Origin of the sequence: Pseudomonas sp. NPDC086278, from assembly GCF_050280905.1 — a bacterium.
Lineage (GTDB): Bacteria > Pseudomonadota > Gammaproteobacteria > Pseudomonadales > Pseudomonadaceae > Aquipseudomonas.
In genome coordinates this window covers 1-90,069 of the sequence record NZ_JBNNWE010000012.1, presented here as the reverse complement: position 1 = coordinate 90,069, position 90,069 = coordinate 1, and the positions used below count along the sequence as shown (strand labels likewise).

General features: G+C 60.3%; 75 protein-coding genes and 2 pseudogenes. 36 read left to right on the top strand and 41 right to left on the bottom strand.

Annotated features, from left to right (window positions below; all coding sequences use genetic code 11):
• From ACQKP4_RS06160 to ACQKP4_RS06120, 9 genes are all read left to right on the top strand, one after another.
• Positions 1–288, top strand: a 288-nt coding sequence (locus tag ACQKP4_RS06160; RefSeq protein WP_427631366.1) for a DotU family type IV/VI secretion system protein, incomplete at its 5' end; no start/stop codon positions are given.
• A gap of 13 nt (positions 289–301) precedes the next feature.
• A complete protein-coding gene (gene tssM / locus ACQKP4_RS06155; protein ID WP_427631364.1) occupies positions 302–3,841 on the top strand; it encodes a type VI secretion system membrane subunit TssM in 3,540 nt (1,179 codons plus the stop codon).
• The gene (locus ACQKP4_RS06150; RefSeq protein WP_427631362.1) at positions 3,841–4,569 is read left to right on the top strand and encodes a PP2C family protein-serine/threonine phosphatase; all 729 of its coding nucleotides are present in this window, start codon (positions 3,841–3,843) and stop codon (positions 4,567–4,569) included. Before tssM ends, ACQKP4_RS06150 begins: the two co-directional genes overlap by 1 nt.
• A complete protein-coding gene (locus ACQKP4_RS06145) occupies positions 4,566–5,567 on the top strand; it encodes a serine/threonine-protein kinase (RefSeq protein ID WP_427631360.1) in 1,002 nt (333 codons plus the stop codon). Before ACQKP4_RS06150 ends, ACQKP4_RS06145 begins: the two co-directional genes overlap by 4 nt.
• A gap of 28 nt (positions 5,568–5,595) precedes the next feature.
• A complete protein-coding gene (locus ACQKP4_RS06140; RefSeq protein WP_427631358.1) occupies positions 5,596–7,641 on the top strand; it encodes a type VI secretion system tip protein VgrG in 2,046 nt (681 codons plus the stop codon).
• A 51-nt stretch (positions 7,642–7,692) separates the two neighbouring features.
• Entirely contained in the window at positions 7,693–10,398 is a 2,706-nt protein-coding gene (locus ACQKP4_RS06135) for a hypothetical protein (RefSeq protein WP_427631356.1), read from the top strand.
• 13 nt (positions 10,399–10,411) lie between these two features.
• Positions 10,412–10,939 (top strand): hypothetical protein, encoded by a 528-nt coding sequence (locus ACQKP4_RS06130; RefSeq protein WP_427631354.1) that lies wholly within the window; start codon positions 10,412–10,414, stop codon positions 10,937–10,939.
• Between the two features lie 314 nt (positions 10,940–11,253).
• Complete coding sequence (locus tag ACQKP4_RS06125; protein ID WP_427631352.1) at positions 11,254–11,709, top strand: XAC2610-related protein; 456 nt, start codon at positions 11,254–11,256, stop codon at positions 11,707–11,709.
• Between the two features lie 40 nt (positions 11,710–11,749).
• Positions 11,750–13,120, top strand: coding sequence for a lysozyme inhibitor LprI family protein (locus ACQKP4_RS06120; protein WP_427631350.1), 1,371 nt, complete (start codon positions 11,750–11,752; stop codon positions 13,118–13,120).
• Between the two features lie 72 nt (positions 13,121–13,192).
• On the opposite strand, the gene ACQKP4_RS06115 is transcribed toward ACQKP4_RS06120, so the two are convergent.
• Positions 13,193–13,573: a DUF6124 family protein gene (locus ACQKP4_RS06115; RefSeq protein WP_427631348.1), complete on the bottom strand. Its 381-nt coding sequence runs from the start codon at positions 13,571–13,573 to the stop codon at positions 13,193–13,195.
• 502 nt (positions 13,574–14,075) lie between these two features.
• On the opposite strand from ACQKP4_RS06115, the gene ACQKP4_RS06110 reads away from it, so the two are divergent.
• Together ACQKP4_RS06110 and ACQKP4_RS06105 are read left to right on the top strand one after the other, a co-directional pair.
• On the top strand, positions 14,076–14,459 hold the full coding sequence (locus ACQKP4_RS06110; protein WP_427631346.1) for a helicase: 384 nt from the start codon (positions 14,076–14,078) through the stop codon (positions 14,457–14,459).
• Positions 14,460–14,661: 202 nt separating this feature from the next.
• Positions 14,662–16,014, top strand: a complete 1,353-nt coding sequence (locus ACQKP4_RS06105; protein WP_427631344.1) for a hypothetical protein — start codon at positions 14,662–14,664, stop codon at positions 16,012–16,014.
• Between the two features lie 126 nt (positions 16,015–16,140).
• Here ACQKP4_RS06105 and ACQKP4_RS06100 read toward each other — a convergent pair whose 3' ends face one another.
• From ACQKP4_RS06100 to exbB, 6 genes are all read right to left on the bottom strand, one after another.
• Positions 16,141–17,541: an HDOD domain-containing protein gene (locus ACQKP4_RS06100; RefSeq protein ID WP_427631342.1), complete on the bottom strand. Its 1,401-nt coding sequence runs from the start codon at positions 17,539–17,541 to the stop codon at positions 16,141–16,143.
• A 78-nt stretch (positions 17,542–17,619) separates the two neighbouring features.
• A complete protein-coding gene (gene recG / locus ACQKP4_RS06095) occupies positions 17,620–19,695 on the bottom strand; it encodes an ATP-dependent DNA helicase RecG (protein WP_427631340.1) in 2,076 nt (691 codons plus the stop codon).
• A 9-nt stretch (positions 19,696–19,704) separates the two neighbouring features.
• Positions 19,705–20,634: a LysR substrate-binding domain-containing protein gene (locus tag ACQKP4_RS06090; protein WP_427631338.1), complete on the bottom strand. Its 930-nt coding sequence runs from the start codon at positions 20,632–20,634 to the stop codon at positions 19,705–19,707.
• A gap of 267 nt (positions 20,635–20,901) precedes the next feature.
• Positions 20,902–21,651, bottom strand: coding sequence for an energy transducer TonB family protein (locus ACQKP4_RS06085; protein WP_427631337.1), 750 nt, complete (start codon positions 21,649–21,651; stop codon positions 20,902–20,904).
• Positions 21,648–22,073, bottom strand: a complete 426-nt coding sequence (gene exbD / locus ACQKP4_RS06080; RefSeq protein WP_427631335.1) for a TonB system transport protein ExbD — start codon at positions 22,071–22,073, stop codon at positions 21,648–21,650. Before exbD ends, ACQKP4_RS06085 begins: the two co-directional genes overlap by 4 nt.
• Before the next feature lie 6 nt (positions 22,074–22,079).
• Positions 22,080–23,048: a tonB-system energizer ExbB gene (gene exbB / locus ACQKP4_RS06075; protein ID WP_427631333.1), complete on the bottom strand. Its 969-nt coding sequence runs from the start codon at positions 23,046–23,048 to the stop codon at positions 22,080–22,082.
• A 188-nt stretch (positions 23,049–23,236) separates the two neighbouring features.
• Between exbB and ACQKP4_RS06070 the strand changes: the two genes are divergently transcribed.
• Positions 23,237–24,097, top strand: coding sequence for an SDR family oxidoreductase (locus ACQKP4_RS06070; protein ID WP_427631331.1), 861 nt, complete (start codon positions 23,237–23,239; stop codon positions 24,095–24,097).
• A gap of 75 nt (positions 24,098–24,172) precedes the next feature.
• On the opposite strand, the gene ACQKP4_RS06065 is transcribed toward ACQKP4_RS06070, so the two are convergent.
• From ACQKP4_RS06065 to ACQKP4_RS06040, 6 genes are all read right to left on the bottom strand, one after another.
• Positions 24,173–24,913 carry a hypothetical protein gene (locus ACQKP4_RS06065; RefSeq protein WP_427631329.1) on the bottom strand — a complete coding sequence of 247 codons (741 nt, stop codon included), beginning with the start codon at positions 24,911–24,913 and terminating at the stop codon, positions 24,173–24,175.
• A gap of 72 nt (positions 24,914–24,985) precedes the next feature.
• Positions 24,986–25,366 (bottom strand): RidA family protein, encoded by a 381-nt coding sequence (locus ACQKP4_RS06060; RefSeq protein WP_003229509.1) that lies wholly within the window; start codon positions 25,364–25,366, stop codon positions 24,986–24,988.
• Positions 25,367–25,390: 24 nt separating this feature from the next.
• On the bottom strand, positions 25,391–27,496 hold the full coding sequence (gene spoT / locus ACQKP4_RS06055; protein WP_427631327.1) for a bifunctional GTP diphosphokinase/guanosine-3',5'-bis pyrophosphate 3'-pyrophosphohydrolase: 2,106 nt from the start codon (positions 27,494–27,496) through the stop codon (positions 25,391–25,393).
• A 57-nt stretch (positions 27,497–27,553) separates the two neighbouring features.
• Positions 27,554–27,817, bottom strand: a complete 264-nt coding sequence (rpoZ, locus tag ACQKP4_RS06050; protein WP_007894670.1) for a DNA-directed RNA polymerase subunit omega — start codon at positions 27,815–27,817, stop codon at positions 27,554–27,556.
• Positions 27,818–27,984: 167 nt separating this feature from the next.
• Positions 27,985–28,605, bottom strand: a complete 621-nt coding sequence (gene gmk, locus ACQKP4_RS06045) for a guanylate kinase (protein WP_427631325.1) — start codon at positions 28,603–28,605, stop codon at positions 27,985–27,987.
• Positions 28,606–28,617: 12 nt separating this feature from the next.
• A complete protein-coding gene (locus tag ACQKP4_RS06040) occupies positions 28,618–29,481 on the bottom strand; it encodes a YicC/YloC family endoribonuclease (protein ID WP_427631323.1) in 864 nt (287 codons plus the stop codon).
• 280 nt (positions 29,482–29,761) lie between these two features.
• Between ACQKP4_RS06040 and rph the strand changes: the two genes are divergently transcribed.
• Complete coding sequence (gene rph / locus ACQKP4_RS06035) at positions 29,762–30,484, top strand: ribonuclease PH (protein ID WP_010465211.1); 723 nt, start codon at positions 29,762–29,764, stop codon at positions 30,482–30,484.
• A 28-nt stretch (positions 30,485–30,512) separates the two neighbouring features.
• Positions 30,513–30,881, top strand: coding sequence for a DUF4870 domain-containing protein (locus ACQKP4_RS06030; protein ID WP_427631321.1), 369 nt, complete (start codon positions 30,513–30,515; stop codon positions 30,879–30,881).
• Between the two features lie 188 nt (positions 30,882–31,069).
• On the opposite strand, the pseudogene ACQKP4_RS06025 reads toward ACQKP4_RS06030, so the two are convergent.
• Positions 31,070–31,849, bottom strand: a pseudogene (locus ACQKP4_RS06025) (exodeoxyribonuclease III).
• An 82-nt stretch (positions 31,850–31,931) separates the two neighbouring features.
• Here ACQKP4_RS06025 and pyrE point away from each other — a divergent pair.
• Positions 31,932–32,576 carry an orotate phosphoribosyltransferase gene (gene pyrE / locus ACQKP4_RS06020; protein ID WP_265041728.1) on the top strand — a complete coding sequence of 215 codons (645 nt, stop codon included), beginning with the start codon at positions 31,932–31,934 and terminating at the stop codon, positions 32,574–32,576.
• Positions 32,577–32,653: 77 nt separating this feature from the next.
• Here the strand turns inward: pyrE and argB are convergent, their stop codons facing one another.
• The 4 genes and pseudogenes from argB to coaBC form a co-directional block, all read right to left on the bottom strand.
• Positions 32,654–33,559, bottom strand: coding sequence for an acetylglutamate kinase (gene argB / locus ACQKP4_RS06015; RefSeq protein WP_010465204.1), 906 nt, complete (start codon positions 33,557–33,559; stop codon positions 32,654–32,656).
• Positions 33,560–33,584: 25 nt separating this feature from the next.
• A pseudogene (locus ACQKP4_RS06010) lies at positions 33,585–34,958 on the bottom strand (phosphomannomutase/phosphoglucomutase); the annotation flags it as partial.
• A 345-nt stretch (positions 34,959–35,303) separates the two neighbouring features.
• Complete coding sequence (gene dut, locus ACQKP4_RS06005; RefSeq protein ID WP_059403885.1) at positions 35,304–35,759, bottom strand: dUTP diphosphatase; 456 nt, start codon at positions 35,757–35,759, stop codon at positions 35,304–35,306.
• Positions 35,760–35,764: 5 nt separating this feature from the next.
• Entirely contained in the window at positions 35,765–36,973 is a 1,209-nt protein-coding gene (gene coaBC / locus ACQKP4_RS06000; RefSeq protein ID WP_427631318.1) for a bifunctional phosphopantothenoylcysteine decarboxylase/phosphopantothenate--cysteine ligase CoaBC, read from the bottom strand.
• A 136-nt stretch (positions 36,974–37,109) separates the two neighbouring features.
• Between coaBC and radC the strand changes: the two genes are divergently transcribed.
• On the top strand, positions 37,110–37,784 hold the full coding sequence (gene radC, locus ACQKP4_RS05995; protein WP_427631316.1) for a RadC family protein: 675 nt from the start codon (positions 37,110–37,112) through the stop codon (positions 37,782–37,784).
• Positions 37,785–37,916: 132 nt separating this feature from the next.
• On the opposite strand, the gene ACQKP4_RS05990 is transcribed toward radC, so the two are convergent.
• Positions 37,917–39,503, bottom strand: coding sequence for an ABC transporter substrate-binding protein (locus tag ACQKP4_RS05990; protein WP_427631314.1), 1,587 nt, complete (start codon positions 39,501–39,503; stop codon positions 37,917–37,919).
• 445 nt (positions 39,504–39,948) lie between these two features.
• On the opposite strand from ACQKP4_RS05990, the gene rpmB reads away from it, so the two are divergent.
• Together rpmB and rpmG are read left to right on the top strand one after the other, a co-directional pair.
• Positions 39,949–40,182 (top strand): 50S ribosomal protein L28, encoded by a 234-nt coding sequence (rpmB, locus tag ACQKP4_RS05985; protein ID WP_007894701.1) that lies wholly within the window; start codon positions 39,949–39,951, stop codon positions 40,180–40,182.
• Between the two features lie 11 nt (positions 40,183–40,193).
• Entirely contained in the window at positions 40,194–40,349 is a 156-nt protein-coding gene (rpmG, locus tag ACQKP4_RS05980) for a 50S ribosomal protein L33 (protein WP_007894709.1), read from the top strand.
• 191 nt (positions 40,350–40,540) lie between these two features.
• Here rpmG and ACQKP4_RS05975 read toward each other — a convergent pair whose 3' ends face one another.
• Complete coding sequence (locus tag ACQKP4_RS05975; protein ID WP_427631312.1) at positions 40,541–40,903, bottom strand: cupin domain-containing protein; 363 nt, start codon at positions 40,901–40,903, stop codon at positions 40,541–40,543.
• A gap of 238 nt (positions 40,904–41,141) precedes the next feature.
• On the opposite strand from ACQKP4_RS05975, the gene ACQKP4_RS05970 reads away from it, so the two are divergent.
• Both ACQKP4_RS05970 and ACQKP4_RS05965 read left to right on the top strand, forming a co-directional pair.
• Complete coding sequence (locus tag ACQKP4_RS05970; protein WP_427631310.1) at positions 41,142–42,635, top strand: aldehyde dehydrogenase; 1,494 nt, start codon at positions 41,142–41,144, stop codon at positions 42,633–42,635.
• Between the two features lie 189 nt (positions 42,636–42,824).
• Complete coding sequence (locus tag ACQKP4_RS05965; protein WP_427631308.1) at positions 42,825–43,967, top strand: MFS transporter; 1,143 nt, start codon at positions 42,825–42,827, stop codon at positions 43,965–43,967.
• A gap of 257 nt (positions 43,968–44,224) precedes the next feature.
• Here ACQKP4_RS05965 and ACQKP4_RS05960 read toward each other — a convergent pair whose 3' ends face one another.
• Positions 44,225–45,793 (bottom strand): phospholipase D family protein, encoded by a 1,569-nt coding sequence (locus ACQKP4_RS05960; protein ID WP_427631306.1) that lies wholly within the window; start codon positions 45,791–45,793, stop codon positions 44,225–44,227.
• Positions 45,794–45,852: 59 nt separating this feature from the next.
• On the bottom strand, positions 45,853–47,283 hold the full coding sequence (locus ACQKP4_RS05955) for a PLP-dependent aminotransferase family protein (RefSeq protein WP_427631304.1): 1,431 nt from the start codon (positions 47,281–47,283) through the stop codon (positions 45,853–45,855).
• Between the two features lie 179 nt (positions 47,284–47,462).
• Between ACQKP4_RS05955 and ACQKP4_RS05950 the strand changes: the two genes are divergently transcribed.
• The gene (locus ACQKP4_RS05950) at positions 47,463–47,708 is read left to right on the top strand and encodes a DUF1127 domain-containing protein (RefSeq protein WP_427631302.1); all 246 of its coding nucleotides are present in this window, start codon (positions 47,463–47,465) and stop codon (positions 47,706–47,708) included.
• 126 nt (positions 47,709–47,834) lie between these two features.
• Here ACQKP4_RS05950 and ACQKP4_RS05945 read toward each other — a convergent pair whose 3' ends face one another.
• Positions 47,835–49,127, bottom strand: a complete 1,293-nt coding sequence (locus tag ACQKP4_RS05945) for an NAD(P)/FAD-dependent oxidoreductase (protein ID WP_427631300.1) — start codon at positions 49,125–49,127, stop codon at positions 47,835–47,837.
• A 147-nt stretch (positions 49,128–49,274) separates the two neighbouring features.
• On the opposite strand from ACQKP4_RS05945, the gene ACQKP4_RS05940 reads away from it, so the two are divergent.
• Positions 49,275–49,628 (top strand): YkgJ family cysteine cluster protein, encoded by a 354-nt coding sequence (locus ACQKP4_RS05940; protein ID WP_427631299.1) that lies wholly within the window; start codon positions 49,275–49,277, stop codon positions 49,626–49,628.
• Positions 49,629–49,746: 118 nt separating this feature from the next.
• Here the strand turns inward: ACQKP4_RS05940 and ACQKP4_RS05935 are convergent, their stop codons facing one another.
• Positions 49,747–50,235: an Lrp/AsnC ligand binding domain-containing protein gene (locus ACQKP4_RS05935; protein WP_003177284.1), complete on the bottom strand. Its 489-nt coding sequence runs from the start codon at positions 50,233–50,235 to the stop codon at positions 49,747–49,749.
• Positions 50,236–50,391: 156 nt separating this feature from the next.
• On the opposite strand from ACQKP4_RS05935, the gene dadA reads away from it, so the two are divergent.
• The 6 genes from dadA to ACQKP4_RS05905 all read left to right on the top strand — a co-directional run bounded on the left by dadA (position 50,392) and on the right by ACQKP4_RS05905 (position 56,572).
• Positions 50,392–51,696 carry a D-amino acid dehydrogenase gene (gene dadA / locus ACQKP4_RS05930; RefSeq protein WP_427631296.1) on the top strand — a complete coding sequence of 435 codons (1,305 nt, stop codon included), beginning with the start codon at positions 50,392–50,394 and terminating at the stop codon, positions 51,694–51,696.
• Positions 51,668–52,021: a RidA family protein gene (locus ACQKP4_RS05925; RefSeq protein ID WP_427631294.1), complete on the top strand. Its 354-nt coding sequence runs from the start codon at positions 51,668–51,670 to the stop codon at positions 52,019–52,021. The genes dadA and ACQKP4_RS05925 overlap by 29 nt, the downstream gene beginning before the upstream one ends.
• Positions 52,022–52,111: 90 nt before the next feature.
• Positions 52,112–53,185 carry an alanine racemase gene (gene alr, locus ACQKP4_RS05920; protein WP_427631292.1) on the top strand — a complete coding sequence of 358 codons (1,074 nt, stop codon included), beginning with the start codon at positions 52,112–52,114 and terminating at the stop codon, positions 53,183–53,185.
• A gap of 128 nt (positions 53,186–53,313) precedes the next feature.
• Positions 53,314–53,862, top strand: a complete 549-nt coding sequence (locus tag ACQKP4_RS05915) for a cupin domain-containing protein (RefSeq protein ID WP_427631290.1) — start codon at positions 53,314–53,316, stop codon at positions 53,860–53,862.
• Between the two features lie 183 nt (positions 53,863–54,045).
• Positions 54,046–54,462, top strand: a complete 417-nt coding sequence (locus ACQKP4_RS05910) for a c-type cytochrome (protein WP_427631370.1) — start codon at positions 54,046–54,048, stop codon at positions 54,460–54,462.
• Between the two features lie 187 nt (positions 54,463–54,649).
• Positions 54,650–56,572: an acetyl-CoA hydrolase/transferase C-terminal domain-containing protein gene (locus ACQKP4_RS05905; RefSeq protein WP_427631288.1), complete on the top strand. Its 1,923-nt coding sequence runs from the start codon at positions 54,650–54,652 to the stop codon at positions 56,570–56,572.
• 129 nt (positions 56,573–56,701) lie between these two features.
• Here ACQKP4_RS05905 and ACQKP4_RS05900 read toward each other — a convergent pair whose 3' ends face one another.
• Together ACQKP4_RS05900 and rep are read right to left on the bottom strand one after the other, a co-directional pair.
• Positions 56,702–57,274 carry a xanthine phosphoribosyltransferase gene (locus tag ACQKP4_RS05900; protein ID WP_027926370.1) on the bottom strand — a complete coding sequence of 191 codons (573 nt, stop codon included), beginning with the start codon at positions 57,272–57,274 and terminating at the stop codon, positions 56,702–56,704.
• A 69-nt stretch (positions 57,275–57,343) separates the two neighbouring features.
• On the bottom strand, positions 57,344–59,353 hold the full coding sequence (rep, locus tag ACQKP4_RS05895; protein WP_427631286.1) for a DNA helicase Rep: 2,010 nt from the start codon (positions 59,351–59,353) through the stop codon (positions 57,344–57,346).
• A 263-nt stretch (positions 59,354–59,616) separates the two neighbouring features.
• On the opposite strand from rep, the gene ACQKP4_RS05890 reads away from it, so the two are divergent.
• Positions 59,617–61,290 (top strand): putative bifunctional diguanylate cyclase/phosphodiesterase, encoded by a 1,674-nt coding sequence (locus tag ACQKP4_RS05890; RefSeq protein WP_427631284.1) that lies wholly within the window; start codon positions 59,617–59,619, stop codon positions 61,288–61,290.
• 145 nt (positions 61,291–61,435) lie between these two features.
• On the opposite strand, the gene ACQKP4_RS05885 is transcribed toward ACQKP4_RS05890, so the two are convergent.
• The gene (locus ACQKP4_RS05885; RefSeq protein ID WP_427631282.1) at positions 61,436–62,833 is read right to left on the bottom strand and encodes a NorM family multidrug efflux MATE transporter; all 1,398 of its coding nucleotides are present in this window, start codon (positions 62,831–62,833) and stop codon (positions 61,436–61,438) included.
• Positions 62,834–63,013: 180 nt separating this feature from the next.
• Here ACQKP4_RS05885 and ACQKP4_RS05880 point away from each other — a divergent pair, with 180 nt between their 5' ends.
• Together ACQKP4_RS05880 and ACQKP4_RS05875 are read left to right on the top strand one after the other, a co-directional pair.
• Positions 63,014–63,934, top strand: a complete 921-nt coding sequence (locus tag ACQKP4_RS05880; RefSeq protein WP_427631280.1) for a LysR substrate-binding domain-containing protein — start codon at positions 63,014–63,016, stop codon at positions 63,932–63,934.
• A gap of 185 nt (positions 63,935–64,119) precedes the next feature.
• Positions 64,120–66,096, top strand: coding sequence for a Cache 3/Cache 2 fusion domain-containing protein (locus tag ACQKP4_RS05875; RefSeq protein WP_427631278.1), 1,977 nt, complete (start codon positions 64,120–64,122; stop codon positions 66,094–66,096).
• Positions 66,097–66,197: 101 nt separating this feature from the next.
• On the opposite strand, the gene ACQKP4_RS05870 is transcribed toward ACQKP4_RS05875, so the two are convergent.
• Positions 66,198–67,121 carry an ABC transporter six-transmembrane domain-containing protein gene (locus ACQKP4_RS05870; protein ID WP_427631276.1) on the bottom strand — a complete coding sequence of 308 codons (924 nt, stop codon included), beginning with the start codon at positions 67,119–67,121 and terminating at the stop codon, positions 66,198–66,200.
• A 116-nt stretch (positions 67,122–67,237) separates the two neighbouring features.
• On the opposite strand from ACQKP4_RS05870, the gene ACQKP4_RS05865 reads away from it, so the two are divergent.
• Complete coding sequence (locus ACQKP4_RS05865) at positions 67,238–67,828, top strand: TetR/AcrR family transcriptional regulator (protein WP_427631274.1); 591 nt, start codon at positions 67,238–67,240, stop codon at positions 67,826–67,828.
• Here ACQKP4_RS05865 and ACQKP4_RS05860 read toward each other — a convergent pair.
• The 13 genes from ACQKP4_RS05860 to ACQKP4_RS05800 all read right to left on the bottom strand — a co-directional run bounded on the left by ACQKP4_RS05860 (position 67,825) and on the right by ACQKP4_RS05800 (position 86,611).
• Positions 67,825–69,249, bottom strand: a complete 1,425-nt coding sequence (locus ACQKP4_RS05860) for a vWA domain-containing protein (protein WP_427631272.1) — start codon at positions 69,247–69,249, stop codon at positions 67,825–67,827. The genes ACQKP4_RS05865 and ACQKP4_RS05860 overlap by 4 nt on opposite strands.
• A 58-nt stretch (positions 69,250–69,307) precedes the next feature.
• Positions 69,308–69,814 carry a hypothetical protein gene (locus ACQKP4_RS05855; protein ID WP_427631270.1) on the bottom strand — a complete coding sequence of 169 codons (507 nt, stop codon included), beginning with the start codon at positions 69,812–69,814 and terminating at the stop codon, positions 69,308–69,310.
• A gap of 4 nt (positions 69,815–69,818) precedes the next feature.
• Positions 69,819–70,550: a hypothetical protein gene (locus tag ACQKP4_RS05850; RefSeq protein ID WP_427631268.1), complete on the bottom strand. Its 732-nt coding sequence runs from the start codon at positions 70,548–70,550 to the stop codon at positions 69,819–69,821.
• Positions 70,551–70,608: 58 nt separating this feature from the next.
• Entirely contained in the window at positions 70,609–72,153 is a 1,545-nt protein-coding gene (locus ACQKP4_RS05845; protein ID WP_427631266.1) for an SUMF1/EgtB/PvdO family nonheme iron enzyme, read from the bottom strand.
• Positions 72,143–73,366, bottom strand: coding sequence for an ABC transporter permease (locus tag ACQKP4_RS05840; RefSeq protein WP_427631264.1), 1,224 nt, complete (start codon positions 73,364–73,366; stop codon positions 72,143–72,145). The genes ACQKP4_RS05845 and ACQKP4_RS05840 overlap by 11 nt, the downstream gene beginning before the upstream one ends.
• The gene (locus ACQKP4_RS05835) at positions 73,350–74,051 is read right to left on the bottom strand and encodes an ABC transporter ATP-binding protein (RefSeq protein WP_427631262.1); all 702 of its coding nucleotides are present in this window, start codon (positions 74,049–74,051) and stop codon (positions 73,350–73,352) included. The genes ACQKP4_RS05840 and ACQKP4_RS05835 overlap by 17 nt, the downstream gene beginning before the upstream one ends.
• 10 nt (positions 74,052–74,061) lie before the next feature.
• Positions 74,062–76,053: a vWA domain-containing protein gene (locus ACQKP4_RS05830; protein WP_427631368.1), complete on the bottom strand. Its 1,992-nt coding sequence runs from the start codon at positions 76,051–76,053 to the stop codon at positions 74,062–74,064.
• Complete coding sequence (locus tag ACQKP4_RS05825; protein ID WP_427631260.1) at positions 76,053–77,063, bottom strand: hypothetical protein; 1,011 nt, start codon at positions 77,061–77,063, stop codon at positions 76,053–76,055. Before ACQKP4_RS05825 ends, ACQKP4_RS05830 begins: the two co-directional genes overlap by 1 nt.
• 3 nt (positions 77,064–77,066) lie before the next feature.
• Positions 77,067–79,781, bottom strand: coding sequence for a putative virulence factor (locus ACQKP4_RS05820; RefSeq protein WP_427631259.1), 2,715 nt, complete (start codon positions 79,779–79,781; stop codon positions 77,067–77,069).
• Positions 79,778–82,843 carry a virulence factor SrfB gene (locus ACQKP4_RS05815; protein ID WP_427631257.1) on the bottom strand — a complete coding sequence of 1,022 codons (3,066 nt, stop codon included), beginning with the start codon at positions 82,841–82,843 and terminating at the stop codon, positions 79,778–79,780. Before ACQKP4_RS05815 ends, ACQKP4_RS05820 begins: the two co-directional genes overlap by 4 nt.
• Before the next feature lie 17 nt (positions 82,844–82,860).
• Positions 82,861–84,225, bottom strand: a complete 1,365-nt coding sequence (locus ACQKP4_RS05810) for an SrfA family protein (protein WP_427631255.1) — start codon at positions 84,223–84,225, stop codon at positions 82,861–82,863.
• 185 nt (positions 84,226–84,410) lie between these two features.
• Positions 84,411–85,904 carry a YifB family Mg chelatase-like AAA ATPase gene (locus ACQKP4_RS05805; RefSeq protein ID WP_427631253.1) on the bottom strand — a complete coding sequence of 498 codons (1,494 nt, stop codon included), beginning with the start codon at positions 85,902–85,904 and terminating at the stop codon, positions 84,411–84,413.
• 446 nt (positions 85,905–86,350) lie between these two features.
• Positions 86,351–86,611, bottom strand: coding sequence for an accessory factor UbiK family protein (locus tag ACQKP4_RS05800; RefSeq protein WP_123360912.1), 261 nt, complete (start codon positions 86,609–86,611; stop codon positions 86,351–86,353).
• A 417-nt stretch (positions 86,612–87,028) separates the two neighbouring features.
• On the opposite strand from ACQKP4_RS05800, the gene glnK reads away from it, so the two are divergent.
• The 4 genes from glnK (at position 87,029) to sutA (ending at position 89,807) form a co-directional block, all read left to right on the top strand.
• Positions 87,029–87,367, top strand: a complete 339-nt coding sequence (gene glnK, locus ACQKP4_RS05795) for a P-II family nitrogen regulator (RefSeq protein WP_002555808.1) — start codon at positions 87,029–87,031, stop codon at positions 87,365–87,367.
• A gap of 36 nt (positions 87,368–87,403) precedes the next feature.
• Entirely contained in the window at positions 87,404–88,741 is a 1,338-nt protein-coding gene (locus ACQKP4_RS05790) for an ammonium transporter (RefSeq protein ID WP_427631251.1), read from the top strand.
• Positions 88,742–88,954: 213 nt separating this feature from the next.
• The gene (locus ACQKP4_RS05785; RefSeq protein WP_427631249.1) at positions 88,955–89,380 is read left to right on the top strand and encodes a secondary thiamine-phosphate synthase enzyme YjbQ; all 426 of its coding nucleotides are present in this window, start codon (positions 88,955–88,957) and stop codon (positions 89,378–89,380) included.
• 100 nt (positions 89,381–89,480) lie between these two features.
• On the top strand, positions 89,481–89,807 hold the full coding sequence (gene sutA / locus ACQKP4_RS05780; protein WP_427631247.1) for a transcriptional regulator SutA: 327 nt from the start codon (positions 89,481–89,483) through the stop codon (positions 89,805–89,807).
• The last annotated feature ends 262 nt before the right edge of the window (positions 89,808–90,069 follow it).

Genomic DNA, 90,069 nt, shown 5'->3' with positions numbered 1-90,069 from the left:
CGCGGCATGCTCGAACTCGAAGGCATCCGCGACGCCTTGTATCGGCAGATTCGTCAGTTGCGTGGCGACGTGCCGCGTGAACTGTCGCCGCACTGGGAAGGCTTGAACGATCAGCGCCGCAGTCTGGTGCGCATCGTGCCGGCGTGGATGGTGGTGCTGTTCACCGTGGTCTGCCTGGTGGTGATGTATTCGGGTTTCGCCTGGGTGCTGGGCGAGCAACGCGAAACCGTTCTGCAACCTTTTCAGCAGCTAGATCCGGCCGCGGTCCAGCCGCAGTCGCAGCCGTAAACAGGGACGTGTGATGAAAAAGTTTTTCAAGAAAGTCGGCGCATTTTTGCGCAAGACCTGGGTCTGGTCCTTGCTGGTGGTGCTGTTAGTCGCGCTGCTGGTGTGGTTCGTCGGGCCGCTGCTGGCGGTGGATGACTACAAGTTCTGGGAAGGTTCGACCTCCCGTTTATTGACCATCAGCGTGCTGTTCCTGATCTGGGGCCTGACCATGGTCTTCGTCAGCTGGCGCGCCGGTGTGCGTAAAAAGGCTGTCGAAGAATCCGAAGACGGCCAGGACCGTCTTCGCCGTGAAGACCTGATCGACGAAGAGCAGAAAGAGCTTCGCGTGCGCTTCAAGGACGCGTTGAAAACCCTGAAGACCTCGAGCCTGTATCGCGGTCGCAGCGAGCGCTGGCGCAGTGATTTGCCGTGGTACTTGCTGATCGGCCCGCAGGGCAGCGGCAAGACCAGCCTGCTGGACTTCTCGGGCCTTGAGTTTCCGATCAACAAGATCGACCGCAAACTGACCCGTGACACCCTCGGCACTCGTCATTGCGACTGGTATTTTGCCGACCACGGTGTGCTGATCGACACCGCCGGGCGCTACCTGAGCCAGACGGATGCCGATGTCGACAGCAGCGCCTGGAACACCTTGCTGGAGCTGCTGCGCAAGCGTCGCCGCAACCGTCCGTTGAACGGCGTGCTGGTGACCATCCCCGTTGAAATGCTGATGGGCAACACCGAGCAGGACCTGGACGCCCTGGCGCGTCTGGTGCGTTCTCGCTTGCAGGACGTGCATCAAAAACTGCACGTCGACGTGCCGGTTTATCTGGTGCTGAGCAAGGCTGACAAGCTGCTCGGTTTCGACGAGTTCTTCGATCAACTGACCCGCGAAGAAAGCGATCAGGTGCTCGGCACCAGTTTTCGCAAAGAGCAGAGCGGCACCGACGTGGCTGTATTGCGCGCCGAGTTCGAAGAGCTGCTGCGTCGCCTGAACAGCCAAGTGATCATGCGCATGCACCAGGAGCGCGACACCCAGCGCCGTGGCCGTATCCTCGACTTCCCGCATCAACTGGGGCAGATCGGCGAGCGTATGTGCCTGTTCGTCGACATGGCGTTCACCGGCAACCGCTACCAGCGTGTCAGCCAGTTGCGCGGTTTCTACCTGACCAGCGCACCGCACCTGACGCAAGAGATGGACCAGACCACCGCCGGCATCGGCGCCAATCTGGGGATCGACGCCGGCGTACTGCCGACCCTGCGCAGCGGCCGCTCGCGGTTTATCCACCATTTGCTCAGCCGGGTGATTTTTCCCGAGGCCGATCTGGCCGGTCTGGACAAGCGCGAACGCAGCCGCATCCATTGGGGCCAACGTGCGTTGTACGTCGGTGCACTGGCGGCGCTGGCGCTGTTCGGCATGCTGTGGGCCGGTGGTTTCTCCGCCAACTATGAACGTCTGGAAAACCTGCGCAACCTGGCCACCAACTGGACTCAACAGCGTTCGGCGCTGAACGCGCGCGATGATTCCATGGCCGTGCTCAAACCCCTCGACACCAGCTACGCCGCGACTCAGGTGTTCCCGAAAAAAGGTGACGTCAGTTATCACGAGCGCGGCGGCCTGTACCAGGGCGAAGAGGTCAATCCGGTGGTCAGGGACGCCTACGAGCGTGAGCTTGAAGCGCAACTGCTGCCGAAGGTCGCGACGCTGCTGGAAGGTCAGATCCGCGCCAACATGAAGGACCGCGAACGCCTGCTCAACAGCCTGCGTGCGTACCTGATGCTGAACATGAAAGACCGTCGCGACGGCCCGTGGCTCAAGGATTGGGTCGCCACCGAATGGTCCCAGCGCTACGCCGGCAACACCGCCGTGCAGAACGGTCTGAACACACACTTCGAGCGTTTGTTGAAGCAGCCGTTTATCTACCCGCTGAACGATCAACTGGTGGCACAAGCGCGCCAGGTTCTGCGCAGCGAGTCGCTGGCCAACGTGGTGTACCGGATGCTGCGCGAACAGGCGCGCAACCTGCCGGAATACCGTTTGAGCCAACACATCGGCCCGCAGGCTTCGCTGTTTGTCGGCACCGATTACGCGATCCCGGGCTTCTACACCCAACAGGGTTATCAGCAATATTTTTCGGTCCAGGGCGCCACGCTGGTCACCGACCTGCTGCGTGACAACTGGGTGCTGGGCGAAGGCTCGGGCATCAGCGGCATGGACTTGCGTCGCCTGATGGTCGAACTGGAGCAACTGTACTTCCGCGACTACGCCAACTTCTGGAGCGAAGCGGTCGGTCAGGTTGCACTGCCGCCGATCAGCGATTTCAGTGAAGGCGCCGAGCAACTGGCGGGCCTGACCTCGGCCAACTCCCCGGTGCTGCAACTGCTGGTGGAAGTGCGCGAGAACACCCGGTTCCCGGCGGAAGCCGAACCGGCTGATCAAGCCGCCGATGCTGCCGGAGCACTGGCAGACCAGAAAGGCAAGTTGGGCAAAGTCGGCAAACTGGCGTCGGCTGCGGCGGATAAAGCGTCGGACATGGCCGCTGCCAAGAACCTGCCGGACACCGCCAAGAAATCCCTGCAACGGCGCTTCGAACCGCTGCACCGTCTGCTGGATGACAACAACGGCCCGGCCGCTGATCTGACCCCGGCGCTGACCGCGCTCAACGACCTGCAAATGCAAGTCGCCAGCCTGGCCCGTGCCAGTTCGCCAGACCAGGCTGCCTTCGAAATGGCCAAGACCCGCATGAGCGGCCAGCGTGATGCGCTGAGCAGCTTGCGCAATGCGTCCAACCGTTTGCCGCGTCCGGTCAGCGTCTGGTTCAACGTGTTGGCCGAAGACACCTGGCGCCTGGTGCTGAACAATTCCTATCAGTACCTGAACCAGCGTTATCAGAGCGAGCTGTACAGCTTCTACGGCAAGGCGATCAACAAGCGTTACCCGTTCAGCGCCCACAGCACCAGCGACGTCGCGATCAGCGACTTCCGCGAGTTCTTCAAGGCGCAGGGCATCAACGATCGCTTCTTCGAGACCTACATGCGTCCGTTCGTCAGCGGTGATCCGGGTAACTACCGCATGCGCAGCATCGACGGTCACAGCCTGCCGGTGTCCAAGGTCTACCTCGACCAGATGGCCGCCGCCCAAGTGATCCGCCAGAGCTTCTTCGCCGCCAACCCGGCCGAGCCGCAAGTGCAGTTCAAACTGGAGCCGTACACTCTCGACCCGGCGGTCAGCCGTTCCGAGTTCAAGTTCGGCGACAAGACCATCGAATACCGCCATGGTCCGATCGTGCCGGTGTCGTTCAAATGGCCGACCGACGCCGAAGACGGTCGCACCAGCCTGGTCCTCGACAAAATGGTCGGCCGCCCGATCGGTATCGAGAAGAACACCGGCCCATGGTCGCTGTTCCGTCTGTTCGACCTGATGCAGACCGAATACCTGAGCGGTCGCGACGTGCTGGTACTGAAAGCGGACGTGGGCGGCCTGCGTGCCAATTACCTGCTCAGCAGCCAGCGCACGCCAAACCCGTTCGATATGGGCGTGCTGCGCACCTTCCGTATGCCGGTGCAGCTCTGATGCTGGTTGCCACGCCCTGGCGCAGCGCTGCGCGTACCGACGCCGGCAAGGTTCGGGCGCGCAACGAAGATGCTTTCCTCGACTGTCCACAGCAGGGGCTGTGGGTGGTCGCGGATGGCATGGGCGGTCACCAGGGGGGCGACATCGCCAGCCAGTTGATCGTCGCCAGCCTGGCGGAATTGCCGGTGCAGGACGATTTCGACGAACGACTCAAAGGTATTCGCCAGTGCCTGCACTGGTTGAATCGTCGCTTGGGCCAGGAGTTGACCGTCAGCGCCGGGCGCCATGACAGCATCATGGGCAGCACCGTGGTGGCGCTGCTGGTGGAAGGCAATCGCGCGGCCTGCATCTGGGCCGGCGACAGCCGTTGCTACCTGTGGCGCGGCCAACGGTTGTATCAGCTGTCCAAGGACCATTCGCTGCAACAGCAACTGATCGACGAGCAAAACATGAGCCTCGAAGACGCCCGTGCGCATCCATCGGCCCATGCCCTGACCCGCGCGGTCGGGGCAGCTGACGTGCTGACGCTGGACGTGCTCGAACTCGAGGTTTACCCCGGCGATACGTTTCTGTTGTGCAGCGATGGTTTGTACCAAGGGCTCAGCAGCGATGCCTTGGGCAATGCCCTGAGCCTGACCGCGCCGCACGTTGCGCTGGAGCGTCTGTTCGACGGCGCCCTGCGTGGCTCGGCGCGGGACAACCTGACTGCCGTGGTGATCCGCCAATGACCCAACTCATGCCGCCGCTCGACGACCTGCTGGTGACCGACGAGGAGGCCAGCAACCTGACTTACTTTGCGTTCGCCAAATCGCATAAGGCTGAGCCCGCGCTGGCGCCGACCAAGGCCAGTGTCGGCGAAATGCCCGAGGTGCTCGCAGGCCGTTACCGCATCGAGCGCTTGCTTGGGGCTGGCGGCATGGGCGCGGTTTACCGCGCTCGGGACTTGCTGAGCGAACAGTTCGGCGATCCCGACCCTTACCTCGCGCTGAAAATCCTCAGCGAAGAATTTGCCGAATCGCCGGACGCCAGCGCCTTGCTCTACAGCGAGTTCGCCCTGACCCGACGCCTGCGCCACAACAACGTGCTGCGTTTGCACAGCTTTGAAGTGGACACCGATTGCCAGCGCGCCTTCATCACCATGGAACTCATGCGTGGGCTGACCCTGGACAAACTGCTCTGCGAGCGGCCGCTGGGCCTGCCGTGGAAAGAACTGCGTGACATCGCGCTGCCGCTGCTCGACGCGCTGGCCTACGCCCACGCTCGCGGCGTGCTGCACGGTGACATGAAACCGAGCAACGTGATGCTCAGCGAAGACGGCGTGCGTCTGTTCGACTTCGGGTTGGGCCAGGCCGAGGAGGGCATCTTGCCCGGCCTGCCACACCTGAGCCGCGACCGTTTCAACGCCTGGACCCCCGGCTACGCCGCTCCGGAACTGCTCGAAGGCCAGCCGCTGACCGCCAGCGCCGACGTCTACGGCGTGGCCTGCGTGCTCTACGAATTGGCGGGCGGCAAACACCCGTTCCGCCGCTTGTCGTCAATCGAGGCCCGCGACGCGCACCTCGACCGCGAACTGCACGCACCGCGCAATCTACCGCAACACTGCTGGCCAGCCCTGCGAACGGCGCTGGCGTTCAACGCGGCTGATAGAACGATTACCGCTGCACAACTGCGTGCCGCCATGGGCGCCACTTCGTCTTTGCTGCAACGTCTGCGACTGCGGGCGTAACGGATGACTACCGAACAGGGAGCAAGCCATGTTCAACCCCGCTAACGAAACGCACTTCAGCCTGACGGTCGACGGCGATCAGACCGGCAACCTGCAAGTACTGGCGTTCACCGGCACTGAAAGCATCAGCCAGCCTTATCGCTTCGACCTCGAACTGGTCAGCGAAAACCCGGACCTGGACCTGGAAACACTGCTGCACAAGCAGGCGTTCCTGGCGTTCGATCCGCACGGCTCCGGCATCCACGGCCAGATCTACCGCGTCGCCCAAGGCGATGCCGGCAAGCGCCTGACCCGCTACAAAATCTCGCTGATGCCGCAACTGCAATACCTGCATCACCGCACCAACCAGCGCATCTATCAGCAGATGTCCGCGCCGCAAATCATCGCGCTGATCCTCGAAGAGCACGGCATCAAAGGCAACGCCTACAGCTTCCAGCTCAGCAAGCCGTGCCCGGACCGCGACTACTGCGTGCAGTACGACGAAACCGACCTGCATTTTGTCCAGCGCCTGTGCGAAGAGGAAGGCATTCACTACCACTTCCAGCACAACCCCAAAGGTCATCTGCTGGTTTTCGGTGACGACCAGACCGTGTTCCGCAAACTCGGGCAGCCAACCGCGTACGTGCAGGGCAGCGGCATGGTCGCCGACGAACCGGTGATCAAAGGCTTCAAGCTGCGCCTGGAAACCCGCACCGGCCGCGTGACGCGCCGCGACTACGACTTTGAAAAGCCGCGTCTGCAACTCGAAGCGGCGTACAAGCCCGACGGCGAAAGCACCGAGCCGGACCTCGAAGACTACGACTACCCCGGCCGCTTCCTCGACCGTACGCGCGGCAAATTCCTCAGCCAGCGCGCCCTCGAACGCCACCGCGCCGACTATCAACAAGCCGAAGGCCACGGCGACCAGACCACGCTGCTCAGCGGCCACTTCCTGGAAATCTCCGACCACCCGCGCACCGAGTGGAACGACCTCTGGCTGCTCACCGAAATCGTCCACGAAGGCAAACAACCGCAAGTCCTCGAAGAGTCCGTGACCAGCGACACCACCGACAACAAAGACGATTTCCACCAGGGCTACCGCAACCGCTTCCTCGCCACCCCGTGGGCCGTGTTCCACCGCCCGGCGCTGCGCCACCCCAAACCACGCGTGCTCGGCAGCCAGACCGCCATGGTCACCGGCCCCAAAGGCGAAGAAATCCACTGCGACCCATACGGCCGCATCAAGGTCCAATTCCACTGGGACCGCGAAGGCCAGGCCGACGATAAAACCAGCTGTTGGCTGCGCGTCTCATCGAGCTGGGCCGGCGACCGCTACGGCGCCATCGTCATCCCGCGTATCGGCATGGAAGTCCTCGTCACCTTCCTCGAAGGCGACCCCGACCAACCACTCGTGACCGGTTGCCTGTACCACAAGGAAAACCAGGTTCCCTACGAATTGCCGGCCAACAAAACCCGCACCGTCTTCAAAACCCTCAGCTCACCGGGGGGCGGCGGGTTCAACGAGTTGCGGATCGAAGACAAGAAAGGCGCGGAGCAGATCTTCATTCACGCCCAACGGGATTGGGATGAAAACATTGAGCACGACCAGAAGATTCGTGTCGGTAACGAGCGACATGACACGGTAGTTAAGAACACTTACACCGAGCTCAAGGCCGAAGAGCATCGCACCACCATTGCGGATCGCAAGGTTGAAACGCGGCTGGATGATCACCTGACGATTGGGCAGAACCAGCATGTGAAGCTGGGGACTGCGCAGCTGACGAGTGTTGGGAAAGAAATTCATGTGAAGGCTGGGGAAAAGATTGTCATTGAGGCTGGGTCGGAGCTGACCATTTTGGGGGGCGGGAGCTTTATCAAGCTGGATGGCGGTGGGGTGACTGTTGTTGGGCCGGTTATCAAAATTAATGCGGGAGGGTCGGCGGGCTCGGGGACTGGAATCGGCATAAAACCGCCGGTGCTGCCGGGGGCGGCGGATAAGGATAAGGCGGGGAGTTTGATGGATCAGGCGTTGGGGAATGCGTCTGAGGAGCAGATCAAGCGCAAACCGAAGCGGATGCTCAATTTTTCTGGGTAAGACATCGACGGCAATCCAAGCCACCAGGGATCAGAATTCAGGTAATTGGTAATGACAGAGACAACCAGCAAGAAAGTAGAAAAATGGTCGTATCCATTAAAAGCAGGGGCGACCGGGGCGACAGATCCGCAGCAGTTCTACAAAGCTCTAGCCAAGGCCAAAGATGGTTTCTACCCGTTGGGTGCCAATGGTCTTTGGCATGGTGGTGTTCATTTCGACGAAGCCTCGGGTTTGGTGCCGGATTTGGCGGAAGTCAAGTGCATCGCGGATGGTGAAGTAGTCGCTTACCGTATTGATAGTACTTACCCGAAGTCGGCCTACGGTACGGCAGAGTCCGAGTTCTCGACTGGTTTTGTGCTGGTTAAGCACCGTTTGGAAGTACCGGTGCAGCCTGCACCCCCGGCGGCTGGATCGCCTGCGGCGCCTCCCGCGCCTGTACCAAGCCTGAACTTTTTCAGTCTTTACATGCATTTGTTGCAGTGGAGGAACTACGAAGAAACTCCAGCATTGTCGCGACCGCCCTTTTGGGGTGGTGGTACGTTGCAGGTCAAAACAACGGCCGACGACGAAATCCTCGGTTTGCGCGTTCGTCAGGAACCGCGTGGTAAGCCAGGGTACGCAACCGTGCTGACGGTTTTGAGCCGCGGTACGGTCGTCGAGACGGGTGAAGAGCAAAATGGTTGGCTCAAGGTGGTCAGCGTCACGCCGGCTAATACCGATCTTCAACCCGGCGCAGGCTGGGTTTTCAAGAGAGAAATGACGGCGGGCCCGACACCCAACACTTACGTCATTGGCTGCGCTGCAAAAGACCCGATGAATCCACCTCAGAAAGGTCTGGTTGTTCGCGCTTCTGCAAGCCAGTCAGGCGCTGCAAAAGCCATTTTGCCCCACGGCACGCAAGTCAGAATCGGGAGCGACGGGACGCGTGGCAAGTACCAGAAACTGTTGGAGATTGTCAGCGGGAATGCTGTTCCTCCGCTGGCACCTGCAGATGTGCTTGGGTATGTCTGGGAGGGGCAACTTGAAGCCAAAAGTGAGCCAGCCGAAAAGGACTCAGTACATGTTTTGGCGACTCCATTCCCGATTACGGCGGGGAGTCTGATCGGTCACGTGGGCAAATATCAAAACCATTCGGATTCGGCGCCAAAGAATCTGTTGCACGTTGAGGTATTTAGCTGCGAAGACGTAAAGGCATTTACCGAACTGAGTAAAGAGAAAGCGGCGGGGATGCCAGCCGCCGGAAAAACGCTCGTAAAAATTCCAAAATACAGCGTGTTGATCACTCACACACAAGGAATGAGCGCAACAAATCCTCCTAAGGTGACAGATACTCACAAAAAGGTTGGCAATGACTTCTTTATCCCCGTCGGGGTGTTGGACGCGCTACCAGCGGAAAAAAAGATAAAAGTTCCTATTGTGATGGGTGAAACCACCACCTACACGCTTTGGTGGCGTCTGGATGGGTTGCTGGGGGATGCCGAAGGGAATGAGATTAACGGATGGTTTGCAGAGCCTGACACTACCTTGTCGCGCCATTCACCTTTTGAGTGGGAAGGTTTTAGCTTTATAGATGAGGCCGGGAGTAACGTGGATCATTTGGCCGCGTTTCTTCATGCACAGGAAGGTCTTAGTGAGGAAGAACAAGCGAACTACCAGCCTAATATCGGCAACGCCGAAGAAAGTTCTACAAAGCAAAACCTTTACAAAATTCTAGACAGAAACGGCGATAAAAAGCTCACGCCTTCGGAAATAAAAGAGGCTTTGAGTAAGCCATGGTTCGCACAGCCAATTTCTCAGATGGTTACACGCTATGAAAACGAGTGGCAATTCAAACAAGAAAAATGGGATTCTCTGGATGAATTGATGGGTCACAGTGAATCAGAGCCACATGATGAATGGATGGAAGAAAAGGCAAGAATTAAGAAGTTGAGCTGGTGGGACAAGCTTGTCGGGCAACATGGAATTACCAGTGATACTAATGTTCGGCATATTCATCCGATTGCGCTTATTGGCAATTTCACTGCGCCACGTGATCTGATTACCTTGGAAATGCTTAGGGCGGCTAACCCAGCAGGGGCGGAAGCACATCACTCGAATATTTTACCCTATCTTAATAAGTATGCTGCGGCGTATAAGCTTGAGCAACCTAAAGCTATTGCACATTTTCTCTCTCAAGTTGGCCATGAAAGTCAATTCAGGATTATTGAAGAGGGCTTGAATTATAGTGCCAGACAAATGAAAAAAACCTATGGATGCAGACGGCATAACAATGTGAATGGCTATAATGAGCAAACGGATAGCTGCGATTTTGGTGTGTTGAGAAGCAAGCTTTGGTCAGAAACAAGTCATTACGCGATGAATGCTGAAAATCTTGCCAGTTACGTTTACGCGGACCGAATGGGTAATGGCAATGAGGCTAGTCGAGACGGTTATCGATATCGTGGCCGTGGAATGTTGCAAGTAACCGGTAAATCAGAGTATCAACGATTCACTAATGTCCATAATCAGCGAAACCCTTCGGATATTCAGGATTTTTTGGCCAATCCGGATCTCCTGATATCCTCAACCGAATACGGTGTTGAGTCCGCTTTCGTCTTCTGGTTTACCAAAACTGGTCAGGGAGGCTCAAAATTGTGCGAAGTCGCCAAGGTAGGCAGCGTGGTTGACGTAACACAAATGGTGAATGGCGGTCAAAACGGGTATACGGACAGGAACAATAGATACCAAGCCCTCGCTGCACTAATGAATATTAACTAAGAGGTCATTCGCTATGCTCCGTTTTTTCATGTTTGCTTTCGTTTTTCTTATATCAAATTCCAGCAGTGCTCAAGATGTAGATTACCTTCAGGGTCGAGTGATTCAGGGGCCGTTTAAAACTAATGTTGTAAAGGGAGGGGAGCTGTCCTTTTTGCAGACAGGGAGCGCAGAGTTTCCGGTTTCTTTGGTTTTGGATGTTGTTGGTGTCGATAATAAAAAAAATAGAAATCTTGTCGATAAATATGATGTGGCGGGCTCGGACCCAAAAATCGAGTCGATTTTCTTTTATCCGGTAAAGGGTAAGAAAAATGTACTTGTTTTGGTTTCTTGGGAAATCACGAGCAGAGGAATTGGAACGTACGGAACCCTTTATCAAGTTTATGGGTATGAAAAAGGTTCGGACAATAAATTGGTCGTGAATAAGCTTGTCAGGTTTGATAAGAACTTGAGTGGGATGGAAGGGTATCAAGAAGGTGAGGAGCAACATTTCCCTTATGTTAATGCAGGTTTGATCAAGTCCTATATTAACGCTGCTAAATAGTGATGGCTGGCAATTTTTTGCGTGCCATAGGGGAACGCCACGCTTTATCACTTGTGCGTAAACGTGGCTTGTTCCCGGATTCACGGTTTTCGTAAGTGATTGGGAGGTAGTGGGCAAAAGTGCAGTCAGCGGCTTCCTTGTCGCGCATTTCAGGGTGAAAAGGGGACGGATTTATTTATGATATGCGGTCTCCAATAAATAAATCCGTCCCCTTTTCCTTCACCCATGAACCGTTAAAGGAATGGAGTCTATGAGTTGGTGTCGTCTCCGACTCTTCTTTGGATACCGGATGGAATTGGGAGTAGAGCGAGGACATGAGATTCCAGTATTTAGCCATATCATTGCTCAGCCTGCTGTGGACGGCACCTGTATTTGCCGAAGCAACTACTTTTAGCCCAACGAAAAACGTTGAAGCGACGCTCGTGCTGGAAGGCTCAATGTTAACGGTCGCTGTTAAAAGCGATACACATAGCGAATCTCGGACAATCGCTTTTCAAGCTGAAAACGAACTGCATGTGCAAATAGACGATTTCAATTTTGACGGTGTAAATGATTTTGCGGTCTGGCAAATCGATGACGGAATGGGCACCTACACCATTCACAGGATTTTTGTTTACCAGCCCGAAGCAGATTTTTTCAAAGAGCTGACTCCAGCTTGTGGCGACGATTTCGTCAATTTGCGCATAGAGCGCGACAAGAGAACTCTGCTCAGTACCTACTGGGAAATGAGTGAGCCAAAGCTCTGTGTCACCATTTTTTCCCCAGATTAAGTTCTTGGATTTCATCTGAATAGATCAAGGATAGAAAATCGTGAAACGTTTCGTTTTAGGCGTTTTTTGTGCGCTGACATGCCTGGCCGTTTTGCCGGTTTCAACGGCACTTGCTCAGGATGAGTGCAACAAGATCTCCGCAAGCCAACAAATTGATAAGTGCTCAGAGGTATCGAAGGTTGCCGCAGATTCGCAGTTGAACATGAGTTATCACCAACTGATGGCTCGGCTCGAAACCCAATATCTAGCCGAACCCGACACAGGCACGGCCTATACGGCGAAGGTCAAAGACGCACAGCGCGCGTGGATGAAGTTGCGCGATGCGAATTGCCCGCTCGAAGCGTTTGAGATCAAGCCTGGTACTTCTGCCTATGTGACGACCGTGAACAATTGCATCGCAAGAATGAGTCGCGAGCGTTCGGTGTTTCTGGACGGTATCGCACCCGACATCGTGAGTGGTTCGGCTGTAGGGCGCGGGTCAGATGTCTCGTGTCCGTCTGAGAACTTTGCTCAATTTCTACCGGTGTTTTCCGCGAATCCTGAGTCCCAGAGGCGTCTAACTGCGCCAGCAGTGAAGATTCTGGTGTTAAAGCGCACAGAAGACCGGGGCCGATTCGAGCCCTCCATTACTGCGGAAACTGGCTCCGGTTTGGCGTTTCCATTGATGAGTGCGATGGAAGGCAAGACTGCGGGGCTTCAGATCGAGTCGGTCGACGACAATCACATGAACGTTGTGGATAAACGGGCAGGTAATAGCAACATCAAGATTTTTAACTTCGCTAAAAAATCATGCTGGGCAATGGTGGGTATTGAGGATTGGTCGATCAGCGAGAAGGAGCTTGTCGCATCCAGTAGACCCGGAATGAGCCGTGTCGAGGACTTCTGTTATCAGCGTGCCGAGGGCTTGGGTGGGTTAGGGTTTCTTCAACAATACCGTCTGACTGGGGAATTGATTGAAGCGTCTCTGGAAAACTATGTTTGTGCTGCCGCGTCGGGTGATCCACAGGCGAGTTTGTCGGCGGCAAGATTAAGTCTTTCGCAGATGGCTCCTCAGTTAGAAACCATCAAGGTTGAAGCGTTGTTCAAAGCGGCAGCGACGACTCTACCGGACGGGGCGCTGGGTTATGCCGCGTATTTTTGTAACGGTAACTCCACCGACTATAACGGCCCTTGCTTGCATCCCGAGCAAGCGGAAAGGGAAGTTATTCGTGCGGTTTCCATGGGATCGACAGAGGCGATGAACATTCTGGGTTCCTATTTTGAGAGTGGCGACTTAGGAACAAAGGATATGTCCCGGGCGCTGGCCTGTTATCAATTGTCAGCTGATAAAGGTAATCCGCAGGGTATCAACAACGTAGGGCGCTTGGGATCGCAAGGTGCAGAATCGATCAAGGCAAGTCACTGCATCTGATGCTCCGAGTGCGGATGTGACTAATACATCTGAATCAAAGAAGGGGACATTAAATCCCCTTCATGGTTTCTACTACACCTTCGCCCGATGCTCCGCCGGATTCGACGAATCAATATGATCCAGCGCTCGCTCCACAAGTAACCGAACCCCATCCGACATTCTGCTGAGCGCCAGTGCTACGGAGCGCAGCGGGCCTTCCACATCGTCGGCCAGGTTGGCGGCGATGGCGCTGATGGACAGCAGGTCTTCGGAGGCATTCGCCAATAGAGCTTCGGTGTCGATGTCGGGGGAGACGGTGAAGAGGTTGCCTTTACGAGGTTTGGGCTTCTCAGGCAATGGTGCGAAATGGTGGTTGAGGGCGCGTTCGGCGGCTTCGTGGAGTTTCTTCGAATCGAGGGATTCGTAGGGGGAGGTGGCTTCGTTTTGTGGTGGATTGGGTGTTGGCTTGATCATTAGTAATTTCCGATATGTGTTTTAGATGTAGCTGTCTCCTCTTCGCTTGCATTCGAATGAGGGTGGCAGCCGTGCGCAGGTGTGCAAGACCGGGCATATCGGACCCCGGCAGACCCCAAAGGGACCTCCCACGCACAGCCGCCATGAAGCATTTACATCGAGCAGGAAGACTCTCGATGTTCGGTTTGGCGACCGTGCGGCGATATGTACCGGACTTGCACGTCCGTGTCACCGATTTTGCGGTAACGAACAAAGACTATCGGCGAAGCCAAAGGCTGCCTAGTTCACGAACAGCACCACGTGTTGAAGGAAATATCCGATGGCGTCGAGCGTAGAAAGATCAAAATCTTCACGCTTTTAAACAACCTCGTTTCGTCAATGACTTGGTAGTCATCAGCGTCAAAAACTACGGCATCTTCCGCTATCACTGCACAACAGTGGCGTTCTCGCTTGAAGCCGCTACACTGCGCCGGCCGTTCACTTTTCTCTTGAGGCTGTACGCATGAAATTTCGTTTTCTTCTGTGGATGCTGGGTTTGTTGATGGGTAAGGCCAGTCGGACTAATCCTGCGTTTCAGCAGCAGTTGGGTGACAAGGAGTTGGTGTTCCAGCTACAGACCCTGGACGGGAAAGTGGCGCGGCATTTCTTTGTGAAGGATCAGCGCATTACCAGCAAGTCGGGCGTGTATGCCGAGCCGGCGTTTGCGATTGCCTTCAAAGACGCGGCGTATGGCTTTGCCACGATGCAGGCGAAGAACAAGCAACTCGCGTTTATGCAGGGGATTCAGGACAAGTCGATTCAGATCAAGGGCAACCCGGCGTTGGTGATCTGGTTTCAGGGGTTGACCAAGTATTTGAAGCCAAAGAAAGCCAAGCCTAAAGCTTGAATTAAGCAGGGGTTACGCGGGCCTGTTTCTGTACAGCCGGCTAGCCCTTGAACGATGTTTTAGGTGTCACGTTACTTTAGCGTTTTGCCTTTAAATAGGGCCTATTACTGTCATTTCTGTCAGGTGGCAGGTTGTTTCTTTGATGCTCTACTGGCGCTTGAGATCCATGGTGGATTCTCATACCGCTTGATGGAGCAAGATCATGACTCAGACACTTAATACGATGAGCGCCGGCACGTTGGATCCAACTTTCGGCGAGGGCGGCATACTTCGAAATTTCCCGGAAATTTCCGGGTATGACATGGCAGCTGTTCTCGCATTGCCCGAGAAAAAGCTATTAGTAGTCATCCCACTGCTGGGAGACGATGCTCTATTCGTAGTCGCACGATTGAATGAGAACGGAACGCTTGACGGTACGTTTGGAGAAAGACAAACCGGTTTCGTCGAGGTTGCTTTAAAAGAGGCTCGTCTTGCCAAAGTAATCGGGTTGCGCGAATTAAACGATGGCGGATGGCTGATTCTTGCGGAGTACCAGTCCACGTCCTCGGGTGATTACGGCCTGCTTCTTGTTCGACAGTTCGCTAATGGGCGGCTGGATACGTCTTTTGGCGAGGAGGGTTCGCGTTACATTCCTTATAAGCGTCTGGGGGGAACCGAATACCAGGTTGTGCCGCAGAGCGCTGCTGAGCGGGACGAGAAATCGACTTTTTCATCGGAACCGCAAATTATAAGAAATAGCGTGAATTTTGCTGTTCAGCAGTCGGACAATAAAATCGTACTGGTCAGCAATGTTTGGGATGCTTCCGGAAAAGCCAAAGGGATTGTTCTACGCCTTAATTCCAACGGTTCGGACGACCAGACGTTTAATAGTTCCGGTTTTGCGATTGTCGAACTTGAAAGTATCCCGAATACCGCTAATCACGGCAGCGTCGTCGCGGTGCAGAAGGATGGCAAAGTGTTAGTTGGGGGCTATTACAGCGGCGCAAGTCCGAGCCCTAGAGGGGCTTACTTGATACGATTCGACGCAGCCGGGCATGTTGATCGAAGTTTTAATGCCGGTGCTGTTGTGACCATCCCGAACGACAGCCTGATTGATTTGGCGGCTATATCGATAAGGGATTCCGATGGAAAGATTGTTGTAGTCGGCTATGCCGTTCGAGACTCAGTCATCAACGGTTTGATCGCTGTTCTAAATGACAGCGGGTCTCCTAATCTTCTGTTTAACGGTGGGAAGCCATTGTGCTCGCCAGTGGTATCTGAAGGGCTGAGGTGGTGGCGCTGCGCATCACCGGCAGATGGCTCGATCGTCGTCGTCGGCACTACGCGCCTGGGTGCTAACAATGCTGAGCATTCAGCGGTGACGGCCCGCTATCTGCCTGACGGCTCCCTGGATCCAGCCTTTAACGGCAAGGGGTTTACCGTTTTCAACGAAGACGAAGCGTTCGAGTCGGCTCAGGACATGGCCGTGATGGAGGATGGTCGGATCATTGTCTGCGGGATTTTTTCTAAAGATTTTGAACTGCGCGGTGGCTGGGCGCTGCGCTACCTCAGTTGAGATGAGCGTGAGGCAGGCCGGTGGGAGTCTTCGTAGGGTCGCGTCCCGGACCAAGCCTGGCTCCTACAGGCTTTGGTGATTCCTGTGGGGGCCAGGCTTGGTCGGGGCGGCGAGCCGACGATGCTTTCAGGCCTGGCTGAATTGCGAAGCCAGTTCGCGCAGCAGCACTTCCGCCTCAAGCACTTTGGTGACGACGTCGTCGGCTTTTTCACGGGTCAGGCCTACGCGCTCCAGCAACGCCTCCGGAATGTCTTCAATCGGACCGGAACCGATTCCGCGTCCGCGCAGCAGGCGTACGGACAGGCAGACGAGGTTCGGGTATTCGGCGTAGGCGCCGTCGTAGTTCGGGTCGTGCTGGAAGCGCAGCGCGGTGGCGAGTTCTTCGGGCATGTCCCAGTAGCGCATCAGCCATGAGCCGATCTGTTCGCGGCTGATGCCGAGCAAATGTTGCTCGATGTAGCTGTGGCACAGGTGCGGGTTGACCTCCAGGTGGCGGCAGATCAGCGAGAAGTGCGGCGGGAACACGTGCGCCAGCAGCAAGTAGCCGAAGTTGTGCAGCAGGCCGGCGAGGTAGGTCAGGCCGGCTTCCGGGCGCTGGGCGCGGGGCATGGCGCGGGTCAGGCCTTCGATGACGGCGGCGGTGTAGATCGATTGCTGCCAGTACGGCGTGGCGTGTTGCGGATGGTCTTTGGGCAGGCTCAGGGTTTTGCCCAGGGCCAGGCCTAGCGCGAGGTTGATCACCAGGTCGAAACCCAGCACGCGCACGATGGCGTCTTCCACTGAGCGAATCTTGCCCGGCGACGCATAGTACGGCGACGCGGCCCAGCTCACGACCTGGGCGGCCAGCGCCGGGTCGGTTTCGACTACGCCGGTGATGTCGTCGATGGTGGCGTCGGGGTCGACGCGCAGTTTGATGATTTTCTGCGCGGTCTCGGCCAGCGGCGGAATTTCGATGGTCGCTTCCAGGCGTTGCTGGATGCGCCGCGCGGTAAACGCCTGGACGGCCTGGGTGATTTCCTTGCGGTCATCGTCGGGGCGATCGAGGTTGGGGCGGATGCTGGTCAGGTTCTCGCCGAAGTTGGCGGCGCTGGCCTTGGTCAGCATGGTCTTGAAGTTTTCGCTGGTGATTTCCAGCAGCAGGCCCGGCTCGCCCGAGTTGATCAGCAACTTCGGTTCGCGCAGCAGGCTTTCTTCGTACAGGCACGGTGAACTGGTCAGCGCCGGCAGGCCCGGCAGCATGTTCAGGCTGTGTTTGCCGAGCATCTTTTCCAGGCGTTCGGTGGGCACGGCGGTGAGGCGGCGACCGGTCAGTTCGGCGAGGCGATTGAGGTCCAGCAACTGGCTTTGCGGGAACAGCACCATCAAGGCGCCGACCGCGTCGTCCACCAGAGCAGCCTGCACTTTGCGCGAGGCGTTGAGGCCGTGGTGGTCGAGTACTTCTTCGTAGGCAATCCCCAATTTGCCCAGCAGCAGCCGAATAACAGACGGAGCGTGCAGGGGGTCGGGGACGAGGGCAGCTTCAGTCATGGTCTGTATCCGTATTCAAACAATTGCAGGAGTATAACCAGCTTGTTTAAAAGCATCGTCCACAAACTGCGACGGTGCTCACACTTGGCCGTATTGCTGCCCGTGACGCAGCCAGCGGTCGAGCAACGGGCTGACGTGGTCCGGCCAGCGCTCCAGCAAAGCCTGGGCGGCGTCGCGCACGGCGGGCAGCAAGTCGGCGTCGCGCATCAGGTCGGCGACCTTGAATTGCAGCAGGCCGGTCTGGCGCGTGCCGAGCATTTCGCCGGGGCCGCGCAGCTCGAGGTCTTTTTCGGCGATGACAAAACCGTCGTTGGTTTCACGCATGATACCGAGGCGCTGACGGCCAATTTGCGACAGCGGTGGATGGTAGAGCAGCACGCAATGGCTGGCGGCGCTGCCTCGACCGACACGGCCGCGCAACTGGTGCAATTGCGCGAGGCCGAGGCGCTCGGGGTTTTCGATGATCATCAGGCTCGCGTTGGGTACGTCGACGCCGACTTCGATCACCGTGGTCGCGACCAGCAGTTGCAGGTTCCCGGCCTTGAACTCGGCCATCACGGCGGCTTTTTCCACTGGCTTCATGCGCCCGTGAATCAGCCCGACCTTCAACTCGCCGAGGGCGGCGGTCAGGTCTTCGTAGGTGGTTTCGGCGGCCTGGCAGGTCAGCTCTTCGGACTCTTCAATCAGCGTGCACACCCAATACGCCTGCCGACCTTCGGCACAGGCGCCGCGCACGCGTTCGATGACTTCAACGCGCCGGGTGTCGGTAATCAACACCGTGTTTACCGGCGTACGACCGGGTGGCAGTTCGTCGAGGATCGAGGTGTCGAGGTCGGCGTAGGCGCTCATGGCCAGCGTTCGCGGAATCGGCGTCGCGGTCATGATCAGTTGATGGGGACACATGCGTCCGCCGACGCCCTTCTGTCGCAACGCCAAGCGCTGCTGCACGCCGAAGCGGTGCTGTTCGTCGATGATCACCAGTGCCAGGTTCTTGAACTGCACTTCGTCCTGAAACAACGCGTGGGTGCCGACGACCATCGGCGCGCCGCTGGCGATCTGCTCCAGCGCGGCCACGCGGTTTTTGCCTTTGAGCTTGCCGGCCAGCCACGCGACTTCAATGCCCAGCGGTTCGAGCCAGCGCTTGAAGGTGATGAAGTGTTGTTCGGCGAGGATTTCCGTGGGCGCCATCAATGCGACTTGATACCCGGCCTCCAGCGCTTGCAGGGCGGCGAGGGCGGCGACCACAGTTTTACCTGCGCCGACGTCGCCCTGAATCAGGCGCAGCATCGGTTCGTGCTGGCTCAGGTCGTAGGCGATTTCGTTACCGACCCGTTGCTGGGCGCCGGTCGGCGCGAAGCCCAGGTTGGCCAGGTATTTGGCCGGCAGCCTGGTGGCTTTCGGCATCGCCGGCGCACGCAGGGAGCGCATGCTCTCGCGCAGGCGTTGCTGGGACAGTTGATGCGTCAGCAGTTCCTCGAAAGCCAAGCGGTGCTGCGCCCAATGATGACCGAGGGCGAGTTCGTCGACGTCGGCATCGGCAGGCGGGTGATGCAGGTAGCGGATCGCATCGGCCAGCGGCGCAAGTTGGTAATCGCGCGCAAGCTCGGTCGGCAGCCAGTCGGGCAGGCTGCTGGGGCCGAGCATCGTCAGGGTTTGCATGCACAGTTGGCGCAAGCGCTGCTGGGTCAGGCCTTCGGTGAGCGGGTACACCGGCGTCAGCGTTTCATCCACCGGCGGCGGCTCGTCGCCGGTGATGGCGCGGTATTCCGGGTGATAGATTTCCAGCCCCGAGGCGCCGGGCCGCGCTTCGCCGTAGCAGCGGATTCGCGTGCCGCGCTTGAGGCCTTCTTTCTGGGCGTTGCTGAAATGATAGAAGCGCAGGCTGAGCCCGCCGGTGCCGTCCTGAATCCGCACGACCAGGCTGCGGCGGCGGCCCATGACCACATCGGCGCCGCTGACGGTGCCTTCGATCACGGCGTCCTGCCCAGGTCGCAAATGGCCAATCGGGACCACGCGAGTGCGGTCCTGATAGCGCAGCGGCAGGTGGAACAGCACGTCCTGCAGATTCTCCAGGCCGACCTTGGCCAGTTTCTCGGCCATGGCCTCGCCGACACCCTTGAGTGCCGTTACCGACACTTGCGACAACTCGGTCATGACCGCGACTTAAGCCGCGACCACGGGCGCGGCCGGCTTGGCCACCGAGCACAGGCGAATCGAGTCGGCGAGGATTTCAATCGCCTTCGGCCGCGGGAAGCTCGCGCGCCAGGCGATGGCCACGGTGCGAAACGGCACCGGCGGCGTCAGGGGTCGCACTGCGATGATGCCGGGGGCGTAGTGATGGCTGTCGACGGCCGACAACGGCAGTATCGAAATCCCGAGGCCGGACGCGACCATGTGGCGGATGGTTTCCAGGGAGCTGGATTCCACCGTGGTGTGCTTGGCGCCGTCGTTGCCCTTGGTCAGGGTCGGGCAGGCTTCCAGGACCTGGTCGCGGAAGCAGTGACCTTCGCCGAGCAGCAGCAGGCTCTTGTCGTTGAGCAGGCTGGCGTCGATGGATTCTTTTTGCGTCCAGGGGTGCTGGGCCGGCATCAGGACGTAGAACGGTTCGTCGTAGAGCGGCAGGGTCAGGACGTCGGCCTCGTTGAACGGCAGCGCGATGATGATCGCGTCAAGCTCGCCGTTGCGCAGTTTGTCGCGCAGCACGTGGGTGAAGTTTTCTTCGATGTACAACGGCATCTGCGGGGCGACCCGGTGCAGTTGTGGAATCAGGTGTGGGAACAGGTACGGGCCAACGGTGTAGATCGCGCCGACTTTCAGCGGGGCGGTCAGCTGGTTCTTGCCAGCCTGGGCCAGTTCGCGAATGCCTTGGGCCTGTTCGAGAACTTTCTGCGCCTGGGCGACAATGCCCTCGCCGACCGGGGTCAGGCGCACGGCACTCTTGCTGCGCTCGAAAATCAGCACACCGAGTTCGTCTTCAAGCTTTTTCACACCCACCGACAGGGTCGGCTGGCTGACGTGGCAACGCTCGGCCGCGTGGCCGAAATGCTGCTCTTGGGCGAGGGTAACGATGTAGCGTAATTCTGTGAGAGTCATAGCAAGCGTCCATGAAGTTGCGGGCCAAGCATACCGGCTGCAATCGATAGGCGCACGTTATCAGACTGCGTGTGCTGAGTGACACCGGGTAATGTGTGTTTGCCGCTGGCAGATACGCAAAAGGCACCTTTCGGGTGCCTTTACGGGTTGCCTGCAACCTTGTGGGAGCGGGCTTGCTCGCGAATGCGGTGTGACAGTCGCTATCAATGTCGACCAAAACACCGCATTCGCGAGCAAGCCCGCTCCCACATGGGTTTTGTGTGCGGCCTAGCGCCGGCGTTTATCCAGCGAGTACACGAACGGCGCCGTGATTTCGATGGTGCCGTTGGTCAACATATCGGCCGGTGGCTTGGGCAGCGGCTGGGCGCGTCGGATCATTTCCAGGGTCGCCCGGTCCAGATCAGCATTGCCCGAACGGTCGACCAGTTCGAATGTCACCACGTTGCCTTCCGCATCCACGATGAAACGCAGACGATTCATGCCTTCCTTGTTCCGCGATTGCGCGCTGACCGGGTACTTCTTGTACTTGGCCAGGTGAGCGAGCAGGGTGCCTTGCCAGCTGGCTTTGGCCGCTTGCTGCGCCGGCGAAGGGCCCGGTGCCGGTTGTGCGGACTTCTCCGTCGGCGCCTGAGTCGGTTGCGCGTCGCTCGGTTTTTCCTCGGACGGCTTCTCTTTCGGCGGTTCCGGCTTTTTCTCCACAGGCTTGGGCGGTTGAGGCTTCGGCTTGGGCTTGACCGGTTTCGGCACGGCAATTTCTGCCTTGGGCACTTCAGCCAGTTTCGGGATCGGCAGCTCTTCCACCGGGGCCGGTGGCTGCGGCGGCGTTATGACCTTGGGCGGTGCCGGCGGTGGCGGTGCCGGAACCGGCGCCAACTCGACCATCATCGCCTGCGGTGGCAGCTCGATGGGTGGGCGTGCGTTCCAGTTCAGCGCCAGCGCGATGGCCAGCGCATGAACGCCCAGCACCACGGCCAGGCTCCCGCCGTAACGCGTCAGCTTATGGCGCGTCGTGATCATTTCTTGACTGTCTCGAGCCCGACCAGACCGACTTTCAGGTAACCGGCTGAGCGCAGGTTATCCATCACGGCCATCAGGTCGCCGTAATCCACGCCTTTATCAGCCTGGAAGAAGATCGTCGTGTCTTTCTTGCCTTTGGTCCGTGCGTCCAGCGTCGCGCCGAGCGCGTCAGCCTTCACCTCGTCTTCGCCGAGGAACAGACGCTGGTCAGCCTTGACGCTGAGGAACACCGGTTTCTCTGGCCGTGGCGCCGGTTTGGCGCTGGAGGCCGGCAGGTCGACCTTGATGTCCACAGTGGCGAGCGGGGCTGCCACCATGAAGATGATCAACAGCACCAGCATCACGTCGATGAACGGCGTGACGTTGATTTCGTGGTTCTCGGCCAGATCGTCGTCTGCGCCTTCTTTCAAGTGCAAGCCCATGGCTGATTACCCTACTTTGACCGCGTGGGGTTGCGCGGAGCGCTCGGCGGTCGGCAGGTGATCGAGGTCACGGCTGACCAGCAGCAGGACTTCAGCCGACGCATCGGACACTTGCGCCTTGTAACCGGCGATGGAGCGGGCGAAGACGTTGTAGATCACAACCGCAGGAATCGCAGCAACCAGACCCAATGCGGTCGCCAGCAGGGCTTCGGCGATGCCGGGTGCTACAACGGCGAGGTTGGTGGTCTGGGTTTTGGCGATGCCGATGAAGCTGTTCATGATGCCCCACACGGTGCCGAACAGGCCCACGAACGGCGCGGTGGAACCGATGGTCGCAAGGACGCCGGTGCCGCTGCTCATGTTGCGACCGCAGGCGGCCACCAGGCGCTCGAGACGGAAAGCGACACGTTCCTTGATGCCTTCTTTCTCGCGGCTGTTGACCGACAAGCGCATCTCTTCCAAGGCGTCATGTACCAGCAGGTTGGCAAGCGTGCCTGGCTTGGTGGCGGTCGCGCTGGCTTCCCTCAGCGTGGTGGCTTTTTTCAGGTGGACGATTTCGTTGCGCAGACGCCGCTTGGCGCCCATCAGCTCGAAGCCCTTGGCGATCCAGATGGTCCAGGTGATGATCGAGGCGATGGCCAGACCGATCATCACGATTTTCACGATGATGTCGGCGTTCTGGTACATGCCCCAAGGCGACAGGTCGTGGGCCATGCCCAAGGTGTTGTCGGCTTCCAGAACTTCCGGTACGTCTTCAGCGTCCACTGCTTGTGCCGGGTCTGTTGCGGCTGGCGCGACTGCAGGTGCCGCGTGATCGGCCGGGGCCGGCGCAGTGGCGGCGGCCGGCGTGGCGGGTGCTTGTGCGTCGGCGAACGTGGCGGTGGGTGCCAGCATCAGGCTGAGCAGCAAGGCGGCCACTGCGCTCCAGGCGCGAGGTCGTTTGGTTGGCGAAGCGGGGAATTGATTGCGTGTCATGCTGGCCGGACCTGAAAGGAAAAGACGGTAAATGTTCTTCCAGGCCTCGAAGGCCGAGAACAAAAGTGGCGGGCATTATTGCAAGTAATTCTTGTTAACAGAAGTAATAGAGTATCTTTTTTTCCTGCATTGCTAGCCGCTCGTCCTGTGCCAGCGCTAGTCTGTGCCTTTCTGATAGGAGTTTTCTGATGTCCGCGCCTTCTGTTTTGATCGCCGGCTGCGGTGATGTCGGCAGCCGACTCGCCACGCAATTACTCGCGCTGGGCTGGGAGGTTCACGGCATGCGTCGTGACATTTCGCGCCTGCCCGAAGGGGTGATTGGCGTCGCCGGTGACCTGTTCGACAAGGACTGTCCCGACACCTGGCCCATCGGTGCGGTGGATTACCTGGTGTATTGCGCGGCCGCGACGGATCACGACGAAGCCGGTTACCGCGCCGCCTACGTCCAGGGTTTGCAGCATGTGCTGGAATGGCTGGGCGACTATGGGCAAGTGCCTGAGCGGTTGTTGTTCGTTTCCAGCAGCAGTGTTTACGGGCAGCAGGAGGGCGAGTGGGTCGACGAGACTTCGCCGACCGTGACGGGTAGCGGCTATTCCGGTCGACTGATGCTGGAAGCCGAACAAATCGCACTCGACAGCGGTATCCCGGCAAGTATCGTGCGTTTGACCGGCATTTACGGCCCGGGCCGCGAATGGCTGCTGACGCAGGTGCGTCGCGGTTATCGCGTGGCGGTCGATCCACCGTTGTACGGCAATCGCATTCATGCCGACGACGCGGCGGGGCTGATGGCGTATCTGCTGGAAGCGGATCATCGCGGCGTGGCGCTGGATGACGTCTATATAGGTGTCGACGACGCGCCCGCACCGCTGGCCGAAGTGGTCGGCTGGTTGCGTGAGTATCTGGGTGTCACCGAATGGTCTGAAGATGCGAGCGTGCGCCGCACGGGCAGCAAGCGTTGCAGCAACGCCCGCGCCAAAGCGTTGGGCTGGACGCCGAAATACCCCAGCTATCGCGAAGGCTACGCCGCCATTCTCGAAGGCCGCTGCTGATTCCCGGCCACCCGAAACCAAATGTGGGAGCAAGCCCGCTCCCACATTGGTTTTTGCGTTGGTTCTGGAACCGGGTTACTGCTTCTCCAGCAACCACTTGCGATCACCCGGCGTAAACGACGGCATGTCGTCTGCCTGTGCGGTGTTCACCGTCTGGAAAATCTCCAGTTCCTTGCCCTTGCGCGCAAAGATCCAGGTGTTGCCCTGACCGTTCACTTGCAGCCAGATGTTGTCGTTGCCGCCGCTCATCGACGCGCAATCGCCCGCCAGACACAGGGCGTAACGATCCGCGCCCGGCAGACCGGCCACTTGTCCATCGGCCTGGAATTGCACGGTATTGCCTTCGCCCTGGCCGCTGACGATTTTCCAGCTGCCGCCAAGGTAGGCGGTGTACAGCGCGCGTTCGAAACTCGCGCCAATCGGTGCGCCGTCCGGCACCGGAATCACTGCACGGTCGAAGACTTGCGCTGGCTCGTTGTCGCTGGCGGCCTGGCTCAATTGCTTGCCGTCCCGCTTCAGCTCGCTGGCGGAGCTGCCATAAAAGTCGACTTTCCAGGCGCCGGACTGTTCGCCCAGCAGCTTGCCTTCGACGTTTTCAAAACCGTTGGTGTAGCGGGCCTGACCGGCCTTGGTGTTGACGTCCCATTCCAGGTTCGGGCCATACGCCTGAAGCGCTTCGCGCAGGGGCCCGCCTTTGGCGGCAGCGTCGATCGCCACCTGATTGATCCAGGTGCCGCTGATATCACGATCGGCAGGGTTGCTGGCACATCCGCCCAAGAGCAGGGCGACCAGCGAGACAACAAGCGCATTGCGCATGGTGAAATCCTTTCAGAAACGCTTTTTTGTACATACGGCAGCGGCGCAACCCATGGGCTGCGCCGGACGCATTTACTCGATGACCAGAATGGCATCCATCTCAACCTGCGAACCCTTTGGCAGGGCCGCGACGCCAATGGCGGCGCGAGCAGGGTAAGGCTGGTCAAAGTACTTGCCCATGATCTCGTTGACCTTGGCAAAGTGGCTCAGGTCGGTGAGGAAGATGTTCAGTTTGACGATGTCCTTGAACGAACCGCCCGCCGCTTCGGCCACGGCTTTGAGGTTCTCGAACACCTGGACGGTCTGGGCTTCGAAGCCTTCAACCAGTTCCATGGTTTTTGGGTCAAGAGGAATTTGCCCCGACATGTAAACGGTGTTGCCAGCCTTGATCGCCTGGGAATAAGTACCGATGGCGGCCGGGGCCTTGTCGCTGGTGATAACAGTCTTGGTCATGAATGACTCCTTGTAATAGTGGGCTTAGGCACGCATGCGGGTGATGCGAATCACCCCGGTCAAGGCGCGCAGTTTCTTGATCACGCGGGCCAGGTGCACACGGTCGTGCACGCTGACCACCAGTTGGACCACGCTGATGCGACCATCGCGTTCGTCCATGCTGATTTTTTCGATATTGCCGTCGGCGGCATTGACGCTGCTGGCCAGCAGGGCGATCAGGCCGCGCTGATGTTCCAGTTCGACGCGCAGCTCGACGTTGAACTCGCCGGTGACATCCTTGGCCCACGAGAGCTGGATGCATTTTTCCGGGTTGTGACGGATTTCGCTGATGTTGCGGCAGTTGTCCAGGTGAACAACCATGCCTTTGCCGGCAGACAGGTGACCGACAATCGGGTCGCCCGGGATCGGCGTGCAGCACTTGGCGTAGCTGAGCACCAGGCCTTCGGTGCCGCGAATGGCCAGCGGGCCTTCCGGACTTGGCAGCTGTTCGCCTTCGCCAAGCAGGCGGCGGGCGACGACGTAGGCCATGCGATTGCCCAGGCCGATGTCTTCCAGCAAGTCTTCGATCAATTCGAGGCGGTATTCGGCGAGCATCGCACTGACGCGCTCGGCGGCGACTTTCTCCAGCGAACTGTCGAAGCCGTTCAGGACCTTGTTCAGCAGGCGTTCGCCGAGGCTGATGGATTCAGAGCGGCGCTGCAGTTTCAGGGCGTGGCGGATGTGCGTCCGCGCCTTGCCGGTCACCACGAAGTTGAGCCACGCCGGGTTCGGCCGTGCGCCGGGGGCGCTGACGATCTCGACCGTGGAGCCGCTTTGCAGCGGTTCGGACAGTGGCGCGAGTCGACGGTTGATCCGACAGGCGATGCAGCTGTTGCCGACGTCGGTGTGCACCGCGTAAGCGAAGTCGACCGCCGTGGAGCCTTTGGGTAGCTCCATGATCCGGCCTTTGGGCGTGAACACGTAGACCTCGTCCGGGAACAGGTCGATCTTCACGCTTTCGATGAATTCCAGCGAGTTGCCGGCGCGTTGCTGCATCTCCAGCACGCCTTTGACCCATTGGCGGGCGCGGGCGTGAGTGCCTTTGGGCTGCTCGTCGCCGCTGGATTTGTACAGCCAATGGGCGGCGATGCCGTTATTGGCCATCTCTTCCATTTCACGGGTGCGGATCTGGATCTCGATCGGAACACCGTGCATGCCGAACAGTGTGGTGTGCAGCGACTGATAGCCGTTGGCCTTGGGAATCGCAATGTAATCCTTGAAGCGTCCCGGCAACGGTTTGTACAAGTTATGCACAGCACCCAGCACGCGGTAGCAGGTGTCGACCTTGTCGACGATGATCCGGAACGCGTAGACGTCCATGATCTCGTTGAAGGCCCGGCGCTTGCCGCGCATTTTCTTGTAGATGCCGTAAAGGTGTTTCTGGCGACCGCTGACCTCGCCCTGGATGCCGTCGATGGCCAGGCAGTGGCTGAGGGATTCTTCGATCTTGTTGACGATTTCCTTGCGGTTGCCCCGGGCGCGTTTGACCGCCTGGTTGATCCGCGCGGAACGCATCGGGTGCATGGCCTTGAAGCCAAGGTCTTCGAACTCTATGCGGATGGCGTGCATGCCCAGGCGGTTGGCGATGGGTGCATAGATTTCCAGGGTTTCCTTGGCGATGCGTCGGCGTTTTTCGCCGGACAGCACTTCCAGCGTGCGCATGTTGTGCAGGCGGTCGGCCAATTTGACCAGGATCACGCGAATGTCGCGGGCCATGGCCATGGCCATTTTCTGGAAGTTTTCGGCCTGGGCTTCGGCTTTGGTCTCGAAGTTCATCTGGGTCAGCTTGCTGACGCCATCGACCAGTTCGGCCACGGTTTCGCCGAACTGCGCTTGCAGCGCTTCCTTGGCAATCCCGGTGTCTTCGATCACGTCATGCAGCATCGCCGCCATCAAACTTTGATGGTCCATGTGCATGTCGGCAAGAATGTTCGCCACCGCAAGAGGATGCGTGACGTACGCCTCGCCGCTACGGCGGCGTTGACCGTCGTGGGCTTGTTCGGCGTAGAAGTACGCTCGGCGAACCAGGTTGACCTGGTCCTTGCCGAGGTAGGTCGATAAGCGATCGGCGAGGGCGTCTATGCTCGGCATGATGACTCCTGCCGTCCGCTGTGACCCCGCGCCGTGCTACGTCGACCAGGCATAGGCTTAGACGGCCTCGTTGGACTCGTCCTCGAACGCTGCGAACAGCGGTTCGTCTTCGACGATTTCAGCATTGGCGATGAACTCGTAGCTCATCAGGCCTTCAGCGATTTCACGCAGCGCTACAACGGTAGGCTTGTCGTTTTCCCACTGAACCAGTGGCTCTTTGCCGCCAGTGGCCAGTTGACGGGCACGCTTGGTGGACAGCATGACCAGTTCAAAACGGTTTTCCACGTGGTTCAGGCAGTCTTCAACGGTTACGCGGGCCATGGTATTCCTCGGAGCGAATGCAATATGCGCGCTGCCCGGCTGGGCGAGCGGACTCGACAGTTTAAAAAAACACCAGCGATTAGGGAAGCGCTGATTTTTTGACCAAGCCCTTCAACGCGCTGCAAGTGCCAATGTAAAGCCCTTGCAGCGGTTTTGGGAAGTGCTGTTTAGCCGAGCAATTCGGCCAGAAGTTTTCCGTTGCGCTGCTGCTGGCGCTTTTGATGCAGCTGGTTTGCCCGGAAAATCGCCTGCAAATCTTTCAGCGCGTGGGCGAAATCGTCGTTGATGATCAGGTAGTCGTAGTCGACGTAGTGGCTCATTTCGCTGACGGCTTCGCGCATCCGGCCTTCGATGACTTCGTCGCTGTCCTGGCCGCGATTGTTCAGGCGCTGATGCAACGCCTGCAGGGACGGCGGCAGAATGAAGATCGAGCGAGCCTGTGGCATCAACTTGCGCACTTGCTCGGCGCCTTGCCAGTCGATCTCCAGAATCAGGTCATGACCTTCATCCAGCGTTTGCTGGAGGTGGCTTTGCGAGGTGCCGTAGAGATTGCCGAACACTTCGGCGCGCTCGAGGAAGTCCCCATGCTCGATCATCTTCACGAACTCGCCGCGTTCGACAAAGTGATAGTTCACGCCATTCACTTCACCGGGGCGCATGGCGCGGGTGGTGTGGGAGACCGAAACGCGGATCTCTGGATCGGCGTCGGTCAAGGCCTTGACCAGGCTGCTCTTGCCCGCGCCCGAAGGGGCGGAAATGATGTACAGGGTGCCGGTGCTGTGGGTCATGTCGGGTTTGCCTTACTCAATATTCTGCACTTGTTCGCGCATCTGCTCGATCAACACTTTGAGGTTGACCGCAGCCTGCGTGCTACGCGGGTCGAAGGCTTTGGAGCCCAGTGTGTTGGCTTCGCGGTTGAGTTCCTGCATCAGGAAATCCAGGCGCCGGCCGGCCGCGCCACCGGATTTGAGCACCCGGCGAACTTCGATGATGTGCGTGCTCAAGCGATCCAGTTCTTCGGCGACGTCGCTCTTTTGCGCGAGCATGACCATTTCCTGCTCCAGGCGCTGCGGGTCCATCTCGGCTTTCATGTCGGCGAAGCGGTCGAGGACTTTCTGGCGCTGGGTGGCCAGCATCTGCGGCACCAGTTCACGCAAGGTTACGACGTCTTCTTCGATGGAGGTCAGGCGATCATTGATCAGCCGGGCCAGCTCCGCACCTTCACGCTCGCGCCCGGCCTTGAGTTCTTTCAGGCCTTGGTTGAACAGGGCCAACGCTTCAGCGTTCAGCGCTTGCGGGTCGCTCGCATCGCCGACCAGCACGCCGGGCCAGGCGAGCACTTCAAGCGGGTTGAGCGGTGCCGGGTTTTTGATCAGGCCGGCAATCGTCTCGGCGGCGGCGACCAATTGTGCGGCACGCTCGCGGTCGACTTGCAGGGGCTTGTCGGTGTTTTCTTCCGTGAAGCGCAGCGTGCATTCAAGCTTGCCGCGGGAGATTCCCTGGCGCAGGGCTTCGCGGACCGCGCCTTCGAGGTCGCGAAAGGATTCCGGCAGACGCAAGTGCGGCTCCAGGTAGCGGCTGTTGACCGAGCGCAATTCCCAGCTCAGGGTGCCTTGGGCGCCGGCTTTCTCTACGCGGGCGAAGGCGGTCATGCTGTGCACCATGGAGGTACCTCGCAATGCAGGTTCATGCGTTACCAAAGGTTTCGCAGACCCGATCTGGATGAATGTAAGCCAAGAGGCAACAAAGGCGCAGGATTGTAGCGCAGTGCGGCGGATGCGCCCAAACACACGGTGTGACAAAGGGCTGCAGGCCGTCGGTTAAGGCCTGTCCTACGCTCGACTCAAAGCTTTCAATCGTCGGGCCGATGTTTTAGAAGTGCCCAGTCCTGGCGCGCGGCTCTATAATGCTCGGCAGTTTTCCGTCCCCGTACAGGTATTCCCTATGAAACGTCCAAGTGGTCGCGCTGCCGATCAGCTCCGCTCGATCCGCATTACCCGCAACTACACCAAACACGCCGAGGGTTCTGTGCTGGTCGAGTTCGGTGATACCAAAGTCATCTGCACCGTCAGCGTCGAAAACGGCGTACCACGTTTCCTCAAAGGACAGGGCCAAGGCTGGTTGACCGCTGAATACGGCATGCTGCCGCGTGCCACTGGCGAACGTAACCAGCGTGAAGCGAGCCGTGGCAAACAAGGCGGCCGCACCCTGGAAATTCAGCGCCTGATCGGTCGTTCGCTGCGCGCATCCCTGGACATGTCCAAGCTGGGCGACGTCACCTTGTACGTCGACTGCGACGTGATCCAGGCTGACGGCGGCACCCGCACCGCATCCATCACCGGCGCGATGGTTGCACTGGTCGATGCCTTGAAAGTGATCAAGAAGCGCGGCGGCCTGAAAGGCGGCGATCCGCTGAAGCAAATGATCGCCGCGGTTTCCGTCGGCATGTACCAGGGCGAGCCTGTGCTTGACCTCGATTACCTGGAAGACTCGGCTGCCGAGACTGACTTGAACGTCGTGATGACCAGCACCGGTGGTTTCATCGAAGTGCAGGGCACCGCCGAAGGCGCACCGTTCCAGCCTGAAGAGCTGAACGCCATGCTGGAACTGGCGAAGAAAGGCATGACCGAAATCTTTGAACTGCAAAAGGCTGCACTGGCCGACTGACTGGACTGATCCACACAAGGAGGACGCTATGAGTGATGAGCAAGAGCTACTTCCCATCCCGAGCAAAGAAGTTCGGCAGTGGGCGATGTTTTGTCACCTGTCCGCCTTGTTGGGGATCTGGATTCCGTTTGGCACGCTGATCGGTCCGCTGATTCTCTGGCAGATGAAGCGCGAGATGGACCCGTTCATCGATGCGCAGGGCAAGGAGGCGCTGAACTTTCAGATCACCGTCGCCATTGCCTCCGCCATCTGCTTCCTGCTGATGGTGGTGATCATCGGGTTCTTCCTGTTTGGTCTGGTGGCGATTGGCGCGTTGGTGCTGACGATCATCGGCGGCGTGAAAGCCAATGAAGGGGTGCCGTATCGGTATCCGTTCACCTGGCGGCTGATCAAATAAACGCCACGCGGTGGATCAATAACCGCCGCCGCCCTTGTGGGAGCGTGGCTTGCCCGCGAGGCGATCTCACCGTCAACATATGTGTTGAGTGTGCCGGCCTCTTTCGTGGGCAAGCCTCGCTCCTACAGGAATGGGGCCCACAAAAAAACCGACACTGAGTCGGTTTTTTTGTGTCTGCGAAACGACGCTTAGATGGTCAGCGTCCAGTCGTAGTCCACGATCAGCGGTGCGTGCTGCGAGAACCGTGGCTGGCGTGGCAAGCGAGCGCTGCGAACGAAGCGGCGCAGGCCAGGGGTCAGCAACTGGTAGTCGAAACGCCAGCCCAGGTTGAGCATCTCAGCCTGTTCGTTGTCTGGCCACCAGCTGTACTGGTCGCCTTCACGGCTGACCTCGCGCAGGGCATCGACTTAACCCATGTTGCCGACAATCTCGTCCAACCAGGCGCGTTCAGGTGCCAGGAAGCCCGGGGATTGCTGGCTGTCGCGCCAGTTCTTGATATCCAGCTTTTGTTGCGCCACGTACAGCGAGCCACAGTAAATGTACTCGCGACGTTTGCGTCGCTGTTTATCCAGATAACGGGCGAAGTCGTCCATTAGCTTGAACTTCTGGTTCAAGTCTTCATCGCCATTCTGCCCCGAAGGGAGCAGCAAGGTCGCGATGCTGACCTTATCGAAATCGGCTTGCAGGTAGCGCCCGTAGCGGTCGGCCGTCTCGAAGCCGAGACCGCTGATGACAGCCTTCGGTTGCAACCGCGAGTACAAAGCCACGCCACCCTGGGCGGGAACTTCAGCTTCGCAGGCATAAAGGAAGTAGCCATCCAGTTGGAAGGCTGGATCGTCCAGTTCAAAGGCGGAGGCGCGGGTGTCCTGCAGGCAGATGACGTCGGCATTCTGTGCTTGCAGCCAACTGAGCAAACCACGCTCGACTGCAGCCTGAATACCATTGACGTTCACACTGATGATCCGCATAAATGGCCCCAAAAATCGCGTGCGTGTATGATACACGGCGTCAACCTAATTAGCTAAATCCGTGGTATTTGGGGTTTTTTTCATGCAAGCGTATCAGCGCGATTTCATTCGTTTTGCCATCGATCGCGGCGTTTTGCGCTTCGGTGAGTTCACCCTGAAGTCCGGGCGCACCAGTCCCTACTTCTTCAACGCCGGCCTGTTCAACTCGGGTTCCGCGCTTGCACAATTGGGTCGTTTCTACGCGGCAGCCATCGTCGAGAGCGGCATTGCGTTCGACGTGTTGTTTGGCCCTGCGTACAAAGGCATCCCCTTGGCGGCGACCACCGCAGTGGCGCTGGCCGAACATCACGAGCGTGACCTGCCGTGGTGCTTCAACCGCAAAGAAGCCAAGGCCCACGGCGAAGGCGGCAGCCTGGTCGGCGCGCCGTTGACCGGCGACGTGTTGATCATCGACGACGTGATCACGGCCGGCACCGCTATCCGCGAAGTGATGCAGATCATCGCTTCCCAGGACGGCGCCAAGGCGGCGGGCGTGCTGATCGCTCTGAACCGTCAGGAACGTGGCAACGGTGAGTTGTCGGCGATCCAGGAAGTGGAGCGCGACTTCGGCATTCCGGTGATCAGCATTGTTTCGTTGAACCAGGTGCTCGAATTCCTGGCTGACGATCCGCAGCTCAAGCAGCATTTGCCGGCGGTCGAGGCCTACCGCGCCCAGTTCGGCGTCTGACCGTAACCCCACAAGTTCGGTGGTGAAAAAAAGACCCCGCTCAGCCAGGCTGTGCGGGGTCTTTTTTTATGTGCGGCTTAGTGACGCTTGCGATTGCTGATCAGCGTACCCACGCCGGTATCGGTAAAGATCTCCAGCAGAATCGCGTTCGGTACCCGGCCATCGATGATCAGCGAGCTACCGACGCCGCCCTGAACCGCTTCCAGTGCGCAACGGATCTTCGGCAGCATGCCACCGTAGATCGTGCCGTCGGCGATCAGCTCGTCGACCTGCTGCGTGGTGAGCCCGGTCAGGACGGTGCCCGACTTGTCCATCAGGCCGGCAATGTTGGTCAGCAACATCAGCTTTTCAGCTTTCAGCGCTTCGGCCACTTTACCGGCCACCAGATCGGCGTTGATGTTGTACGACTCACCGTTGGCGCCGACACCGATGGGCGCGATCACCGGGATGAAATCGCCTTTCACCAGCAGGTTCAGCAGATCGGTGTTGATGCCGACCACTTCACCCACCTGGCCGATGTCGATGATCTCCGGCTGGGTCATCTCCGGCGTCTGGCGGGTCACGGTGAGCTTCTTCGCACGAATCAGCTCGGCGTCTTTACCGGTCAGGCCGATGGCGCTGCCGCCATGACGGTTGATCAGGTTGACGATGTCCTTGTTGACCTGGCCGCCGAGGACCATTTCCACCACGTCCATGGTTTGCGCGTCGGTCACGCGCATGCCGTCGATGAAGTGGCTCTCGATCGACAGACGCTTGAGCAGGTCGCCGATTTGCGGGCCGCCGCCGTGAACCACCACCGGGTTGATGCCCACGGCCTTCATCAGCACGATGTCGCGGGCGAAGCCGGTTTTCAGCTCCTCGCTTTCCATCGCGTTGCCGCCGTATTTGATCACCAGCGTCTTGCCGACATAGCGGCGAATGTAAGGCAGCGCTTCGGACAGGACCTTGGCGGTGTTGGCGGCGGCTTCGCGTTCGAGGGTCATTCAGGGCTCCGGGTGAATCAGAAGATCAAAACGGTAGTTGGAGATCAGGTGCAACACGCTTCAACTGGACTTTGAAAACGTCCTTGATGCGCTGCAGTTCAGCCTCGTCATCAGCCTCGAAACGCAGGACCAGCACCGGTGTGGTGTTGGACGCGCGCACCAGGCCCCAGCCTTTGGCGTAGTCGACTCGCACGCCGTCGATGGTGGTCAGGTCTGCGCCTTCGCCCCACTTTGCGTCGTGCAATGCATCAATGATGCTGAATTTGCTCTCTTCGGTCACATGGATATTGATTTCCGGCGTAGAAATATCGTTCGGGAAGGTCGCGAACAACTCCTCCGCCGTGGATTTTTCCTTGCTGAGGATTTCCAGCAGCCGCGCGGCGCTGTAGATGCCGTCGTCGAAACCGAACCAGCGTTCCTTGAAAAAGATGTGCCCGCTCATTTCGCCGGCCAACAGCGCGCCGGTTTGTTTCATTTTCTTTTTGATCAACGAGTGACCGGTCTTCCACATTAACGGACGACCGCCGTATTCCTTGATCAGCGGCGTCAGGCGCCGGGTGCATTTGACGTCGAAGATGATTTCCGCGTCAGCGTTGCGCGCGAGCACGTCGCGGGCGAACAGCATCAGCAGGCGGTCCGGGTAGACGATGCTGCCGGTGTTGGTCACCACGCCGACGCGGTCGCCGTCGCCGTCGAAAGCCAGGCCCAGGTCGGCGTTGGTTTCCTTGACCTTGGCGATCAGGTCGACGAGGTTTTCAGGCTTGCCCGGGTCCGGGTGGTGGTTCGGGAAGTTGCCGTCGACGTCGCAGAACAGCGGGATGACTTCGCAGTTCAGCGCTTCGATCAGTTGCGGGGCGATCACGCCGGCCGCGCCGTTACCGCAGTCGACCACGACTTTGAGGCGTCGGGCCAGTTTGATGTCCTGGACGATTTCGGTGTTGTAGCGGTCGAGAATGTTGACCTGGGTGACGCTGCCCTTGCCGCTACTCAGGTTATTGGTCTTGAGGCGGTCGTGCAGGGCCTGGATCTGTTCGTTGGCCAGGGTGTCGCCGGCGATGACGATTTTGAAGCCGTTGTAGTTCGACGGGTTGTGGCTGCCAGTGAGCATCACGCCCGATTTGCCGGCCAAGACGTTGGCGGCGTAGTACAGCGCCGGGGTTGGCACCAGGCCGACGTCGCTGACGTGGCAACCGCTGTCAGCCAGGCCTTTGATCAGTTGTTCGACCAGTTCCGGGCCGGACAAACGGCCGTCACGGCCAACGGACACGTTTGGCTCGTCCTGGGCCAGACTCTGGGCGCCAATGGCGCGACCGAGCCAGTAAGCGGTCTCAGCGTTCAAGAACTCCGGGACAGTGCCGCGAATGTCGTAGGCGCGGAAGATACTGTCGGGAAACTGGGGTGGGACTTGGGCTGGGTTGCTCATCTGTAGGAATGCTCCATCTCGAAAGTGACTGGACGGGCCTGCGAAGAACGCTTCGGCCGGCTCAAACTGAAGGGTATGACGGCGTTTTCCACAGAGAGTTCGTGGTGCGAAAAGGCCATGCCACCTGCGTTTGCGCGGTAATGGCCGGTCAATGCCTTGATTTTCAGTGGTAAATCTTCCAGATCAACTTCGCGTAATTCGGTGCAATACCTGTGGGAGCAGCCGGTCGACGCTCGATTGCTCGCGATAGCCGGATCCACAGATGACATCTTTGTCGAATGCGTAGCCGTCATCGCGAGCAAGCTCGCTCCCACAAAATCTTCAGTGGCTGCCGGAATGCCCGAAACCGCCCGCGCCGCGCTCGGTTTCAACGAACTCTTCGACCATCTCGAAGTGCGCTTGAACGACTGGAACCAAAACCAGTTGAGCCAGACGCTCGCCGACCACCATGTTGAAATCGGTCTGGCCACGGTTCCAGCACGAGACCATCAGCGGGCCCTGGTAATCAGAGTCGATCAAGCCGACCAGATTGCCGAGCACGATGCCGTGCTTATGGCCCAGGCCGGAACGCGGCAGAATCAGCGCGGCCAGGCCCGGATCGCCGATGTAGACCGACAGCCCGGTCGGGATCAGCACGGTTTCACCCGGCTTGATCACGGTGTCTTTTTCCAGCATGGCGCGCAGGTCGAGGCCGGCGGAGCCAGGGGTGGCGTACTGCGGCAGCGGAAATTCGGTACCGATGCGAGGGTCGAGGATCTTGGCTTGCAAAGCGTGCATGTAAATTAAACCTGGTTCAGACGGTCGGCGATAAAAGTGATCAGCTGGCGAGCAATCTTGCTCTTGCTGGTCTGGGCGAAAAGTGTGGCGTGGAGCTGGCGGTCGATCACGCTGCAGGCGTTTTCTTCACTGTTGAAGCCAATACTCGGGTTGGCGACGTCGTTGGCGACGATCAAATCGAGGTTCTTGTCTTTCAACTTGCGCGCGGCGTAATCGAGCAGGTGTTCGGTTTCGGCAGCGAAACCGACACTGAACGGACGGTCGGGGCGGGTGGAGATGGCGGCCAGGATGTCCGGGTTACGCACCATCTGTAGCAACAATCCGTCGCCGTTCGTAGGGTCTTTCTTGAGTTTCTGTGGGGCGACGACTTCCGGGCGGTAGTCCGCAACCGCTGCCGAGGCAATGAACAGGTCGCATGGGATCGCGGCTTCACAGGCAGCGAGCATGTCGCGGGCGCTGACCACGTCGATGCGCGTGACGCGATCCGGCGTTGGCAAGTGCACCGGGCCGGTGATCAAGGTCACGCGGGCGCCGGCTTCCACCGCCGCTTCGGCGAGGGCAAAGCCCATTTTCCCGGAGCTGTGGTTGGTGATGTAGCGCACCGGGTCGATGTTTTCCTGGGTCGGGCCTGCGGTAATCAGCACGTGTTTGCCAGTCAGTGCCTGGCGCTTGAAGCAGTCCGCGGCGCATTGGGCCAGTTCGACGGCTTCGAGCATGCGTCCCAGGCCCACGTCGCCACAGGCCTGGCTACCGGAGGCCGGGCCGAAGGCTTTGATGTCCCGGCTTTCGAGGGTTTGCAGGTTGGCCTGGGTGGCCGGGTCGCGCCACATGGCCTGGTTCATTGCGGGCGCTACGGCGACGACGGCGTCGGTGGCCAGCACCAGCGTGGTCAGCAAATCGTCGGCGATGCCTTGGGCCAAACGGGCGATCAGGTCCGCGGTGGCGGGGGCGATCAGCACCATGTCGGCCCATTTCGCCAGCTCGATGTGGCCCATCGCGGCTTCGGCCGCCGGGTCCAGCAGGTCGAGATGGACCGGGTGGCCGGACAAGGCCTGCATGGTCAGCGGGGTGATGAACTCGGCGCCGCCACGGGTCATGACCACGCGCACTTCGGCGCCCTGATCGATCAGGCGGCGAACCAGGTCGGCGCTCTTGTAGGCAGCGATGCCGCCGCCGACGCCCAGAACGATGCGTTTCCGATACAGCCGCTGCATAGGTCTGCCTTTCAATTCGATGGTGACTGCATGGCGATACCCCCTCCCCAGGGATGAAATCGCCAGCAAAAAAGATGGGCTACGATATCACAGCGACCGCTATGGAACAGCGGGGCCCACAGACCAGGGAGGTGTTATGAGTATTCGTGATTGGCCGGCGGCCGAGCGACCGCGAGAAAGGTTATTGGAGTTGGGCTCGGCGAGCCTTTCAGACGCCGAACTGTTGGCGATTTTCCTGCGGACCGGAGTGTCCGGTAAAAGCGCAGTGGACTTGGCGCGGCACCTGTTGCATCAGTTCGGCAGCCTGCGTTCGCTGCTTGAGGCGGATCAACAAACATTCAGCAAGCAATTAGGGCTAGGACCTGCGAAATTCGCGCAGTTGCAGGCGGCGCAGGAGATGGGCCGACGGCATTTGGCCGAACGCGCGCGTCAGAAAACGGCGCTGGAAAACCCGCAGGCCGTTCGTGATTACCTGAAATCGATGCTGCGCCACGAGCCACACGAGGTGTTTGGCTGTCTGTTTCTGGATTCCAGGCATCAAGTGCTGATCTTTGAAGTGCTGTTTCGCGGCTCCATCGACTGCACCAGCGTTTATCCGCGCCAAGTGGTCAAGCGTGCTTTGGCCCACAACGCTGCGGCGTTGATCCTCTGCCACAACCATCCTTCGGGCAATTCCAACCCCAGCCAGGCGGATCGACTGCTGACCAAGCGCCTGCAAGAGGCGCTGGATCTGATCGATGTGCGGGTGCTCGACCATTTCATCGTCGGGGACGGCGAGCCGCTGTCGATGGCCGAGTATGGGTGGATGTAGCGAGAGCGGGCAACGCAAACCCCCTGTGGGAGCGGGCTTGCTCGCGAAGGCGGTGCATCAATCAGCAGTGATGTTGAATGAAATGGCCCTATCGCGAGCAAGCCCGCTCCCACAGGTTGTGTGGTGACGCTATTACTTGAAGCTGACTTTGGAATAGTCCTGACGCCCAAACGGGCTGACCTGATAACCCTCAACATCTTTAAGCGTCAGCGCAAACGCCGTCGGGTGCGCCAGTGGCAGCCACAGCGCCTGCTGCTGGATCTGCGCCTGGGCCTGTTCATACAGCTTGGTGCGCACACCTTGCTCGCCCGTGGTCTTGCCGGCGCTGATCAGCTTGTCCAGATCCTGATTGCAGTAGCGCGCGAAGTTGGTGCCGGACTTGACCGCCGCGCAGGAAAATTGCGGCGTGAGGAAGTTGTCCGGGTCGCCGTTGTCACCCGCCCAGCCCATGAACAGCAGGTCGTGCTCGCCAGCCTTGGCGCGGCGAATCAGTTCGCCCCATTCGATCACGCGAATCTCGGCCTGAATGCCGATTTCGGCGAGGTCGGACTGAAGCAGTTGCGCGCCGAGGCTTGGGTTAGGGTTGAGTGTGCTGCCGGTAGGACGGGTCCAGATGGTGGTCTTGAAGCCATCCTTCAGCCCGGCCTTGGCCATCAATGCCTTGGCCTTTTCCACGTCATACGGATAACCCGGCAAGCCCTTCGCGTAGCTCCAGGTGTTCGGCGGATACGGGCCATTAGCGGCTTCGGCGGTGTCTTCGAACACGGCCTTGACGTAATTGGCCTTGTCGAACGCGAGGTTGATCGCCTGGCGCACTTCAGGTTTGTCCAGTGGCGGATGCTGGCTGTTGATGCCGACGAATGCGGTCATGAACGCGTCAGTCTTTTCGACTTTAAGCGTCGGCTCCTTCAGCGCGGCCTGTACGTCCAGAGGCTTGGGCGAAAGGGCGATCTGGCACTCGCTGCGGCGCAATTTCTGCAAACGGACGTTGGCGTCCGGCGTGATGGCGAAGATCAGCGGGTCCACCGACGGCTTTCCGCCGAAATAGTCCGGGTTGGCCTTGTAGCGAATCGACGCGTCTTTCTGGAACCGGGTGAACACGAACGGGCCGCTGCCGATCGGCTGGCTGTTGAGCTTCTCCGGGGTGCCGGCCTTCAACAATTTGTCGGCGTATTCGGCGGAGTAGATCGAGGCGAACCCCATGCTCAGGGTGGCGAGGAAGGTCGAGTCCGGATGATCAAGGGTGAAGCGCACGGTGAGCGGGTCGAGCGCGTCAATCTTCTTGATCAACGCTGGCAACTGCATCGATTGTGCGTGTGGGAAGCCGCTCTGGGCCACTTTGTGCCACGGGTTTGCCGGATCGAGCATGCGGTCGAAGCTGAATTTCACGTCTTCCGCGCTCAGGTTACGTGTCGGGCTGAAGTAATCGGTGCGGTGAAATTTCACCTGCGGATGCAGCTTGAACACGTACGACAGGCCGTCCGGCGAGACTTCCCAGCTGTCCGCGAGGCTGGCGACCACTTTGCCGCTGGCGGTGTCGAAGTCCACCAGGCGGTTCATCAGCACGTCGGCCGAGGCGTTGGTGGTGGTCAGCGAATTGTATTGCACCACGTCGAACCCTTCGGGGCTGGCCTCGGTGCAGACGGTCAGAGCGGCGGCCATGGCCTGCGGGCTCAGCAGCAGAGGAGCAAACAATAGCGGTAGGGCAGCGAGGCGCATGGTCGGATTCCTTTACAGATCGAAGGCCCATCTGCAAGTGCAGTCTGGAAAAGGCTTACCCTAGTGGGCTCTTTTGCAAATGACTATCCCCTTTTTCATTTTAAGGGGACTATGTGCGCTTGTTTTCGGTGATGCGGGCCGAGGAAAACCCGGAATTGGTCGATTGGCCGATTCTCTGCGACGAGCGGTCTTAATCGACGACAGCCTTTATCCAAGGCGCCCGGCGACGGAAAAACGGGGGATTTATCAAGTCCGCGCACACGGAATGTTGTTGCTCTTCAGTCTTTCTGGTATAAAGCAGCGCTCTTTTCTAGGGGCCCGGTTCCTTCACTGTAGGTGTAGCCGGTAAGACCTCTAAAGAAACGCGGCGCCTGGCGCCAAATGACTGAGAGATTAAGCGGCCAACCCATGCCGGGTTGGGCATGTGGTTTTAGAGGGCTGAGGCATGTCGAGAGTATGTCAAGTTACCGGTAAGGGTCCGGTGACTGGGAATAACATTTCCCACGCAAACAACAAAACCCGTCGTCGTTTCCTGCCGAACCTGCAGCATCACCGCTTCTGGGTTGAAGAAGAGAAACGTTTCGTGCGTCTGCGCGTATCTGCCAAAGGCATGCGTATCATCGACAAGCGTGGCATCACTGTCGTGCTGGCCGAAATCCGCAAAGCCGGCAAGATCTAAGGGAGCTAATCATGCGTGAATTGATTCGTTTGATTTCGAGCGCCGGTACTGGTCACTTCTACACTACCGACAAGAACAAGCGTACTACTCCGGACAAAATCGAGATCAAGAAATTTGATCCGGTTGTTCGCAAGCACGTGATCTACAAAGAAGGCAAAATCAAGTAATTGATTTTTCCAACTTACGAAAAAGGCCCGTATCGCGAGATACGGGCCTTTTTTGTTGCCTGATGGTTATGTGTTGTCTGTCAGGGCCCCTTCGCGAGCAAGCCCGCTCCCACAGGGGATTTGTGGCACTCACAAAACTAGTGTGGGAGCAGGCTTGCTCGCGAAAGCGTCATCCCGGATGACACAAATCCTTAAGCCTTCGGTTCAAACGCCACGTAAATCTTGCGGCACGGCTCCAACACTTCCCATGTTCCTCTGAATCCGGCAGGGACCACAAAGCGATCGCCCGCGCGCACGGTCTTGCTGTTGCCGTCGTTGTCGCGCAGCACTGAAACGCCCTGAATGATCTCGCAGTATTCATGCTCGGTGAAGTTCACATGCCACTGGCCGACTGCGCCTTCCCAGACGCCCGCGTTCAGCTGGCCGCACGGGCTGTTGTAGTGGTTGTAGAGTGCGTGCTCGGGATCGCCCTTGAGGACTTTCGCCGCGTCTGGTCGATAGCGCTCGGGCGCGGTGGTGGCTTGGTTGAAGTCGACGACATCCTGGATATTCATTGTTGTAATTCCCCGTGATTACGGCGCGTTGGCTGAAAAGACGCAAAGTCTATGTTTATTAAAATGAACATCGCAAGGCCGTTTGCCGGCCTTATGTCAAATATATTGAAACTACACCGGTCGCTGGTTTAGGGTGGCGGTTGCCTTGGGCCGAACATGCAGGCTGGCCGGGCAGAATTCCTGGGGACGCCCGCGAAGAACGCGGGGCTCTCGTATTCAATAAGAGGAGGACACTCGAATGACCACCCTGACTCGTGCCGATTGGGAGCAACGGGCTCGCGATCTGAAGATCGAAGGCCGCGCCTACATCAATGGCGAATACACCGATGCCGTCTCCAGCGAGACCTTCGAGTGCATCAGCCCGGTCGATGGCCGTCTGCTGGGCAAGGTTGCCAGCTGTGACGCCGCCGACGCCCAGCGTGCGGTTGAAAACGCTCGCGCCACGTTCAATTCCGGTGTCTGGTCGCGCCTGGCGCCAACCAAACGCAAAGCCACCATGATTCGTTTCGCCGGCCTGCTCAAACAGCACGCCGAAGAGTTGGCCCTGCTTGAAACCCTGGACATGGGCAAGCCGATCAGCGATTCCCTCTACATCGACGTTCCCGGCGCGGCGCAAGCCCTGAGCTGGAGCGGTGAGGCCATCGACAAGATCTACGACGAAGTCGCCGCCACCCCGCACGATCAACTGGGTCTGGTGACTCGCGAGCCGGTCGGCGTTGTCGGCGCCATCGTGCCGTGGAACTTCCCGTTGATGATGGCCTGCTGGAAACTCGGCCCGGCGCTGTCCACCGGTAACTCGGTGATCCTCAAGCCGTCGGAAAAATCCCCGCTGACCGCCATCCGCATCGCGGCACTGGCCGTTGAAGCCGGCATCCCGAAAGGCGTGCTGAACGTCCTGCCAGGCTACGGCCACACCGTCGGCAAGGCCCTGGCCCTGCATAACGATGTGGACACGCTGGTGTTCACCGGTTCGACCAAGATCGCCAAGCAGTTGCTGATCTACTCCGGCGAATCGAACATGAAGCGCGTCTGGCTCGAAGCCGGCGGCAAGAGCCCGAACATCGTGTTCGCCGATGCGCCGAATCTGCAAGAGGCTGCCGAAGCCGCTGCTGGCGCCATCGCCTTCAACCAGGGCGAAGTCTGCACCGCCGGTTCGCGTCTGCTGGTCGAGCGTTCGATCAAGGACAAATTCCTGCCGCTGGTGATCGAAGCGCTGAAAACCTGGAAGCCGGGCAACCCGCTGGACCCGGCGACCAACGTCGGCGCGCTGGTGGATACCCAACAGATGAACACCGTGCTGTCCTACATCGAGTCCGGCCACACCGACGGCGCCAAACTGGTGGCTGGCGGCAAACGTATTCTTCAGGAAACCGGCGGCACGTACGTTGAGCCAACGATTTTCGACGGTGTCAGCAACGCGATGAAAATCGCCCAGGAAGAAATCTTTGGCCCGGTGCTGTCGGTCATCGCTTTCGACACCGCCGAAGAAGCCATCGCGATTGCCAACGACACGCCTTACGGCCTGGCCGCTGCGGTATGGACCAAGGACATCTCCAAGGCTCACCTGACCGCCCGCGCACTGCGCGCCGGTAGCGTGTGGGTCAACCAATACGACGGCGGCGACATGACCGCACCGTTTGGTGGTTTCAAACAGTCGGGCAACGGCCGCGATAAATCGCTGCACGCGTTCGACAAGTACACCGAACTGAAGGCGACCTGGATCAAGTTGTAAGCCCGTGAAGGAGCCCGATTTTAGACCGGGCTCCTGAACGACGCAGATCCCTGTGGGAGCGGGCTTGCTCGCGAAGGCGCCGTAACAGCCAACGATGATGTGGGCTGTGATGGCCTCTTCGCGAGCAAGCCCGCTCCCACATTTGTTTTGTGCCGTGCCGGAAAAATAATATCCACAGGAGCGTGGAACATGCGTTGGGCGACGTATTTCGCCGTGTTGGCGTCTGTCTTGAGTGTGGGTCTGGCCCTTGGCGTCAGCATGCCGCTGGTGTCCTTTCGCCTGGAAAGTTGGGGCTACGGCTCGTTCGCCATCGGCGTGATGGCCGCCATGCCGGCCATTGGTGTTTTGTTGGGGGCGAAGATTTCCAGCCACCTGGCGGCGCGCTTTGGCACGGCCAATCTGATGCGCCTGTGCCTGTGGGCCGGGGCACTTTCCATTGGGTTGCTGGCGTTGTTGCCGAGCTATCCGGTGTGGCTGGTGTTGCGATTGATGATTGGCGTGATCCTGACGCTGGTGTTCATCCTCGGTGAAAGCTGGATCAACCAACTGGTGGTCGAACAATGGCGCGGGCGCCTGGTGGCGCTGTACGGCAGCAGCTATGCGCTGAGTCAGTTGGCCGGGCCGATACTGCTGGGCGTTTTGGGCACTGATCACGATTACGGATTCTGGGTCGGCGTCGGTTTGCTGATGGTCGCGCCTTTTCTGTTGCTCGGTCGCAGCGGCGCGCCTTCCAGCGAAGCGTGCAGCGTGACCTTTGGCGACTTGTTGGCCTTTTGTCGCGGCTTGCCGGCGATTGCCTGGGGAGTCGCGTTGTTCGCCGCTTTCGAGGCGATGATCCTGACCCTGTTACCGGTGTATTGCCTGCGCCAGGGCTTCACCACGGAAATCGCCCTGGCGATGGTCAGCACCGTGGTGGTGGGTGATGCGTTGCTGCAATTGCCGATTGGCGCACTGGCCGATCGCTTGTCCCGGCGCACGCTGTTTACCGGTTGCGCGGTGGTGTTGCTGCTGTCGAGCCTGGCGATTCCGTTGTTGATCGACACGCTGCTGATCTGGCCACTGTGGGTGTTGTTTGGCGCCAGCGCGGGCGGCCTGTTCACCTTGTCGCTGATCCTGATCGGCGAACGTTACCGCGATGATGCGCTGGTGCGCGCCAATGCGCATATCGCGCAGTTGTGGGGCATTGGCTGTCTGGTCGGGCCGTTGGCCGCCGGGGCCGGCAGCCAGTGGATCAGCGGCCATGCGTTGCCGCTGCTGATGGCGGCGGGGGCATTGGGGTTGGTGATTTTGTTAATGCGCGAAGGGGCGTTCGGCGCCGCACAACCGGCCTGAATGTGAACACAAAGCTGTGGCGAGGAAGCTTTTGTGGAGAGGCCTTTTGTGGCGAGGAAGCTTTTGTGGTGAGGAGGCTTTTGTGGAGAAGGGCCTTTTGTGGTGAGGAGGCTTTTGTGGCGAGGGGGCTTGCCCCCGTTCGCCTGCGCAGCAGGCGCAAAAACTATTCAATCGCGGAATATGTCGTCAATTTTGGGGCTGCTTTGCAGCCCAACGGGGGCAAGCCCCCTCGCCACAATTGATCACCTGGTGGCTGGTTACAACATCCGCTCCAGGCCCACGGTGGTGCTCATCCACGCATTGAAACGTCGCCACCAGCTTCCCGGTTCTTCGGTCAGCGTGTGCATTTTGCCGTCATCCTCGGTCACCCAAACCACCTTGCCGTCTTGCAGTTCTGCCTCATAACTCAGCGGCGGCGCCATGCCTTGCATCGCCAGTTCGCGGACATGGGCGGCCAGCTCCGGGCTGTCCACCAACACCCCAACCTCGGTGTTCCACAGCACCGAACGCGGGTCGAAGTTGAACGAGCCGATGAAGGATTTCTGCTGGTCGAAGATCATCGCTTTGCTGTGCAGGCTGGAGTCGGAGCCCTGATAGGCCGAGCGCCGGAACAGATGCGGACCGCTGCCGCTCCCCGAGCCCGGCTGGCGGCGCAATTCGAACAACTTCACGCCGTGCTCCAGCAACGCCTTGCGATACGGTGCGTAGCCGCCGTGCACCGCTGGCACGTCGGTCGCTTCAAGCGAGTTGGTCAGCAAACTCACCGACACCCCGGCGTCGGCACGCCCGGTCAGGTACACCAGCCCCGGTTGGCCAGGCACGAAGTACGCCGAAATCATGATCAATTCTTTACTGACGCCGTTCAGTTCGGGCGCCAGTTGCGTCGTCAGCAACAGCTGCGGGTCGGGTTCGCCCTTGGCCAGCACCTTGCTAGGTGCGTCCCACAGCGCCTGATTCCAGGCCCAGATCAACTGTCGGCGCCAGATGTCCATGCGCGGGTGCGTGGTGTAGACCATCAATTGCTGGTAGAGCGCATGATTCTGTTTGCGCGTTTCCTCCAGCGACTCTTCCAGCCGGGTCCGGGTGTTTTCCAGGTCCTTGGCCGTCGGTTTGCTGGAAAGGAATTCGTCGATCGGTTTACTCAGCGCGCTGTTCCAGTATTGGTCGAAGCTATGCCCCAACTGCTCAGCCACCGGGCCGACGCTGAGCATGTCGATGTCGGTGAAATTCAGGTTGGGCTCGGCGTCGAAATACTCGTCGCCCAGGTTGCGCCCGCCGACAATGGCCACGCTGTTGTCCGCCAGCCACAGTTTGTTGTGCATGCGTCGGTGTTGCTGCGACAGGTTGAACAGGCGGCCCAGGGTCCGCGTCACGCCGGTGCTGCGGCCCAGGTGCAGCGGGTTGAACAGGCGGATCTGGATTTGCGGATGCGCCGCCAGCGTCGCGATGACCTGGTCCAGGCCATCGCTGGTGGTGTCGTCGAGCAGGATGCGCACCCGCACGCCACGGTCGGCAGCCTTCAGCAGTTCATCCACCAGCATCCGCGTACTGATGCCGTCATGGACGATGTAGTACTGCAAGTCGAGGCTGATCTGGGCGTTGCGGATCAGCTCGGCGCGGGCGGTAAAGGCCTCGGTGCTGTTGGACAGCAGGCGAAAGCCGGACTGTCCCTGATGAGGCGCGGCTTGTGCCTGAATCGAGCGGCCGAACGCCGAATTGCCGGCGGGCAATGCCTGGCTCGCTTCGCGTGGGGCGTCGAGGCTGGCGCAACCGCCGAGGAACGCGGCGAGTAGCAGAAGAGCGAGCAGGGGCTGTCTGACTCTCACGTGGGATCGTTCCGATTGGCGGCAGGTCTCGGCATATGACGCTGGTTTCCACAGAAAGGTCAGTCGAGGGTGGAGGTTTGCGCCAGCAGTTTGATCGCCGCTGCGCCCACCTTGCGCACCGCCTCTTCAATCAACGGTGATGGCTTGGCAGCGTAGTTCATGCGCAGGCAATTGCGGTACTTGCCCGAGGCGGAAAAAATGCTGCCCACGGCAATCTGTACGCCTTGATCGTGCAGGGCACGATTCAGTTTGAGGGTGTCGAAGCCGTCCGGCAGCTCGACCCACAGCATGAAGCTGCCTTGCGGGCGACTGGCGCGAGTGCCGGCGGGGAAGTAGCGCGTTACCCAATCGATCATCAAGTCGCGATTGCGCTGGTATTGCGTACGCATCCGCCGCAAATGCGGTTCGAAATGTCCGGCTTTGAGAAATTCGGCGATAGCAATCTGCGGTTGCGGAGCGGTCGAGCCAGTGCTGATGTATTTCATGTGCAGCACGCGTTCCAGATAGCGTCCGGGCGCGACCCAGCCAATGCGCAGGCCGGGCGCCAAGGTCTTGGAAAATGAACTGCACAGCAGCACGCGGCCGTCTTCGTCGAAGGATTTGATCGTGCGCGGTCGCGGGTAGCTGTAGGCCAGTTCGCCATACACATCGTCCTCGATGATCGCCACGTCAAAACGCTGTGCGAGCGTCAACAACGCGCGTTTGCGCGATTCCGGCATGATGTAGCCCAGCGGGTTGTTGCAGTTGGGCGTCAACTGTATGGCTTTGATCGGCCATTGCTCCAGCGCCAGTTCGAGCGCGTCGAGGCTGATTCCGGTGATCGGGTCGGTGGGGATTTCCAGGGCTTTCATGCCCAGGCCCTTGAGCGTTTGCATGGCGCCGTGAAAGCTCGGCGAGTCCACGGCCACAATATCGCCCGGCTCGCAAATCGAGCGAATGCTGGTGGAGAGCGCTTCGTGGCAGCCGGTGGTAATCACCAAGTCGTGAGCGTTCAGTTGACAGCCGGCATCAAGCATCAGGCGCGCGATCTGTTCACGCAGTTCGAGGGTGCCGTAGATGTTGTCGTAATACAGGCCGGGCATGTCCTGCCGCCGACTGATTCGCGCGAGGTTGCGCAGCAGCGGTTTCATGGTCGGCGTGGTGATGTCCGGCATGCCGCGACCCAGTTGCACCACGTCCTTGCGCGGGACGGCGCGAATCAGTTCCAGCACTTGGTCCCACTGCGAGATATCCACCGGGCGCTGGGCCGGACGCCCAATCGCCGGCAACTCCGGCAGCTCGCGACCCGCCGGTACGAAGTAGCCGGACTTGGGTTTCGGAGTCGCCAACCCGCTGTCTTCCAGAACGCGATACGCCTGCTGCACGGTGCTCAGGCTGACGCCATGCTCAACACTCAACGCCCGTACCGAGGGCAGCCGGTCGCCGGGGCGATAGAAGCCCTGTTCGATCCGTGTGCCGAGCAATTCGGCGAGGTTGACGTAAAGGGTCATGGCGCAGCCTCGGTGTGGTGAATTCGGTTAACCAGTACAGATTTGGCAAAAATAGACGATTCAGACGCGGAAACGGCAAATCTGTATGGAGTTAATACAGTCTGTTTGAATCTGTAATGCTTTTTCTCGTCCGCGCATCATGAAAGCTCTGGCTATCCAAGTAAACAGGAGCAATCAAAATGAACGGCTTGAGCGATGTGCGGCTGACGTTACACAGTCAGGAACTGGCGGCAGGGCAAATCAACGGTGCACGCGAAGCGATCATGCGCAACGCGCCGTCCGGCCTGGGTCGCTGGAGTCTGTTCTGGCATCGTTTGCACACGCGCAGGGCGTTGCTGGAGTTGACTCCGGAGCAACTGAAGGATGTGGGGCTGACGTGGGAACAGGCGCGGGAGGAGGGGCTTAAGCCTTTCTGGCGGGTCTGAGTGGTGGGCTGTCCTTTAGATCCATTCGCGAGCAAGCCCGCTCCCACAGGTGATTTGTGTCGCTCACAAATCCCCTGTGGAAGCGGGCTTGCTCGCGAAGACGTCGGCATAGGCGCTGAAAATCCCTCAGACCAGCTCCTTCATCCGATGCCACAACATCCCCAGCGCCAACAACGGCGAACGCAAATGCCTGCCGCCGGGGAAGGTGATGTGCGGCACGCGGGCAAACAGATCAAACCCGCCACCTTGCTGCCCGCTGATCGCCTCGGCCAGCAACTTGCCCGCCAGGTGCGTGGCATTCACCCCGTGGCCGGAATACGCCTGTGCGTAATACACATTCGGCTGATCGTCGAGCCGGCCGATCTGCGGCAGGCGATTAGCGCCGATGCCAATCATTCCGCCCCATTGATAGTCGATTTTCACGCTGGCCAGTTGCGGGAACACCTCGAGCATTTTCGGCTGCATGTAGGCGCCGATGTCCTTCGGGTCGCGGCCTGAATAGTGACAGGCGCCCCCGAACAGCAAGCGCCGATCTGCCGAGAGCCGGTAGTAATCCAGCGCCACCCGTTGATCACAGACCGCCATGTTCTGCGGCAGCAGCGAGTGCGCCAGTTCTTCGCTCAAGGGCTCGGTGGCGATGATGTAGCTGCCGGCGGGCAAGACCTTGCCGCTGAGGTGCGGGTTGAGATCGTTGAGGTAGGCGTTGCAGCCCAACACCAATGTCTTGGCGCGAACCAAACCCTGAGCCGTATGGACTTTGACCTCCTGGCCGTAGTCGATGCGGGTCACCGCCGAATACTCGAACAACTGCGCGCCCAGTTGTTGTGCGGCGGCGGCTTCACCGAGTGCCAGGTTCAGCGGGTGCAAATGACCCGAGCCCATGTCGATCAAGCCACCGACGTAGCGCTTCGATCCCACCACGGTGTGCATGTCATGGGCTTGCAGCAGGCGGGTTTCGTAGCGGTAACCGAGGCTGCGCAGTTCCTCGGCGTCTTCGGCAAAACCGTCGAGCTCTTTCGGTTTGTTAGCCAGGTCGCAGTAACCCCAGGTCAGGTCGCACGGGATCTGAAAGCGTTCGACGCGCTGCCGGACGATCTCCACCGCTTCCAGGCCCATGAGTTTCATCTGGCGCACACCGTCGGCGCCGATTACCTTGGCAAACTGATCGAGGCCATGGCCGACGCCACGAATCAATTGCCCGCCGTTACGGCCGCTGGCGCCCCAGCCGATCTTGCGGGCTTCCAGCAGCACCACACGGAAACCGCGTTCGGCCAGTTCGAGCGCGGTATTCAACCCGGAAAAACCACCGCCGACCACGCACACATCGGCCACTATTTCGCCGGTCAGCACCGGATGTTCGGGCTGCGGCAGGCTGCTGGCGGCGTAATACGAGGCGGTGTGTTGGGCACGGGCATTCATGCGCGTCATCCTGATGCTGGTGTCTGAAAAATTTGACGGAGCATAAGCCGGAGCTTCCGGCGCGGGCAACATTGGTCGGTTGCCGCTGTATCGATCCGCGTCTTTGCTTCAGACTCGCGCTCTATCCCGCTTTTGGTCACCGCTTCGATGAGCTGCAACCGCCAGACAATTCGCACGCTACGGCAGCAAATTCCCTCATTCGAGTGCGTGCCCGGCTGCCATGACTGCTGCGGGCCGGTGACTACCTCGCCGGAAGAAATGTCGCGGCTGCCGCGCAAGACTCGCGCCGAGCAGGACGCGGCGATGGATGAACTCAACTGCGTGCACCTCGGGCCGAATGGCTGCACGGTGTACGACGAGCGGCCGCTGATCTGCCGGTTGTTTGGTACGACGAAGACGCTGCCGTGCCCTAATGGACGGCGGCCGGTGGAGCTGATTCATCCGCAGGTGGAAAAGCAGATTCATGAGTACATGGCCAGTACTCGGCAGGTGTTGGTTTGAGTGTTGAGTTCTTTTGACGAGACCGCATCGCGGCCCTCGCGGGCAAGCCCGCAGCCACAGGGGTCGCGTTGTGGGAGCGGGCTTGCTCGCGAAGGCGGCCGATCAGGCACCGCAAGGCTCAATCCGGAATCGGCAAACTCAAGCTCTCTTTCACTTCTTCCATCACGATGTAGCTCTTGGATTCGCGCACATGCGGCAGTTTGAGCAGGATGTCGCCCAGCAACTTGCGGTACGAGGCCATCTCGGAAATCCGCGCCTTCACCAGGTAATCGAAATCCCCTGACACCAGGTGGCACTCCAGCACGTGCGGCAGTTTCAGCACCGCGCGTCGGAACTCTTCGAAAGTATCCCCCGATTTGTAGTCCAGGCTGATCTCGACGAACACCAGGAGACTACCCTTCAAGTGCTGCGGATTGAGCCGGGCGTTGTAGCCCATGATGATCCCTTCGCGCTCCAGCCGGCGGACCCGCTCGGTGCAGGGCGTGGTCGAGAGCCCGACCTTTTCCCCAAGTTCCGTGAAGGAAATTCGCCCGTCCGCTTGCAGGATCCGCAGGATGTTGCGATCGATCTTGTCCAGCTCACGTTTGGTCTGAGTGTTGGTACGCATAGGGGATGCGCCTCCGTGAAAAGGGTTTTTGCCGAGAATTGTCGCCAAATATAGGCATTTATATAGTGAAATGCACTGCCTAAACTTTTTTACACTGCTCGCATCTTCGGTCTGAACAACACACGTCAGCGGCACGCCGCGATGAGGGATATGAAAATGCGCGTTATGGTCTTGGGTAGCGGCGTCATCGGTACCGCCAGTGCTTACTATCTGGCCCGTGCCGGGTTTGAAGTGGTGGTTGTGGACCGTCAGCCGGCTGCGGCCATGGAGACCAGTTTCGCCAACGCAGGCCAGGTGTCGCCGGGTTATGCCTCGCCGTGGGCCGCGCCGGGCGTGCCGCTCAAGGCCATCAAGTGGTTGCTGCAACGCCACGCACCGCTGGCGATCAAGGCCACGGCCGACATCGATCAATACCTGTGGATGGCGCAGATGCTGCGCAACTGCACCGCCAGCCGTTATGCGGTGAACAAAGAGCGCATGGTCCGTCTGTCCGAGTACAGCCGTGACTGCCTCGACGAATTGCGCGCCGAAACCGGGATTGCCTACGAAGGCCGCAGCCTCGGCACCACCCAATTGTTCCGCACCCAGGCTCAGCTCGACGGCGCCGCGAAAGACATCGCCGTGCTGAAAGAGTCCGGCGTACCGTTCGAATTGCTCGACCGCGCCGGCATTGCCCGCGTCGAGCCGGCGCTGGCGAACGTCACCGATATTCTTGCCGGTGCCCTGCGCCTGCCGAACGACCAGACCGGCGACTGCCAGATCTTCACCACCCGCCTCGCCGAAATGGCGGTGAAACTGGGCGTGGAGTTCCGCTTCGGTCAGGACATCCAGACCCTCGACTTCGCCGGTGATCGCATCAACGGTGTGTGGATCGACGGCAAGCTGGAAACTGCTGACCGCTACGTCCTGGCGCTCGGCAGCTACTCGCCGCAACTGCTCAAGCCGTTGGGCATCAAGGCTCCGGTGTATCCGCTCAAGGGTTATTCGCTGACCGTGCCGATTACCAACCCGGCGATGTCGCCGACGTCGACCATTCTCGACGAGACCTACAAGGTCGCGATCACCCGTTTCGACAACCGCATCCGCGTCGGCGGCATGGCGGAGATCGCCGGTTTTGACCTGTCGCTGAACCCGCGTCGGCGCGAAACCCTGGAGATGATCGTCAACGACCTTTATCCTCAGGGCGGCGATCTGGCACAGGCGAGCTTCTGGACCGGCCTGCGCCCGACCACCCCGGACGGCACGCCAATCGTTGGTGCGACGCCGTTCAAGAATCTGTTCCTGAACACCGGTCACGGCACACTCGGCTGGACCATGGCCTGCGGCTCCGGTCGCTTGCTGGCTGACCTGATGGCGAAGAAAACGCCGCAGATCAGCGCCGAAGGCCTCGATATTTCCCGTTACGGCAATTCATCTCAGGAGTCCGCAAAACATGGCAATCCAGCGCCAGCTCACCAATGAGCGCATGAGTCAGATCGTCGCTCATAACGGAACCGTGTATCTGGCAGGGCAAGTCGGCGATGACATGAGCGCCGGGATTGAACAGCAGACCCGCGAAACCCTCGCCAACATCGAGCGTTTGCTGGACCTGGCCGGCACCGACAAGAGCCATCTGCTGTCGGTGACGATTTACCTGAAAGACATCGACGCGCATTTCGCCGGCATGAATTCGGTGTGGGACAAGTGGCTGCCAAAAGGCGTCGCCCCGGCCCGCGCGACCGTTGAATCGAAGCTGTGTGAACCGGGCATTCTGGTCGAGCTGTCGGTCATCGCCGCTCTGCCATAAGCCAGATCCCTCTTCCGGCGCTGTTAACGGTTTACGCCGTCAGCCAGCGCCGGTTTTTTCTTCCCGATGACCGACTAGAAGTCTGCCGCCATGCGTCCTGCCCGTGCCCTGATCGACCTCCAAGCCCTGCGTCAAAATTACCGGATCGCTCGTGAAATCACCGGGGCCAAAGCCCTCGCGGTGATCAAGGCCGATGCCTATGGACATGGCGCAGTGCGTTGCGCCCAAGCCCTGGAAGCCGAGGCCGACGGTTTTGCCGTGGCCTGCATCGAAGAAGCCCTGGAATTGCGCGGCGCAGGCATTCGGGCGCCGGTGTTGCTGCTGGAGGGTTTCTTCGAAGCCGATGAGTTGTCGTTGATCGTCGAGCACGACTTCTGGTGCGTGGTGCATTCGTTGTGGCAGCTCGAAGCCATCGAAAAAGCCTCGTTGGGCAAGCCGATCACGGTCTGGCTCAAGCTCGATTCGGGCATGCACCGCGTCGGCCTGCATCCCAAGGATTATCAGGCGGCCTATCAACGGCTGCTGGCCAGCGGCAACGTCGAAAAAGTTGTGCTGATGAGCCACTTTGCGCGGGCCGATGAATTGCACGAACAGTCCAGCAATGAGCAAGTCGCTGTGTTCGAAGCCGCGCGCAAAGGCTTGTCGGCCGAGATCAGCCTGCGTAATTCGCCCGCGGTGCTCGGTTGGCCGCAGATTCCAAGTGATTGGGTGCGTCCCGGCATCATGCTTTACGGCGCGACGCCGTTCGAAGAAGCCAACACTGTGGCCGCTCGCCTGCAACCGGTGATGACCCTGGAATCGAAAGTGATTTGCGTTCGGGAACTGCCCGCCGGCGAGCCCATCGGTTACGGCGCCCGATTCATTACGCCCAAGCCGATGCGCGTGGGTGTGGTCGCGATGGGGTACGCCGACGGTTATCCGCGTCAGGCGCCGACCGGTACGCCGGTCATGGTCGCCGGCCAGCGCAGTCAGTTGATTGGCCGGGTGTCGATGGACATGCTCTGCATCGATCTGACCGATGTACCGCAGGCCGGTCTCGGTTCGACCGTCGAGTTGTGGGGCAAAAACATCCTCGCCAGCGAAGTCGCGGCGGCGGCAGACACAATCCCTTACCAGATCTTCTGCAACCTGCGCCGCGTGCCAATGCTCTATTGCGAGGGTTAGGGGCAAACGCGCCTGACCGGAAGTCGCCTCTGCCGAGAGGATTCAGGACCAAGTGTTGTAAATACTGAACGCTGTCGCCATGATAACGCTCGATATTTCTACAACCTGAATCCCTGGAGGCGCAAGCATTGGACGTCGGTGAGCGACTGCAATCCATCCGTAAGCTCAAAGGTCTTTCGCAGCGTGAGCTCGCCAAGCGCGCGGGTGTCACCAACAGCACGATTTCGATGATCGAGAAAAACAGCGTCAGCCCCTCGATCAGTTCGCTGCGCAAAGTCCTGAGCGGGATTCCCATGTCCATGGTCGAGTTCTTTTCCGAAGAGATCCTGCAGGAAAAGCCGACGCAGATCGTCTACAAAGCCAACGAACTGATCGATATTTCCGATGGCGCCGTGACCATGAAACTGGTCGGCCGGGCACACCCGAGCCGGGCTATCGCCTTCCTCAATGAAATCTATCCGCCAGGCGCCGACACGGGTGAAGAGATGCTCACCCATGAAGGCGAGGAAACCGGGATTCTGGTGGAGGGTCGACTGGAACTGGTGGTCGGGGCTGAAACTTTTGTGCTTGAAGCCGGCGATAGCTACTACTTTGAAAGTACCAAGCCGCATCGTTTCCGCAATCCGTTCGATGCGCCGGCGCGACTAATCAGCGCAGCGACTCCTGCGAATTTCTAAGTAGAGAAGGCGCCCGGCCCATCAGGCCGAGGCACCCCGGCGGTTTTTGCGCCGTCGCCTAAGACCCCTTCGACTTTGGGGTTGTTTCAGTGTGGCGGGCTAACCGCTATACTTGCGCCCGCCAGCGAACCGTGGCCGTAGGCGTGACTAGCCACCATTGAGGGTGAACGCGTGAACCTAATTATGAAAATGCTGGCTGCACCAGCAACCGTACTGGCCCTATGGGCTGTCAGCGCTCAAGCTGCGACTACCGACGATATTGCAAAACGCCTGGCGCCAGTCGGTCAGGTGTGTGTGCAAGGTCAAGAGTGCAAGGGTATGGAAGTTGCCGCCTCTGCTGGCGGCGGTGGCGGCGCTAAAACGCCGGACGAAGTGATTGCAAAACATTGCAACGCTTGCCACGGTACCGGCCTGTTGGGCTCGCCGAAAATCGGCGACGCGGCGGACTGGGGCAAACGTGCCAAAGAACAAGGCGGGCTTGACGGTCTGCTGGCGAAAGCCATCAGCGGCATCAACTCCATGCCGCCAAAAGGCACCTGCGCCGACTGCTCCGATCCTGAGCTGAAGGGCGCAATCGAGAAGATGTCCGGCCTGAAATAAGCCGCCTCTTCAGCAAAAAGCCGCTTGCGAGCGGCTTTTTTGTGCCTGAAATTCTGTCCTGAAGTGAATGAATATTCCCTGTGGGAGCGGCGGTGTTTGCCTGATTTGGCTGCTGAGGCTGTTCAATGCAGCAAAGACCCGGCAAGCTCGGTCCAACCTCAATTCACGGAATGTAAGGGAGGATCAGATGGTGCAGCTGTGTTCTATCGAGCAAGCGGTCGATGACGTACTGGCGCGGTTGCCGGCGCACATCCACATGGGCCTGCCACTCGGTCTGGGCAAACCCAACCCTTTCGTCAACGCGCTGTTCCAGCGCATCGCGCGACTGCCCGAGCGGCAACTGACGATCTACACCGCCCTGTGCCTGGGCCGTCCGGCCTTGGGTGACGGTTTGCAAAAGCGCTTTCTTGAACCCTTTGTCGAGCGCGTATTTGGCGATTATCCGGAGCTGGATTTCCTCGCCGGGCTACAACGCGACAGCCTGCCGGCCAACGTTCACGTCCATCAATTCTTCATGCAACCGGGCAGCCTGTTGCACAGCGCATCGGCCCAGCAGGACTACGTCAGCAGCAATTACAGCCACGCCGCGCGGGACATCAATGCTGCCGGTTTGAACCTCGTGGCGCAGATGGTGGCCAGTCATTCCGAGCATCCTGACCGCTTGAGCCTGAGCTGCAACCCGGACATCACCCTCGACCTGTTTCCGCTGATCGCCAAGCGCCGTGAAGCAGGGGAGACCATTCTGATCGTCGGCCAGGTACACAACGATTTGCCCTACATGCCCGGCGACGCCGAAATCGGCATCGACACGTTCGATTTTTTGATCGACGAAAAAGACAGCAGCACGCTGTTCTCGACGCCGAACATGCCCGTGGGTTTTCAGGATCACTTCATCGGCCTGCACGCCAGCACGTTGGTGCGCGATGGCGGCACGTTGCAGATCGGCATCGGTTCGATGGGCGACGCGTTGACCGCCGCGTTGCTGGCGCGCCAGGGTGACAACGAGGGTTACAAGGCGCTGCTGGCCGATATCAACCTCAGCCAATGGGCGCAGTTGATCGACCGCGAAGGTGGCGTCGAGCCGTTCGCCAAAGGTCTGTACGGGTGCAGCGAAATGTTCGTCAACGGCTTGCTGGTGCTGGCGGATGCCGGGATTGTGCGGCGCAAGGTCTACCCGGACGTGCCGACGCAGGAACAGGCGAATGCCGGGACCCTCGATGAAGCCGCGCAAACCGACGGCATTTCGGTGCATGGCGGGTTCTTCCTCGGCCCGCGCAGTTTTTACGAGCGCCTGCGCGAGCTGCCGCAAAGCAAACGTCTCGAATTCAACATGACCCGCATCAGCTACATCAACGAGCTGTACGGGCAGGAAGAACTCAAGCGCTTGCAGCGCCTCGATGCGCGTTTTATCAACACCGTGTTCACCATGACCTTGCTCGGTGCCGGCGTCGCCGATCAACTGGAAGACGGGCGCGTGCTCAGCGGCGTCGGCGGCCAATACAATTTCGTCGCCCAGGGCCATGCGCTGGCGGGCGCGCGGTCGATGCTGATTTTGCGCAGCTGGCGCGAGGCGGGCGGTGACGTCAGTTCGAACATCGTCTGGGAGTACGGCCATTGCACGATCCCACGGCACCTGCGGGACATCGTGGTCACTGAATACGGCATCGCCGACTTGCGCGGTAAAACCGATGCGGCGGTGATTGAAGCGTTGCTGAATATCAGCGATTCACGCTTTCAGTCGGGGTTGATCGAGCAGGCGCAGAAGGTCGGCAAGTTGCCGAAAGACTTCCGCCTCGATCCGCGTTTTGCCGACAACACGCCGCAGCGTTTGCAGGCGATTCAGGCGCGGCACCCAAACCTGTTTCCGGAGTATCCGCTGGGCTGTGATTTCACCGCCGAAGAGCGGGATGTGCTGCGGGCGCTGAACTGGCTGAAGAGCAAGTTCAAGCTGACGGAGATTCTGGAGCTGGGCAAGGCTGCGCTGGACGCGCCTGATGCGTCGCAATACCCGGAACACCTGGAGCGGATGCAGCTAAGCAATCCGGACGGGCTGAAAGAGGATTTGTTTCAGCGGCTGCTGCTTACCGGCCTTAAAGCCACTGCGCAATAACGGATCACTCAAAACCACTGTGGGAGCGAGCTTGCTCGCGATGGCGGTGTAACAGTCAACGGTGATGTTGAATGTTATGGCCTCATCGCGAGCAAGCTCGCTCCCACAGGGAATGTGTAGTGTTTCGGATTACTCGATGAAGGTCACGACGCCGCCAGCCAGCGACTGCACGCGCGCCAGCGATTCAACGCGATAACCCTGTGCATCCAGTTCCGCACGGCCACCCTGGAACGACTTCTCGATCACGATCCCCAAACCGGCGACGGTCGCGCCGGCCTGTTTGATGATCGAGATCAGCGCCTGCGACGCCTTACCGTTGGCCAGGAAGTCGTCGATGATCAGCACGCGGTCGCTGCTGGTCAGGTGGCGCGGGGAAATCGCCACGGTGCTTTCGGTCTTCTTGGTGAACGAGTAAACGGTCGCCGACAGCAGGTTTTCAGTCAGGGTCAGGGACTGTTGCTTGCGGGCGAAGATCACCGGTACGCCGAGGTTCAGGCCGGTCATGATTGCCGGGGCAATGCCCGAGGCTTCGATGGTGACGATCTTGGTGATCCCCGAGTCCTTGAACAGCGCGGCGAATTCATCGCCGATCAGCTTCATCAGGGCCGGGTCGATCTGGTGGTTCAAAAAGGCGTCGACCTTCAGGACCTGATCGGAAAGCACGATGCCTTGTTCGCGGATTTTCTGGTGCAGTGCTTCCATGAAGCTTTCCTCTACTGGCGCCGAATGCGCCTAGTTTGTAAAAAATATTTGGTTAAAAAGTAGTCGATTCTAACGCTTTAACATCGCGCGTATATCCGCCAGTGCGGTATTGCCGCGAACGGCTTTGACTTCAACGGGCGTGTCGTCGTTGCCTTCCCAGGCGAGGTCGTCCGGCGGCAGCTCATCGAGGAAGCGGCTGGGCGCGCAGTCGATGATCTCGCCGTATTGCTTGCGCTTGGCGGCGAAGGTGAAGGCCAGCGTTTGACGCGCGCGGGTAATGCCGACGTAGGCCAGGCGGCGTTCTTCTTCGATGGTGTCGGCTTCGATGCTGGAGCGGTGCGGGAGGATTTCCTCTTCCATGCCCATGATGAACACGTAGGGAAATTCCAGGCCCTTGGAGGCGTGCAAGGTCATCATCTGCACGCCTTCGGCGCCGTCTTCCTCTTCCTGCTGACGCTCCAGCATGTCGCGCAAAACCAGTTTGCCGATGGCGTCTTCGACGGTCATCTCGCCTTCTTCGTCTTTCTCCAGCGTGTTCTTCAGCGCCTCGATCAGGAACCAGACGTTGCCCATGCGGTAATCGGCGGCTTTGTCGCTGGAGCTGTTGGTGCGCAGCCAGTTCTCGTAGTCGATGTCCATGACCATGCTGCGCAGCGCCGAGATCGGGTCTTCGCCGGAACACTGCTCGCGGACCTTGTCCATGAAGCGCTTGAAGCGCGACAGGCGATCGGTGAAGCGCGTGTCCAGATGCTCGCCCAAGCCGATTTCGTCGGTGGCGGCGTACATCGAGATTTTGCGTTCGGTGGCGTAGTTGCCGAGCTTTTCCAGCGTGGTCGAACCGATCTCGCGACGCGGCACGTTGATCACCCGCAGGAAGGCGTTGTCGTCGTCCGGGTTCACGATCAGGCGGAAGTAGGCCATCAGGTCTTTCACTTCCTGGCGCCCGAAAAAGCTGTTGCCGCCGGACAGGCGATATGGGATCTGGTGGTGTTGCAGCTTCAGCTCGATCAGCTTGGCCTGATAGTTACCGCGATACAGAATCGCGAAATCGCTGTACGGCCGGTCGGTGCGCAAGTGCAGGGTCAGCAGTTCGACCGCCACGCGCTCGGCTTCGGCGTCCTCGTTGCGGCAGCGGATCACGCGGATCTCGTCGCCGTGGCCCATCTCGCTCCACAACTGTTTTTCGAATTCGTGCGGGTTGTTCGAGATCAGTACGTTGGCGCAGCGCAGGATACGGCTGGTGGAGCGATAGTTTTGCTCCAGCATGACGACTTTCAGCGACGGGTAGTCGTCCTTGAGCAGCATCAGGTTTTCCGGACGCGCGCCGCGCCAGGCGTAGATCGACTGGTCATCGTCGCCGACCACGGTGAACTGGTTGCGCGTGCCGATCAGCAATTTCACCAGCAAATACTGGCTGGCGTTGGTGTCCTGGTATTCGTCCACCAGCAGGTAGCGGACTTTGTTCTGCCACTTTTCGAGGATGTCGGCGTGTTCCTGGAACAGCTTCACCGGCAGCAGGATCAGGTCGTCGAAGTCCACCGCGTTGAACGCCTTGAGCGTGCGCTGGTAGTGGGTGTAGACGATGGCGGCGGTCTGTTCCTTGGGGTTGCGCGCGTTTTCCAGGGCTTGGGCGGGCAGGATCAGGTCGTTTTTCCACGAGCCGATCATGTTCTTGATCTCGTCGACGCCGTCGTCGCCCGCGTATTCCTTTTGCATGATGTCGGTCATCAGGGCTTTGACGTCGGTCTCGTCGAAGATCGAGAAGCCCGGTTTGTAGCCCAGCCGCACGTGTTCCTTGCGGATGATGTTCAGGCCCAGGTTGTGGAAGGTGCACACCGTCAAGCCACGGCCTTCGCCGCCCTTGAGCAGGGTGCCGACCCGTTCCTTCATCTCGCGCGCGGCCTTGTTGGTAAAGGTCATGGCGACGATGTACTGGGCGCGGATGCCGCAGTTCTGGATCAAGTGCGCGATCTTGCGCGTGATCACGCTGGTCTTGCCGGAGCCTGCACCGGCGAGCACCAAAAGAGGGCCGCCGACGTAGCTCACGGCTTCTTGCTGCCGGGGATTGAGTCGGGACATACGAAATCAGGGAGTCATTTGCGAAATGGGCCGGCATTTTAACAGGCTCAGCGAATTGTGCTGCTCTGTCCGACTTGTGACGCACCGCGCTATCTCTAATTGCCGGTTTTGATACTTTCAAGCAGGATGCGCGGGGGATTTGCGTCTAATGTTCGTAATTCCGGATACAAAAGCCACGTTTGATAACTGATGTCATTGGTCATTGGTTACCCGCGCGGCATAATGCCCGCCGCCTACATCATTGCAGAGTCTAGGGAGCTAGCTTGTCTACGCCTGTCGAACCCTTGCGTTTGCTGCTACTGGCCGAAGAGCCGGCGTGGGCAGCGTTGTTGCGCGAGTGTCTGGCTCCGATGGGGAGTTCGGCCGTGCTCATCAGCGCCCCGGGCTGGGAGTCGGTCAGCAGCCTGTTCGATGACAACCGCAGCGCGGTGTTATTGACGATCCCGGCGCTTCAGCCGGCGCCCGGCCGTTGCAACTTGCCGACGGTGTTGCTGCTCGAACACGAGCCGACATCGCCGCCCGACGGTGTGAGCGACTGGCTGGTGCGCGACCTGCTCGACGCCGGCATGCTGCGCCGCTGCCTGCGTCATGTACGTGAACGCGGCGTGCTGGAAAACACCCTGCAACGCCTGGCCGAGCAAGACCCGCTGACCGGCATCGCCAATCGCCAGGGTTTCCAGACCTTGCTCGCCGCACGCCTGGCGGAAAACGACGGCCGTGGCCTGGCCCTCGGACACCTCGACCTCGACAACTTTCGACACGCCAACGACGCCCTCGGTCATCAGGCGGGCGACCGCCTGATTCTGCAAGTGGTCTCGCGGCTGAAAAGCCAGCTGGAAGCCGGCGATCAACTGGCGCGCCTGGGCAGCGATGAATTCGCCTTGCTGATCGACACCCGCCGCGCGCCGCAACGCGCCGAATGGATGGCCGAACGCATCACCGAAGCGCTGGCCGAACCGTACTGGGTTGACGGCGAAAGCCTGTTGATCGGTTCCAGCCTGGGCATTGCCCACGCCCGCGCCCAAGCCGGCGCCGATCCGCTGATGTGGCACGCGCACATCGCCATGCAGCAGGCTAAAAGCACGCAAGGCTGCACCTTTCATATCTTCAACGAACGCATCAACCGCAACGCCCGCAGCATGGCCGACCTCGAAAGCGAGCTGCGCCGGGCCTTGCGCCGCGACGAGCTGGAATTGCATTACCAGCCACGCCTGAACCTTGAGGACGGCCAGATCGTCGGCCTCGAAGCCCTGGTGCGCTGGCGCCATGCCGAACGCGGCTTGCTGCCGCCGAGTGAGTTCGTGCCGCTGGCCGAGCAAAGCGGTTTGATCGTGCCGCTCGGTTACTGGGTCATCTCCCGCGCCTTGCGCGACATGCAGGCACTGCGCGAGCGCGGTTTGCCGGCGCTGCACATGGCGATCAACCTGTCGTTCCGCCAGTTTCAGGACAGCCAATTGTTGTCGACCCTGAGCCGGCTGATTGCCGAGCGCGGCGTCGAGGCGCAATGGCTGGAATTTGAACTGACTGAAACCGCCGTCATGCGCCGCAGCGATCTGGTGAAGCAGACCATGGACGCCCTCGGGCGCCTGGGCGTGCGTTTCTCGCTGGATGACTTCGGCACCGGGTTCTCGTCGTTCGTGCACCTCAACAGCCTGCCGATTGCCTTGCTCAAGGTCGACAAGAGCTTTGTCGGCGGCATGGAAGAGCGCGAAGAGAACCGCAAACTGGTGCACGCCATGATCAACCTGGCGCACAACCTCAACCTCGAAGTGGTCGCCGAGGGCGTCGAAACACCGGAGCAACTGGATCTGTTGCGCGGGTTTGGCTGTGATCAGGTGCAGGGCTATCTGATCAGCAAGCCGCTGCCGTTGGCGGAACTGGTTGAGTATTTGACGTTTGGCAGCAGCCAGCAGCCCGCGCTGGAAGTCGTGAACTAACCACAAACACCTGTGGGAGCGGGCTTGCTCGCGAAGGGTGCCTGACATTCAGCGACGATGTTGACTGTCAAACTGCTTTCGCGAGCAAGCCCGCTCCCACAGGGGATCTCAGTTCCCACTGGGGATCTAAGTTCACAGGGGGATCTCAGTCAGGTTGGGCGACCGGGAAACGCTGTTGCACCGCAGGCTCGCGCCGGATCATCCGCTTCATCTTCCATTCAAACGCCAGCGTCAAACTCACCGCCGCGCACGCCAGGCCCAGCGCCAGGCCCCACCAGACGCCCGTCGGTCCCCAGTGCAGATTGAAAGCCATCACCCACGCCGCCGGTGCGCCGATCAGCCAATAGCAGCCGAGCCCGACCAGAAACGTTGTCTTCGCATCCTTGAGCCCGCGAATGCAGCCCATCGCGATGGTTTGCGTGCCGTCGAACAGCTCGAACCACGCCGCCACCGCCAACAGGCTCACTGCCAGGTCGATGACCGGGCGGAACGCCGGGTCGTTGTGGTCCAGGAACAGGCCGATCAACTGATTCGGCAGCAGCCAGAACACCATCGCAAACCCCAGCATCGACGCCGCGCCGAAGGCGATTCCGACCCGGCCGGCCAGCCGCGCGTCGAGCAATTGCCCGGCGCCATAGTGCTGGCCGATGCGCATGGTGATCGCATACGAAAGCCCCGCCGGAATCATGAACGCCACCGAGACGATTTGCAGGGCGATCTGGTGCGCCGCCAGTTGCGTGCTGCCCATGGTGCCCATGCACAGCGCCGCGAAGGCAAACAGTCCGACTTCCACCGCGTACGTGCCGCCAATCGGCAGGCCAAGGCGCCACAACTCTTTCAGGTACTGCCGGTTGGGCCGCGACAGGCCCTGGCGCAGCGGATACGCGTCGTACGCCGGATGCCGACGGATGTGCAGCGCCAGCGCCACGGCCATCAGGTTGGCGACAATCGCCGTGACCAGGCCGATGCCGACCAGGCCCATCTTCGGCAGGCCGAACATTCCGGTAATCAACGCATAGTTGAGAACGAAGTTGGCCACGGTGCCGCCCAGGCTGATCACCATCACGGGCGTCGCCCGGCCGATGGCGCTGGTGAAGCCGCGCAGGGCCATGAAACTCAGGTAGCCGGGCAGGGCGAACGGCAGGAACGTCAGGAACAGCCCGGCGGCGTGGACGTTGGTTTCGGTCTGGCCAAACAGCAGCAACACCGGTTTGAGGTTCCACAGCAGCAACCCGGCCACCAGTGCCATCAGCCAGGCCAGCCACAACCCGGCCTGGGTCAGCCGCGCGGCGCCGACAATGTCGCCCGCGCCCTGACGAATCGCCACCAAGGTGCCGACCGCCGCGATCACGCCGATGCAGAAAATCGACACGAATGAATAGGTCGCCGCGCCCAGACCGCCGCCGGCCAGCGCCTCGGGACTCAGGCGCGCCATCATCAAGGTGTCGGTGAGGACCATGAGCATGTGCGCCAACTGCGAGGCAATCAACGGCCCCGCCAGCCGCAGGATGGCCCAGAGTTCAATACGCGCTGGATGCTTCATGGTCATCACGCTCGGCTATTCAAGAGTAAGAAACGAAACCCCGGAGGAAACAGGAGAACGCCGATTCTCGGCGCTTCACGAAGATTGCACAAAGGGATAAAAAGGATGGATCGCATGATTAAAACTCATGCAGCGATGTTTCTGATAAGTTTGCCCGACCTCGCTACAGGAGCTTTGCTGATGTCCCGTCGTCTTCCTCCGTTGTATGCCCTGCGCGCATTCGAAGCGGCGGCGCGGCACAGTTCGTTCACCCGCGCCGCAGAAGAGCTGTCGATCACCCAAAGCGCGGTGAGTCGGCACATTCGCACGCTCGAAGATCATTTCGCCTGTCGGCTGTTTCATCGCAGTGGCCGCAACCTGCAATTGACCGAGTCGGCACGGCTGATCCTGCCCGGCATCCGCGAAGGTTTCACCGCCCTCGAACGCGCCTGCAATACCCTGCGCGCCGAAGACGACATCCTGCGCATGAAAGCCCCGTCGACCCTGACCATGCGCTGGCTGCTGGCGCGCCTCAGCCGTTTTCGGCACATGCAACCGGGCAACGAGGTGCAGTTGACCAGCGCCTGGATGGACATCGACACGGTGGACTTCAACCACGAACCGTTCGACTGCGCGGTGATCCTCAGCAACGGCAACTTTCCGCCGGACTGGGAGGCCACGTTACTGTTCCCCGAAGAGCTGATTCCGGTGGGTGCGCCGAACCTGCTGAAGGATCAGCCGTGGGACGTTGCGCGCCTGGCCAGCACTGAGTTGCTGCACCCGACGCCGGACCGCCGCGACTGGCGCATGTGGTTGGCCCGCAGGGGGCTGTCGGATCAGGTGTCGCTCAAGGGCGGGCAGGTGTTCGACACGCTGGAGTTGGGGATGATCGCTGCCGCCCGAGGCTATGGGGTGTCGATGGGCGATTTGCTGATGGTCGCCGAAGATGTCGCGCAGGGACGGTTGAGTCTGCCGTGGCCGACCGCTGTCGCCAGCGGCGAACATTATTACCTCGTCTGGCCGAAAACCCGTCCGGGAGGTGAACGTTTGCGCCGGCTCAGCGATTTCTTGCTGGGAGAGGTCAAGGCCATGGATCTGCCCGCCGTCGAACGCCTGCGCTGAATCGCCAGTGCCGGCGTAATGGCGGCTTGGGCCATATCCCCGTCAATTACTCAAGTATTCAGGTTCGCCGCCGAAAATCTGCAGGTGGAACCTTCGTGCAGGTTTCGACGTTTTCCCCTTATTAGAAATTTTGCCGAGCGAATGACCCGATCAAGGAAGATCAGGTCGCCCGGCCAGGAGCTGTCATGTCTCAACCCCGCGCCCGGATCGCCTCACAGCTTGGTCTTGCGCTCGCCGTGATTTTGGCGATTGTCATCACCGGCAGTACCGTGTTCGCCCTGCGTTCGCTGGACACCGCCAACCTTGCGACCCGCGAAGAGCACCTGGCCAGTGAGGCCCGGCTGCTCGCCGACCAGTTGAGCACCTTCCACGGCACGCTGCGCGAAAGCACCCAGCGCCTGAGCGGTCTGTTCGAGAAGCGCTTCAGCGCCGGTTTGAGCGTGCACCCTGATGAGCCGGTCGCGGTTGCCGGGGTGCAGACCCCGGGCCTGCACCTGGGCAGCGAAGTGTTGAACAACAACTTCAAGGAAGTCGACGAGTTCAAGCAAATGACCGCCGGCGTTGCCACGCTGTTCGTGCGCAGCGGCGAGGACTTCATCCGTGTCAGCACTTCCCTGAGCAAACAGGACGGCAGCCGCGCCATCGGCACCCTGCTGGATCACGCTCATCCAGCGTATGCGCGCTTGATAGCGGGTCAGGGCTATGTCGGCCGCGCGTTGCTCTTCGACCGCTCCTACATGACCCAGTACACGCCTGTGCGCGACAGCAGCGGCAAGGTGATTGCCGTGTTGTTCGTGGGTTTCGATTACACCGACGCGCAGAACGCGCAGTTCGAAAACCTCAAACGCTTCCGCATCGGCCAGACCGGTTCCCTGGCCTTGCTGGACGAGCAAAACAAATGGCTGGTGCCGATTGCGGGTGTACAAGCGCTGGATCAGGCGACTCCAGCCATCGTCGGCTTGGCGAAGACGCCGGGCAAAGGTGAGTTCTGGAGCGACAAGTCGGAAGAATTCTACAGCGTGGCCGTGCCATTCGAGGGTGGGCCGTGGTCGGTGGTGGCGAGCATGCCGCAAGACGAAATCAGCGCCGTGACCTGGAGCGTCGGCATTCAACTGGCCATCGGTAGCCTGCTGGCGATGCTGATCGCCGTCGGTTCGGCGGTCTGGCTGCTGCGTAGCAAACTCGCGCCGCTGGGCGATCTGGTGCGGCAGGCCGAAGCGCTGGGCGCCGGTGATTTGAGCGTGCGCCTGAGCGTGTCGAGCAATGACGAGATCGGTCAGTTGGCCCGCGCCTTCAATCAGATGAGCCAGGCGCTGTCGACCATGGTCGAGCACATCCGCAAGGCGTCGGCCGAGGTCAACAGCCGCGCCCAGGCGTTGTCTGGTCTGTCCGGTGGCGCTTATGAAGGGATGGAGCAGCAATCGGGCGAAATCACCAGCATGGCCGGCGCGGTCGAAGAGTTCAGCGCGACCTCGCTGAACATCGCCGACAACATGGGCAACACTCAACGTCTGGCCCAGGAAAACGCCCAGCAAACGCAGATCGGGCGCACGTCGATGGACGAAGCCTCCTCGTCCCTGGAGCAAATCGCCAGCGCGCTGAACAGCACCGCGACGGTGATCAATACCTTGGGTCAGCGTTCGCAGGAAATCGGTGGCATCGTCGGCGTGATTACCGCGATTGCCGAACAGACCAACCTGCTGGCGCTGAACGCCGCGATCGAAGCGGCGCGTGCCGGTGAACAGGGCCGTGGGTTTGCCGTAGTCGCGGACGAAGTGCGCAACCTGGCGTCGCGTACGCGTCAGGCCACCGATGAAATCTCCGGGATGATCAGCAGCATCCAGCAGGAAACCGGCAACGCGATCAGCACCATGGAACAGGGCAATGTGTTGATGCAGGAAGGCCTGTCGCGCAACGCCAACGTCGCCTCGGCCCTGGCGCGAATTGATGAGCAGAGCCGTTCGGCGGGGCAGCAGTTCGCGGCGATCACCACCGCGACGCAGGAGCAGAGCAGCACCGCGACACTGCTCAGCAGCAACCTGCAGAGCATTGCGATGGCGAACAGTGAACAGCGTGAAGTGGTGTCGAACCTGGCGATCACCGCCAAGGAGCTGGAAGGCCTGGCGGCGGAATTGCGCCAGGAGGTTGACCGGTTTCGTTGAGGCGCCGCTGATATCGCCTTCGCGAGCAAGCCCGCTCCCACCGTTGGATGTGTGACCGACACATCACCTGTGGGAGCGGGCTTGCTCGCGAAGGTATCGGCTCAATCTTCGGACCTGTCTCCAAGCCCCGGATCAACCCGTTTGCCGATGTCCCGCAACCGCGCCAATTGATCCACCATCGACGGCGCTTGATCCAGGCTGCTGACAAACGACCACAAATACGTCATCACCGCATACACATGCCCGGCCTTCACCGCCGGTGAGAGCGCCAGTTGACTGATGGCGATCACAAACAACAGCGCTGCTACCGAACCGACAAACAGATAGGCGAAGGCCTCTCTGTCCGAAAGCCCGATGCGCAGCCGTGACAGCACTCGATAGTGGCGCTGCAAGGTGTCCGCGCCGACTTTCTCGACCAGCCCGATCTCTCTTTCCAGCCGATCATTCAGTCGCTCATGCAATTGCTGATTGCGCCGGGCGAAGCGTGGCAGCAAGGTCATGCACAGCAACAGCGCCGCCAGACAAGCCAGGCCAATCCACGGCTCGATCACCAGCAACATGACCGCCGCGCCGACAATCGACACCATCGCCGTGGCAATGGTCGGCACATGCTTCTCGAAGAAATCGACAAACTCCCTGGCCAGCACCACCCGCGCGGCCGAGGTAGAAGTGCTCTGGTTTTGCAGGCGCTGATTGAGGATCACCGGTACGGCAAGGTCTGCGTAGATCCGCGTAAATGTGCGCGTATCCACGGCCCGCCGTGCGGCGCCAACCACCCAGAATGCGAGCACCACCACCGCATAAAACAGCGCGCTGGTGGCATCGCCGCGGATGATCGAGTCCACGGCAAACCCGGCGAACAATGGGTACGCCAACAACAGCGCGTTCTCCAGTGCTACCAGTGACAACGTCAGAAAGAGCTTTCCGGGATAGGCCTTGGCAATGGCCTTAAGCGTCTGGCTGGCGGATTGCTGTCCGAGTTTTTTGCGTCCATCGATCAGGAAGTTTGGGCTGATGGCTTTCATGGGGTGCACCGAAAGGAAGATAAACGATACGATTGAGCGACTGCTCAATTATCCTTGAGCGATCGCTCAATACGCAAGCGCCGTCTATCTCCCCGGCGCCACGAGGCTATTTCCAAATGTCCCGCACCGACCGCAAAGACCAAATCATCGCTGCCGCCCTCGAGCTATTCCGCAGCAAGGGTTTCGCCGACGTTTCCACCCGTGATCTGGCTGAACACGCCGGGCTCTCACGCAGTCACGTCTATCACTACTTCACGGATTGGAAGGAGTTGCGGCGCGAAGCCTTCGTGCGCTTTGCCAACGAGCAGCTGGAAGTAGCCCGCGCTTTGCTGGCGGGCGCGGAACCCCTCACGGCCTTGCAGGATTTTCTAAAGGATTGCCTGCCGACCTCCGCCGACAATGGCTGGGGGCTGTGGCTGGACGCATGGGACGAAGCGATGCATGACGCCGAATTGGCCGCGGCTTACGGCGTGGTCAACAGGCAATGGCAGGCGCTGTTGGCGCAGATCATCGAGCAAGGTGTCGCAACACAAGTGTTTTGCTGTGCTTCACCCGAACGGGCCGCACGGCAGATTTTTGCGCAAGCCATGGGCTACGCCAATGACCTGTTGTTGCAACCTTCAGCCGAGGCCGCCGAAGCGGCCCTGGATGAAGTCATGGAAGTCGCCGCGTTGTTACTGGGATTTACCCAGGCAGCAGACGATTAATTGCACTTGGCGTTACTCGCCACTTCCTTGCTCGCCAGTTTCAACTGCTTGCCCAATTCCGCCGCATTGCTGCTCGCGTACACCCGGCCACCAGTGTTTTCGGCGATGCAGCGCGACGGCCCGCCGGCGCCGATGCTCACCACGTTGACCCGCAGTCGCGGCTGGTTCTGGGCGATCTGGCGGGACACGGCGCAGACGTCCTTCTGGCAGCCGTCCTCACCGTCGATGAACATCACGATCACCGCATCGTTATTGCGCCCGTCGACGGTGCCTGCCGCGTGGGCCAGGCTGTCGGCCAATGGCGTGCCGTCGTTCGGCATCAGGCCACGAATCCCGTTGATCAAGCGCTGACGGTCGCCGAACTTGAACACTCCCTGGTCCGGCGTGCTGTCGCACCCGGCGAAGGTGATCAGGCGTGTGTCGATCTTCGGGTCCAGCCCGTTGATCATGCCGGCCAGCGAGTCCTTGGCGACATCCATGCGGCTGGGTTTGGCGAAGATCTGCATGGCGCGGTTGGCGTCCAGGTACTTGTTGAGTTCGTTGCCGAAGAACCATTCCTCATCGGCCTTCACCGACTTGATGTTCAAGTCCATCGAGCCCGAGGTGTCGAGCACCACCACGAATTGCGGAATCTCGGCGTTCGGCGCTTTTTTGCGGCAAGCGAAGTTGTCCAGCGTCGGCGCCGGTGGCGGGGCGACCACCACCGGTTTGGGCGGTGGTACCGGTTTAGGTTCCGGCACGGGTTCCGGTTCTGGTTCCGGCACAGGTTCTGGAACAGGTTCTGGAACAGGTTCCGGTTCCACGACAGGCTCGGGCACCGGTTCAACCGGTTTCTCGACCGGCGTCACCACGGGTGCCACCGGTACAACCGGCACGACCGGTTCGCGGTGCAGAAACCACCAATACGCCCACAGCGCCAACAGCAATAACAGCAGCGCGAGCAGGGCCGCCGCGATCCACCAGCCCCGGCGCGACGGCGGCACCACGGGCACGACTGGCGGCACCACCACCGGCGGCACAATCGGTCGCGGCGGGCGCTGGTTCCAGCGCACCGCCAGCGGCTCGCCGTTGAGGCTGTAGAGCTTGTCCAGCTCGGGCGCGCCGAGCAGGCTGCGCAACTCATCGGCGACGGTCGGCTGACCACGTTTTTGCAGTTCGTCCGCCAGTTGTTCGAGGGACTTCTGGCGCACGTCCCAGGTGTCCAGCAATCGTCGTTGCGCGTCTTCGCTCAGCGCGGCAAAAGGCGTGGGTTGGCCACCCAGTTCGGTCCACCATTCCAGCACGTCGCCGCTGCCCATTCGCGGAATGGCGAACAGGCTGGCGACGTTCGGTGGGAAGTGTTTCTGGATGAGGGCGACTTTGGCTTGCAGCGCACTCATCCCCTCCGGTGTGGCTTGCGCATCCCTGATGACCCGCTGCATGACGACGATCCCTGAAAAGAAAAAGTGCAGGCATCCGGGATGCCTGCGGGGTGAAAAGTTACTCTTCGTAACCGAGGCTGAATTGCAGCTGATTGACCTTCTTCTGCAACGCCTTCAGTTGTTCCTGTTTGGCGGCCAGCGTCGCCGGTGAGGCTTTGGTCGCGGGCGTCGCCTGCGAGGCGTTGAGCTGCTGCTCAAGCCCGGCGATCTGCTTCTGGATCTGACCTTCGTTGCCGTGCCGGGCCTTGAGCGAGGACAGCAACTGCCCCAGCGACTGGTTCAACGCCGCCTGGGATTTCTGCTGGCTGGCCAGGTCGGTCTGGGTGCTGAGCTGCTGGGTCTGAATGTTCTCGTACACCTGGCGGAACATCGCGTTTTCCTGACGGGACGCGGTCAGGGCCAGTTCCTTTTGCTTGACCTGATCGCTGTAACCACCGGAGTAGTCGCAGTTCATTTTGGTCAGCATGCTGCTGTCGCGATTGGTCGCATCGCATTCGCCGGGCTTGCTCGCGCAACCGCTCAAAGCCAGGACGGCGGTGAGGACCGCCAGCTGTCGTAGGGTCATGTGCTTAGCCCAGGGTGATCGCGGAGCGCTGCGAATACAGACCGTCGACTTCCTTTTGCAGGGCCGCGACTTTCTCGTTCATTTTCAGGATGCTCACGTCCACTTGCTTGATCTCGGCGCTGGAGCCTTGAGCACGTTCGGCGTCGGCCACTTTGGTGTACTCGGTGACTTTGGTGCGCATGTTGCCGAGGTCTTTACGCAGGCGCGCGATGTTCGAATCGATCTCGGCGATTTCGGCCTGGGCCTTGGTCTTGTCGACTTTCTTGCTGGCGATGTCTTTTTTGATCTGGGCGATGCGCGCCTGATCATCATTGATCACTTGCTGCGCGGTCGCGGTACGGGCGATCACGTTCTGGGTGTCTTGCTCGACGTCGCTGTTCATTTTCGCCAGACGGGTGGTGGTGTCGGAGTATTCGCTGCGACGCTGATCCAGGTAGTAGTTCGCGCCCATGGCCACGCCGCACGCGGTGATACCGGCGGCGATGGCGCACACCGCTTTGTTGCTGCTGTTGGACAGCGCGCAACCGAGGATGCCGACACCGGCGCCGACCGCGCAGGCCTGGTAACCGGATTTGCTGAAGAATTGTGCGTCATTGCCCTGGGTCAGACGCGGGTCGGTGCCGTCGCTGCCGCCGAGCATCGAACTGCCAGTGGTGGCGCAGCCGGTCAGCAGCAAGCTGCCGGTGAGCACGAAAGCGATCTGTAGCTTGAAGCGAGTCCAAAGGCTGCGCGACATGGTGAAACTCCTTGGTGACGGTGTTGGGCGTGTTGTTATCGAGTTGTTATTGGGTGAGCTATTGGGTGACGGTCTTGCAACTGGTCAGCCAGGCCTCAGTGTCGATCTTCTGCTTTTGCAGGAAGGTCTTCTGATTCGCCCAGTGGGTACGCAAGTAGGGTTTGAGGTCTTGCAGTTGCTTGTTGCGACTGATGATTTCTTCCATCACCGGCACCTGCGCTTCAAGCAGCGGCTGGCCGTACAACGTCGCCGATTCCACCAGGCTGCTGGCGTAGTAGCGGCTGAGTTTGTGCAGGCGATCCTTCTGTTCGTCGAGCTTGCCTTTGCGCATGTCGCAACTGGTGTCTTTGTCTGCACTTTCGCAATTGAGCTTGTAGTTCTTTTGCAGGAAATCCACGTACTGGCCATCGTCGAGCATCTTGGTGCACAGGAACGCACCGAGGTTGAGGCTGGCGCGAATCGCCTGATCGCGGGTTTCTTCCTGCTGCTGGTTGCTGGCGCGTAGCTGGTTTTCCAGTGCCTGGAGCTTTTCCTTGAGCGCTTTGTCTTCGACGCCCGAGGCCAGGCTGTTCAGCGATTGCACGGTGTCTTTGTCGGCGGATTCGGTTTCCTTGCTGCCCGTGCCGAGTTTCTTCCAGCTGCTTTCAATGCTGGCGACGCGTTCACGCGACGTCAGGGTCGGCGAGACCATGACCAAGCGCATACCGGTGGTTTTGTTTTTCACCTGGCCTTCGGCGTTGTAGTACGGCTGTTCCTTGCGCAACGCGGTGCGCAGGTCAGCCTGCGCCGTCAGGTAGTTACCGCCACGCACCACGTAGCCGCCGGCCTGGCCGTGCTGGCGGTCGAGTTTGTTCAGGCGAAACGGCTCGAACATCATCTCGTCGACGTTGCCGAGCATGTCGTGCAGACCCAGCGGATTGGGTTTTTGCAGGCCCGACAGCTGCAATTTGCCGTTGGACGATTGCGCCCCGGCAAACCACTCGTAGGCGTTGATGCCGTCAGGCATCGGGTAGGTCGTATCGCGAAATTCCGCCGCGCCGACTTCCAGGCCACCGCGCGCGGCGAACTCCCACTCGACTTCGGTCGGCAAGCGCAGAAAGCCCAGCGCGCCATCTTCCTTGGGCAGTTTGTCGGCGGCGTTCTTACGCAGCCACAGGTTGTACTTGTCCGCCGCGTCGACGGCTTGCACCCAGCTCACGGACACTTGCGGCATGCGCATCTTGGTCGCGGCGGTGGGGCAGGTTTCTTCGGTCAGCGCCGCGTATTGCAGCTGACTCATCTCGTACTTGGCCATCAGGTAGTAGCGGGATTTGTCGTTCTTGGCGCCGGTGAAACTGCCGGCGATAAACGTTGGCCGGGTCTGTTCGACGTAGCCGTATTCCGCGCCGTCCTGACCGATGTTGATCGGGTAATCGTCGAGCGGTCCGGCCAGCGGGATGAACACCTTGCGAAACACCATCGAGCCTTCGCACGGCATCGGCAGCACGACGTCGCTGGCCTCGGGCATCGGGTTGTAATACTTCTCTTCCCATCCCGCCGCCGAGGCGTCGAGCACGTAGCCCAGGCTCAGGGGCAACAGCCAGCCAAAACGTTTATAGCTCACGCAGACTCTCCGCAGGTTGGATGCTGATGGCTCGCACGGCGCCGATCACGGCCACCAGTGCAGCGACCAGAAAGGTCAGGAGCAGGGCGGCGAGGCCATGCCAAAAAGTGATGTGGCAAACGAACGTGCCGGTGGCCTGGCTGCCGCCGAGCAAGGCATCGAAGACCTGGCTGCCAACCGCATAAAAACCCAGCCCGCCGAGGTAACCGGCCAGGCTCAGCAGCAGCGCTTGCAACACCACGAACCCGGCGACCGCCGTGCGCTTGAAACCCAGCAGGCGCAGGACCGCGAGGCTTTTGCGCTTGCGGTCGATGTTGGCCAGGAACGCGCCGACCATCGACGCCACGCAGCCGATCAGCGCGGCGAGGGCGATCACGCCGAAGATCAGCCCCAGCACATGGTTGATGGCTTTGACGTTGTCGATGTCGGCCAGTCGGCTCGACGTTTCGATGTGTTGTTCGTTGAGCCAGCGCTCCAGCGGCGCGACTTGATCGATGTCTTTCGCATAAACCCGGGCGCGGGCATACAGCGGCTGCAAATTGCCCTGCGGCTTGCCGGTGGCAATGCCGAATGCGCTGACCTGATAACCATCGCGAAAACGCTCCAGGTCCAGCAGCAGCGGTGGCGCGACAAACCCGGCGGCACGGCCGAAACGTGCGCCATCGAGCACCGCCAGCACGGTCAAGGTCAGTTCGCCACGCTCATTCACGCCGTCCAGCCGGCGCAGCACCCGCAGTTGCACACGGTCGCCGGCCTTGGCCTGCAAGCGTTGCGCGGCGCGGGCGCTGAGAATTACCTGATGGCCCACGGGATTGAGTTGCGGCAGGTTCAGCTGCGGATCGCCGGGTTCGGTGGCGATGATTTCCGCACCTTCGACAAAGCGTTGCAGGCCGATCAGCAAGTCGGCCTGAGTGTTCAGCGAACGGGCCTGGCCCAGTGCAAAACCGGTCTCGGGACGCAGCCGCAGGCGCTCGATCCAGGCGCTGTCGTAGTTGCCATTACTGAGCATCTTCACTTCAAGATTGCGCGGGTCGCGCAGCAGTTCGTCCTGCAACTGGCTGACCACCCCGTGCTTGAGGCCGAACAGCAGCAACAACGGTGCAATCACCGCCACCAGCGAGGCGGCAATGCACAGCGACACCTTGCGGTCGTGCCAGAGGTCTTGCAGTGCCAGCGTTCCCAGCAGGCGCAAGCGGTCAATCCATCGGTTCAAACAGTGTCTCTCCCTGACGGCTGATAGCGCCGAGTCGCGGCAAGCCGAAATCCTTCAACAAGGCCCAGTCATGGGACACAACCAGTGCACTGAGGCCCATGCTCGACACCAGGCTCAGCAGCAACTCGAACAAACGCCGGGCGCTGTGCGGGTCGAGCGCGGCGGTCGGTTCGTCGGCCAACAGCAACAACGGTTCATGCGCAATCGCACGCACACAGGCCACGCGCTGGCGTTCGCCAATCGACAGCGCCTGCGGTTGTTTATCGAGCAAGCCTTGCAGGCGCAGCACTTCCACCGCGTGGTCGATGTGATCACTGTTGACCGGCATGCCAAGCAAGCGGCGCGGCAGGCTGATGTTGTCGCGCACACTCAAAAACGGCAGCAAGCCGCCGCTCTGCAAAATGAACCCCAGGTCCCGCGAACGTACGGCGGCGAGGGCCGGCTGGTCGTCGGTGGCCAGCAGGTGCGCGATGTCCTGGGACGGCGTCACGCCCAGGCGAAAGCGCTCAAGCTCGACCGGCGCCAGCAACAGGCCGATGGCTTCGAGCAGGGTGCTTTTACCGCTGCCGCTTTCACCGGTGATGGCGAGGATTTCCCCGGCACCGACCTGCAAGTGCGGCAGGCGCACATGGTGGGCCAGCGCGCCTTCACCACGGCGCACCAGCAGGTTCTTGATATCGAGCATGGGTGTCTCGTCAGGGCATCATTTCCAGTGGCACGGGGTAAACGTTATCCCGTGCATCGCTGTCCTTGGCTAAAGCCACCCAACGGTCGACGTCAGCGTTGTAACGCTGGTAATGCCGCAGTTTGGTGTTGAGCGTGCGGATGAATTTCTCCTGCGCCAGGCCATCCCAGCTCTTCCAGGTTTCTTCATCCAGGTTCAGCACTTCGCTCTGGTATGGCAGGTCTTCGAGGTACTCGCCGAGCACGCCCATGTCCGCCAGTTTGGCGTTGCTGTTCTGCTTCAACTGATTGGGATCGGCGCCCATGGTTGCGGCCACTGAACGCAGGCGATCAAACATCTCCGTCGGCGAGATCAGGCCTTCGTTAGCGGCGTCGAGAATCTGCTTCATCACGTCGCTCAAGTCGCTGAGTTGCGACTTGGTCAGCAGCACTCGCACATCGGTGGTCGGGATGTTTTGCTTGATCAGGTCGCGGTCGCTGATCCACGCCTTGAATACCGGCGGTGCCTTGCTGTTGGTCTTCTCGCCCAGATACGCCAGTTGCATGGCGTGGCCGATCAGCGCCGCGTCTTCGAGCATTTTCTTCTCGGCCGGGTCCTGCTTGGCGTTCGCCGCACTGCCGATGGCGTCTTCACCCATGTAGGCGGCTTTCACCTGCGAGGTGATCGCGGTCGCCAGTGCGTCGACCTTGCGCCCGAACTCCTGAACATCACCCGCGTTGACCGGGTAATACAGCGAGGTGTTGGTGCCTGGGTAAGTCGACAGATTGCGGTATTGCGCCTCGGCCTTGGCGTGATCCTTGACCCCGGCCGGGGTTTTCAGGTGCAGCGTGTAAATCGCCACGCCGGGGTTGGCCGCTTCGAGGCGAACCTGGGAAGCACTCAAACCGGTCTGCGACAGCTTGTCATCACCTTCGATGGCGCCGGCGTCGGTGATCAGCACCACGTAGCGTGCGCCGAACTGGCTCCAGTCGATCTTGTCGATGCTGTGCATCACACCGGCGAAGGAATCTTCGTCGTAACTGCTGCTCGAGACCTTGGCCTGCTTGAGGTCGGCAACCTTGGCGAGGAAGTCGGAGCTGTCCTTCACCTGCGTCGGGTCGGCGTACATTTTGGTGGTGTATTCCAGGCCCGGCACCGCTTGAGTGCTGGAGCGGAACGCCACCAGGCCGAACTTGACCTGCTTGCCGAGGTTCTGCGATTCGATCTGTTGATAGACCTTGCGAATCGCCTCGCGGGTGCGGTCGATGTACGGGTCCATGGAAATCGTCGAGTCGATGACAAACACCACCGCCGCGCTGAATTCCTTCAGCTGGCTGGCCGCTTTGTCCTCGGCTTCCTTGCCACCGGCCGCGCCGCTTGCAGCGCCACCCTTGGGGTCTTTGTCATCGGGCTTGCTGACCGAGGCGACGTTGAGCAGCCGCGTGCGGAAACCGCCCTCGGTCATCACTTCTTCGCCGCTGAGCACGGGCAACAGGTAGAACTGCTTTTGCAGGTCGACGAAGTATTCAGGCTCTTCGGCGAGTACGCCCGGCGCGGGCTGGCCCTTTTTCAGCGTGGCGCGCAGCGGCGCGACTTTGCTCACCGGGTCCGGCGCGTCGAGGATGCCTTCGACGGTGGTGCGCTCCTTGAAAAACAGCAACCGGTCGCGGTTGGCCGGGTTGGTGAACGCCAGCGTCAGTTGCATTTTCCAATCGGTGGTGCAACTGGCGGGCAGCCAGCCGATGGTTTTGCCGTAGCTGTCGGGGCCGACTTTCAGCCACTCGGCATTCGCCGCCTGGGCACGTTCGTAAACGTAGAAACGGCTGAATACCGGTTGTGCATCGCCGGCCGCGCCGCCCGCCGTCGGGCTGATCTTGCAGCCCGGCGTGGTCAGCACGCGCTGGAACAAAGTCTTTTTCCCGGCCTGAACCAGCGGTTTGTCATCGGCCTGGGCCAGCGGGCTGATGCACAGCGCCAGCAACGCGGCGCCGCTCAACAGGAAACGACTCGCGGGCGAACGCATCACTTCTGCAACTCCTCGAAACGCTGCTTGGCTTCGGCGTTGTTCGGGTCCTGGGTCAGGATCGTTTCGTACCAGTAGGCGGCGGTGGCGTTGTCCGCCACCGGGAAGCACTCGCTGGCCTTCAGGTATTTCGGGTCGTATTCGCGGGCGTAGGCGTTGGCGATCAACGCGTCACCGGCCTGGGCGCGGTTGGCGTACAGACGCTGGGCGATGCCGCAGTGTTTGCCAGCCTTGGCTTCGTTGATGATCTCCAGCAACTTGGCGCTGTCCGGCGCGGCCTTGATGCAGGTCTGGACGAAGGTCAGCTCGGGCACGCTGTTCATGCTTTCAAGGGTGCAGGCCTCGGCATTGGCATTGGCCGGTGCAGCCGCCGCGATGGCCGGGACCGGCGCCGGGGTGCGTTTGTAGAACCAGAATCCGGCACCCGCTGCCAGCAACAACAGCACCACAATCAACAGGCCGATCAGGCCTTTGTTGCTCTTCTTCACTGGCGCCGGAGGCGGGATATGGACAGGTTCGGCTGGCGCCGGGGCAACTTCCGGCTCGGGCGTTGGCAGGACCAGTTCCGGCAGCTCTGGAATCTGCGGTTCCGGCGCGGTTGGCGCGGTCAGTTCCGCGCCGCCGTACGTCGAGCGTGTCTGGCCGCCCGCCGTGGACGGCAGCAGCCCGACGCCAGGGCGGACTACGCCCTTGTCGGCGTGGTTCAGGCTCTGTTCGCGCAGTTCGATCTGGAATTGCGAGCTGGCGCCGCCCTCCAGCAGCGGGTCGACCACTTCCGGGCCGACCTGGGCTTCGAGGGCTTCACCGCTGGCAGCGACATTGAAGCGCGAGACCTTGAACCAGAACGGATTGTTGCTCCAGGCCTGTCGGTCCTGGAGGTAAAAACCGTCCTGGTTACGCTGAATGGAAAACTCCAGCTGTTCTTCGCCACCCTGCCATTTCTTGACGGTGAGGCAGGCCCGGCCAGGCACATTGGGCTCTAAGGCGAGCAGATCGACACGAATTGGCATGGCTTATCTCGCTGCGAAAGCGCTGAGCACATGGCCCAGCCGTTCGTTCTGTTCAGGGGTGATTTCGCGACCGGCACCATGGCCGGCGTTGTCCTGTGTGATGTACGCCAGGCCCGACAGCCAGTCGCCGAGAAACAGCTGCGCCTGGTTCGATGGCTGCGCTGGTAGCACCGGCACTTGTCCGGGGCCGACGTCGGTGTAGAACGAGAACAGCGGCGCCTTGGCTCCGGCGCGGCTGTTCGGGCGCTCGCTGAGCGGTTTCTGGAGGTAGCCGAACCACGAAACGAAGTCACGCAGCACGCGTTGCACTTCCAGCACCTGGCGTTCGACCAGTTGATCGCGCCGCGCGCCGCTTTGCGCACGCTTGAGCACCGCGCGACTCAACTGGCCCGGCAAGTCCTGGCGATAACCGGCGGTGATCAGTTCGTCGACCACCGCTTCGAACAAGGCCTTTTCCAGCCCCAGCAGGTTGAGCAGGCTTTGCCGGGTGGTCAGTTCGCGCAGGTGCGCAATCCAGGCCTTGAATGCCGCTTTGGCAAACCGGTGTTCGTTGCTTTGCAGCTCTGGTGCCGACGTGGCGGTTTTGCTGCTGACCGGCGCGCTGTCCGCGCTCGTGTCATCGCCAAAATCGAAGTCGAAACCGGCGTCGTTGCCATACAGGCTGTGGCTCGGCGTTGGCGCCACCGGCTCATCGCTGATCGCCGGCTCGTCATCGGTTTCGTACACGCCGCTGAGGTACAGGTCGCGCACCTCTTCGCTCGGCATGTCGAGTTGATCGATGAACTCGCCCAGCACTGCCGGACGCCGGCCAAGGCCCGAGAGAATCATTTGTGCCTGGGCTTTCTTGGCGGCTGCGGCCCCGTCGCCGTCGGCGTGATACCAGGTGCTCAAGCCGTGGGTGGTCAGGCCTTCGAGGCATTCGTTCAACTGCTCGCGGATGCGTTGCAGTTTGAATTCGATGTTGGCCACGCCCTTGAAGCTGCCGCTGAAGTGACTGATGCCACCGTCATCGTTGCGCAGCATTTCTTTCCAGGCATCGGCCGGGCTGTTGATGTGTTTGCACACCAGGTCGTTGCTGGCAAAGCTTGCGCCCAGCGCATCGATGCGTTGCTGGTAGCCGGCGTTGATCCCGGTTTCGGCGCCGCTGTCGTCTTGCCCGATGAACGCCGCGTCCATGCGCGGTTTGCGCACCAGGAAGGTGTTCTGGAATGGCGTGCCGGCCCAGTCGTTCATCCAGCTCAGGCTGCCGAAGCGTTCGAGCATGGTCAGCTTGACCATGCCGTTCCAGCTCTCGTCGTACTGATCGGCTGTCAGGCTCAGGGAATTTGTGATGCGCAGGTCGAGCATGGTCAGTGCCCAGATCAGACCGGTGTCGCGTTTGCTGCGTGCGGCAGCGTCGGCGCCCTGGGTCTTTTCGATCCAGCGCGTCAGCACCGGGCCGACGTCGTTGACGTCGCTCTGTTTGGTCGAGCCGGTGCACACCACCAGTGCGTTCATTTCCTGGTTGTCGGTGTAGCGCTCAAACAGGTAGGCGACCTTGCCGCGCAGAATCAGCTGCGAGACGGAGTTGTCCTTGGTCGCGGATTCCGGGTCGTTGGAGTCGGCGATCTCGTGCAGCTTTTTACGTCCGCGATAGCCGGGGAAGTCGAGCAGGTCGACCTGATTGACGATGTCATCGGCCGGGGCTTCGATCAGGCAGAAGGTCATCTCGGCGGTCAGTGCCGCGAGTTGCGCGACGGCAATGCCCTGACTGTTTTGCAGACGTCCATCGACCTTTGGCCGAACGTCGATCGGCAAGTCGCGCGGGCTGCCGAAGCGCTCGAGGATGTCGACGTTCATGATGCTGTCGCGCTGGCTGTAGGTGTCGTTTTCGAAACTCACCAACGCCTTCAACGGCGCGAACACGGTCTCGGGCAGGCCGAGCTTGTGCAGCGCGCCGGCCAGTTGCTGATACACCCGCGTCAGCTCGCTCTGCTCACCCCAAAGGATCGCGAACAGATCGGCGCGTTCCTGGAAGTTCAGCCGTGGCGCCAGTTGCAGCGCCTTCGGCCAGTACAGGTGTTCGAGTTTTTTCACCGAATTGCGGAAGTTGTCGCGCAGGTAATCCCACAGCGACACCAGATCATCGGCGTTGACGCCCGGTTGCAGCGGCCCGGTCTCGCGGCCTTCAAACGGTTTCAGGACGCGCTGGATGCGTTCTTCGTCGATCTCGTAGGAAATCCGCTCAAGGTCGAAATCCTTGAACCAGGAGTTGGCCAGAATCTTCGCCAGCTCGACTTCCTTGAACAGCGTCAGCTCGACCGGAAACTGCGGGTCCTGGCTTGGCGTGGCGCGACGGCTGAAGCGCGTCACCAGGCCGGTGGCTTCCTTGCCGCCACCCACCGGGTTGATGTGCTTGATGAAGTCCAGGCGCTGGCCACCGAAATCGGTTTCCAGTTTGCCGTTCTGACCGGCCGCGAGCGCCGAAATCAGGTAGGACTTGCCGGCCTGGGACAGGCCGAAAAAGCCGATGGTCATCGGCGTGCAGGCCACGCGACCGAGGCTGTGAGCCAGGTTGCGGGCGCGGTGCAGGCGGATGTTCAGGTTGTCGGCTTCGCTGTCCAGACGTGGCGCGTTGACGCGGGTCTGGCCAATCCATTCCAGCGCCTGACCGGCACCTTCATAAACAGCGTTCCAACTGGCAGAGAGCTGATGTTGATCGGGGGTCAGGTCATTCATTTGCGTTTCACACTTCCACTGTCGAGCCAGTACTTGGTCTCGCTCAGGCCGGCGTCGAGCATGGTGTTGAGTTCCAGCTCGAGGTCGCTGCGCGGGTTGAAGTTGACGTTGCTGCTGTTGGATTCGATGTCGCGCACCGAGAGGCGGTCGCTGACCAGATCCTGCTTGCGCGTGTATTTGTCCGCCGCCTTGACCTCGAAGCGCACCTTGAGCAGCGGCGCGCTGCCGTTTTCACCGACCGCACGGGAGAACTTCTCGCGGCCGGCCTTGGTGAATCGCAGCGTATACAGCGGCGACGCGGCCCAGCGGTCGGCGGCCAACTGGCGGAAACCGAGGCGCAGGTCGCCGCGCATTTCCAGTTGCGGGGTATCGGCGGCATCGCCGACGCCGATTTCCGGCAGCTTGATTTTGTAGTCTTCGGACTGGATGTCGCGGTACAGCACGTCGGCATCCTTGATCACGTTGTTCAGATCTATGACGCCGATGTGCTTGACCGTCGAATACGGCTTGAGCGCCGAAGATCGGAAGTAGAAGTTCGGCACGCTGTGGTTGGCGCACAACAGGCACAACATGGCGCCGACCGACGCGGTGCTTTTCGGGTCGTCGATGCGGCCGTTCTTGTGGAACGGATACCAGCCGCCGGTGCGGTAGTTTTGCAGCGCCAGAATGCGTCCCGGTGGCAGCGGCAGCACTTTGCGAATGAACGCCTGGATGCCGGGCAGCCGCGAAGGGCGGCCGGTCAGCAGCAGGACGTCGCAGGGGTAATGCGCGACCACTTCACACAGCGCGCCGAGGATCTTGGTGATGTTGATCTGATCGTTGAGGAACGCGGCGTGGAGCTTTTGCAGGTCGAAGCTGATCGGCGCTTCGTACAGGTCGAAACCGCTCTGGCCGCCGACATCGCGGCGTACGGCCGCGTTGACGTAATCGAGCACGGTCTGGCTGATCGCGTTGTCGCCCAGCAGTTGGCGATAACTTTGCGGACTGACTTCCTGCGGCACTTGCGGGTCGTAATGCTCGTAGGCCTTGAGCAATGCCAGACCCAGCGGCGAGAACACCTGCAGGTTCAATTGCTGGCGCAGAATCATGTCCTGGGCGCTGACCGATTCATCGCCGCACAGCCGCGACATCAGCGAGTCCGGGGCTCTGACGCCGGCATTCTGCAAGGCTTTCTCGAAGCTTGGCAGGATGAAATCCTGAATGACGTCCAGCAGGATATCGTCGCCGGCCACTTTGAAACCGTCGCGAAAACGCTGCTCGGGCACGATGTGCACGTTGCTGCCGCTGCCGGTATTGCCGGCGCGGTCGAGGCGATAGTCGGTGATCACCAGGTCGGTGGTGCCGCCGCCGATATCGATGGTCGCCAGGGTAATGCGTTCGCGATCAGTCTTGTCGGGGCGGGCGATGGTGTCGAAAAACTCTTCCGGGTGGCCGGCGAAGTTCTCGTTGACCTCGGTGTACAGGTACACCAACTGGCCGCAGGAGGCTTCGTCCCATTCGACGCGGATACTCGGGATCGGCGTGCGCGGGCTGACGGTCTGGTCCTGATGCGGGTCTTCCTCGCCGGCGTGCCAGCCAAGGCTTTTCCACACCAGGCCGATGGCTTGCAGCATGCGTTCGTTGAGAATGCTGCGCTCGGCCTGCGGCATGCCTGGCGGCACGGTCAGGGTGATGCTGTTGAGTTGGCGCGGCACGCGGGTGTGCCCCTGACGCGAACGCTGGGCCGGGCTGTTGATTTGCGACAGCGCCTGCGCCAGCACTTCGGCGAGCATGAAGGTCATCAGCGAGCTGCGCGAGTAACGCGGCATGAACACCGGCAGGCGATCGTCCTCTTCGAGGCTGTAAAGCGCCTCGCCGGTTTCGTTGATCAGGTGCGAGAACGGCGCGGCGGTGGCGTACGGCTCGTTGTCGGTCTTGATGTACGAGCAGTTGAAGCGCCAGCCGTGGCCGTAGGCGTTTTCATCCCACAGGTAACGTTTCGGGCTAGACAGGCCGGTGGAGCCTTCGGTGCCGCGACGACGGCTGGCCAGGCGGCCGGCCTCATTCCCGACGCGGGCAATCGTCGCCCACTGGAACGCATCGTGCCGGCCACTTTTGACCGAACAGTGGTCCTTGCCGAAATACGCCTGGGCGAATTCCACACGGCTTTCGAACGGCTGGTTGTAGGTGTGTTCGGGGGTGATCAGGTCGCGCAGTTCCAGCACGTAATTCTGCTTCAACCCGGAACCGGCCTGACCGTGGTTTTCGATCAGGATGCCGCAGGTGCGCGAGTTGCCGACGTCCAGCACCAGGTCCACCGGAATCGGTTTGACCAGGCCATTGCTGTCGTTGGCGACCACTTTCAGTTCCGGGATTTCAACTTTCGGCCGGGCCGTCGACTGCGCCGCCGCCGATGGCGTGCTCAACAGGCTCAGCAAGTTGAGGTAGTGCGCCAGGTGATGGTTGGCGCGAATGTCGATGTCCAATTCTTCGCGCGAGCGGTGGGCGTTGCCCTCGTTGAACACTTCGAGCAGCCACTCGTTGACCCACGCTTGCGCCAGGAACCACCGGGTTTCGCTGGCCTTGGTCGCCAGTTTGAAAGACACGCCGGAGCTGATGTCTTCTTCGTTCGGCGCCAGGTACGCGGTGCCATCACGCTTGGGCATCACCCGGCTGTCGAAGGCCATGGTCAGGCGGTGCGTGTTGCCGTCGATGTCGGGCGTGGCCAGTTTCACCAGACGCATGCGCGACCAGTTGCTCGGGCCTTCGTCGAAGCGGTGCGGCGGCATGAAACGGAAAAACGGGATCGGCAACCAGACACCGTCCAGCAGCTCCAGGCTGCTTTTCATGTCGATGCTGAACGCCGGTTTGGCCTTCTCGACCTTTTCCGGTTCCGGCTCGTAGAAGTAGAAGTCTTTCTCTTCGTTGTACATCAGCCGGCAAATCAGCCCGCTGATCATCGGCGCGAATTCGCCCGCCGGTTCCTTGCGAGGATCCAGGCGCAGGGCGAAATCCATGAACTGGATACCGGTGTCGCTGACGAGCGTGACGGTGTCTTCGAATTGGGTGACTTCAGGCAACATGTCAGGTTATTCCGTGTTTATTCGCCCGTTTGCCGCATGGACATGGGGAATTGATCTTTTCCGTAACCGCCGGTGCAGTCCGCGACCGTGGTCGCTCCTTTGCGGCAGTTGACCTTGGGCATGTCGTAGGTGCTGCCATCGCCGCACACGGCCTGGCCCTGGCTGTCGATGGCGAGGCTGCCAGCCTTCATGGCGGCAGTGACCGGGCCGCTGCATTTCGAGCCGTCGGCCTGGTGTACGGTGACTTCGCCTTTGCCGTCCTTGAACTGGTATTCCAGACGCAGCGGTTTTCCGGTCCGGCGATCCTGAATGCCGGCACCGGCGCGGTACTGACCGTCGAGAAATTTCGCGGCTCCGTCAGCAGCGTCTGGCGGAATGCTCAGCGCCGGGCCTGGCTTTGCGGCGGCGGATTTTTCCGCCTCTTTTGCCGCATCGGGCGGCGTCACCGCCGGTGGCTCGGTCTGGTTTTCGGGCGCGGCGGCCGGGGATTCAGTGGCCGGGTCCTGGGTGATGTCGGCGGGTGCAGCATCCGCCTCCTTCCCCTCGACGGCGGGCGCTTGCACGCCATGAGTTCCTTCCACGGCAGTGCCAGTGGTGGAACCTGCCACAGAGCCAGTCACCGGAACGCCATTCAGCGTGGTGGCGTTACCGGTCAGTAGTGGCGCTTCCCGTTGATTTTCTACCGGCACGACGCCCTCGGGCAGCAGGTTCACCGCTACCAAGGGCATCGGCACGCAACCGCGCAAACCGAGCAATAACCACAACAACAGCAGCAAGAACGGCAGCAGCAACAGCCACCACCAGCGCCGCCACCACGGACGCGCCACTACCGGCACGACGGGCGCAACCACTGGCGCTTCGACCACAGGTGGCAGGGTGAACACCGGCGGAACCGAATAGAGGCAATGCAACGGATCGCGATTGCGGTCGGCACCGGCGTGCTCGAAACCCCAAAAGGTCAGCACCGGTTTGCCTTGAACGAGGTAAACGAAGTTTTCGTCGGGGAAATGAATGACACGCTTGAGCAACTTGCCGAACACGGCTTTGTCGCCTTGCTGCTGCTCGTTGGTGTCAGTGCTGAGGAAACGCTGGCTCAATTCATCGAGCGCAGTCTTCAGCGCCTCGAGTTGACGGCGGGCAGGCGCGCGCTCTTCTTCGGTCGCGCTGCTCCACGGGATCACATCGCCATCGAGGCCGCTGTACCAGTCGATCTGGTTACCGAGCTCATCGCTTTGAGGAATGGCCAGGTGATCGACCATCTCGGGATTCTTGCGGCGAATGGCTTCGCGCAATTGCAGCGCCGCCCGGTAGACCGGTTGACCCGTTTCGCCCAAGGCAGTGAATGACCCGCTCTTACCGCTGCGTAATAGTGCCCCGCGCATCCAAACTCCATATGATCCGTTGCGCAAAATGACAGACAGAGATGCCTGTGCTTGCTCCTGCATTTAGCTGGCGACCTTAATGTCATTATGATGTCGCCGTCAATCAGCCGATGGTCCGAAACCGTTTGAGGCCAGCGCAAGAAAACGCGCGCTGCATGAGGTCTTCATCGAATCCACAAGATCTCTCAGTTCGTGCCCGGTCGATATTGCAACGCTTCCGCCAGATGCTCACGAGTGATGCCGTCGACTTGTTCAAGGTCCGCCAGCGTGCGCGCAACCTTGAGCAGTCGGTGGGCTGACCTGAGTGACAAGGTCAGTCGTTCACAGGCCGTTTCCAGCCAGGTTTCATCGGTTGTGGATAACTTGCAGTGTTTGCGCAGGCCCGGCAGATCAAGGAAGGCATTGGCGCAGCCCTGGCGTTTGTGTTGCCGTTCTCGTGCGTCGGCAACCAGTGCTGCTGCGGTCGCCGTGTCGTCGCCAGGCTTGGGAGCCGGATTCAATGCGGTCGCTTCCCGGGCAACGGTCAGATGCAGATCGATTCGATCCAGTAACGGTCCGGACAGTTTGTTGCGGTAGCGCTGGACCATGTCCGGCGTACAACTGCATTTGCCGCTGGGTTCGCCAAGATATCCACAGGGGCACGGGTTCATCGCGGCCACCAATTGAAAGCGCGCGGGAAACCTCACGCGATCCTTGGCGCGGGAAATCACAATGTGCCCGGACTCCATCGGCTCCCTTAAAACTTCCAGGACCTTGCGATCGAACTCGGGCAGTTCATCAAGGAACAACACCCCGTGGTGGGCGAGGGTGATTTCGCCGGGTTGCGGCCGTGATCCGCCACCGACCAGTGCCGGCCCGGAAGCGGAGTGGTGGGGTTGTCGAAACGGTCGTTGTGGCCAGTGGCTCAGCGGCACGCAACTGGAGACCGATTGAATCGCGGCGACTTCCAGTGCTTCATTCTCGGCCAGCGGTGGCAACAGCCCGGGCAAGCGACTCGCCAGCAGGGTTTTCCCCGTCCCCGGCGGTCCGCTGAACAACAGGTTATGCGCGCCTGCCGCCGCAATCAGCAGCGCACGCTTGGCTGACAGTTGCCCTTGCACTTCATTCAAATCGGGGTAAGGCATGCTGGCGTAGAGCAAACCATTGGACAAGTAGGGCTCGATCGGTGTGTGTCCGTTGAAATGCGCCACGGCCTGAAGCAAGTGATCCACTGCAATCACCTTCAGTCCCGACGCGAGGCACGCCTCCTCGGCATTCTCGCGCGGCACCATCAGCATCCGCCCGGCCTTGCGCGCTGCCAATGCGGCCGGCAACACGCCGCGAACGGCCCGCACCGCCCCTGATAACGCCAATTCGCCGAGGCATTCCACATCATCCAGCGTCAACGTTGGCACCTGCACACTGGCCGACAGAATCCCCAGGGCAATCGCCAGATCGAACCTTCCGCCGTCCTTCGGCAAATCCGCGGGGGCGAGATTCAACGTGATGCGCCGCGCCGGAAATTGCAGCCCCGAATTGATGATCGCGCTACGCACCCGGTCCTTGCTTTCCTTAACCGCCGCCTCCGGCAACCCGACCATGGTCAGCGATGGCAAGCCGTTGGCCAGATGGACCTCGACGGTAACGGCGGGCGCATCCACGCCAATCTGGGCGCGGCTGTGGACGATGGAGAGGGACATGGTCGTTCCTTGAGCGTTACGGAGCCGCTTCCTGCGGTTTTTGAAGGTTAGTCGAGTCGCGAAACGGCGCAGGCATCAAACCTTCGCAGGATGTTGCGAGTGTCGTCGTGGTGGTGGAGCGTAAGCGAGTGGGGAGTGCCGACGTAATCGGTCGCGGGATGAGCTTTTTGTAGGACGTTGCCTAAGTTGATGAAGGACGGCGGTGAACCCGCCGTCGCTAGCCGTCGCACGCCTTAAGCATCCAGTCCGCCAAACCCGGTGCTGAACAGTCCGCATTGGGTGAGCTCAGGAGTCAGGGCTTTAAGGCGCTATCTGACGGCGGTAATGATCTTTGTAGGACGCTGCCGAGATTGTGACGGGGCTGAAGACCGCAAGGTCGTTCCGATCTTGATCGCGAGCAAGCGCGCTCCCACAGGGGATCGCATTTCACATCTGGGGCGGCGGGTTTACTCGGCGGGCGGGCTAAGCTTTGCTTCCAGCTCCGCGACCTTCGCCTCAAGGCTCTCCAATCGTGCCCGGGTGCGTGCGAGCACGACCATCTGGCTATCGAATTCTTCCCGGCTGACCAGGTCGAGTTTGCTGAAACCACTCTGCAACAAAGCCTTGAACTGGCTTTCGATTTCGCTTTTCGGCAGTGGGGTGTCGCCGCTGAACAGGCGCGAGGCGGTGCCGCTCAGGGCGTCGAGGAAGTCTTTGGGTGCGAGCATGGGAGAGGTCCTGAAAACAATGGCGGGCAGTGTATCACGCAGTGTCTATAGTCAATTCCGACAGCATGGATGCACGCTTTTCGCGCATCTGGACGGACGGCGGCGCACTGTTGTTGTGCGTAACCGTAAGTCGATGTGAGTGAAGCGGCTGTCGGCAGCGACCAAAGGATTGAATTCAGTGGATTTTGGCGAGATGGCAAGCTTTCTGCTTAGTGCCTATCAACCCATGCACTGATGCAGTCGCTGTGACGAATGCAGTGCGCCAAGCGAAACGGGGAAGTGTTTCGTGCGGAGTGGTTAGCTGGGGTCGGGCGGGCATTCAAGGCCGACGACGCGTTACAAAGCCAGGCACTGCGCTTAGACTTGAGACGGGTTTGTTTTCCTGGGGCAAGTCCACCAATTCGGGAGAGAGTTTTCATGAAGCTAGTCACTGCCATCATCAAGCCGTTCAAGTTGGACGACGTGCGCGAGTCGCTGTCCGAGATCGGCGTGCAGGGCATTACCGTTACTGAAGTCAAAGGCTTCGGTCGGCAGAAGGGTCACACCGAGCTGTATCGCGGCGCGGAGTACGTGGTCGATTTTCTGCCCAAGGTGAAGATCGATGTCGCCATTGACGACAAGGATCTGGACCGGGTTATCGAGGCGATAACCAAGGCTGCCAACACCGGCAAGATCGGTGACGGCAAGATCTTCGTGGTCAATCTGGAACAGGCGATTCGCATCCGTACCGGCGAAACCGATACCGACGCGATTTAAAGCCGCCACAAACCCAACGCCCCAGGAGAAAACAATATGACTCTGCGTAAATTCGCAGGGCTAGGAGCCCTGTTGTCCCTCGTAATGCCCAGCCTGGCTATGGCGGCAGACGAAGTGGCGGCCCCAGTCCTCAACTCCGGCGATACCGCCTGGATGCTGACCTCGACAGCCCTCGTGCTGTTCATGACCATTCCCGGCCTCGCGCTGTTCTACGGCGGCATGGTTCGGTCGAAAAACATTCTTTCCGTGATGATGCAGTGCTTCGCCATTACCGGTCTGATCAGCATTCTGTGGGTCATTTATGGCTACAGCATCGCGTTCGACACCACCGGCATGGAGCAGGGCGTCGTCAATTTCAACTCGTTCTTCGGCGGGATGGGCAAGGCGTTCCTCTCGGGCATTACGCCAGCCAGCCTGACCGGTCCTGCGGCGCTGTTCCCTGAGGCGGTGTTCGTCACCTTCCAGATGACCTTCGCCATCATCACCCCTGCGTTGATCGTCGGTGCGTTCGCCGAGCGGATGAAGTTCTCCGCCATGCTGATCTTCATGGGCATCTGGTTCACCCTGGTTTACGCACCGATTGCGCACATGGTCTGGTCCGGTAACGGCGGCCTGTTGTGGGACTGGGGCGTGCTGGACTTCGCCGGCGGCACCGTGGTGCACATCAACGCCGGTGTGGCCGGTCTGATCTGCTGCCTGGTACTGGGCAAGCGCAAAGGCTTCCCGACCACGCCGATGGCACCGCACAACTTGGGTTACACCTTGATGGGCGCCGCCATGCTGTGGGTGGGCTGGTTCGGCTTCAACGCCGGTTCCGCCGCAGCGGCCAACGGCACCGCCGGTATGGCGATGCTGGTAACCCAGATCGCAACCGCCGCCGCTGCACTGGGCTGGATGTTTGCCGAGTGGATCACTCACGGCAAGCCAAGTGCACTGGGTATCGCTTCGGGTGTTGTAGCCGGTCTGGTTGCGATCACGCCTGCCGCCGGCACCGTGGGCCCGATGGGCGCCCTGGTCATCGGCCTGGCGGCCGGCGTGGTGTGCTTCTTCTGCGCCACCACCCTGAAACGCAAACTCGGCTATGACGATTCCCTGGACGCCTTCGGTGTGCACGGTATCGGCGGTATCCTCGGCGCGATCCTGACCGGTGTGTTCGCCGCACCGTCGCTGGGTGGCTTCGGCACCGTCACCGACATCGCCGCACAAGTCTGGATTCAGTGCAAAGGCGTGGGCTTCACGGTGATCTACACCGCGATCGTCACCTTCATCATTCTCAAGGTCCTGGACGCCGTCATGGGTCTGCGTGTGACCGAGGAAGAAGAAGCGGTCGGCCTCGATCTGGCACAGCACAACGAACGCGGCTACAACTTGTAAGAAGCGTCTGAAAAACGTGCCCGGTACGCCGGGCATTTTTTTGTCTGGAATTTGTCAATGAAGGAGCGGCTGAAAGGTTTTTTCGTACACGTTTGGTGGCGTTTGCGCCGAGCGTTTTTCTGCGGCCAATGGCTTACATGATTGAAGGAATATTAGGGCCTTTGTTTTTTCCCAGAGCGCGCTAGAATGCGCCCCGAACGTGCGGAGAACTGTATGTGGCAACAGACTCTGATTACCCTGCGGGCAAGGCCCCGGGGCTTTCATCTGGTAACGGACGAGTTACTCGCCGGCCTGCCTGAACTCAAGGCGTGTCGGGTCGGTCTGTTGCATTTGTGGCTGCAGCATACCTCGGCGTCGTTGACCATCAACGAGAACGCCGATCCGGCGGTACGTCGCGACTTCGAACGATTTTTCAATCGTCTGATCCCACAAGGAACAGACGGCTATGAGCATAACGACGAAGGCCTGGACGACCTCCCGGCGCACTTCAAGGCCAGCGTACTTGGCTGTCAGCTCAGTTTGCCGATTTCGGCGGGCCGACTGGCGCTGGGAACCTGGCAGGGTGTTTATCTGGGCGAGCACCGTGATTCTGGCGGTGCCCGTAAAGTCCTCGCCACCGTTCACGGTGAAGGGGCATGAACCGCTGGTCACCAGCGGTTATTGAATTTTCCGGCGGCTGTCGACAGACGGTAAAGCTGGGCTATAACTAATCTGCTTTTCGCAAGTCATGAGGTAGAACATGAGCGACGATGATCTGGAAACCGACGACCTCGAAGTAGGCGACGAAGACGAGGCTGAAGAAGGCCTGGAAGCAGCGGCGGAAGACGTTGCTGACGACGACGGTGGCGAAGATACGCCGGCCCCTGCCGCCAAAGGCAAAGCCAAGGCTGCGGTATCGGTCGATGAGCTGCCGAGCGTTGAAGCCAAAAACAAGGAGCGCGATGCTCTCGCGCGGGCCATGGAAGAGTTTCTGGCCAAAGGCGGCAAGGTGCAGGAAGTGGAGGCCAACGTGGTCGCCGATCCTCCCAAGAAGCCTGACAACAAGTACGGCAGCCGGCCTATCTGAGCGCCTGTCCTTGCTTGCAAAAAAAGCCCGCCGTCGCTGCGGGCTTTTTCTTGGGCGGGATAAAAATCAGGAACCTGCGGTGATCCCCTGTGGGAGCGGGCTTGCTCGCGAAGACGGTGTGTCAGTCAACCTCAATGCTGAATGGCCCGCCGCCTTCGCGAGCAAGCTGAACTGGTCAAGTAATCTTGGACACCGATTAAGGTTTCACGCCGCCAACTTCTCCCTGGCGACTGGTGACCGATAGTCGTTGTAGCTATGCGGC

Coding starts and splice junctions, on each gene's coding strand:
- tssM (WP_427631364.1), top strand. CDS start 302: ATGAAAAAGTTTTTCAAGAAAGTCGGCGCATTTTTGCGCAAGACCTGG.
- ACQKP4_RS06150 (WP_427631362.1), top strand. CDS start 3,841: ATGCTGGTTGCCACGCCCTGGCGCAGCGCTGCGCGTACCGACGCCGGC.
- ACQKP4_RS06145 (WP_427631360.1), top strand. CDS start 4,566: ATGACCCAACTCATGCCGCCGCTCGACGACCTGCTGGTGACCGACGAG.
- ACQKP4_RS06140 (WP_427631358.1), top strand. CDS start 5,596: ATGTTCAACCCCGCTAACGAAACGCACTTCAGCCTGACGGTCGACGGC.
- ACQKP4_RS06135 (WP_427631356.1), top strand. CDS start 7,693: ATGACAGAGACAACCAGCAAGAAAGTAGAAAAATGGTCGTATCCATTA.
- ACQKP4_RS06130 (WP_427631354.1), top strand. CDS start 10,412: ATGCTCCGTTTTTTCATGTTTGCTTTCGTTTTTCTTATATCAAATTCC.
- ACQKP4_RS06125 (WP_427631352.1), top strand. CDS start 11,254: ATGAGATTCCAGTATTTAGCCATATCATTGCTCAGCCTGCTGTGGACG.
- ACQKP4_RS06115 (WP_427631348.1), bottom strand. CDS start 13,573: ATGATCAAGCCAACACCCAATCCACCACAAAACGAAGCCACCTCCCCC.
- ACQKP4_RS06110 (WP_427631346.1), top strand. CDS start 14,076: ATGAAATTTCGTTTTCTTCTGTGGATGCTGGGTTTGTTGATGGGTAAG.
- ACQKP4_RS06105 (WP_427631344.1), top strand. CDS start 14,662: ATGACTCAGACACTTAATACGATGAGCGCCGGCACGTTGGATCCAACT.
- ACQKP4_RS06100 (WP_427631342.1), bottom strand. CDS start 17,541: ATGACTGAAGCTGCCCTCGTCCCCGACCCCCTGCACGCTCCGTCTGTT.
- recG (WP_427631340.1), bottom strand. CDS start 19,695: ATGACCGAGTTGTCGCAAGTGTCGGTAACGGCACTCAAGGGTGTCGGC.
- ACQKP4_RS06090 (WP_427631338.1), bottom strand. CDS start 20,634: ATGACTCTCACAGAATTACGCTACATCGTTACCCTCGCCCAAGAGCAG.
- ACQKP4_RS06085 (WP_427631337.1), bottom strand. CDS start 21,651: ATGATCACGACGCGCCATAAGCTGACGCGTTACGGCGGGAGCCTGGCC.
- exbD (WP_427631335.1), bottom strand. CDS start 22,073: ATGGGCTTGCACTTGAAAGAAGGCGCAGACGACGATCTGGCCGAGAAC.
- exbB (WP_427631333.1), bottom strand. CDS start 23,048: ATGACACGCAATCAATTCCCCGCTTCGCCAACCAAACGACCTCGCGCC.
- ACQKP4_RS06070 (WP_427631331.1), top strand. CDS start 23,237: ATGTCCGCGCCTTCTGTTTTGATCGCCGGCTGCGGTGATGTCGGCAGC.
- ACQKP4_RS06065 (WP_427631329.1), bottom strand. CDS start 24,913: ATGCGCAATGCGCTTGTTGTCTCGCTGGTCGCCCTGCTCTTGGGCGGA.
- ACQKP4_RS06060 (WP_003229509.1), bottom strand. CDS start 25,366: ATGACCAAGACTGTTATCACCAGCGACAAGGCCCCGGCCGCCATCGGT.
- spoT (WP_427631327.1), bottom strand. CDS start 27,496: ATGCCGAGCATAGACGCCCTCGCCGATCGCTTATCGACCTACCTCGGC.
- rpoZ (WP_007894670.1), bottom strand. CDS start 27,817: ATGGCCCGCGTAACCGTTGAAGACTGCCTGAACCACGTGGAAAACCGT.
- gmk (WP_427631325.1), bottom strand. CDS start 28,605: ATGACCCACAGCACCGGCACCCTGTACATCATTTCCGCCCCTTCGGGC.
- ACQKP4_RS06040 (WP_427631323.1), bottom strand. CDS start 29,481: ATGGTGCACAGCATGACCGCCTTCGCCCGCGTAGAGAAAGCCGGCGCC.
- rph (WP_010465211.1), top strand. CDS start 29,762: ATGAAACGTCCAAGTGGTCGCGCTGCCGATCAGCTCCGCTCGATCCGC.
- ACQKP4_RS06030 (WP_427631321.1), top strand. CDS start 30,513: ATGAGTGATGAGCAAGAGCTACTTCCCATCCCGAGCAAAGAAGTTCGG.
- pyrE (WP_265041728.1), top strand. CDS start 31,932: ATGCAAGCGTATCAGCGCGATTTCATTCGTTTTGCCATCGATCGCGGC.
- argB (WP_010465204.1), bottom strand. CDS start 33,559: ATGACCCTCGAACGCGAAGCCGCCGCCAACACCGCCAAGGTCCTGTCC.
- dut (WP_059403885.1), bottom strand. CDS start 35,759: ATGCACGCTTTGCAAGCCAAGATCCTCGACCCTCGCATCGGTACCGAA.
- coaBC (WP_427631318.1), bottom strand. CDS start 36,973: ATGCAGCGGCTGTATCGGAAACGCATCGTTCTGGGCGTCGGCGGCGGC.
- radC (WP_427631316.1), top strand. CDS start 37,110: ATGAGTATTCGTGATTGGCCGGCGGCCGAGCGACCGCGAGAAAGGTTA.
- ACQKP4_RS05990 (WP_427631314.1), bottom strand. CDS start 39,503: ATGCGCCTCGCTGCCCTACCGCTATTGTTTGCTCCTCTGCTGCTGAGC.
- rpmB (WP_007894701.1), top strand. CDS start 39,949: ATGTCGAGAGTATGTCAAGTTACCGGTAAGGGTCCGGTGACTGGGAAT.
- rpmG (WP_007894709.1), top strand. CDS start 40,194: ATGCGTGAATTGATTCGTTTGATTTCGAGCGCCGGTACTGGTCACTTC.
- ACQKP4_RS05975 (WP_427631312.1), bottom strand. CDS start 40,903: ATGAATATCCAGGATGTCGTCGACTTCAACCAAGCCACCACCGCGCCC.
- ACQKP4_RS05970 (WP_427631310.1), top strand. CDS start 41,142: ATGACCACCCTGACTCGTGCCGATTGGGAGCAACGGGCTCGCGATCTG.
- ACQKP4_RS05965 (WP_427631308.1), top strand. CDS start 42,825: ATGCGTTGGGCGACGTATTTCGCCGTGTTGGCGTCTGTCTTGAGTGTG.
- ACQKP4_RS05955 (WP_427631304.1), bottom strand. CDS start 47,283: ATGACCCTTTACGTCAACCTCGCCGAATTGCTCGGCACACGGATCGAA.
- ACQKP4_RS05950 (WP_427631302.1), top strand. CDS start 47,463: ATGAACGGCTTGAGCGATGTGCGGCTGACGTTACACAGTCAGGAACTG.
- ACQKP4_RS05945 (WP_427631300.1), bottom strand. CDS start 49,127: ATGAATGCCCGTGCCCAACACACCGCCTCGTATTACGCCGCCAGCAGC.
- ACQKP4_RS05940 (WP_427631299.1), top strand. CDS start 49,275: ATGAGCTGCAACCGCCAGACAATTCGCACGCTACGGCAGCAAATTCCC.
- ACQKP4_RS05935 (WP_003177284.1), bottom strand. CDS start 50,235: ATGCGTACCAACACTCAGACCAAACGTGAGCTGGACAAGATCGATCGC.
- dadA (WP_427631296.1), top strand. CDS start 50,392: ATGCGCGTTATGGTCTTGGGTAGCGGCGTCATCGGTACCGCCAGTGCT.
- ACQKP4_RS05925 (WP_427631294.1), top strand. CDS start 51,668: ATGGCAATCCAGCGCCAGCTCACCAATGAGCGCATGAGTCAGATCGTC.
- alr (WP_427631292.1), top strand. CDS start 52,112: ATGCGTCCTGCCCGTGCCCTGATCGACCTCCAAGCCCTGCGTCAAAAT.
- ACQKP4_RS05910 (WP_427631370.1), top strand. CDS start 54,046: ATGAAAATGCTGGCTGCACCAGCAACCGTACTGGCCCTATGGGCTGTC.
- ACQKP4_RS05905 (WP_427631288.1), top strand. CDS start 54,650: ATGGTGCAGCTGTGTTCTATCGAGCAAGCGGTCGATGACGTACTGGCG.
- ACQKP4_RS05900 (WP_027926370.1), bottom strand. CDS start 57,274: ATGGAAGCACTGCACCAGAAAATCCGCGAACAAGGCATCGTGCTTTCC.
- rep (WP_427631286.1), bottom strand. CDS start 59,353: ATGTCCCGACTCAATCCCCGGCAGCAAGAAGCCGTGAGCTACGTCGGC.
- ACQKP4_RS05885 (WP_427631282.1), bottom strand. CDS start 62,833: ATGAAGCATCCAGCGCGTATTGAACTCTGGGCCATCCTGCGGCTGGCG.
- ACQKP4_RS05880 (WP_427631280.1), top strand. CDS start 63,014: ATGTCCCGTCGTCTTCCTCCGTTGTATGCCCTGCGCGCATTCGAAGCG.
- ACQKP4_RS05875 (WP_427631278.1), top strand. CDS start 64,120: ATGTCTCAACCCCGCGCCCGGATCGCCTCACAGCTTGGTCTTGCGCTC.
- ACQKP4_RS05870 (WP_427631276.1), bottom strand. CDS start 67,121: ATGAAAGCCATCAGCCCAAACTTCCTGATCGATGGACGCAAAAAACTC.
- ACQKP4_RS05865 (WP_427631274.1), top strand. CDS start 67,238: ATGTCCCGCACCGACCGCAAAGACCAAATCATCGCTGCCGCCCTCGAG.
- ACQKP4_RS05860 (WP_427631272.1), bottom strand. CDS start 69,249: ATGCAGCGGGTCATCAGGGATGCGCAAGCCACACCGGAGGGGATGAGT.
- ACQKP4_RS05855 (WP_427631270.1), bottom strand. CDS start 69,814: ATGACCCTACGACAGCTGGCGGTCCTCACCGCCGTCCTGGCTTTGAGC.
- ACQKP4_RS05850 (WP_427631268.1), bottom strand. CDS start 70,550: ATGTCGCGCAGCCTTTGGACTCGCTTCAAGCTACAGATCGCTTTCGTG.
- ACQKP4_RS05835 (WP_427631262.1), bottom strand. CDS start 74,051: ATGCTCGATATCAAGAACCTGCTGGTGCGCCGTGGTGAAGGCGCGCTG.
- ACQKP4_RS05830 (WP_427631368.1), bottom strand. CDS start 76,053: ATGCGTTCGCCCGCGAGTCGTTTCCTGTTGAGCGGCGCCGCGTTGCTG.
- ACQKP4_RS05825 (WP_427631260.1), bottom strand. CDS start 77,063: ATGCCAATTCGTGTCGATCTGCTCGCCTTAGAGCCCAATGTGCCTGGC.
- ACQKP4_RS05820 (WP_427631259.1), bottom strand. CDS start 79,781: ATGAATGACCTGACCCCCGATCAACATCAGCTCTCTGCCAGTTGGAAC.
- ACQKP4_RS05815 (WP_427631257.1), bottom strand. CDS start 82,843: ATGTTGCCTGAAGTCACCCAATTCGAAGACACCGTCACGCTCGTCAGC.
- ACQKP4_RS05810 (WP_427631255.1), bottom strand. CDS start 84,225: ATGCGCGGGGCACTATTACGCAGCGGTAAGAGCGGGTCATTCACTGCC.
- ACQKP4_RS05805 (WP_427631253.1), bottom strand. CDS start 85,904: ATGTCCCTCTCCATCGTCCACAGCCGCGCCCAGATTGGCGTGGATGCG.
- ACQKP4_RS05800 (WP_123360912.1), bottom strand. CDS start 86,611: ATGCTCGCACCCAAAGACTTCCTCGACGCCCTGAGCGGCACCGCCTCG.
- glnK (WP_002555808.1), top strand. CDS start 87,029: ATGAAGCTAGTCACTGCCATCATCAAGCCGTTCAAGTTGGACGACGTG.
- ACQKP4_RS05790 (WP_427631251.1), top strand. CDS start 87,404: ATGACTCTGCGTAAATTCGCAGGGCTAGGAGCCCTGTTGTCCCTCGTA.
- ACQKP4_RS05785 (WP_427631249.1), top strand. CDS start 88,955: ATGTGGCAACAGACTCTGATTACCCTGCGGGCAAGGCCCCGGGGCTTT.
- sutA (WP_427631247.1), top strand. CDS start 89,481: ATGAGCGACGATGATCTGGAAACCGACGACCTCGAAGTAGGCGACGAA.